A 113,759-nucleotide genomic window follows, 5' to 3' on the forward strand; every position below is an offset into this window, starting at 1 on the left:
GCGCGTCGATCACCGTGTCGATGCCTTTGCGCGGCACGAGGCGGCCGAGCTGCAGCACGACGAAGGCATCCTGCGGCCAGCCGAGCTGCGCGCGCGCGTCGATGCGCGGCGTCGGCCTGAGTTCCCGCACGTCGAAGCCGCACGGCACGATCTCGATGCGCGCGGCGTCGGCGCGATAGTGCGTCGTCAGGTCGAGCGCATCCTGCGGGCATTCGGCGATCACGCGGTCCGAACGGCGCGCGAGCGTGTCCTCGATCGCGAAGCGCGCATCGGGGAAACCATCGGCGTCGCCCTGATGCAGCCGGCGCACGCGGCCGAGTGCATGGAAGGTCGTGACGAGCGGGATGCCGAGCTGGCGCTTCACGCGCAATGCCGCGTCGCCCGACATGAAGAAGTTCGCGTGCATCACGTCGACCGGGTCGGGCTCGCGCCGCATGCGCGCGACCATGCCGTCCGCGAACGCGACCATGTACGGCAGCAGCCGCTCCTTGGGTACGTCGGTCGGTGGCCCGGCCGGTACGTGGATCACGCGCATGTGCGTGCCGATCGGCACGACTTCCGGCAGGTGCGGATTGTCGCAGCGCGTATAGACGTCGACGTCGAGGCCGCGCTCGGCCAGTTGCTTCGCGACGTTCGCGACGTAGATGTTCTGCCCGCCGGCATCGACGCCGCCGATCACCCCCAGCGGCGATGCGTGCTCACTGATCAACGCGATTCTTTGCATGGTGTTGCTCCCGGTATCGGGGCCGCGTGGATGGGCCGCCGTTGCCGGTGGTTCGGCAAGCGGCATACCCGGTGCGTTGCCCGTGGCGACTCCCGTCGGGATACCGAAAAAATTACAACGGGTTGGATGAAAGGGCGTCTGATCGGGCGAACCCGCGGCGGCGGCGCACCGGCACCGCGCCGGCACCGAGGCACGCGACTTGCGCTGTCCCGCTCACCCGCCGGCTATCCCGGCTCGACGAAAGGAGGTCACGATGAAGGCATTCCCGCTGCAAGTCCGTTCCTTGAGGATCCGTCGTCGCAACGCGATGCGCGCCGGCATGGCGATCGCGATCGCCGCCACCACGACGTGCGCGGTGATCGCGCCGAATGCGTTCGCCGCCGGCGACGACAGTGCCGCGTCCACGTCAACGTCAACGACGTCGTCGTCGCATACGACGACCGGCACGAAAATTCGCGATGCCACGATCACGACCAAGGCGAAGGCCGAGCTGGTCGGGACGAACGGCCTGTCGTCCGGCGACATCCACGTGAAGACGCGGCGCGGCATCGTGACGCTCACCGGCAGCGTGCCCGAGGAGGCGCAGCGCACGCAGGCCGTCAGCGTCGTGAAACAGGTCGACGGCGTGCAGGACGTGCGCGATCAGTTGACGATCCGGGCCAAGTGACCGCGGCCGCGCCGCACAAGGAGTCCAGTCATGCAATGCATGCTCAAACCGGTCGGCGAGCAGACGATCGTGATCACCGGCGCGACGAGCGGCATCGGTCTCGTCACCGCGCGCAAGGCTGCGCGCCGCGGCGCGAAGCTGGTGCTGTTCGCGCGGAACGAAGCCGCGCTCAACACGTTGTGCGAGGAGCTTCGCCAGCATGGCGATCTCGCGGTGGCGGTCGCGGGCGACGTGGGCAATCTCGAAGATCTGCAGCGCGCGGCCGCCAAGGCGGTCGAGACCTACGGCGGCTTCGACACGTGGATCAACAACGCCGGCGTATCGATCTTCGGCCCGGCTTCCGCGGTACCGCTCGACGACCAGCGCAAGCTGTTCGACACCAACTACTGGGGCGTCGTGCACGGCTCGCTCGTGGCGGCCGACCACTTCCGGCGCAAGGACGATTTTCACGGCGGCGCGATCATCAATATGGGCAGCGAGGCGTCCGACGCGCCGGTGCCGTTGCAGAGCGCGTATGCGGCGTCCAAGCATGCGGTGAAGGGCTTTACCGATTCGCTGCGGCTCGAGATGGAGGGTGACCACCTGCCGGTGTCCGTGACGTTGATCAAGCCGGCCGCGATCGACACGATGTTCGTGATGCACGCGAAAAACTACATGAACGTCGAGGCGAAGCTGCCGCCGCCGATCTACGACCCGGAACTGGTGGCCGACGCGATCCTGTTCGCGGCCGCGCATCCGCGCCGCACGCTGTTCGTGGGCGGCGCGGCGAAGTTCACGTCGGCGAGCGCGTATCACGCGCCGCACCTGTTCGATCGCATCGCGGCCCGGCTGTTCTGGCGCAGCCAGCGCACGGATCGCCCGGCCCGCCCGCGCGACGACAACGCACTGTACGAGCCGCGCCATGCGTTGCACGAGCGTGAAGGCATGGACGGGCCCGTGCTGCGCGGGTGCGCCTACAACACGGTGGTTCAGCGGCCGAAGGTGGCGGGGGCGGTCGCCCTCGGTGCGGCGGCGCTGGTGGTCGCCGCGCTGGCGCGTGCGCGCCGCGCGTCGACGTGATTTCGTTCATCCCCAAGGAGAGATTCATGACATCCCGACAGCATACGGGCCACGAATACAGCCACTCGCGCGCGCACGAAGGCGAGCGCGTGCAGCAGGACCATGACAAGGGCGGCCATCAGGGCGGCCATGGCAAGGCGCCGAGCCCGATCGACGTGCAGAAGGCGTTGAAGGGCATGGACTATCCGGCCAGCAAGGCGGCGGTCGTCGAGTGCGCGGAACGCTCGCATGCGGATCCCGGCGTGATCGACATGCTCCGCCGCATTCCCGATCGCGAATACGGCACGCCGGCGTCGGTATCGAAGGAACTCGGGCGGTTGATGTGAGCGCCGCCCCGTCGCGTCGCGTGCGGTGGCACGCGGCGCCACCCCCGTCACGAGGAGCACGACCATGGCGATGATCGTCGCGGGCCGCTTCACGACGTTCGACGAAGCGGAAGGTGGGGCACGTCACCTTTACGAGCGCGCGTTCGGTTCGGACGACGTATCGATCTTCTTCCTGAATCCGGACGGACAGCATGCGCGCTTTCCGATCGGCGGCGACGTCTATGCCGATACGGCGGCGAAGCCGGGCGGGCGCGGCGCGATGATCGGCGCGATCCGCGGGGTGCTGATCGGCATCGTCGTGGGGCTCCTCGTCTATGCGATCGGCGTGCGCTACTGGTTCGTTCCGGCCGCCGCCGCGCTGGCCGGCGCGTATCTCGGCGCCTTCGGCGGCGCGCTGGGCCGCATGCGCGGCGAGCAGGCCGAGGGCAAGGGCACGCTCGCGCGGAGCGAATCGGGCGTGATCCTCGCGGTGCGCGTGGCGCCGGACACCGCCAATACCGCGGAAGACGTGTTGCGCGCGACCGGGGCGTCGTCGATCGAGCGTGTCGAGGGCGACTGGCAGGACGGCGAATGGCGCGACTTCGATCCGGTACGCCGGCCCGGCGAGCCTGCATCGAGCGACCATCCACGCTGAATTTTTGACGCCCGTTTGTAGCGTTGCGCGCGCAACGATGGCGTTGCCCGGTGCGGCACGCCGCTTGCGAGCATTTGACGACACCGTTCAGGGAGGAACGCACCCATGACTACCGCACAGACTCCGCCGCCTCAGAAGCAGGACCACCAGCCGGGCACCGAGCGCGACATGCATCCGCAGCCGCGCGACTCGGCGGCCGACTACGTCGGCAGCGGCAAGCTCGCCGGCAAGGTCGCGCTCGTGACGGGCGGCGACAGCGGGATCGGCCGCGCGGTTGCAATCGGCTTCGCGAAGGAAGGGGCCGACGTCGCGATCGTCTACCTGAAGGAGTCCGACGACGCCGCGCAGACGAAGCAGTTGATCGAGCAGGCCGGGCGGCGTTGCGAGGCGATCATGTGCGACGTCGGCGACCGACGGCAGGCGCACGATGCAGTGGCGCGCACGGTCGAGCGGCTCGGGCGGCTCGACGTGCTCGTGAACAACGCGGGCGAACAGCATCCGCGCCCGGGCATCGAGGACGTGACCGAGGAACAGCTCGAACGCACGTTCCGCACGAACGTGTACGGCATGTTCTTCTGCACGCAGGCCGCGCTGCCGCACATGAAGCACGGCGGACGCATCGTCAACACCGCATCGGTGACCGCGTATCACGGCAATCCGACGCTGCCCGACTACTCGGCGACCAAGGGCGCGATCGTCGCGTTCACGCGGTCGCTGTCGGCTGAGCTGGCCGAACGCGACATCCGCGTCAACGCGGTCGCGCCCGGGCCGATCTGGACGCCGCTGATTCCATCGACGTTCACGGCCGAGCAGGTCGCGAAGTTCGGCGCGAACGTGCCGCTCAAGCGGCCGGGGCAGCCGGACGAACTGATCGGCTGCTACGTGCTGCTCGCGTCGGAAGGCGCGAGCTACATGACCGGGCAGACGCTGCACCCGAACGGCGGCTCGATCGTCGGCGGCTGACGGCCGTCTCTCGCCCCATGCAAGGAGGAAGAACATGAAACGACCCCACTGGACGATCGCGGCGTGCGCCGCGGCCGTGCTCGCCACCGGCGGGCTCGCCCGCGCGCAGATGCCGAGCGAGCCGCCCGCATCGAATTCACAGGTGCCGGGCGGCGTGATCAACCCGTCGTCGGGCGCGGGCGACGCGATGATCGCGAAAGCGCCGCAAGGCGGCGACGCGGAATTCGTCGACAAGGCGGCCATCGCCGGCAAGGCCGAGGTGCAGGCGAGCCAGCTCGCGCTGCGGCAGGCGCAGTCGCCGGACGTGCGCGCGTTCGCGCAGCGCATGGTGGCCGATCACGGCAAGGCGAATGCGCGCCTGAACGAGATTGCCGCGCGCCAGGGCATGAAGCCGCAGGTCGAGCAGATCCAGGATCCCGATGTCGAGGCGCTGCGCGGCAAGCACGGTCGCGACTTCGACGCAGCGTACGTCGCGGCGGTCGGCCCGGAGGCGCACCGCAAGGCCGTCGCGCTGTTCGAAGGCGAAGCGCGAAACGGGCGGGATCCGCAATTGCGCGAGTTCGCGAGCACCACGCTGCCGACGCTGCGGCATCACCTGAGCATGGCGCAGGCGCTCGAACGCAAGGTGGGCGCGCAGTAACGCGCGCCCGTTCAACCCCGGGCCGCGGGTGCGGCCCGTCTTTTTGGAGAGTCAGTCATGGCCCATCGGCAACCGAAGCATGAAGGCATCCGCGAATTGCTCTGCCAGGCATACGAAACCGAGCTTGGCGGCGCGAAGATCTACGAAGCCGCGCTGCAATGCGCGACCGACGAGGATCTGCACAAGGAATGGGAGAAGTACCACCGCGAGACGCTGCATCACCAGGAGGTGCTGCGCAAGGTGTTCGACACGCTCGGCATGGATCCCGACGCGCAGACGCCCGGCCGCAGCGCGGTGTCGGCCATCGGCAAGGCGCTCGTGCATACGATCGAGCAGGCGCAGAAGCAGGCCGACCCGGCGGTCGCGCAGGTCGTCGCGGCCGAGTGCGTGGTGCTCGCGGAGACCAAGGATCACCTGAACTGGGAGCTGATCGGCTATGCGGCCGACCAGCTGTCGGGCGATGCCGCGAAGACGCTGAAGGACGCGCACGACGAGGTCGAGGCCGACGAGGATCATCACCTGTATCACACGCGGGGCTGGGCGCGCGAGATGTGGATCCAGTCGATGGGCTTCAAGGCGGTGCTGCCGCCGCCGGAAGAAGTGAAGAAGGTCGAATCGGCGGCGGACGCGGCGCGCGCCGAAAAGTCGCGCGGCAAGATGATGTAAGTGCGGCGGGCCGGGCTTGGCGGGAGGCAGTCAGCCCGGCCCGGCGCGACGAAAGTGGCGTGCGCCATGAACGGTCGATGCGCGGTTCAGGTCAGCAGGTCGACGACCATCGTCACGACCGACGCCGCCATCAGCACGACGGCGAGCCAGCCAAAGGTTTTCGACACGATGCCGCTGCCGGGTTGCCCGGCCGCCTCACGCCGCTGCGACAGCAGCATCACCATCACGAGCATCGGTACCGCCGCGACGCCGTTGAGCACCGCGCTCCAGTACAGCGCCTTGATCGGGTCGATCGGACTCACGCACATCGCGATGCCGACGAACACGCACAGGGCCAGCACCGCATAGAACGTGGGGGCACGCCGCACCGGCTCGTTCAGCCCTTCGCGGAACTGCCACGCTTCCGCGCAGCCGTACGCGGCACTGCCCGCGAACGCGGGAATCGCGAGCAGCCCGCAGCCGACGATGCCGAACGCGAACACGAGAAACGCGGCTTCGCCGGCGATCGGCCGCAGCGCTTCGGCGGCTTGCGCGGTGCTGCCGATGTCGTGCCGGCCGTGCTCGAAGAACACGGCGGCGCCGATCACCATGATGCAGAACGACACCGCGTTCGTGACGACCATGCCGAACCACGTGTCGAACGTGACGCGCCGCTCGGTCTCGCTGCGCGTGTCGCGCCCCGTGGATGCCGTTTCCTCGACTTCGAGCGCGGCCTGCCACACGAACAGGTACGGGCTCAGCGTCGTGCCGAGCACGGCCACCGTCGTGGTGGCATACGCATGCGTGAATTCGATCCGGGGCAGCACGATCGCGTGCAGTACGGCGTGCCAGTCGATCTGCACGAAGCCGAGTTCGAGCACGTAGGCGATCAGCCCGAGCGTCATCCATTTCAGCCAGCGCGCATAGCGTTCGTACGACAGCATGACTTGCAGCGCGAGCGAGGCGACCCCGTAGACCGGGGCATACCAGTAGCTGTGACCGCCGATCACGAGCGCGGTCGCGTCTCCCATCGCCGCGAGATCGGCGCCGACGTTGACGACGTTGACGATCGCGACCATCACGATCAGCGCCTTGGCGAGCCGGTCGGAGTAGTGCTCGCGAATGCCCGCGACGAGGCCCGCGCGGTTGCGGCGCCCGATGAACGCCGCCGCGAGCTGCACGGCCACCATCATCGGCAGCGTGACGACGATGATCCACAGCATGTTGAAGCGGAACTGGCTGCCGGCCTGCGCGTAAACGGCGATGTTGCTCGGATCGGCATCGGACGCCCCCGCGAGCAGGCCGGGGCCGAGCCGCCGGTACCACGGTGTCGGAGTGCGCCGCGCGACGCCCGCGGCCGGCTGCGCGTCGTCGCCGGGTGCGCTCATCGGGTGCCTCCGCGTGCGCCGGCCAGGCGCGATGCGGTGCGCAACGCGTCGACGAGCCTCCGGTACGCATGCTCGCGCGAATCGGCGCCGCGCGTGCGCAGCACGTACGACGGGTGATAGGTCGCGACGACAAGCAGGCCTTGCGCCGTGCGAATCGGCGCGCGCGCGGCCTCCAGCGTCGCATCGTTGTCTTGCAGCAGCGCGCGCAACGCGGTGCCGCCGAGCGCGACGACGACGCGCGGCCGTACCGCGTCGAGCTCGCGTTCGAGCCAGTAGCGGCACGCGGCCACCTCGCGTTGCGCGGGCGTCTTGTGCAGCCGGCGCTTGCCGCGCGGCTCCCATTTGAAGTGCTTGACCGCGTTCGTCAGGTAGCAGTGCGCGCGCTCGATCCCGGCTTCATCGAGTGCGCGGTCCAGCATGCGCCCGGCCGCGCCGACGAACGGCAATCCCTGGCGGTCCTCCTGGTCGCCCGGCTGCTCGCCGACCAGCATGATCGTCGCGTCGACGGGTCCGGCGCCGGGCACCGGCTGGGTCGCATGCTCCCACAACGCGCAGCGGCGGCATGCGCCGAGTGTCGCCGGTGCGTCGTCGGCGGCGGGCGGCGGATGGCGCGTCATGTGACGACGCCCGTGCGGCCCGGGGCGCGACAGGTCGCCCACGCCGGTGGGGCGAGACAGAAACGAAAGCGCAGCGTGACGCGCATGAAGGGCTCCGGTACGACGATTCGACCTGTACAGCAACCGCCGTTCCGCATCGGCCGGGACGGGCGCGGGGTTTGCGTGGAGGCGGTGTCAACGACAGGAGAAACGCGATGCTTCCCGATCCCGGCGACGATCCGGCCGCGGACGACGTGCTGCTGTGGCGCGCCCCCGACAGCGTGCCGCGGCGCCCGCGTCGCGTGCTGATCGTCGACGACTATCGCGACGCCGCCGATGCGCTGCGCCTGCTGCTCGAGGCGCGCGGCTTCGAATGCCGCGTTGCCGTCGATCCGTTCGCCGTCTGCGCGATCGCGCGCGACTGGCAGCCGTTCGCGGTCGTGCTCGATATCGCGATGCCGGGCCTCGACGGGCTGCAGCTGGCGGCGCGGCTGCGCGGTGATCCGCACACCGGCGACATGCTGCTCGTCGCGTGCAGCGGGTTAGCGTCGCGACGCGATTGCGAGGCGGCGAAGCAAGCCGGGTTCGACGCGCACTGCGCGAAGCCGCTGACGCCGCACCGGCTGCTGGGCTATCTGGACGCGGCGAGCGGCCGCGCGACGCCGGACGGGGCGGTTACACGGTGCTTGTAAAAAAGCCGTCGGGGCGTCGCGGCGCAGGCATCAACCGCCGGTGCGCGTGGCGGCATGTCGGGCCGACCGGCCCGCGACGGCGGCCAGCCCGCCGGCGAGCGCGAGCAGCGCCGCGCTCATCGCGAAGGTCGCGCGGTAGCCGTGCAGGTCGAACAGCATGCCGCCGATCGTCGCGCCGAGCCCGATCGCGAGTTGCACGACCGCGACCATCAGCCCGCCGCCGGCTTCCGCATCGTGCGGCAGCGTCCGGGCGAGCCACGTCCACCAGCCGACCGGCGCCGCGGTGCCGAGCAGCCCCCAGGCGCCGAGCAGGCAGGCGGTGGCCGCCGTGGAGCCGCCGAACACCATCAGCGCCGCCGCAATCGCGGCCATCAGTGCCGGCGTGGCCACGAGGGTCCGGTAGAGCCCGCGTTCCAGCACGCCGCCGATCAGGAACGTGCCCGCGAAACCCGCGACGCCGATCACGAGCAGGAGCAGCGACAGCGTGACGGTGCCCGCGTGCGTGACGGTTTCGAGGAACGGACGCAGGTAGGTGAACAGCGTGAACTGGCCCATGAAGAACACGCTCACCGCCGCCATGCCGAGCGCGACCGGCGGCCGGGCCAGCAGCCTGAGCGCGTTGGCCGACGCGCGGCGCGGCGCGGACTGCATCGACGGCAGGCTGACGAGCTTCCAGCCGAATGCGATCGCGGCGACCGGCACGACGCAGAAGAACGCCCAGCGCCACCCGACGATTCCGCCCAGAAAGCTGCCGAGCGGGGCCGCGACGACGGTCGCCAGCGCGTTGCCGCCATTCACGATCGCCAGCGCGCGCGGCACGTGCGGCGCCGGCACGAGGCGCATCGCGGTGGCGGCCGACATCGACCAGAAGCCGCCGATCGCCACGCCGATCAGCGCGCGGCCGGCGATGAACGCCGCGTAGTTCGGCGCGAACGCGACGAGCGTGCCGGACACGATCGTCAGCAGGGTCAGCACCAGCAGCAGCGGCTTGCGATCGCGCCGGCCGGCGAGCGACGCGATGAACAGGCTCGTGACCAGCGCGAACGCGCCCGACACGGAGATGGCCTGGCCGGCCTGGCCTTCGCTGACGTGCAGGTCGCCTGCGATCGGCGTGAGCAGGCTGACCGGCATGAACTCGGAGGCGACCAGCGCGAACGCGCCGAGCGACATCGCGAGGACGGCGCCCCATGCGGCCGCACCGTCGGGTGCGGTGCCGCGATCGGGGGTGGAGACGGATGGCATGTCGGAAACCGGATCGGAAAAAAGAAGGGGGCGCGCGCTCAGTCGCAACGCGTCGTGGCGCCGTGCACGGCGAGTTGCGTGCGCGCGTCGTCGGCGCGCCCGGCCTGCACCCGGGCCGCGGCGGCCTGGGCGTCGTCGACCCAGCTGCGCGGGTTCATGCGCGCCGGATTGAAGCCGGCGGCCTCGTAGCGCCGCAGGTCCTGGCGGACCTGCTCGCGCGTCAGGCCCGGTGCGGATTGCGCGAACGGCGAGCCGGACGCGACCAGCATGGCGATGGCGGCGACGGCGGTGAGAAAGCGGGTAGGCATGAGGTTGGGCTCCGGAATGCGGGTAGTCCGAGCGTCCGGGCGCTGCCGCGACGCATCGGGTCGATGGCTTCGCAGTCTAGTGATTCGTCGCGGATCGATTAAGTAGCGCGGCGCGCTTGGACTCATGAGCCAAACTGATGAATCGCCGCCGGCGGTGCTACGATGAGCGTCCGTCCCGACCGGAGCGTTTCGACATGGCGCGCGAAAATCTGAACGACCTGCTCGTGTTTCTCGCGGTGGCCCGCGAGCGCAGCTTCACGCGTGCGGCCACGCGGCTCGGCGTGTCGCAGTCGGCGCTGAGCCATACCATTCGCGATCTCGAGGCGCGGGTCGGCGTGCGGCTGCTGACGCGCACGACGCGCAGCGTGTCGACGACCGACGCGGGCGAGGCGCTGTTCCAGGCGGTGGCCCCGCGCATCGACGAGATCACCGCGCAACTGGCCGCGCTGTCGGATTTCCGGGACAAGCCGGCCGGCGTGGTGCGCATTACCGCCACCGAGCATCCGATCGATACGATCATCTGGCCGAAACTCAGGCAGGTCCTCCCCGACTACCCCGATATCCGCATCGAGCTGTCGGTCGATTACGGGCTGTCGAACATCGTCGAGGAGCGCTACGACATCGGCGTGCGCTACGGCGACCAGGTGGCGAAGGACATGATCGCCGTGCGGATCAGCCCGGACGTCCGGATGGCGATGGTCGCGTCGCCGGCCTATCTCGACGGCCGCAAGCCGCCGAAGAAGCCGCAGGACCTGCTCGATCACGATTGCGTCACGTTGCGGCTCGCCACCGCGAAGGGCATCTATGCGTGGGAGCTGAAGAAGGGCAGGAACGACGTGCTGGCGCGCGTGAACGGCCGGATCACCTGCAACACGCAGCCGCACATGGTGCAGGCGGCGCTCGACGGCTTCGGCATCGCGTTCGTCACCGAGGACATCGTGCTCGAGCATGTCCGCGACGGCCGCCTGCGGATCGTGATGCCGGACTGGTGCCCGGTCTTTCCCGGCTACCACGCGTACTATCCGAGCCGCCGCCCGGCGTCGCGCGCGTTTACCGTCGTGATCGACGCGCTGCGGCATCGCGCGTAGCGCCTGTCGCCAGTCGCGTCCGGGCCGCCCCCGCGACGGCCGGCAAGAAAAACGCCCCGCGCGGGCGGGGCGTTCGAAGCGGCTGCGCCGGTGAACCGGCGCAGCGCGATGGCGCGATCAGAGACGGTCGCGTGAGCGCGGATCGTTCAGTTCCTCGGTCGGGTCGGTCAGCCCGAGTTCGTCGCCGGCGCTCCAGTACGGCGTGCTGCCGTAGAACTCGTGCAGCGGTGTCGCCCATTGCGGATCGGCCATCGCCGGCCAGTGGTCCTTGTCGAACCCCGGCGCGTTGCGGATCCGCTCGGACGACACCGACAGCAGGAAGCATTTGCGCTCGGTGTCGAGCGTGAGCGCGCTCCACGGGATCGCGTGCAGCTTGTCGCCGATGCCGAGGATGCCGCCGCTCGACAGTACCGCGTAGGCGACGCGGCCGGAGCGCACGTCGAGCATGATGTCCTTGATCTTGCCGACATCGTCGCCGTCGGTCGTATAGACCTTGTCGCCTTCCAGCGTATCGGCCGCCATCACGTCGGGGCCAGGGCCGGCCGCCGTCGCGGCACCCTTGCCGATGATGCGGGTTTGACCTTGATCGGAAGTCTGCATGGTTTCCTCCAGGCTGCATGGGGCGCGACGGTGCCCGGGGCGGGCCCTGCGGGTCGCGCGGGTGGGTCGGGACGGGGCGAGGGTCGCTCCGTCACGTCTGCTTCGGTTGCGACACGCCTTCGAGCGTGTTCGCGAGATCGTCCCGCTCGGGGCCGGCCATGCGCGTCGCGATGTCCGCGAGCGACAGCATGCCGACCAGCCGCTTGTCGTGATCGACGACCGGCAGGCGGCGCAGTTGCGCGTCCGCCATGTAGTGCTGGATCTCGTCCAGCGAATCGTCGTCGAAACACCATTCGATCGGGCCCGATGCGACTTCGTGGATGCGCGTCTCCGGCGGCTTGCCGGCCGAAATCGCGCGCACCGCGAGATCCCGGTCCGTCACCATCCCGATCAGCCGGTTGTTGTCGCACACGGGCAGCGCGCCGATGTCGTAGCGCTCCATCAGTTGCGCGGCATGACGGATCGAGTCGGTCGGTGCGATGTGCACGACGTCCTGCGACATGATTTCGTTGACGCGATGCATGAAATTCTCCTCACGAATGCGGTAGTGCAATGGATCGAAATGGGCCGCACAAAATCAGCAAGCCACGTGCCGTGCGCGCTCACGCGTCGCCGCGTTCGCGCTTGTCCTGCCACGGCCCCTCGTCGTGCGTGCCGGGCGGCGTGTCCGGCTCGATGCGCGTGACGCCGCCGGTCGCGGGCGGGTCGCTCGCGGGAAACGTGTCCTCGAGCTGCTTGTCGATATGGCGTTCCGAATGGCGCGTGCGCGCGCGGTCGTGGTGCTTGAGCGGCGGCGACGGATCAGGTTGCCGTTCGTGTGCCGGCGCGTCGTGGCCGGTCCGGGTCGAATCCTTCATCGCAAGCCTCCATGTCGATGCCGATGGCGTGTCCCATCCGCAACGGCCATGCCCGGTCTGCGCCGAGATACGCCGATATGCACCGAACGCACGCGGCACGCGACTTGCCGCGAGGGCGATGACGATGTTGATGACGCAGGCGGATGGCGCAACCGGTGCCGGCCGTGTCTACATCTACATCGAGCGGGAGGCACGATGACGATTCCGAAACGACGACCGGGCGTGCGCTACGAGGTCAACATATGCGGCGGCGGATTCGATTCGTTGAAGAGCCATTTCAACGAATGGAAGCATGAACCGCTGATCTACCGGCCCGAGCGCCGGATGTTCGAAGGCAAGGCAGACGTGAGGCCGCTCGGCGGCGAGACGTTCGGCTCGACCGAGCCCGCGCGGTTCGCGCTGCAGCGTGCGTGCGAGCCGCACGACCCGTATGCGCTCGCCGCGCAGGTGCGCGATGACGGCCGCGAGCTGTGGCTCGTGATGGCCGCTTTCGACGCGTAGCCGCGCCGTTGCAAGATTTGCAGCGGACGGTGTAGCGAAGGCACGGCAGGCCGTTCGCGGCACCCGCGTGCGCGTCGCGGCGGACACGCGGATGGCGAGAACGACGGCATGCGGCTTGCGCACCTTGGGCAGGCGAAGGTCGCGCCCGCTGTCGACCCGCCGACCCCGCAAGGAGGGAGTGCCGATGACACCTGACCCAGCGCAGTGGCTGCAGCGGCCCGAACCGCCGCTACCCGGCATCGGGCCGGATCCGGAACCGCCCGATCCCGACGACGTGCCCCCCGACCTGCCCGAGCCGTACCGGCAACCCGAGGGCGACCCGCCGGGGCATGCCCCGCCCGAGCGCGAGCCGCCGGAGCATACGCCCCCGATGGGCGTGGTATCGCGAACGCGCACCGAGGCATCGCCATGAGCATCCGCGTGAAACCCGGCGTGCTGCGCGACATCGCCGAAACGCTCGGCCGCCATTTCGAGGCGCGCGCGATGCCGTTCCATATCGAGGAAAAGCCGCGCGGCGCGCTGCATATCGGCTTTCGCGTCGACGGTCATCCGGCGTCGCTGACCGTGGCGTTCGACGCCGACGCGTTCGCCGCGCTCGAGCACGCCGCCATCGACTCGCAGCGCCGCGCGCTCACGCGCGTGGCGGTCGAATTCGACGCGATGATGGCGCGTCGCGCCCCGACCGCGTACGCCGGCGATTTCCATTTCAACCGGCTATGAGATGCCGGTCACAGGGAGGATTGCGATGAACCCGATCCGGAAGACGATACGCATGGGCATCCTTGCGTGCGCCGCCGCGTGCGCGCTGGGCGCATGCACGCAACCGGCGAACGGCCCCTACGGCGCCCGCGGGACGCCACCCGACAGCCGTGGCGCACAGTCGACCACGACGATGCCCGACGCGAATACACGTGGCGACACGCGCCCGGCGCCGGGCACCCTGATGCCGCAGGGCGCGGCCGGCGGCGAAGCGGCCGACGGGCCCTCGACCGGCGCGAACGGTGCGCAGGGCGACCGGCCGCTGCCGGGCACGCCGCCGCTGATGCAGTACTGACCCGGCGTCCGTACCTCGCTCACGGCATGCGCGCGGGATCGCGTGCGCCGTGCAGCGCGCCGTCCAATGCGGCGCACGGCATGCCGCCCCGCGATGCGGCCGGAGGAAACCGATGGCGAATCCGCGCGAACACCTGGAAGACTGGCTGCGCGATGCGTATGCGATGGAGCGGCAGGCGGAGATGCTGCTCGCCGCGCAACTGAAACGGCTCGATCACTATCCGCAACTGCAGGATCGCTTGCGCCAGCATCTCGACGACACGATCGGCCAGCAGGCGCTCGTCGAAGCCTGCCTGATGCGGCTCGGCACGACGCCGTCCGCGATCAAGGATCTGGCCGCGCGCGTTGCCGCGTATGGCCGGATCGCGACCGGCATGCTGGCCGTCGATGAAGTGGTGAAGGGCGCGCTGGCCGGTTACGCGTTCGCGCACGTCGAGATCGCCGCGTATACGGCGCTCGCCGCGGCCGCGCAGGCTGCCGGCGAAGCGGAGATCCACGCATGCTGCGAACGGATCCTGCAACAGGAGCGCAGCCTGGCCGCGTGGCTGCTGCGCCACCTGCCGGCACTGACGACCGCCTTTCTCGACCGTTCGGCCGTCGATCGCATCGACGCGAAGCGATGACGGTTGACGATCCGGCATGCTTCACGGCTTACAGAATGTGTGTCCAAAACTTGCCGTCGGCTTGTAAATAATCCGCTCCCGCTCGCGGCGACACGCAGCGCGAACCCGCCACGGACGCGCTTCGACGAGCTGGCACGCTCAATGCATGAGGCATGCAGACGGTCAACCGTGAATCGACTCATCGGGCGGCTTTCGAGGCGGGCTTCGCCGGGGCCACGCGGCCGAGGCATCGTTCTTGCGCGTGGCGCCGTGGCGAAGGATCGCCGGGCGATGACGATTTCGCGAGCCGGCCCGCAGTGCCGTGACGCGGCGTGACGGCCGGGCGATTCGACCGCACTCGACCACGTTCAACCGCGTGCGCGCCACCGCTTGCCGCGATGCGCGCACCCACGAGAGGAGCACGACCATGCCAGCCAAATCGCAGGCCCAGCAACGCGCCGCCGGGGCCGCCCTGTCGGCCAAGCGCGGCGAGACGAAGATGAAGGATCTCAAACCGCCTTCGAAGTCGATGGCCAAATCGATGAGCGAAAAAGAGCTCGAGAAAATGGCTTCCACGCCGGCTCACGGCAAACCGAAACACAAGCACGACGCCTGATCGACGCCGATACGTACCGGCGACCGCTGTCATCCAGGAGGGTTCCATGCTTCGATACGCCATCATCTTCTTCATCATCGCGATCATCGCGGCCGTGTTCGGGTTCGGCGGCATCGCAGCCGGCGCGGCGGAGATCGCCAAGATCCTGTTCTACATCTTCGTGGTGATCTTCCTGGTCACGCTGCTGCTGGGCGTCGTCCGACGATGAGCGTCACGCCCAACCGGTCGCAGCGCATCGCGGAACTCGAGCATGCGCTCGCGAACGGTTCCCCGTCGGCATCGACCGTCGTCGTGCACGCGGACGATGCGTCCGGGCGGCTGACGATCCAGGTGTCGTGGGTGCGTGTGCCGGCCGACGCAAGCGCGCGCGACTGGCGTTGCGCGGTCGACCTGCGGTTCGATCCGGACGTGATCACCCGCTATGCGTCGCTCGACGCGGCCGAACGGCTGCGCGTGCGCACCCATCTGGGCGACCGCGCGCAGCGCGCGGTGGACGCGCGCCAGCCGCGCGTCGAGGACGCGGCGATCGAATGCAACGTCGCGCTCGACGTGACGCGCGCCGAACTCGACGCGGCGTTGCGCGCACCCTGAATGAAGCCACCGCCGGCCGGCGGGTGCGGTTGCGCCCGGCCGCGCCGGTTTTCCTGCTGTTCCCGCCACGTGCGTGCCGCAGTCATGCGGCGCGCGCGGCGGATACCCTTCCGAACGCCACGAGGATTCAATCGATGACCCATTCCCCCTCATCCGGCAAGACGCCGCCCGCCCAGCCGCAGGACAGCGCGAAATCGCGCCAGCTCGACGAGCACCGTTCGCGGCCCGACCACGAGGCGCTGCGCACCAACCAGGGCGTGCGGATCGCCGACAACCAGAACACGTTGCGCGGCGGCCCGCGCGGCCCGTCGCTGCTCGAAGACTTCATCATGCGCGAGAAGATCACGCATTTCGATCACGAGCGCATTCCGGAGCGCGTGGTGCACGCGCGCGGCTCGGCCGCGCACGGCGTGTTCCGCGTGTACGAGCCGATGGCCGACTACACGAAGGCCGCGTTCCTGCAGGACCCGGCCGCCGAAACGCCGGTGTACGTGCGTTTCTCGACGGTCCAGGGGCCGCGCGGCTCGGCCGACACAGTGCGCGACGTGCGGGGCTTCGCGGTGAAGTTCTATACCGAAGAGGGCAACTACGACCTCGTCGGCAACAACATGCCGGTGTTCTTCATCCAGGATGCGATCAAGTTTCCCGATTTCGTGCATGCGGTGAAGCCCGAGGCGCCGAACGAGATGCCGACCGGCGCGTCCGCGCACGACACGTTCTGGGATTTCGTGTCGCTGGTGCCGGAGACCACCCACACGGTGCTGTGGCTGATGTCCGACCGCGCGCTGCCCGCGAGCTTCCGCGCGATGGACGGCTTCGGCGTGCACACGTTCCGCTTCGTGAACGCGGCCGGCGCCGAGCGTTTCGTGAAGTTCCACTGGCGGCCCGTGAGCGGCGCGTATTCGCTGCTGTGGGACGAAGCGCAGCGCATTGCCGGCCATGACCCGGACTTCAACCGGCGCGACCTGTGGATGGCGATCGAGCGCGGCGACTATCCGGAGTTCGAACTCGGCGTGCAGATGATCGATCCGGCCGATGCCGACAAGTTCGACTTCGACCTGCTCGACCCGACCAAGCTGGTGCCGGAAGAACTCGTGCCGGTGCGGCCGATCGGCCGGATGACGCTGAACCGCAATCCCGACAACTTCTTCGCGGAAACCGAGCAGGTCGCGTTTCATCCGGGGCACGTGGTGCCCGGCATCGACTTCACGAACGATCCGCTGCTGCAGGGGCGCCTGTTCTCGTACACCGATACGCAATTGAGCCGGCTCGGCGGCCCGAACTTCCACGAGATCCCGATCAACCGGCCGGTGTGCCCGTTCGCGAACAACCAGCGCGATGCGATGCACCGGCAGACGATCAACGTCGGGCAGGCGTCGTACGAACCGAATTCGACGAGCGGCGGCTGGCCGCGCGAGACGCCGCCCGCGCCGGCCGGCGGCGGCTTCGAGACCGTGCACGAGCCGCTCGAAGGCGACAAGGTGCGCGTGCGCAGCGAGACGTTCGCCGATCATTTCTCGCAGCCCGCGCTGTTCTACCAGAGCATGTCCGAGATCGAGCAGCGGCATATCCGCGACGCGTACTGCTTCGAGCTCGGCAAGGTGACGCAGCCGCACATTCGCGAGCGGGTGGTCAACGACATCATCGCCCGCTTCGACGCGGGGCTGGCCGCGCAGGTGGCCGAACGGCTCGGGCTGCCCGCGCCGCACGGGGGCGCGACGCCGGCAGTTGCGCAGCGTTCGCCCGCGCTGAGCCTGATCGGCCGCGCGAAGCCCGGCATCCGGTCGCGCAAGATCGCGCTGATCGCGACCGGCGGCACGAGCGAGGCGCTCGTCCAGCAGGTGCGCGATGCGCTGCTGGCCGCGCACGCGGTGCCGACGATCGTCGCGCCGACGCTGGCGCCGATCGGCAGCATCGTGCCGCAAGCGACGCTGGCCGGCATGCCGTCGGTGATGTTCGACGCGGTGTTCGTGTGCGGCGGCGACGGCGACGGCCGCGACCTCGCGCACAGCGCCGACGCGCGGCATTTCGTGCGCGAAGCGTTCAAGCACCTGAAGCCGATCGCGGCCGTCGGGTCGGGGCGGCAATTGCTGAGCGCCGCCCACCTGCCGGACCCGGCCGAAGGCGTGTGCGTCGGGCAGGCCGTCGATCTCGACGCAGTCCTGAACGACCTGTCCGACCATATCGGCCGCCATCGCGTCTGGGCACGCGAGCAGCAGGCCGCCGAGTTGCCGGCCTAGCGCCACGCGATCATGGACGTCGTCGTCGCGCTGTTCGGGCAGGGCCGGATGCTCGACCCCGGGCAGATGGTGCTGCGCTCGATCGTCGTGTTCGGGATCGCGCTGGTGCTGATCCGCATCGCCGGGCGGCGCGCGTTCGGCCAGCGTTCGCCGTTCGACTACGTGGTCGGCATCCTGCTCGGCGCGATCCTGAGCCGCGCGGTGGTCGGTGCGTCGCCGTTCGTCGCGACGGTGGCCGCGTCGCTCGCGATCGCGCTGCTGCATCGCGTGATCGGCTTGGCCTGCTTGCGCTCGCGCCGGCTCGAGCGGCTGCTGGTCGGCGCGGAACGCGAGGTGTATCGCAACGGCCGCTTCGACGACGCGCAGATGCGCGCGGCGCTGATCACGCCGACGGACGTCCATGAGAGCGTGCGTCAGGCGCTCGGCGCGGACGACCTGTCGGACGTCGACGCGGCGATCCTGGAGCGCAACGGCCACGTCAGCATCGTGCGGCGCAGCCGTTCCCGAAAGCCCTGACGGTTGCGCGCGGCGACGGACGCCGCAAGGAGGACATCGATGACACGCATGATCTGGAAAGGCGCGATCAGCTTCGGGCTCGTTCACGTGCCCGTGCAGCTGTTCCCGGCCACGCGCACCGTGAAGCCGTCGTTCCGGCTGCTCGACAAGCGCTCGATGGACCCGGTCGGCTATCGGCAGGTCAACAAGCGCACCGGCAAGGAAGTCACGCGCGAGGACATCGTGCGCGGCTACGAGTACGAGAAGGAGCGCTATGTCGTGCTGACCGACGACGAGATCCGCGCGGCGAACCCCGAATCGACGCAGACCGTCGACATCGTCACGTTCGTCGATGCGGGCGCCGTGTCGTTCCTGTATCTCGACACGCCGTACTACCTCGTGCCCGACCGCAAGGGCGAGAAGGTCTATGCGCTGCTGCGCGACGCGCTGAAGGACAGCGGCAAGATCGGCATCGCGCACGTCGTGATGCGCGACCGCCAGCATCTCGGCGCGCTGATTCCGGTCGGGCCGCTGCTCGCGCTCGATACGCTGCGCTGGCAGGAGGAACTGCGGCCGCTCGACGAACTGTCGGTGCCGGCCGACGACGCGAAGCGCGCGGGCGTCAGTGCGCGCGAACTCGCGATGGCGAAGAAACTGATCGACGACATGTCGGGCTCCTGGACGCCCGACGAGTATCACGACACGTTCCGCGACGACATCCTCGAGCTGGTCGAGCGCAAGGTGCGCGCGGGCCGCATCGAGGAAATCGAGGATCGCCCCGCGCAGACGGCGCGCACGGCGACCAACGTGGTCGATCTCACCGAGCTGCTCAAGCGCAGCCTGAAGGGCGGCGGTGGTGCGCGTGCCGCGCGCGCGGACGACGACGAGGAAGACCGTGCGCCTTCGCCGTCGCCATCGACGGGCGCGCGGCGCAAGCCGGCGGCGAAAACGTCCGCGAAGGGCGCGGCGAAGAAGCCGGCGAATGCAGCGGCGAAGCGCGCGGCCGCGAAGCACGGTGCGACCGGCACGCACACGGCGAAAAAGACCGCCGTGCGCCGCAAGCACGCGGCGTGACGATGCGGGAAGGAGGGTGAAGCGATGGCCGGCAAGCTCGAACCCTATCGCCGCAAGCGCCGCTTCGACGCGACGCCGGAACCCGAGGGGGCGCACGGGCGGCGGCGCGTGCGCGCGGATGCGGACGCGAGCGTGGAGAAGGCGCATGTAGCGCATAAAGCAGCGCATAAAGCGCATCAAGCGCGACCATCGGCGCGCACGGCCCGGCCGCTGCGCTTCGTGATCCAGGAGCATCACGCCCGACGGCTGCACTACGATTTCCGTCTCGAACTCGACGGCACGCTGAAGTCATGGGCGGTGCCGAAAGGGCCGAGCGTCGACCCGTCGGTGAAGCGGCTGGCCGTGCACGTCGAGGATCATCCGCTCGAATATGCGTCGTTCGAAGGCGAGATCCCGGCCGGCCATTACGGCGCGGGCTCGGTCACCGTGTGGGACGAGGGCACCTGGACGCCCGACGGCGGCATTGCCCAAGCGCGCGACGGCTACCGCGCGGGCAAGCTGACGTTCCGGCTCGACGGCACGAAGCTGCACGGCGGCTGGGCGCTGGTGCGCAGCGGGCGGCAGCAGGGGCGCCAGGAGCAATGGCTGCTGATCAAGGAACGCGACGACGATGCGCGCGATGCGGCCAGCTTCGATGTCGTCGCGCAGCAGCCGGGCAGCGCGCATGACGGCCGGACAAAGGCGGCGCGCAAGGCGCCTGCCCATCCGCCGCCTGACGGCGGGGCGTGCACGACGGCGCTCGATCCGTCGCAGGTGGAAGGCGCGGTGCGCGCGGCATTGCCCGAGCGCGTGACGCCGCAGCTCGCGACGCTCGTCGATGCCCCGCCCGCTCACGATGATTGGCGCTACGAAGTGAAATTCGACGGATACCGTATCCTGGCCCGGATCGCGGGCGGCGGTGCGCGCCGGCACGTCACGCTGATGACGCGCGAAGGTCGCGACTGGACCGCGAAGCTGCGCATGCAGCGCGACGCGCTCGCGGCGCTCGAGGTCGAGAACGCGTGGCTCGACGGCGAGGCCGTCGTCCTGGGCGAGCACGGGCTGCCCGATTTCCAGGCGCTGCAGAACGCGCTTGGCGCGGGCCGTTCGGACGCGGTGACGCTGTTCGTGTTCGACCTGCCGTTTCTCGACGGATACGACCTGCGCGATGCGCCGCTCACCGCGCGGCGCGCGCTGCTCGAACCGTTGCTCGCCGGTAGCGACCCCGCGCGGCTGCGCTACTCGCCCGATCTCGGCGACGACGTCGCGTCGCTGATCGCGAGCGCGTGCGACACGGGGCTCGAAGGGCTGATCGGCAAGCGCGCCGATTCACGCTATCGCGGCGGCCGCTCGTCCGCATGGATCAAGCTGAAATGCCGGCGGCGGCAGGAGTTCGTGATCGGCGGCTATACCGAGCCGTCGGGCAGCCGGCACGGCTTCGGCGCGCTGCTGCTCGGCGTGTACGAACCGGCCGCGGGCGGCAAGCAACCACGCGGCAAACCGCCGTTGCGCTATGTCGGCCGGGTCGGCACCGGGTTCGATACGCGTCTGCTCGACCGGCTCGCGGCGACGCTGCGCCAGCACGAACGCGGCACGACGCCGTTCGATCCGCCGCCGCGGGAACGGTCCCGCACGCGCGTCCACTGGGTCGAGCCGACGCTCGTCGCCGAATGCGAATTCGCGGAATGGACGAGCGACGGCATCGTGCGGCAGGCGGCGTTCATCGCGCTGCGCGAAGACAAGCCGGCGCGGCAGATCGTCCGCGAAGTGCCGCGGCCAACCGAAACGGAGGCGACGATGAACGAAACCCGCGCGGCGCATGGCGCATCCTCGCATGCCCCGCAACCCGATACGGCGCACGGCCGCAAGCATGGCGCGCGCGCGTCCGCGTCTGCCGGCGACACGCAGCGCGCGGCCGCCGCCGATCGGTTCGGCCGCGTGCGCATCACGCATCCCGATCGGGTGCTCGATCCGCACAGCGGCACGCGCAAGATCGACCTCGCGCACTACTGGCAATGGGTCGCGCCGTGGCTGCTGCCGGACCTGAAGGGCCGGCCCGTGTCGCTCGTGCGCGCACCGGGCGACATCGCCGGCGAACTGTTCTTCCAGAAGCATGCCGAGCGCCGCGAGATCCCGTTCGTCACGCAGCACGAAGGGCTCGATCCCGGCCACGGGCCGCTGCTGTCGATCGACAGCGTCGATGCGCTGCTCGGCGCCGCGCAGATGGGCACGGTCGAGCTGCACACGTGGAACGCGCACGCGTCGAACATCGAGCGGCCGGACCGCATCGTGTTCGACCTCGATCCCGATCCGGCGCTGCCGTGGCGCGCGATGATCGACGCCGCGCAGCTCGTGCGCGGGCTGCTCGACGAGCTGGGCCTCGCGTCGTTCTGCAAGACGAGCGGCGGCAAGGGGCTGCACGTCGTCGTGCCGCTCACGCGGCATGCGGGCTGGGACGACGTGAAGGATTTCTCGCGCGCGGTGGCGCAGCACGTCGCGGGCGCGCTGCCCGACCGTTTCACGGCGACGATGGGGCCGCGCCACCGGCGCGGCAAGATCTTCGTCGACTACCTGCGCAACGGCCGCGGCGCGAGCACGATCGCCGCGTATTCGGTGCGCGCGCGGCCTGGCATGGGCGTATCGGTGCCGCTCGACTGGGACGAGGTGCCCGCCACGACGGGCGGTGCGCAATGGACGATCGACACGCTGCGTGAACGCCTCGATGCGTTGAAACGCGATCCGTGGGAAGGCTATGCGAACGCGCGGCAGCGCATCACCGCGTCGATGCGCGCGCGGCTGGGGGCTGAAACGTGAATGCGTCAACGCCGACGCGGCAGACGGCGGGTGCGTCCCGTGGGCGGAAACGGCACGCCGCTTGCTGCGAAACCGGCGCGGCACGACGTGTGCCGCGTCACTGAAGGAGAGCTTCATGAGCGGAAGGCTGGTTCATTGCAAGGTGGCGATCCTCGCGGTCGACGGCTTCGAGGAAGCCGAACTCGTCGAACCGCAGCGCGCGCTCGCGGCGGAAGGCGCGCAGGTCGACGTGATTTCGGAGAAGGGTGGCGAGATCCAGGGCTTCAGGCACGTCGACAAGGGCGCGCGCGTGAAGGTCGACCGCACGTTCGACGACGCGCGCGAGGGCGATTACGACGCGGTCGTGCTGCCCGGCGGCGTCGTGAACGGCGACGCGATCCGGATGGTGCCGGCCGCGCGCGAGTTCGTGACGGCGGCCGTCGGGGCCGGCAAGCCGGTCGCGGCGATCTGCCATGGGGGCTGGCTGCTCGTGTCCTCGGGCCTCGTGGAAGGCCGCACGATGACGAGCTGGCCGAGCCTTCAGGACGATATCCGTCATGCGGGCGGCAAGTGGGTCGACCAGGAGGTCGTCCGTGACGGCCCGTTCATCACGAGCCGCAAGCCGGACGACCTGCCGGCCTTCAACGGCGCGCTGATCGATTCCCTGGCGCCACGGGCGGCGTGACCCGCGTCGGGCGACGCCATTCGCCGTGTCACGCTGACCGACGTCCACCGACGTTCCGCGGCATTACAAACCGTTGAAAACATTGCACCGACAACCGGCGTGCGTCGAGCCTGCGAGCCCGACGCACGTGCGATTCACCGTGCGATCGCGACCGGTGAATTGACGGCCACGACAGCGGTGTCGTGCTCGAACGGCGGCGCATACACGAACCGGTCGATCACACCGGCTTCGAACAGCAGGCAACAGGTCGATCCGCCGAACTGGAAGTATCCGATCTCGTCGCCCTTGTCGACGCGCTGGCCCGGCACGACGTCGATCACGCAGGACGACACGTCGCCCATGCCGACGAACACGGCGGCCACGGTGCCGATGCCGGGATCGTCGCAGGCAATCGCGACCACGGCGCGCGTCGCGACCGCCGTCGTGTACCCCTGGGAGTCGTTCAGCCCGGCCGGGTCGGGGCCTTCCGCCTCGACGATCGAATAGTAGGTGCCGTGGACCCGATACGCATGCGTGACGACCCCGCGCACCGGTGCGTGCCAGCGATGGTAGTTGTACGCGCTGAGATACGCCTGGTACAGGTCGCCGCCGACGAAGCGCTCGGCGAGCGACAGCCGGGCCGGCGTGAAGATGTCGCGCAGCGAATACGGCTGCGCCTTGATCCAGAAGCGGTCGCGCAGCTTCACGTTCGATTCGACGTGGTACGGCGCGGCCTCGCACGCGCTGACGATCACGTGCGGATCGTCGGGCGCCGCGACCGGGCGCGCGCCGTCGCGAAAGCGCCGCGTGAAGAAGTCGTTCCACGACGTGAAGCCGCCGTGCGGCTGGTCGTCGCGATACTGGAACTGCGATAGCCCGATGCGCTTGCTCGCCGCGTCGCAGAACCAGCCGTCGGGCGCCGACGTGTCGAGATGCGCGCGCGAATGCGGGCCGCCAAGGAAGCCGCACCATACGTTCAGCACGTTCTGCAGATGTGCGTTGACGGCGGCGTCGCGAAACAGCGCATGGCCCGACGGCATGCACATCGGCCAGTCGAGAAAGGCGTTGATCGGGCACACGATCAGGCTCGCGTCGCTGAACGGCGGCGTGTAGGTCATCAGGTGATCCAGGACGGTCATCAACTCGTCGATGGACGTATAGCCGAGCCGGCGGCCTGAATCGACCGCTTCATCGATCGCGCGGACCAGGGTCATGCGCAGCACTGCATGATCGTCGAACAGCCGCGCGAGTTCCTGCACGGCCGGCGTACGCAGCCGGTCGCCGGCATGCGCGCGGGCCTCGGCCGCGATTTTTTCGCGGAACGCGGCCATGTGCGCTTCTTCGCGGGCCATCCATTCGCCGAGCCGATGGCGCTCGGGCGGCGGCGGGTTGAGGTCGGTCGGCATCGTTGTCTCCGGGGCGATGATCAGGAACCGATGCAAGGAGCAATCCGCCTGCCCGGTGGGGGCATCGATCTTGCGGATCGAGTGCGCGCCCATGGCATGCCGCAAGCGCGACGAGCCGCTCCGGCATGCATTCGTGGATTGTTCTGTTTCACGCAACATGCTGATGTTGTCCGCCGACCTACTGTCGGATTCACGATGAACCTAGGATGTGCCGCGTAGGCTGTCGCACAGGCACCAGGGTGAGCCCCGTCATGGGTGCGACTCATGGTTGAAGTGCGAGCCTTGAATCCGCGTCGACGATCGTTGCAGGAACGGCATATCGCGTGTCAATCCGGTCGTGCGAAACATCACATCGAATTTCTCTCAGGATCCCGCCATGAGATTGGGTATTTTTCTGCGATCGAGTATCTGCTCCACGGTACTTTTCGCAGCCGTGCCCGCAGTTGCTTTTGCTGATCCGCTGACGGTAACGGTTGACGATCTCGACCATGACGGTCGGTTCACGAATGCTCAGGTGTACAACGGATTTGGATGTCGTGGCGACAACGTCTCGCCTCGCGTCTCGTGGGCACACGTTCCGGCTGGCACCAGAAGCATCGTCGTCACGATGTACGATCCTGATGCCCCGACCGGGGGGCTCGGCTGGACGCATTGGGAAGTCGTCAATATCCCGCCTTCGGAAACGTCGATTCGGAAAGGGGCATCGGGCGATGTACGGCTCATGCCGGTGGGCGCGCTCGAGACGCTGACCGATTTTGGCGAATCCAGGTACGGTGGGCCATGCCCGCCGCAAGGCGAATCTCATCGATACATCGTGACGGTATCCGCGTTGTCCATTCCGCGTGTCGACGTGAAACCGACGTCGAGTCCGGCGGTCGTTGCCTATCAGATGCACGGAAACATCCTTGGACAGGCACGATATATCGCGACTTACCACCGATCGTCGAATTGACCGTGAGCGCCGGTTCGCTCGTGGGACGATGTTCCGTTTGAGGGGCCGCAGAGGAAAGGCTGACAGGCATTGGCCGACCGCACCGCCACGATTCCACGATCAATGAACTGCGATGGGTTTCCGGGTGAACCGGCCGGCGCACGGCATGCGGGTTGCCCTATCGCACCAGTACCGCCTTCACGCAGGCCGGGCCCAGCGGCTCGCCGTTGTCGGAGAACGCCCTGACTGGGTAGACCCTGATATCCATGCGAGGCCGCTCGAAAGCATCGAAGACCCACCGCCCATGTTCGCCGTAATGGGTGCGGCGACTGAACCCCATTGACTCCAGTGCCTTCGTGAATTGAGCGAAGGTGGGTTCACACGTCGTCAGCGGAGAAGCCTGCGTACCGGGAATCGGATCAAATATCAGATCCACACGCGGGCCGGTATCACCGACCGTTACCCGCTGGAGACTGAATGCCCAGTTGCCCGGCAAGCGTTGACCATAGCCGAACTGATCCTTGCCAATCGCCGTGGTCTGCACGCCGAAGAGGCGGCGTACCGTGTCGGGCGTGATGTCGGTAACCTGGCCGCTTGCCCGAATCAGCGCCAGCATGCGTTGCAGCGCTTGCGTCGTGCTCAGGTCGGCTGGCGCCTGGGACGCGATAGGCGATTTGCCTGCGGAGTCCGGCGTGGCCGCGTCCGCAGGCTGTCCGTACACGCTGCCAAACGGGAGGCAGACACTCAAGGCCGCCACGATGATCCACCGCGTGACGAACCTGCTATCGGTGTGCCGGACTGAAAGTTCGGGAGTGCTGCGTCGGGGCGGCGTCATGCTGAATCCTTGTGGCGGGTGATGATGGGTAAAGGAACCGCTTCGCACTCCAGATGGCGCAATTAGAGCGGACTGATTCGGGTCATGTGCGAGGAGGCTTCGCACCGGCAGAATCGTGCATGTCTTCAGCCCGCGTGGGAATGAACATCGCCAACGCACCCGATGCGCGCGGTTCTCAGCGTGCCGCGCGAGGGTAGCGGCTGTCGGTCAGGCAGGCACGTAGCCAGCCCGTGTCTTCCGTGCCCAGTTCGGCTTCGGCATCCAGCTTGGGCAGGGCCGTTGGCGTCAAGGCCGGGCGGCCTGGATGGAGATTCCAGCCGGCGGCCGCCTTGCGCGTCTCATCCACATCCGGACACGGGCTGCCGCCTTCGGAGCCGTCGCCGCACGCCGCAACGGTTTCCAGCCTGCCCTGGACGACGTTGCCGACCAGGCGCGTCTCGTAGTAGCCGCCGCTCGCCCAATCGTCCTGCAGGGTGCAGATCCTGTCCTGGTTCTGATAGCGGCGTTCGCTGAAGCAGCCATAGCTCAGTTGACCGTCGTGAGGCAGGAAGTCGCATCGGGTCTCGAATCCGGCGAACGGGCCACCCGTGAATTGAGTCAGAAAGGTGCGCTGCGCAAGGGCCGTTTCAAGCAGGCGCGGCGCGGCCTTGCCGCGTTCACTCAAGGTCTCGGTGCGCTGGCGGATCGCCTGCAGCAGGCTCGCCCGCAGGGCCTTGGCATTCGGTGCGCCGGGGAAATCGACCGGATCCGCGAAACGCTTGTCACGCGCCGCGAGCCAGCGTTTCTGACTGCGGACCAGCATCGCGCGCAATTCGCTATCGTTGCCCGCCTGCTGCATGACGGCCGTATAGGCTTTGCCCATTTCCGCATCGGCGGCCTTGAGTTTTTCATCGGCACAGATCGTGTGCTCGACGCGGTTGCCGGCCTTCTGGCAGTCGATTGCATGTGCGGAAGCCGCTGTGAAGAGCAGGGCGACACAGGCGGCGTGCTGGAGGGTGGGTTTCATGCTGGTTTCCGTGCCGATTCGGTTGTTCGAAGCCTGGGTGAGGCCGCGCTTCAGGTTTTTGGCGGTCATGGCGATGATCGGGGCGTGCGCTCAACGCACGCCGAGCGAATAGTCCTGACCGTACACCGAGCGAAGTTCGCCCGGCTTGCCCAGGAGCTTGAGCGGGCGATACCTGGCGTTGGACAGGATGCGCGTGGCGCGCGGGTAGAACCCCGGGTCGGATGCCAGGCCCTGCACGTGCGCCATGTCGGCCGGGATGCGTGTGAGGGTATAGCGCGTCAGGTCGCACTGGATCTGGCCGCTGACGATCTCGCAGGCTTGCTTGTCGTAGTCCGCGTTGGGGGGCGTGGGGTACAGCCCGTCGATCACGACGGCTTCGCCCGCCGCGACGCTGAACGAAGCAAACTCGCGCTTGAGCCGGGTCGAGACCGCCAGCCCGTCCACGGACTTCTCCCGGGTGACGGTCTTCCATCCCGCGGGCTCGGTCATCTCCGATACCGTTCTCTTCTCCGTCGCCCAGAATGCGCAGCCGCCGCTCTGGACGAAGACCGACGAGCAGTACGTATCCGTGACCTCACGGTCGCGAAACTGCGCGTTGAACCATTCCTGCGACTGGATGAAGTCGGTGTTCTTCTTGGGCAGCAACGCGATCTGCCCCAGCGGCGAACGCCCCGGCTTCTGCTGGGTGCCGAGCTGCGACATCGCGTTGGCGGTCGTCTCGTAGGTGTTGCCGGCGACCGTGTAGGTACCCGGATTGACGATGTAGACGAAGTACTGCGCGTTGCCCGCCACGAAGGTCGAGACATAGCCGTGCAGCCCCACTTCGTTGAAGGGTTCGTCCGGCCCCACGCGTATCACGTCACGGGCGTTGGCCTTGTTTTGCCAGATCGTGGTGGCGGTCACGTCGGTACGGAATGCCCATTTCTTCTCGTTGACGGCTTCGTCGCCGGTGTACTTTCTGTCGAGGTTGATGGCGGGCACGATCACGAGGGACTTGCCGGCCACCACGGCGCGGTTGATCAGCCAGTCGATGCCGGCGTGCCAGCGTTCCAGCTTGCGCTCGCGGGGCAGCGCCGGCGGCTCTTTCGATTCGCCCGGCGGCGCCGCGGTGGCGGCCGCGACGAGCGAGCAGATTTCCTTGCGCAGCGTGTCGTCGTCCATCTCCTGCTTCGGGTTGAGTCGGGCGACGACGGAGATCACGCCCAGCGACTCCTCCAGCATGAAGCGGATCGGGAACGCGCGCTTCTCGCCCTGGTCCGGAAGCGGCTGGACGAGCGTGACTTCGGTCAGCGTGCCGTGCCGTTCGTTCGACGTCACGCTCAGGTTTGCCGCGGTGGCCGCTTGTGTCAGCCGGGCGGCCGCGTCCGCCGGGTTCAGCGCCTTGATCGGCAACCAGGTGGTGTAGTGGCGGCCGGTGACGCCATCCAGCGCGGGGCGGAAGTTGTACGTGCAGGTGGTAAAGGCGGGCGCGCCCGGAAAGGCGTCGCCGGACGACGCGGGCGCCGTGACGGCCACGCCGGTGCTGGCTGCGCTGCGGCTCATGTCGACGCGGCCGAGCATGCCGCACATGCCGCCCCGGATGGCTTCGGGTGCTGCCTGCATGCCCGCGGGCAACGTCGTCGCCACGGAAAGGGTTTTCGAGTCCTGATTGGCCGTCAGCGTGATGGCGAATCCGCGGGCGCGGTCACTTTGCTGTTGCTGGATCGTCAGCTGGCCGGTCGAACCGGTGTAGTGCTCGTCGCCGATCAGGAAGCCGTCGCCCGCGGCGATCTGCTTGAGTTGCGCGATGGCGTTGCGTGCATCCAGGCCCGGCACCGTGGCGAACGTCGAGAAGCGTGTGCCGGCACCGGTGTCGGCTTCACGCTTGAAATTGTCCTCGCAGCCGGCCGCCGCCGCCGCGTGGTGCCAGCCGAGACCCAGCATGAACCCAAGGAAGGTCAGGCGCAGGCGTGTGGAATTCATGATGGTGCTTCCCCCGTGTAGTGATGGCGTCAAGCCGCTGTCTTCCATTCGATCAGCAGTCCGGATGGGTGGTGATGCGCCCGAAACTCGCTGCGTCGGCCGCCTTGGCGGCGCCAGGCAGGCGCTGGCATGCACGGCTCGTGCGGATGCCCTTGCGCCGAAGCGCGCCTGCTCAGGCGTCGGCGCGCTTGCACTTCATGCTCGCGATACGTTGATCCGGCCGGGTGCGGTAGAACACGAAGTTCGTCGCCCCCGGGCCCTGATTGCCGCCCTCTTCATCGACGTAGGTTTCCGCAAACACCGGCACGGCGGCGTTGGCGATGCTGACCCGGAAGAACACGTTGTTTTGTGTGTTCGGCGCGGTGGTGCCGTAGTCGAGCGCGCATCGGCCGGCGATGCGCTTGACCGTGGCGCGGCGGCCGAGCTGGCGCAGCAGGATGTCCTGCGTGTCGTCGCTCGGGTAGAACTTGCGCAACGCGATCGACAGGACCGCGGTGGCATTGCCATTGAGGACGACGCCGACGTGGCCTTCGTTGTCCGTTTTGATGCCGGCGTCCTCGCCGACCTTGCCGTCCGGCACATCCACGTCGCCGAAGCCGGTGAGCAGCGTGCTGCCGCTACGGTAGTGCGTGGTCTCGGGGGAATGGCCGTCCGGATTGCCGAGCGGCTTCGCGTCGGTCCATTGCACGCCGGGCAGGTTGTCGAACGCCGGCCAGGTTGCCGGCTTCGCCGCGCCGAATACGCCCAGCAGCGTTTGCAGCGGCGATGCAGGGGTCGTTTCCGGCACATGGACGGCCGGCAACGACACCGCGGATGCCGGATCCGCCGTCGGGTTGGCGGGCGGCATGGCGCGCTTGCACGCGCTCAGGCCGATCAGCAGGACGCCGGCGGATAGCGCGCACCAGACGGCGGGCGGGGGGCGCATGGGCAGGCGTTGCATGTGGCGCTCCTGGTTGGCGCGGCGGCCTGGGTAAGGCAGCCGACGACGGGCGATCAGCGGCACTTGACGTCGTAATCCGTGACGGACGGGAAGTCCCTCAACTCGGACACCGCGCGTGGCGCGCAGGCATGCGTTTGTGCGGCGGCCGGCACGGTGAGCGCAAGGCCAGGCACCCGGCCGGCGCCGACCAGGCCCTTCGTTGCGAACGACGCGAACGACGCGAACGATGCGGCGAGAAGCGGCAGAACGGCGGCACGCGGCATGGCGGAAGATCCGGAGAGATCGGTGGAAGCGGGCTTCAAGGGACGACGCACATAGGTCTGCCTGTCGCCGGCATGTCGGGCGTGTATTAACCGCCGAATAGCACTTTTATGAAACGTGTTCATTTCCCAAATATTAGGATCGGAAAATATATCGAGAAGTAGAAACACGGCGATCGTTGTGCGTGCGCCGATTGCCTCGGTCTTGCTGATCGCGATTCTAGTCAAAGTAGATCGACTAGTATACATTCATCATATCGTTCTTCTCGCGTCGTCAAGCTGTGGACCGGATGCGAAGCGGTGCAGGGGCGCCGAGTGTGGCTTGCGCAGGAATTTCACGATGACACGGACAGCCAGTATCGATGAGATCGCCCGTAGCCTGAACGGGTTGGAGCCACCCTGGCTGCCGGCCTATGACATGCGCGCCTATGCAGCAAAGGTGGATTCGGAGTGCGGATATAGCTCGGAAATGATGGTCGCCCTCGAGATCAATACGCGAATGTTCGAGGAAGTCGTTGCGTACGTGCATTTGTGCGGCGCGTTCGCATCGCTGCATCCATCCACGGCGCGGCAGTACGAATGCGTGCGCAACGACTCGGCCGAAATCGACGATGTGCTTGCACACCATGCGACCGGCGCATGTCCTACGTACACGGGGTTGCTGGCGTCGTTCGTCGACCGGGGCATCGTCGTGCGACGTGCGCCTGGTTGAGGTGCCGCCCCAGTAACGGCTTCGTGCCGCTTTCCTTTCGACTGCGACGCATCGCATTCGCAGTCGCGATCAGGACCCAGCTCAAGATGACCACGCCTTCCGGACACCCTGCCATGCAGACAACAACCATCAAGCAAGCCTCTGCTTTGTTCGCCTGGGTCAACCGGGCGACCGCCGACCGGTCGCGTCGATGCGCGTCGGCTGTTTGCGCGACAGCCGGGCTATTGCTCGCCGCCAGCATGTTTTCCGGGTGTGCGCCGCTGTCGGCGTCCGCGCCGGCCGATCCTCAACAACAGGCTGTCGCGGAGCAGCGGAATGCGAATGCGTTGTATAGCCGGAAGGTGTTGGCATACAAGCCGATGTTCGAGAATCCTGGCGGCTACGGTCGAGAGCAGATACTGGATGCGTACGAGGCAGTCCTCCAGCAGTACTCCGCCGCTGCGATCGTGTATGCCCGCATCATCTATCCCGACGCTCGACAGACGCTTCCACCTTCGCTGCAGCCATTGCCGGCGCCGTCGGGGCCGGTCACGCTGGCGGTCGTCAATCGCGACTACGAACACGTGCTCGGCATGAGCGCTGCGTTGTGGGAGATGGATATGGCGGCGAACTTTGGCCGGCCGTCGAAATTGCCGATACCGAAATACAACGGCCCGGTGCTGATCATGCCGCCTTTGCCGCCGTTTCCGCCGCTGCAGGATGTTCGCGATCCGAAGTTCGCCCGGCTCGTGACGATGACGAAGAAAGTGGACGACGCGCAGAAGGCGGATCTGGCACGAGAGCACGCCGCGATCGAGCAACAGTATGCGGAGCAGGCCGCGTGGCGGGCACGACACCCCATGGGGCAGTATGACCACCTCGATCCGAGGACCGGGCTGCCGTACGCGCCCCCGCCCCAGGAGACGCAGCGATGGTGCATGATGGGCGGCGGCCGGGTGCCTTGCTGAAACCGCTGCGCGCAGCGGCAATGGTGGCATCCGTTTCCGACGTGGGGCCGTCTGCTTCAAAACCCGTGCTCGTGTCGGCCTGCGTGACGCTGTTCGCGGGCAGCGTATCGGTCGCGCATCCTGGTCAACCGGTATCCGGCAGCGGGCACACGTGCCCGACAGGCTGAAGAGAGCGGTGCGGGCGGCGGTGCTAAGATGCCCGCCCTGTAGTCAGGAGATGCATGAATGCGCGCGAGCAAACGCCAGCAGGTGGTCGACAAGGCAGGTGAGTTGTTTTCCCTCCATGGCTTTCATCCGGTCGGCATCGACCGGATCATCGCCGAAGCGGACGTTGCCCGCATGACGCTCTACCATCACTTCGCCGGCAAGGACGATCTGATCAAGGCCGTGCTGGAGCAGCGCTACACCTTCATCATGGAGAGCATCGCCGCGAAGCTCGACCCCATGCCGCACGCCGCTGCGCGCCTGAAGGGGATTTTCGACTGGTACGGCACCTGGTTCAGCAGCCCGGCGTTCGCGGGCTGCCTGTTCGAGCGTGCGCTGGCCGAGTTCGGCGCGACCTGCCCCAAGGTGACCGACGTGGCGGTGCGCTATCGCGACGACTTGCTGGCCCTCATGGAGCAACTGCTCGCCGAGATCGTTCCGCGTCGCCGGGCACGTCAGCTGGCAGGCGTGTACGTGATGTTACTGAGCGGGGCGACCGCGGATGCGCGTGCGATCGGGGATTCGCAGGCTGCCGCAAGGGCCTGGCAGGCGGCGGAGATGTTGCTGAACGAGTCCAGGGTCGCAGCGGAAAGCACGCGTAAAGCCCGTAGCCGTCGTGCTTGATCGTTGGGGGCCCCGTTTAGCCTTGGCACAACGTCGACCGTAGCGAGTACGAATACGGGCCGACGCTGTCAAGCATGCGGCGAATGCGGTGCCAGATACTCCCGGCATCCATGCCGATGGGTTTCACAAGAACGCGCCGCGATTTCTGCACTGCGTTTTACCGAAGGCAATGCAAGAAGGTAAACGCGCGCCGCGGCCGCCTCATCGATTGAGCACGGAGCTGGCCAGCGTTGCCGCGAACGTCAGCAACACCAGCGACGAGCACCGCAGCACGAGGGAAGCCAGTCGACCCTCCGAGCGGTTCATGACCAGCAGCCGCCCCGACCGGGACCATATCAGTCCGATCGGAATCAGGGTGATCAGAAATACACCGGTCGACATCAGGAAAATGTCGAGCGACCTGAACGCCGCCTCCGGAAAAATGGCGCTTGAAAACAACAAGGCCTTGGGGTTCATCAAGGTCGCAACGAAAAGTGCTCGGAACCCCAGCGGCGGCGAGTCGGTGGCGTCAAAGTCGGCGCCTTTGAACCACATGTTCACGGCGAGGTAGAAGATGAACGTGGCGCTGAGCAACTTGACGCAACTGACGATCCACGGATATTGCGTCGCCAACGACCACAGAAAGAATCCCCATACGGTGATGGCTATCACATAGCCTGACGCCTCCGCAGCGACCAGCCGGCACGCACCGCGCAGATTCAGCTTGAGCCCGGCAGACAGCAGCAGCGTGTTGGTCGGCCCGGGGACCAGCAGCACAAGGGCCGCGTAGAACGACATTTTCAGCATGGGACTCAATGTCAACATGGGCTAACCTCGTTTTTCCAACGATGGGCTCGGTGCAAGTGTCGATGACTGGCGACGCGTGAATCTGCATGGGTTGCCGGAAGGCGACCCCGGCAGGGCTGCGCCGGTAACGTAGAAAGTGGCAGGCAAGGCGACGGTGTCGCGCCCATCATTGTCAGGGTCAAGTCGCTTCCCGGCATACCTGCCGGATAATCATAAGTCGCGAAAAGTGTCACTGACAACGCTTGTTCCTCGCGTTTGGTATTCCGAAACTCCGCGAGCGATTGCTTCGTCCGTTCATCATCGTATATGAATCCTGGACATGATTTATCCGGTTCGAAATTAATATCTGCGAACCTGGAATTGTCGTTGTTATTGGTCCGTAAATTTGAAGGTTCCAGGTCGAACTTACCGCGATAAATATATTCACGTATTAATGACGTAATTTTTGCGTGGTCGTGTTCGAGAATGTAATGTCGGCCACCGATACGTCTGGCAAGGCAGTGCGAAAAAATAGGGATAATTTAATGACAATGCACGAATCATTGAATTGATGACAAATATAGTATTCAGTGTGGAGCGCTTTTCATGTTGGCGTGCGTTGTATTCAGTATTTGGATCGCGCAATGAAATATTGAATAAGGCAAATAAAAATACTGTCAAATATGCCAGTTTAATTTAATTAATCGACGGCCTATTCTAAATGCGGATCAATTGAGCACCATCGCAGAAGTCCATTCGGGTTTTAAATCCTATGGGAAGCGCGTCATGAGCAATCCGATCAAGCATATCGTCATCGTGGGCGGCGGCACCGCGGGCTGGATGTCGGCCTCGTACCTCGTCCGGGCACTCCAGCAGCAGGCGAGCATTACGCTCATCGAGTCCGAGGCGATTCCCCGGATCGGCGTGGGCGAGGCGACCATCCCCAATTTGCAGAAGGTATTCTTCGACTTCCTCGGGATACCGGAGCGGGAGTGGATGCCCCAGGTGAACGGCGCGTTCAAGTCCGCCATCAAGTTCGTGAACTGGCGGAAGTCGCCCGACCGCTCGCGCGACGACCACTTCTACCATTTGTTCGGCAGCGTGCCGAACTGCGACGGCGTGCCGCTGACCCATTACTGGCTGCGCAAGCGCGAGCAGGGCTTCCAGCAGCCGATGGCGTACGCGTGCTACCCGCAGCCCGAGGCGCTCGACGCCAAGCTGGCGCCGTGCCTGCTCGACGGCACCCGCCAGATGCACCACGCGTGGCACTTCGACGCGCACCTGGTGGCCGATTTCCTGAAGCGCTGGGCCGTCGGGCGCGGGGTGAAGCGCGTGGTCGACGAGGTCGTGGAGGTTCACCTGAACGAGCGCGGCGATATCGCCAGCCTGTCCACCAAGGAGGGTCGGACGCTGGAGGCGGACCTGTTCATCGACTGCTCCGGCATGCGGGGGCTCCTGATCAACCAGGCGCTGAAAGAGCCTTTCATCGACATGTCCGACTACCTGCTGTGCGACAGCGCGGTCGCCAGCGCGGTGCCCAACGACGATGCGCGCGTGGGGATCGAGCCGTACACCTCCGCGATCGCGATGAACTCGGGGTGGACCTGGAAGATTCCGATGCTGGGCCGGTTCGGCAGCGGCTACGTGTTCTCGAGCAAGTTCACGTCGCGCGACCAGGCCACCGCCGACTTCCTCAACCTCTGGGGCCTCTCGGACCAGCAGCCGCTCAACCAGATCAAGTTCCGGGTCGGGCGCAACGGGCGGGCGTGGGTCAACAACTGCGTCGCGATCGGGCTGTCGTCGTGCTTTCTGGAGCCGCTGGAATCGACGGGGATCTACTTCATCTACGCGGCGCTTTACCAGCTCGTGAAGCACTTCCCCGACACCGGGTTCGATCCGCGGTTGAGAGACGCGTTCAACGCCGAGATCGTCTACATGTTCGACGACTGCCGGGATTTCGTCCAGGCGCACTATTTCACCGCGTCGCGCGACGACACACCGTTCTGGCTCGCGAACCGGCATGACCTGCGGCTCTCGGATGCCATCAAGGACAAGGTCGAACGCTACAAGGCCGGGTTGCCGCTGACCACCACGTCGTTCGACGACGCCACGTACTACGAAACGTTCGACTACGAATTCAAGAACTTCTGGCTGAACGGCAACTACTACTGCATCTTTGCCGGCCTGGGGCTGCTGCCCGACCGGTCGCTGCCGCTCTTGCAGCACCGGCCGGCGTCGGTCGACAAGGCCGACGCGATGTTCGCCCGCATCCGGCGCGAGGCCGAGCGTCTGCGGGCCAGCCTGCCGACGAACTACGACTACCTGCGGTCGCTGCGTGACGGCGACGCAGGGCGGGCGCGCAGCCGGCCCGGGCCGGCGGTCGCGGCGCCGGAGACCCTGTAGTGGAGCGCGTCCTGGGCCGGGCACGCGCATTCGCGGCCACGCACGCCGCGGTGGCGGCCTGCGATCCGCTGCGCGCGCGGGCGCTCGTGCTGCAGCTGCCGGCCCTGAATCGCAAGAACGACGTGCCCGGCATCGTCGGCCTGTTGCGCGAGTTCCTCCCGGCGCGGGGCGTGCCGTCCGGCTGGGGCTTCGTCGAAGCCGCCGCCGCGATGCGGGACATCGGGTTCTTCCTGGGGTCGCTGAAGCGGCACGGACACGAGCCCGTGGACGCGGTGCCCGGGCTCGAGCCGGTGCTGCTCGACCTCGCGCGTGCGACCGACCTGCCGCCGCGCGAGACGCTCCTGCATGTGACGGTCTGGAACCCCGCGACGGCCGACGCGCAGCGGAGCTACACCGGGCTCGGCGACGAAGCGCACCTGCTCGAGAGCGTGCGCATCTCGATGGCGTCCCTCGAGGCGGCCATCGCGTTGACCGTCGAGCTGACCGACGTGCCGCTGCGCTCGCCCGCGTTCGAGGAAGGGTGCGTCGAGCTGGCGGCCCATCTTCAGAAAATGGTCGAATCGATCGTCTACGCGTACCGCTTCATCTCGCCGCAAGTCTTCTACGACGAGCTTCGCCCGTTCTACGAACCGATTCGGGTCGGGGGCCAAAGCTACCTCGGCCCCGGCGCCGTGGAAATGCCCCTCTTCGTGCTGGAGCACGTCCTGTGGGGCTCGCAATCGGAGCACCCGGCCTATCGGGAATTCAAGGAGACGTACCTGCCCTATGTGCTTCCCGCGTTCCGGGCGGTCTACGCCCGGTTCGCCGGCCGGCAGGCGCTCGTCGACCGCGTGCTCGGCGAGGCGCAAGCGGCCCGCGTGCGGGGCGAGCCCGTCGAGGCAGGGCTGGCGGCCCTTGAGCGGATCTTCGAGATCCTGCTGCACTTCCGCGCGCCTCACCTCAAATTGGCGGAGCGAACCTACGCAGCCGGGCAAACCGGCCCGACGATCGGCAGCGGCGGGTACGCGCCCAGCATGCTCGGCGATCTGCTCATGCTCACGCGCGACGCGCGGTCCCGCCTCCACGCCGCGCTCGCCGAGCCCTGATACCTGACGCCTGACGTGCTTGGCCATGTGTTCCATCTCACCCGGAGAGCTTGCCCCCATGACTCAGAAGAGCACTGCAAACGAGCGCGATAACCATCATTTCGACGTGATCATCCTCGGTTCGGGCATGTCCGGCACCCAGATGGGGGCCATCCTGGCCAAACAAAAGTTTCGTGTCCTGATCATCGAGGAGTCGTCGCATCCGCGGTTCACGATCGGCGAATCGTCGATCCCCGAGACGTCCCTGATGAACCGCATCATCGCCGATCGCTACGGCATTCCGGAGCTGGACCACATCACGTCGTTCTATGCGACGCAGCGTTACGTCGCGTCGAGCACGGGCATCAAGCGCAACTTCGGCTTCGTGTTCCACAAGCCCGGCGAGGAGCACGATCCGAAGGAGTTCACGCAGTGCGTCATTCCCGAGCTGCCGTGGGGGCCGGAGAGCCATTATTACCGGCAGGACGTCGACGCCTATCTGTTGCAAGCCGCCATCAAGTACGGCTGCACGGTTCGCCAGAAGACGAGCGTGACCGACTACCACGCGGACAAGGACGGCGTCGCGGTGTCCACCGCGCAGGGCGAACGGTTCACGGGCCGGTACATGATCGACTGCGGGGGGCCCCGCGCGCCGCTCGCGACCAAGTTCAACCTCCGCGAGGAGCCGTGCCGCTTCAAGACGCACTCGCGCAGCCTCTACACGCACATGCTCGGGGTCAAGCCGTTCGACGACATCTTCAAGGTCAAGGGGCAGCGCTGGCGCTGGCACGAGGGGACCTTGCACCACATGTTCGAGGGCGGCTGGCTCTGGGTGATTCCGTTCAACAACCACGCGCGGTCGACCAACAACCTGGTGAGTGTCGGCCTGCAGCTCGACCCGCGTATCTACCCGAAAACGGATATCCCCGCGCAGCAGGAGTTCGATGAATTCCTCGCGCGGTTCCCGAGCATCGCGGCGCAGTTCCGCGATGCGGTGCCGGTGCGCGACTGGGTCAAGACCGACCGCCTGCAGTTCTCGTCGCGCGCGTGCGTCGGCGACCGCTACTGCCTGATGCTGCACGCGAACGGGTTCATCGACCCGCTCTTCTCCCGGGGGCTCGAGAACACTGCGGTGACCATTCACGCGCTCGCGGCGCGCCTCATCAAGGCGTTGCGCGACGACGACTTCTCCCCCGAGCGCTTCGAGTACATCGAGCGCCTGCAGCAGAAGCTGCTGGACCACAACGACGACTTCGTCAGCTGCTGTTACACGGCGTTCTCGGACTTCCGCCTGTGGGACGCGTTCCACCGGCTGTGGGCGGTCGGCACGATCCTCGGGCAGTTCCGGCTCGTGCAGGCCCACGCGAGGTTTCGCGCCTCGCGCAACGAGCGCGACCTCGATCACCTCGACGACAACGCGCCGTATCTCGGCTTCCTGTGCGCGGACATGGAGGGGTACTACCAGTTGTTCAATGACGCCAAGGCCGAGGTCGAAGCCGTGAGCGCCGGGCGCAAGACGGCGGGGGAGGCCGCCGCGCGGATTCACGTCCTCATCAACGAACGGGAATTCGCGAAGCCGATGTTCGGCTTCGGGTACTGCATCACCGGGGCCAGGCCGCAGCTCAACAACTCGAAGTACAGCCTGCTGCCGGCGATGAAGCTGCTGCACTGGACGCAGACCAGCGCGCCGGCCGAGGTGAAAAAGTACTTCGACTACAACCCGATGTTCGCGCTGCTCAGGGCGTACGTCACCACCCGCATCGGCCTGGCGCTGAAGTAGCCGGCCGACACTGCCACGACAACATGGACGACGTTCAATTTCAATTGCATCCAGCGGATGCCTGGGAGCAACCGTCGGGGGCATACGACGCGACCACGCGCGTGGCCGCGAGCTGGTACGTCGCGATGCGTTCGGACGCCCTCAAGGACAAGCCGCTGGAACTGACGCTCTTCGGCCGGCCGTGCGTGGCGTGGCGCGGCGCGACGGGGCGGGCCGTGGTGATGGACCGCCATTGCTCGCACCTCGGCGCGAACCTGGCCGACGGGCAGGTTCGGGACGGGTGTATCCAGTGCCCGTTTCACCACTGGCGGTACGACGAACAAGGCCAGTGCGTTCACATTCCCGGCCACAGTACGGAGGTGCACCGGCTGGAGCCCGTTCCTCGCGGGGCGCGCCAGCCGACGTTCGTCACCGCCGAGCGATACGGCTACGTGTGGGTCTGGTACGGCGCGCCGCAGCCGCTGCACCCGCTGCCCGAGATCGCCGCGGCCGACGTCGACAACGGCGACTTCATGCACCTGCACTTCGCGTTCGAGACGACGACGGCGGTCCTGCGGATCGTCGAGAACTTCTACGACGCGCAGCACGCGCACCCGGTCCACGCGCTGCCGATCTCGGCCTTCGAGCTCAAGCTCTGCGACGACTGGCGCCCGTGGCCGGAGGTCGAGCCGCTGGCCCGGGCGGGCGCGTGGTTCGGCGCCGGGATCGACTTCACCGTGAACCGCTACTTCGGGCCCCTCGGCATGCTGTCGCGCGCGCTCGGCCTGAACATGTCGCAGATGAACCTGCACTTCGACGGCTACCCCGGCGGGTGCGTCATGACCGTCGCGCTGGACGGAGACGCCAAATACAAGCTGCTCCAGTGTGTGACGCCGGTGAGCGACGGCAAGAACGTCATGCACATGCTCATTTCGATCAGGAAGGCGGGCGGCCCCCTGCGCCGCGCGATCGACTACGTGCTGTTCGGGCTGCAGACCCGGCAGGCCGCGGGGTACGACGTCAAGATCTGGAACGGGATGAAGCCGGACGGCGGCGGCGCGTACAGCAAGTACGACAAGCTCGTGCTCAAGTACCGCGCGTTCTACCGGGGCTGGGTCGACCGCGTCGCCGCCAGCGAGCGGCCAGGCGCGAGTCGACGGCCCTAGTCGATGCCGGCTCCGATCGGCGAGCCGGCATCGACGACGCATCAATACGTGAGACCGAATCCGAACGGATACAACGGATGCGCGGTATCGTGCGGCACGTCTTCCCGCTGCGCCGCGACTTGCGCCATCGACGATGGCAGCTCGAACGGCAGCTTCCCTTGCGGTTGACCTTTGCCGGTCAGCACGTCGAACAGCGCGGCATCGGTCACGCCGAAATTGGCGAGGATCGCGGTGGCCTTGTCCTGCACGTTGGTCAGGATGGCCGGGCGATCCATGTACACCGAGACGATCGACTTCGGCGCAAGCGCGGCCTGCTTGATGGCTTCGTAGTCCGCACTGCCGTCGACGAACGCGAGACTGCCCTCATGCTGCATCGAGCCGAACATATAGTTCGGGTGCAGCGTCTGATAGGGCGTGCTCACGCGGAGAATCGCGACGTCGGCGGCTTGCGGCGTATCGACGACCTGATAGCCGTATTGCCGTGCGACGGCGGGATCGATGCCGTACAGCCAGACTTTCTTGCCCGCTGCCGCCATCGGCAGCAGCTTGCCGTTGTTCTGCAGCAGCACCATCGAGCGGCGCTGCGCATCGAGCGCCTGGGCCTGGAAGCCGGCATTTCCGACGATCTTGCCGGCCGCGTCCGCATCGACATACGGATGGTCGAACAGGCCCTGCTGGAATTTCTGCAGCAGGACGCGATAGGCCGACTCCGACAAGCGCGCTTCCGACAACTGCCCGCGGTTGACGGCGTCGATGAGGTCGCTCGGATCGTCGTCGCCGCCGAACTGGTCGATGCCGGCGTTGACCGCCCGCGCGAAACGCTGCACGCGGGTCGCGCCCTCCATCCCCCAGGGCATGCCCAGTCCGACGAACGACGGCGCGCCCGACGACACGCCGTTGATGCAGTTCGCGTCGCAGTCGTCGGCGATCAGCCAGTCGGACAGGATCACGCCCTTGAAGCCGTATTTCCCGCGCAGCAGGTCGGTCAGCAACGCCTTGTCGTAAGCGCCGCCGACGGGCTCCAGCGTGATGCCGTCGACCGTCACCGTCATGTCCGGTTCGGAATAGGTCGGCATGACCGCGCCGACGTTGGCGGCGAAGGCGCCTTCGAACGGCTTCAGGTGATAGGCGAAATTGTTGCCCGGATAGGTCGCATAGCGGCCGTAGTAGTTGTGGCTGTCGAAGCCGAGTTTCTGCGCGCCGTATCCGGCCCAGTGCTTGACGACGGCGATGACGCTCTTGGCCTGGATGCCGTTGCTGCCGCCCTGGAAGCCTTCGATATAGGCCTGGACCTGCGCGCGGGCGAGATCGGCGTCCTCGCCGAACGTGCCGTTGATGCGGGCCCAGCGCGGCTCGGTCGCGAGATCGGCTTGCGGCGAAAGCGCTTCGGTGATGCCGACGGCGCGATACTCCTGGCGCGCGATATCGCCGAAGCTTCGCGTGAGCGCCGCGTCGCCGATCGCGGCGAAGCCGAGCGTTTCGGGCCACTGCGAGAAACCGCTGCTGCCTGCGCTGGCGCCGAGCGTGTACTGGAAATGATTGCGCGGGTCGGAGCTGATCGTCACCGGGATGCCGAGCCGGGACTGCTCGGCCAGCGTCTGGATCTGGTTGGCCTGGACGGCCATGGTGTGCGCATCGGCACTCATGCGCGTGATGTAGGTATTGACGCCCCGCTGATTAATGAGCGTCTTGAGCGCGGCCAGGTCGTAAGCGGAGCCGGTGCCCGCACCGGTCGTGTCGTTCAGCACCGGCGCGGTGCCGTGCATCATCAAGCCGGCTTTCTCGGCCAGCGTGAGGCGGCCGACCAGGTCGCGTGCGCGCACTTCTGCGCTCAGCCGCCAGTCTTCGTAGGGTTCGAGCTGGCCGCTCTTGTCCATGTCCTTGAACTTCAGGCCGTCCTGGGTGATCAGGTTCAACGTCGTGTAGCCGAAGTCCTGCTGCGTGACCGGCGTGGACGAGGAATCGACGCCGCCGCAGGCAAACAGCCCCAGGGTGAGCGCGGTGCCCGACGCGGCCCATGCCGAGCGGTGGATGGCTGATCTCGTGATGCGTTGCATGCTTGTCTCCTGAATCGGATTTTTTTGGCGCGGCCGTGATGCATGACGCATGGCCGCCGGCCACTTTACCGAGCTGTTTCAGGGGACGTTTTGCCGCCGGGTGCAGTTTTTGCCCCGCCGGGGCGCGATGTGTCAGGCGGCGGGGGGCGTCGAGGGTTCGGGGCGGGCAGGCGCGCCGCCCGACGCGCCCTTGCGTTCGTCCGCGATCCAGCCGCCGAACAGCTGGATCTTCTGCTGCTGTTCGGCACCGTCCGGATACACGAAGTAGTAGCCCATCCCCGTCGGCAACGAGAGGTCGAACGGCATCACCAGCCGGTGCGCCGCCACGCTTTCGTCCGCGAGCGTCCGGTCGCCGATCGCGACGCCGTAGCCGTCGATCGCCGCGTGGGTCGCGAGATCCAGCGTTTCGAAGCTCAAGCCGCGCGTCGAGTCGACGTGCGGCGCGCCCGCATGGTCGAGCCACCGCTTCCAGTCGCGATGATCGCGCGTCGGATGCAGCAACGTGTGACCAGCCAGGTCGTCGAGACTCGCGAGCGGCTGCCGCGCCGGCAGGCTCGGCGCACAGACCGGCGTGAGCCGTTCGTCGAACAACGGGATCGCATGCATGTCGGGGCCGGCGCCGGCCGCGTAGATCACCGCGGCGTCGAACGGCTCCATGCGGAAGTCGACCTGGTGATCCCAGGTGGTGGTGATCTGCACCTGCAGTTCGGGATGCTCGGCCTGGAACCGCATGATGCGCGGCAGCATCCACTGCATCATGCAGGTCGGCACCTTCAGGGCGAGTTCCGTCCGCCGGCGCGACAGGCGCATCGACACCTCCTCGATGCGCGCGAAGCTTTCGCGCACGGTCGGCAACAGGAGTTCGCCCTCGGCCGTCAGCGTCAGCCCCTTGGGCGTGCGCTTGAACAGCGCGAACTGATAGAAGCTCTCGAGCGCGAGGATCTGCCGGCTCACGGCCCCCTGGGTCAGGCACAGGTGCTCGGCGGCGCGCGTGAAGCTGCCGTGACGGGCAACGATGTCGAACACCTGCAGCGCGTTGAGGGAGGGAAGTCGTTTCATCGGAAGAGTCGGGGGTGGAACGGGCGCGCGGCGGCGCGCCACGGTATCGCTCAGTGCAGGATCTTCGCGAGGAAGTCCTTCGCGCGTTCCGATTTCGGATTCGAGAAGAAATCGTCCTTGCGGTCGTCCTCGACGATCGCGCCCTGGTCCATGAAGATCACGCGATGGGCGACCTTCTTCGCGAAGCCCATCTCGTGCGTGACGACCATCATCGTCATCCCTTCCTGCGCGAGTTCGACCATCACGTCGAGCACTTCGTTGATCATCTCGGGGTCGAGCGCGGACGTCGGCTCGTCGAACAGCATCGCGACCGGGTCCATCGACAGCGCGCGTGCAATCGCGACACGCTGCTGCTGGCCGCCCGACAGCTGGCCCGGGAACTTGTGCGCGTGCGCCTTCAGGCCGACGCGCTCAAGCAGCTTCAGGCCCTTCTCGTTCGCCTCGTCCTTGCCGCGGCCGAGCACCTTGACCTGCGCGAGCGTCAGGTTCTCGGTGATCGACAGGTGCGGGAACAGCTCGAAATGCTGAAACACCATCCCGACCTTCGCGCGTAGCTTCGACAGGTTCGTCTTCTTGTCGCCGACCGACTGGCCGTTCACGAGGATCCCGCCCTGCTGGAACGGCTCGAGGCCGTTCACGGTCTTGATCAGCGTGGATTTGCCCGAGCCCGACGGGCCGCACACGACGACCACTTCGCCTGTCCTGACCTCGGTCGTGCAGTCGGTGAGAACCTGAAACGGGCCGTACCACTTCGAAACGTTGCTGATGGAAATCATGGAAGTTCCTGGATCGTAATGAAGCGCGCGCGGCGTCGGTTCAGCGTGCCTTCGCGACGCGATAGCGACCTTCGAGCACGCGGGCATACCACGTCAGCGGGAAGCACATCGCGAAGTAGAGCAGCGCGACCATCGCGTAGATCGGAAACGGCTTGAATACCGCGTTGGTGATGATGTTGCCCGTCTTGGTCAGTTCGGTCAGCCCGATGATCGACGTCAGCGCGGTGCTCTTGACGGCCTGCACGAGGAAACCGACGGTCGGCGGCAGCGCGATCTTCCACGCCTGCGGCCACACCACGTAGCGCAGTTGCTGGGTCCACGTCATGCCGAGGCTGGCCGCCGCGTGCCACTGGCCGCGCGGCACCGCGTCGACGCAGCCGCGCCAGATGTCGGTCAGGTACGCGCTGGCGTTCAGCGTCAGCACGACCGACGCGGCCACCCACGGCGTCACGTCGATGCCGACGAGCGGCAGCCCGAAGAAGCCGAGGAACAGCTGCATCAGCAACGGCGTGCCCTGGAACACCTCGACGTACAGGATCACGAAACGACGCAGCGCGGCCGACGCCGAGACGCGCATCGCCAGCAGCGCGAACCCGGCGACGCCGCCGCCGACGAACGTGATCAGCGACAGCAGCAGGGTCCAGCGCGCGGCGAGCAGGAGGTTCCATGCGATGTCCTGGAAGGTGAATTCGATCATCGTGCACGCTCCGTCGACAGGCGGGTTTGAGGGGAACGGGCCCGCCATGCGAGGCGGGCAAGACAGCCGCGCCGAGGCGCGGCCGCCGCGCCGCGCTGCATGCGGCCCGAGAACAGGCGCCGGCCGACACGATTGAGCAGCATGCGCAGCGCGATCGACAGCAGCAGGTAGATCGCGGTCACGACGATGTAGATCTCGAACGCACGGAAGTTACGCGACTGGATGAAGTTCGCCGCGTAGGTCAGGTCGGGCACCGAGATCTGCGAGACGACCGCCGAGCCGAGCATCACGATCAGCACCTGCCCGAGCAGCGCCGGGTACACGTTCGCGAGCGCCTGCGGCAGCACGACGTGACCGAACACCTGGCGGCCGTGCAGCCCGAGCGCGCGCGCCGCCTGCACCTGCCCGTGCGGCACAGATTCGATGCCGGCGCGCAGGATCTCGACCGCGTACGCGCCGAGGTTGACCGTCATCGCCAGCACGGCCGCCTGTACTTCGTCGATGTGCACGCCGATCCCGGGCAGCCCGAAGAAGATGAAGAACAGCTGGACCAGGAACGGCGTATTGCGGATCAGCTCGACATAGGCCGCGACGAGCGTGCGTGCCCAGCGCGGGCCGGCGAGCGCGACCCACGCGCCGGTGGTGCCGATCAGGCCGCCCAGCACGGTGGCGGCCGCGGTGAGGCCGAGCGTCACGCCGATGCCGCGCGCGAGCAGGCCGGCGTACAGGCCGAAATCGCTGAAGTCGAACACGTAAGTCATCGCGATGCCTTTCGTCGTGAATGCGGGGCGGGGGCGGCGCGCATCACAGGTCGGCCGGCAGGGCCGCGTGCAGCCACTTCTGCGACAACGCATTCAGCGTGCCGCTCTTGCGGGCGCCGGCGATCGCATCGTTGACCTTCTGCATCAGGCGCGGCTCGTTCTTGTTCAGGCCGACGTGATCGGGCGAGCTGAACAGCGAGAACTTCTGCTCCGGATCGATCGACGGATGGCGCGCGATGATCGTCGCGCCGACGTCGTTGCCGACCACGAGCAGTTGCGCCTGCCCCGACAGGAACGCGGCGATCGCGCCGTTCGGGTCGTCGAAGCGCTTGATCGTCGCGCTCGGCGGCGCGACCTTGCTCACGCTGAGATCCTCGAGCGTGCCGCGCGCGACCGCGACCGACTTGCCGGCGAGATCGGCGTTGCCCTTCACGGCCAGCGATTTCGGGCCGAACACCGCGAGGTAGTACGGTGCATACGCGTTCGAGAAATCGATCACCTTCGCGCGTTCCGGCGTCTGCCCGACCGACAGCAGCATGTCGGTCTTGCGGTCGGCGAGATAGGCCATCCGGTTGTCGCCGGTGACCTGCACGAGTTCGACTTTCGCGTTGAGTGCGCGGCCGATCAGGTTCGCCATGTCGATGTCGTACCCTTGCGGCTTCATGTCCGGGCCGATCGAGCCGAACGGCGGGTAGTCCTCGAACACGCCGATGCGCACGACGCCTGATTTCGCGATCGTGTCGAGCGCGTCGGCATGCGCGAGCGGCGCGAACGCGGCAAGGGCCGCGGTGCCGGCGCAGGCGCAGAGGAGGACGGTACGGGCGAGCAGGCGCTGCACGTGACGGGTGGTTTGGGACGTTGCGTTCATGGTGAGATCCTCGTTGCTGGGCTGGACTGCGCGGGAGAAAGGCAGAAAATCAGGCGCCGCGGGCGGCGATGAGCTTGCAGGCATGGGCGGGCAGTTCCGCGAGCACGGGCATGCCGACGTGGAGGTCGGGCGTTTCGCGCGGCGTCGTCGCGGCCGTCAGCGTGAAGCCGCGGCAGTCGATCGTCGCTTCGATCGACGCGCCGACGTCGCGCACGAACGTGATCGTGCCCGCCAGCGTATTCGGCGCCGCGGCCGGCTGGCCCGGGCGCACGCAGACATCCTCGGGACGAATCAGCAGGCGCACGCCATCGGTCGCGCGCGGCGTGTCCGGCATGCGCCGGATCGCGAGACGCTGCCCGCCGGGTAGCACGATGGCGTCGTCGCCGTCGCACGCGACCGGCAGGATGTTGCCGAGGCCGATGAAGTCCGCGACGAATTCGTTGACCGGATCGCGATAGATGTCGAGCGGCCGGCCGACCTGCTGGATCCGGCCTTTGTCCATCACGACGATCTCGTCGGCCATCGTCATCGCTTCGCGCTGGTCGTGCGTGACCATGATCGTCGTGATGCCGAGCCGTTGCTGGAGCAGCCGGATCTCGACCTGCATCGCCTCGCGCAGCTTCGCGTCGAGTGCCGACAGCGGTTCGTCGAGCAGCAGCAGGCGCGGCGACGATGCGATCGCGCGTGCAATCGCGACGCGCTGGCGCTGCCCGCCCGACAACTGCGTGACGAGCCGGTCGGCCATGTGCGGCAGCTGGATCAGCTCGAGCAGCTCGGCCACGCGCCGCGCCTGCGCGGCCTTGTCCGTCTTGCGTAGCCGCAGCGGATACGCGATGTTCTGCGCGACCGTCATGTGCGGAAACAGCGCGAGCGACTGGAACACCATGCCGAAGTCGCGGCGGTTGGCGGGTACGTGCGTGAGGTCGCGGCCGGCGAACGTCAGCGTGCCGGCGGTCGGCGTTTCGAGGCCGGCGATGATCCGCATCAGCGTGGTCTTGCCGCAGCCGGACGGGCCGAGAAAGCAGACGAGCTTGCCGTCCGGCACCGACAGGTCGACGTGATCGACCGCACACGCGTGGTGGAAGCGCTTCGTCACTTTCTCGAGGATGAGCTGGGTCATGAGGGTTCCTTGCACGGGCGAGGGCGGGGCGGTGCGCGCGTCAGAGCGCGACACCCTTGTCGCCGACGAGTTTTTCGAGCATCCAGATCAGCGCGAAGTCGATCGCGACGGTGAACACGGCGAAGCAGAATACGGTCGGGTCGAGCGACGAGACGGTGCGGCTGTAGAGCCAGACCGGCAGCGTCATCGTGTCGATGCTGTACAGGAAGAACGTCACCGTGAATTCGTTGAACGACACGATGAAGGCGAACAGCATCCCGGCGAGGATGCCGGGCCGCATCAGCGGCAGCACGACGTCGACGAGCGCGCGGCGCGGGCTCGCGCCCATCAGGCACGCGGCTTCCTCGAAGTCGGGGCCGATCGACGCGACCGACGCCGCGCAGTTCTTCACCGTGAACGGCAGCGTCAGGATCACGTGCGCGACGACGAGCCGCACGATGCCGAGTTCGACCGGCAGCGCGTTGAACACGATCAGCAGCGCGAGGCCGAGCATCACGAGCGGATAGACGATCGGCAACGCGACGAGCTGCTCGACGAGCGTCTTGCCGCGAAAGCGGTAGCGCGACAGCGCGTAAGCCGCGGGCACCGACACGGCGGTCGCGATCAGCATCGTCGCGACCGCGACGACGAGGCTCGTCGTCAATGCTGCGCCCATCGATTGCGCGCTGCCCGCATCGGACGACACGAACGTCTGCCACGCGGCGCGATACCAGTGCAGGCTGAATTCGCGCGGCGGGAATTCAAGCGTGCCCGATGCGCCGAACGACATCGTGATCATCGTCAGGATCGGCAGCGACGCGAGCAGCAGCACGAGCGTCGCGAGCGCGCCGGTCGCGCGTCCGAGGCGGCCGGGCATCGGCGCGCGCAGGAGCAGGGCAGTCATCGGTTCACCTCGCCGGCACGTTGCAGGGTGCGCACGAGGCGCTGCGACACCGCCATCACGACGAGCGTCGCACCCATCAGCACGACGCCGGATGCCGACGCGGCGGGCCAGTTGAGCAGCGGCGCGACCTGGTCGTGCACGAGCACGGCGAGCATCGGCACGCGCCGGCCGCCGAGCAGCAGCGGCACCGCGAACGCGCTGGCGTTGTACGCGAACACGAGCAGCGCGCCGGAGACGAGGCCGGGCATCGCGAGCGGCAAGGTCACGTGCCGCAGCGTCTGCCAGCGGCTCGCGCCGAGCGTCGCGGCGGCTTCGTCGTAGGCGCGGGACACCGCGCGCAGCGCGCTCGACAGCGGCAGCACCGCGAGCGGGAACGCGGTCTGGATCAGGCCGAGCAGCACGCCGTGCTCGCGGTACAGCAACTGCAGCGGCCGCCCGATCACGCCGCCGGCCAGCAGCGCGCGGTTGAGCAACCCGGCCGGGCCGAGCATCACGAGCCAGCCATAGCCTTGCAGCAGCAGGTTCACGAGCAGCGGCAACAGCACGCCCGCGAGCAGCAACCGGCGCGCGAGCCGCGATTCGGTCCGCGCCATCGCGAGCGCCACCGGGATCGCCAGCAGCACCGCGCACACCATGCTCTGGAACGCGAGGCGCAGCGTGAGCCACAACGACTTCGTGAAGTACGGATCCGCGAGGTCGAGGTAGTTCTGCAGCGTGAAGGTCCGCCATTCGTCGCCGGACACGCCGACGCTCATGCGCAATACCGTGACCGTCGCGGCGGCGAGCACCACGAGGAACGCGAGGATCGGCGTGAGCAGCAGCCAGGGCGGCACGCCGGGCAGCGCGGGCGCATCGGCGCCCGCACCGGCCGTGCCGGCGGCGGCCGGCGCGGCGTCTCGGGGAGAGGACAGGGAGGCCATGTCGTTACGCCGAGAAGAGGCCCGTGTAGCGCTTGATCCATGCCGGCTGCACGGCCGCGAGCGCCTTGTCGTCATGCAGCACGGCTTTCTCCGCGATCTGCTGCGGCGACGGCACGAACGCGCGGCTTTCCGCGGGAATCACGGCCTTGCCGTTCACGGGGCCGTTCAGCACGTCGGCCGCCATCCGGCCCTGCACGCCGGCGTCGAGCGAATGATTGATGAACGCGTGGATCAGGTCGAGGTCGCCCGGGTGCGCCTTCGGAATCACGGTGAACATCAGCTGCGTCGCGAAGCCTTCCTTCATCCCGTACGTCACGCCCATCTTGTAGTCGGGCTTGCGGATCTGGTCCGGGAAGAACGCGGGCGAATAGATGCCGCCGAGGTCGAGCGAGCCCGTGCGGAACAGGTCGGCGACCTGGTTCGGGTTTTCGCCGAGGGTCATCACCCGGTCCTTCAGTTGCGCGAGCTTCCGGAATCCCGGATCGATGTTCTGCTGCGAACCGCCGGCCAGCTTCGCCGCGATGATCGCGAGGTCGACCGCTTCCGCCCATTCGGGCGGCGGCAGGAACAGGCGGCCCGCATATTTCGGATCCCACAGCGCCTCGTAGCTCGACGGCGCGCTCTTCACGGTCGCCGTGTTGTAGATCAGCCCGTCCGACCACAGCAGGTAGCCGATGCCGAAGCCGTTCGCGCCGGTGCGGTACTGCGGCGCGACGTCCTTCAGGTTCGGCAGCCGGTTCAGGTCGGGCTTCGCGAGCAGCCCCGCTTCCGCGAGACCGGCCGCGCCGACGCCGGCCAGCGTGATGACGTCGTAGGTCGGCCGCTCGCCCGCGGCCTTGACCTTCGCGACCATCCCCGACGTGCCGTCCGCGCGATCGGCGATCACGCGTGCGCCGGTCTGCTTGCTGAAGCTCTCCGCGATGTTGCGCAGCGCGGCCGCGCCGGTATCGTCGGACCACGTGAGCAGGCGCAGCGTCTTGCCTGCGAAACGGCTCGTTTGTGCCTTCGCAGTACTGATGAATGGCATCGGAACGGCGGATGCAGCGAGCGCCGTGCCGAGGGTTTTGATCACCTGCCTTCTGCCCGCCTTGAAGTGTTGCATGGCCGTCTCCTGATGAACGATGCCGGGTGGTTCGATGCCGGGCGCCGACTGCGGCGCGGGGTGTGGATGAACTGTAGGGAGGTCAAATTTCCGCAACAAACGAAATATCCGCATGCGCGGCATGACATAAACGCATGGCGCGGCGACCTCAGCCGGCCGGCATCATGACCTGCTTGATCTCCTGAAAGGCGGCGAGCCCGAACGGGCCGAGTTCGCGTCCGATGCTGCTGCGCTTGTAGCCGCCCCATGAGGTTTGCGGATAGATCAGCTGCGGCGTGTTGATCCACACGACCCCTGACTCGAGCGCGGCGGCGACCCGCCTGGCGCGTGCGGTGTCACGGGTGACGACGGTGGCGACGAGCCCGTATTCGGTATCGTTGGCGGCCGCGATCGCGTCGTCCTCGGTGTCGAATGCGCGGACACACAGCACTGGTCCGAAGATTTCTTCACACCATAGCGGGCTGTCGGCCGGCACGTCGGCGAACAGCGCCGGGCGGATGAAATAGCCGGGGCCGTCGGGCGCATGACCGCCCGCAACGAGCCGCGCGCCGTCGGCCCGGCCCTGCGCGATGTGGCGCTTCACCCGTTCGTATTGCGCGCGATTCGTCAGCGGGCCCATCTGCACGCCGGGGGCGAACGGCGGGCCGACGACGGTCGCGTCGATGCGCCGTGCGACGCGCGCGATCAGTTCATCGGCGAGCGGCGCGGCGACGAGCACGCGCGAGGTCGCCGAACACATCTGCCCGGCGTTGAACAGGCCGCCGCCCGTGACGAGTTCGACCGCGTGATCGAGATCGGCGTCGTCGAACACGATGATCGACGACTTGCCGCCGAGTTCGAGGCCGACGCCCTTGATCGTGTCGGCGGCCGTCTTCATGACCTGCGCACCGACGGCGGTGCTGCCGGTGAACGACAGCTTCGCGACGCGCGGATGCGCGCACAGTCGGGCGCCGACGTCGTGGCCGGTGCCCGTCACGACGTTCAGCACGCCGGGCGGCAGCCCTGCTTCGGCGGCGATCGCGGCGAGTTCGAGCTCGGGCAGCGGCGTGATCTCCGACGGCTTCAGCACGACGGTGCAGCCGGCCGCGAGCGCGGGCGCGAGCTTCCACGCGGTCGTCACCATCGGGAAATTCCACGGCACGATCAGTGCGGCGACGCCGGCCGGCTCGCGCCGGATCCACGCGCGATGGTCGGCATCGGGCAGTGCGATCTCGGTTTCGCCGTCGGTGTCGAGGCGCTCCGCGAGGCTCGCGTAGTAGTCGAAGGTGGCGATCACGTCCGCGACGTCGATTTCGGCTTCGGCGAACGGCTTGCCGTTGTTGAGCGACTGCACGGTGGCGAGCCGCGTGCGACGGGCGTCGACGCCGCGCGCGATCGCGCGCAGCAGTGCCGCACGCGTGGCGCCCGTCGTGCGTTTCCAGCCGGCAAACGCGCGTGACGCGGCCTGCACGGCGTGCTCGACATCCGCGTCGCCGCCTGCGCTGACGTTGGCGAGCACGGCTTCCGTCGACGGATCGACGACGGGCAACGTCGCGCCGTCGACGCTCGCCCGCCAGGCTCCGTCGATGAAGTGGCGCGTGTGCAGCGGCGGATCGAACGCGAGAGCGGGTGTCGTGCTCATCGCTGCACCTGTGCGAACCAGGTTGCCTCGTTGATTTCGATCACGGTCGGGATCGCGCGCGCCGCGGCGTCGCGCAGCGCGGCGGCCAGCGCGCCGGGTGTCGCGGCCGTGTGCGCCGCGCAGCCGAAGCCGCGTGCGAGCGCCTGGAAATCGGGCGTATACGGATCGACGCCGACCGGCGTGATGTCGCGCGCCACCATGTATTTGCGGATCTCGCCGTAGCCGCGGTTGTTCCAGACGATCACGATCACCGGCAGCCGCGCCTCGACCGCGCTCGCGAGCTCCGGCAGCGTGAACTGCAGGCCGCCGTCGCCGATCAGGCACACGACCGGGCGCGCGGGCGCGGCGAGCTTGGCGCCGATTGCGGCGGGCAGCCCGTAGCCGAGCGTGCCGTAGCCGGTCGACGAGTTGAACCAGCTGCGCGGCGCCGCTGCATCGTGGGTGAAGTTGCCGACGTAGACGGGGCTCGTCGAATCGCCGGCGATGATCGCGCCGGGCAGCGTGGCGACGATCGTGTCGATCAGCCGCGCCTGCGACCGCGCGGCGCCGTCGTGCATCGACGCGATCGCGGCGCGCACGGCGGCCACGCGCGGCGCGCCCCAGTCGGCGTCGGGTGTCGGGGCCGGCGTCTCGTGCAGGCGGGTCGACAGCGCGCCGAGCGCCAGCTGGGCATCGCCGGCGATGGCGATCTCGGCGCGGGCGTTGCGCATCAGCTGCTGCGCGTCGATGTCGATGCGGATCAGCCGGCCGTCGATCGCGAAGCCGCCGTCGAACGTGACGTCGTAATCGGTTTCGCCCAGCTCGGTGCCGACGGCGAGGACCACGTCGGCATCGCGGATCGCCGCACGGGTGGCCGGCAGCGACTGGGTCGAGCCGATCAGCAACGGATGGCCGGCCGGCAGCAGCCCCTTCGCGTTGATCGTCAGCGCGACCGGCGCGTGCAGGCGTTCGGCGAGTTCGCGCAATTCCGCCGCCGCGTGGATCGCGCCGCCGCCGGCGAGGATCAGCGGCCGGCGCGCGTGCGCGAGCAGGCCGGCGGCCGCGGCGAGCGCGTTCGCATCCGGCGCGGGCCGCGCCGGCAGCGCGGGCAGGGCGTCGGACAGCGCGGGCGCCGGCATCACGATCACGTCGAGCGGAATCTCGATATGCACGGGCCGCGGCCGCGCGCTGGCGAACACCGCGAAGGCGCGCGCGAGGACCTGCGGCAGGTCGGCCGCGTCGAGCAGCGTGTGCGAGAACGCGGTGAGTCCCGCGAACACGTCGCGCTGGGACGGCAGCTCGTGCAGGCGGCCGTCGCCGCGGCCGAGTTCGCGTCGCGCGTTGACGCTCGAGATCACCAGCATCGGGATCGAATCCGCATAGGCCTGTGCCATCGCGGTCGCGATATTGGTCATCCCCGGCCCGGTGATGATGAAGCAAACGCCCGGTCGGCCCGTGACGCGTGCATAGCCGTCGGCCATGAAGCCGGCCCCCTGTTCGTGGCGCGGCGTCACGTGGCGGATCGACGATGCAGCGAGGCCGCGATAGAGCTCGACGGTATGCACGCCGGGAATGCCGAACACGCATTCGACGCCGTGGCGCTCGAGGAGGTCGACGAGCGCTTCGCCGCAGGTGCGCGGGCGGGGATGGCAGGGCGCTGGCGTGGCCTTGCGGGCCCCGGCGAGGGAGGAAACGGTGGCGGGATGGTTCATGGATCGTGGTGTGCCGATTGGGGAGGGTGAGTGGCCCGTACCGCAAACGAGGGGGCATGGTGCGGATTGTCGGCGTCGATCCGGGGTGCCAACAATCGATTAGTTTTCATGCGCGGCATGAGGGCCGTGCATGGCGGAGTCGAATCGCGGGGCGGGTAATGGACTGCGGGTTTTCACGGCAGCGCGGGTTGCAATGCGCGTCGTACGGACCTCCCGGCGCTGCATGACGGCGTCGACTAGTCTTGCGCGAAACGGGCGCGAAGCGAAGCGGTGCCCGCCGCTCGGCGCGGGGTGTCGCCCGCCCGATGAGCCACGAGCGGCGGGTGCGCGGATTGATGCAGGCGGACGAGCGGGCAAATGGCGCAACCGGCGCAACCGGCGTCTTGCGCGGCGATTCTTCCGACGACGGCGCGCCCGAGCGCGCCGCACACGCGACGCCAGTCGGTATACGGATCGTGTAGCTAAACTGAATATCCGCAGAGAGTGGCGCGTAATATTTTGATGTCGCCCCTTGGCTGGAAGCGGGTTTTATGCGCTGCGCCCTATGCGGTTCCGGGAATCCTCCCGGTGCGACGTTCTGCCAGGAATGCCAGGCCGTGCTGTCCCGCGCCCGCTATGCCTGAACGGCCACCCGATACCGGGTGGTCTGTCGATAGACGGCGTCCGGATGAAGGATCACGGCGCCGCTCAGGCCGGCCATGTTCACCTGGTTCGGAAAGCCGCCCGCCTCCAGGCACAGCGCCGCGTGTGGCGTGCAACGTGTGCCGCCGCTCACGCGCAGGCCATCGAGATAGTTGCCCGTATAGAGTTGCAGGCCCCGCTGATCGGTCGACACGATCAGCTCGCGGCCGCTTTCCGGATCGTAGACGCGTGCGACGGGCCGGGCCTCGTGCGCGCCGTCGCCCAGGACGAAGCAGTGATCGAAGCCGCGCGCGCGGGCCAGTTGCGCGTTCGGCCAGTCGAGGCGCGCGCCGATCGGCGCGCTGTGCCGGAAATCGAACGCGGTACCCGTCACGTCGGCCGTGCCGGTCGGGATCAGCGCCTCGTCCACTTCGAGGAACGCGTCGGCGTCGATCTGCAGCAGATGGCCGCGCACGTCGCTGCCCGGGCGCCCGTTCAGGTTGAAGTAGCTGTGATTCGTCAGGTTCAGCGGTGTCGGGGCATCGGTCCGCCCCGTATAGTCGATCGTCAGCGTGCCGGCGTCGTCGAGCGTGTAGCGAACCTGCACGGTCACGTTGCCCGGAAAGCCTGCGTCGCCTTCCGGCGAATCGAGTCGAAGCGTCAGCCCGCCGCAGTCGTGGATCACGTCCCAGCGCGCGCGATGAAAGCCGTTCGCGCCGCCGTGCAGCAGGTTGCCGTTCTCGTTGCGGTCGAGCGGGTAGCCGATGCCGTCGAGTTCGAAGCGCGCACCGGCGATCCGGTTCGCCCAGCGGCCGACCGTCGCGCCGAGGTACGCGCCGGATTCGAGGTACTCGGCCGGCGTGTCGTGCGCGAGCACGATATCGGCAAGGCGCCCCGTGCGATCGGGCGCGAGCCACGACACGACGGTCGCGCCGAGGTCGCTGATGCCGACGCGCATCCCGTGCGCGTTGCGCAGCGTGTAGCGTCGAACGGGTTCGCCGTCGGGCAGCGTGCCCCACGGCTCGGCATGCACGCGCGCCGCGCCGTGCGTCAGGGAGGAAGAATCGGTATCGATGTGCATGGTGGAGGTCAAATGGGCGGCGGCCGTCAGCAAGAGGCTGAGGCGGCCGCACGTTCCTGATATTCGCGCGGGGTGCAGCCGAGTTCGCGCCGGAACACCGCGTACATGTATTGAAGCGACGTGAACCCGCAACGGATCGCGACTTCTGCGCTCGACGCTTGCCGGCCGGCGAGCAGCGCCTGCGCGGCTTCGAGTTTGTGGCGCAGGATTTCCTGGTGGACGGTGCGCTGCAGTTCGCGCCGGAAGTGCTCCTCGAGCAGCGAACGCGACACGCCGACGTAGTCGGCAACCTGTTCGGTCTTGATCCCCTGGCACGCGTACTGGCGAATGAAATGCCGCGCGCGCATCACGTGCGGGCTCGCCAGCGGCTGATGGCGCGTCGATTCGAGCACGTTGATGCCGACCGGCGGCACGAGAATGCGCTGCCCGGGAAAACGCGCGCCGCGCAGCATCCGGTGCAGCAGGTGCGCGGCGGTACGGCCCATTTCCTCGGTGCCCTGGATCACCGACGACAGCGGAATGCGCGTCAGCGTGCGCGTGAGCGGATCGTTGTCGATGCCGATGATCGCCACCTGTTCCGGCACCGCGATCCCGGCGATCAGGCAGGCCTGCAGCAGGTGCCGCGCACGCGCATCGGTCACGGCGATCACGCCGACGGGCTTCGGCAGCGCATGCAGCCAGTCGATCAGCTGCTCGATCGCGTGATTCCAGCCCGACGCGCTCGTCGACAGCCCGCGGTAGATCGGCGCATCGAGCCCGTCCGCGCGCGCGAGCCGGTCGAAGGCGAGCTCGCGCTGCTGCGCCCACCGGTTCTCCTGCGCGATCGGCAGGCTGTACATCGCGAAGTGCGCGAGCCCTGCGCCGATCAGGTGCGTATAGGCGAGCGACACGAGCTTCGGGTTGTCCGTCGCGATATAGGGGACATCGTCGGGATACTGGGCCGGATCCTCATACGACGAGCCGACCGCGACGACCGGCAGCGGCGAGCTGGCGAGTGCGCTGGCGACGGCGGGATCGTCGAAATCCGCGATGATGCCGTCGCCGTCGAAGCGCTCGATGCCGGTGAGCCGGCAGCGGAAGTCGTCTTCGAGGAACAGGTCCCACACGACGCGCGTCGTGTGCAGGTACTGGCCGATGCCGCTGATGATCTCGCGGTCGTAGACCTTGTTCGCGTTGAACAGCAGCGCGATGCGATGCGGTGTCTGGGCGGAAGGGACGCGTGTCATCTCGATCTCGGGGCACCTGCGTCGAGGGGCGCGGTGCCGTTGTCTCCGGGGCGCGCCCGGGTCGGCGGCGCGCGGTGTCTGGTGTTTGGCGATTGTAGGGCGGAACGCGCGCCGCGCGCAGCGGCTGGCAAGAAACATTAAGCGTGCTGCGCAATTTCGCAATTGCCGCCCGGCAGGGGCGCGGGCACGATCCAGCCTACCGAATTCGGCCGCGTGCGCCACCCCGACGCACGTTGCGCTGCAACAAGACCCAGCACGGAGACGCCATGTCGTATTTCGAACACATTCCCGCGATTCGCTACGAAGGCCCGCAGTCGGACAATCCGCTCGCGTACCACCATTACGACCCCGAGCGGCGCGTGCTGGGCAAGACGCTCGCCGAGCATCTGCGGATCGCGGTGTGCTACTGGCACACGTTCGTGTGGCCGGGGCACGACATCTTCGGGCAGGGCGCGTTCCGGCGGCCGTGGCAGCAGCCGGGCGATGCGCTCGAACGCGCGCGGCTGAAGGCCGATGCGGCATTCGAATTCTTCACGAAGCTCGGCACGCCGTTCTATACGTTCCATGACACCGACGTCGCGCCGGAAGGCGACAGCCTGCGCGAATACGCGGCCAATTTCGCGCGGATGGTCGACTATCTCGGCGAGCGCCAGCAGGCGAGCGGCGTGCGGCTCCTGTGGGGCACCGCGAACCTGTTCTCGCACCCGCGCTTCGCGGCCGGCGCCGCGACGAACCCGAACCCCGACGTGTTCGCGTGGGCCGCGACCCAGGTGTGCCATGCGCTCGACGCGACGCACCGGCTCGGCGGCGAGAACTACGTGCTGTGGGGCGGGCGGGAAGGGTACGAGACGCTGCTCAATACCGACCTGAAGCGCGAACGCGACCAGTTCGCCCGCTTCCTGTCGATGGTCGTCGAGCACAAGCACCGGATCGGCTTCAAGGGCGCGCTGCTGATCGAGCCGAAGCCGCAGGAGCCGACCAAGCACCAGTACGACTACGACGTCGCGACCGTGCATGGCTTCCTCGTGCAGTACGGATTGCAGAACGAGATCCGCGTGAACATCGAGGCGAATCACGCCACGCTTGCCGGCCATTCATTCCATCACGAGATCGCGAATGCGTTCGCGCTCGGCGTGTTCGGCAGCGTCGACGCGAACCGCGGCGATCCGCAGAACGGCTGGGACACCGACCAGTTCCCGAACAGCGTCGAGGAGCTGACGCTCGCGTTCTACGAAATCCTGCGCCACGGCGGCTTCACGACCGGCGGGATGAACTTCGACGCGAAGGTGCGCCGCCAGAGCATCGATCCGGAAGATCTGTTCTACGGCCACGTCGGCGCGATCGACGTGCTCGCGCTCGCGCTCGAACGCGCGGCGGTGCTGGTCGAGAACGACCGGCTCGACGCGCTGCGCCGGCAACGCTATGCGCGGTGGGACGACGCGTTCGGCCGCAAGATCCTCGCGGGCGACTATACGCTGGAGTCGCTCGCGGCCGAGGCGCTCGCGCGCGGCGTGAACCCGCAGCACGTGAGCGGCGCGCAGGAGCGCTGCGAGAACATCGTCAACCAGGCGATCTACGGGCTGCGCTGACGCCATGTACATCGGACTCGATCTCGGCACGTCGGGCGTGAAGGCGGTGCTGCTCGACCGCGACGGTGCGGTGCGCGCGAGCGCGAGCCGCCCGCTCGCGGTGAGCCGGCCGCAACCGCGCTGGTCCGAGCAGGCCCCGCGCGACTGGTGGGATGCCGCGTGCGGCGTGCTGGCCGCACTCGTGTCGGACGCGCGCACGGCGGGTATCGATCCGCGCGACATCGACGCACTCGGACTGACCGGCCAGATGCACGGCGCGACGCTGCTCGACGCGCACGGTGATGTATTGCGCCCCGCGATTCTGTGGAACGATGGCCGCGCGGATGCGGAGTGCGCGGAACTCGAACGACTCGCGCCCACGCTGCGCGCCGTGGCCGGCAACATCGCGATGCCGGGTTTCACCGCGCCGAAGCTGCTGTGGGTACGCCGTCACGAACCCGACGTGTTCGCACGCATCGCCCACGTGCTGCTGCCGAAGGACTACCTGCGCTACCGGCTGACCGGCGCATTCGCGACCGATCCGTCGGATGCCGCCGGCACGCTGTGGCTCGACGTCGCGAAGCGCGATTACGACGACACGCTGCTGGCCGCCTGCGGGCTGTCGCGCGCGCAGATGCCGGCCGTGTTCGAAGGCAATCGCATCACCGGCACGCTGGCGCCGGCCGTCGCACGCGCGCTCGGGCTGCGCGAGATCCCGGTGGTGGCGGGCGGCGGCGACAACGCGGCCGGCGCGGTGGGCGTCGGGATCGTGCGGCCCGGCGATGCGCTGCTGTCGCTGGGCACGTCGGGCGTTTATTTCGCGGTGTCCGACGGGTTTCGCGCGAATCCCGAATCGGCGGTGCACAGCTTCTGTCACGCGCTGCCGCAGACGTGGCACCTGATGTCCGTGATGCTGAACGCGGCAGGCTGCGTCGACTTCACCGCGCAACTGGCCGGTTACGACGGCGTCGCGGCGCTGCTCGACGATGCCGAGACGCATGCGCGCGAGAGCCGACCGTGGTTTTTGCCTTACCTGAGCGGCGAGCGTACGCCGCACAACGACGTGAATGCGAAGGGCGTGTTCTATGGGCTCACACCCGACACGCAGCGTGCGGATCTCGCGAACGCGACGCTCGAAGGCGTCGGCTTCGCGCTGCTCGACGGCATCGACGCGTTGCATGCGGCCGGGCTCGCGCCCGACAGCATCACGGTGATCGGCGGCGGCTCGCGCAGCGCGTACTGGACGCAGATGCTTGCCGACCTGAGCGGCCGTGCGCTGACCTTGCGCGCGGGCGGCGAGGTGGGGCCGGCATTGGGTGCGGCGCGCCTCGCGCATCTCGCGCTCGAACCGGATGCGCCGCTCGACGACGTGTGCCCGCAGCCGCCGGTCATCGCGGTACGCGAGCCGGACATGGCGCGCCACGCGTGGTATCGCGACGCGCGGCGGCCGACGTTTCGCGCGCTTTACCGTGCGCTCGAACCGGTGTTTGCCACGGGCGCTTGACGGGCGGATCGCTGATGCGATGCGCGTCGCACGATGCCGTGCTTTGCAGTGACTCGATGCGGGCGGCGCATTCCGGCGGCCTCCCGCGGTTCGTGAGGTGGTTCCATAACAAGGAGTCTGGAGACATGAAAACCGTGACGCGTCGTACCGTATTGAGTTCGCTTGCCGGCGCCGCTGCGCTGGCGCTGTTCGCGCTGGGCGCACCGCTCGCGCATGCGAGCAAGGACAAGCCCGAAATCGGCTTCTGCATCGACGACCTGCGCGTCGAGCGCTGGTCGCGCGATCGCGACTATTTCGTCGCGGCCGCGACGAAGCTCGGCGCGAAGGTGTCGGTGCAGTCGGCCGACGCGAGCGAGGAGCGGCAGATTTCGCAGATCGAGAACCTGATCTCGCGCGGCGTCGACGTGATCGTGATCGTGCCGTTCAATTCGAAGACGCTCGGCAACGTCGTCGCCGAAGCGAGGAAGGCCGGCATCAAGGTCGTGTCGTACGACCGGCTGATCCTCGACGCGGACGTCGATGCGTACATCTCGTTCGACAACGAGAAGGTCGGCGAGCTGCAGGCGCAGGGCGTCTACGACGCGAAGCCGAAGGGCAATTACTTCCTGCTCGGCGGCGCACCGACCGACAACAACGCGAAGATGCTGCGCGAAGGACAACTGAAGGTGCTGAAGCCCGCGATCGATCGCGGCGACATCAAGGTCGTCGGCCAGCAGTGGGTGCCCGAATGGAGCGCGTCGACCGCGCTGCGCATCACCGAGGATGCGCTGACCGCGAACAACAACAAGATCGATGCGATCGTCGCGTCGAACGACGGCACGGCCGGCGGCGCGATCCAGGCGCTCGCGGCGCAGCATCTGGCCGGCAAGGTGCCGGTATCCGGGCAGGACGCGGATCTCGCGGCGGTCAAGCGCGTGATCGCCGGCACGCAGACGATGACCGTCTACAAGCCGCTCAAGCTGATCGCGAGCGAAGCGGCCAAGCTGGCCGTGGATCTCGCGAAGGGCACGAAGCCCGCGTTCAACGCGCAGTACGACAACGGCAGGAAGAAGGTCGACACCGTGCTGCTGCAGCCGACGCTGCTGACCAAGCGCAACGTCGACGTCGTCGTGAAGGACGGCTTCTATACCCAGGCGCAGCTGGCGAGCCAGTAACGGCGCGACGCGCGGGCGGCTTACCGGCGCGCCCGCGCGCATCCTGCGAGGCAAGAACGAATGACGGAACCCTTGCTGACGATGCGCGGCATCGTCAAGACCTTCGACGGCGTGAAAGCGCTCGACGGCATCGATCTCACCGTGCGGCCCGGCGAATGCGTCGGGCTGTGCGGCGAGAACGGCGCGGGCAAGTCGACGCTGATGAAAGTGCTGTCGGGTGTCTATCCGCACGGCACGTGGGACGGCGACATCCGCTGGGAAGGCGCGCCGCTCGCGGCATCCGGCGTGCGTGACACGGAGCGGGCGGGCATCGTGATCATCCACCAGGAGCTGATGCTCGTGCCCGAACTGTCGGTGGCCGAGAACATCTTCCTCGGCAACGAGATCACGCTGCCGGGCGGGCGCATGCACTTCGCCGCGATGGTCCGGCGCGCCGAGGAACTGCTGCGCGAATTGCGGATCGACTCGATCAACGTCGCGCAGCCGGTGATGAACTACGGCGGCGGCCACCAGCAGTTGATCGAGATCGCGAAGGCGTTGAACAAGGACGCGAAGCTGCTGATCCTCGACGAACCGTCGTCGTCGCTGAGCGCCGCCGAAACGCGCATCCTGCTCGACATCGTGCGCGACCTGAAGCGGCGCGGCGTCGCGTGCGTGTACATCTCGCACAAGCTCGACGAGGTCGCGGCCGTCTGCGATACGGTCACCGTGATTCGCGACGGCCGTCATGTCGCCACCGAGGCGATGCGCGCGCTGACCACCGACCGCATCATCGCGATGATGGTCGGCCGCGAGATCCGCGACCTGTATCCGCGCGAGCCGCACGAGATCGGCGAGGTCGTGCTGGAAGCGCGGAACGTGACCTGCCGCGACGTGACGAACGCGCGCCGCAAGCGGGTCGACGACGTGTCGTTCAGCGTGCGGCGCGGCGAGATCCTCGGCGTCGCCGGGCTCGTGGGCGCGGGCCGCACCGAGCTGATGCAGGCGATCTTCGGCGCGTATCCGGGCGCGTGCACGGCGACCGTGCTGATGAGCGGCCGGGTGCTGTCGATCCGCTCGCCGGCCGACGCGATCCGCGCCGGGATCGCGATGGTGCCCGAGGACCGCAAGCGCCACGGCATCGTGCCGCAGCTCGGCGTGGGCCACAACATCACGCTGGCGGTGCTGCGGCGCTTCGCGGCGCGCGGGCGGATCGACGCGGCCGCCGAACTCGATGCGATCCGCACCGAGATGCAGCGGCTGTCGGTGCGCGCCGCGCATCCGTTCCTGCCGATCGCGAGCCTGTCCGGCGGCAACCAGCAGAAGGCGGTGCTCGCCAAGATGCTGCTGGCCGAGCCGCAGGTGCTGATCCTCGACGAGCCGACGCGCGGCGTCGACGTGGGCGCGAAGGTGGAGATCTACCGGCTGATCTTCGCGCTGGCGAAGCGCGGCGTCGCGTTGATCGTCGTGTCGTCGGAGCTGCCCGAGGTGCTCGGGCTGGCCGATCGCGTGCTGGTGATCGGCGAAGGCGAGTTGCGCGGCGATTTCGTCAACGACGGCCTCACGCAGGAACAGATTCTCGGCGCCGCGCTGAAGCCCGCGCGACTGTCCACCGAACCCACCGCAATGAGCGCGACATGAATTCCGAACTTTCTTCCTCGACCCCGGCGACGCCGGCCGCCGACGCGCAGCGTTCCGCCGGCCGCACGGCGCGGCTGCCGCTTCGCCAGATCTTCGCGCGCTACAAGCTGCTCGCGCTGCTGCTGGCGGTCGTCGTGATCTGGACGTTCTTCTCGGTGCTGACGGACGGCGCGTTCGTCACACCGCGCAACGTCTCGAACCTGCTGCGGCAGATGTCGATCACCGGCATGCTCGCGTGCGGGATGGTGTTCGTCATCATCGCGGGCGAGATCGACCTGTCGGTCGGTTCGCTGCTCGGGCTGCTCGGCGGCGTCGCGGCGATCCTCGACGTCAACCGCCACTGGCCGGTCGCGGCGACGATCCCGGCCGTGCTCGCGCTCGGCGTGCTGATCGGGCTGTTCAACGGCTGGTGGTCGACCTACCGGCGCGTGCCGTCGTTCATCGTCGGGCTGGGCGGGATGCTCGCGTTCCGCGGGATCCTGCTCGGCGTGACGGGCGGCTCGACGATCGCGCCGGTATCGGACGGCTTCGTGTTCATCGGGCAGGGCTATCTGCCGCGCCTGGCGGGGGACGGCCTCGCGATTCTGCTGTTCGCGCTCGTGTTGCTGCTGGTGGTGCGGCAGCGCGCGACGCGGCGGCGCTACCGGCTCGCGGTCGCGCCGCGGTGGCAGGACGTCGCGAAGGTCGTCGGCGCGGGCGCGGTGCTGTTCGCGTTCGTCGCGACGCTCGACCGTTACGGCGGTATCCCGGTGCCCGTGCTGCTGCTGCTCGTGCTGCTCGGCGTGTTCTCGTGGATCGCGACGCAGACCGTGTTCGGGCGGCGCATCTACGCCGTCGGTTCCAACCTGGAGGCGACGCGGCTGTCGGGCGTCGACACCGACCGCGTGAAGCTCGCGATCTTCGCGCTGATGGGGCTGATGTGTGCGTTTGCCGGCCTGGTGAACACGGCGCGGCTCGCTGCCGGGTCGCCGTCCGCCGGCTCGATGGGCGAACTCGATGCGATCGCCGCGTGCTTCATCGGCGGCACGTCGATGCGCGGCGGGTCGGGCACCGTCTACGGCGCGCTGATCGGCGCGCTCGTGATGGCGAGCCTCGACAACGGCATGTCGATGCTGGACGTCGACGCGTACTGGCAGATGATCGTCAAGGGCGCCGTGCTGGTGCTGGCGGTGTGGATCGACGTGGTGTCGCGGTCGAACCGGCGGTGACGCGCCGGTCGGTCGCGAGTCGACAACGAGGAAGACCATGGAACGAAACACGATGCGCGTGCCGGAGGTGGCCGTGCTGGCGGCCGGGCCGTTCGCGATGCCGGACGACGGTTCCGTGCTGGGCCTGGCTGACCCGCGCGACCGGCAGGTGATCGCGGATGCATTGCGCGCGCTGCTGCGCGAGCGTGCCGAAGCGCTCGCGTTCGCGACGCGCATGGCCGACCAGTGCGGCAGGCCGCGGCCCGATGCGGCCGATTTCGCGCTGACCGACATCATTCGGCTCGTTCGTATCGTCGAGCGGATCGAGCGGGACGGTGTGGCGAAGCGCGCTGCCGTGCCCGTGGACGCACGCTGACGGGAGAGGCGGCCGACGCGGCCAACGCGCCGGCCGAAAACCGATTGCGCCGCGCACGCCGCGCGGTCGACGTTCAACGCGGCGAATCGAATCGCACGCCGATTGGGGGCGAGGATTCCCCGCGTCGCGGGCTGACGCGGCCGTTGCCAGATAACGCGTCATTGACCCGCCCGCTCCCGACGCGCATCCTGCGCGGTCGCCGCCGCTTCCCGCCGCTGTCGTCGTCTGCGTTCGGGATGGCATGACTTGCGGCGGCCGGAGCGGGTGCAGCAAGGTGCGAACGGAAACGACGCGCATGGGGGCTCGACGGGAAGCGTCGGGCTGGACGCTGGGCCGAAGGCCGTCCAGCGCCCGAGGTTTTCGCCCGGCTTTCCGGGGCGAGCCGGTGCCGCCGGCCCGGCAGGACGCCCGTGCGCTGCATGGCGAGCGTGGCGGCTTCGCACGACAGGCGATACGCTATGCTGTCGTCCTCAGCCGCCAGCCCGATCCGATGAAGCGTCCGTCGTTTTCCACCCAACTCGTCATGCTCTGGGCACTCGTCGCGGCGCTGTGCGCGACGCTGGTCGCGGTCGTCTGGATCACCGCGAGTTCCGCCGAGAGTCAGCAGGTCGCGAGCGCGAAGGCTGCCGGCGCGTCGGCATGCGAGGCGGTCGCGTCGCGTTACAGCGCGTCTTCCGCGTCGCCAGGCGCCGGGCCGGCCCCGGAGCTGATGCATGCGATCCTCGATATCGTGCTCTCCCGTGCCCCCGACATGGAAGGCGGGTTCTGGATGCCCGGCGCCGCCTCTGCGGCGAGCGGCTTTCTCGCGTATTCCTTTCCCACCTACCAGGGCAGCGGCGTCAAACACGACGTACCGGAAGCGGAAACGCCGCTGATCCTCCGCACGCTGCGCGCCGCGGCCGCGACGCATGCCGCGACCGCGAACGTCGTCGAAGGCGCGCAGGATGCCGTGATCGCGGCGGCCTGCCCGGTACGCGGCGGATCGGGTCTGTACGTGTGGATGCTGACGCGTGCGCGCCCGCCGCTGGGCCGGCACGGCGAGCTGCTGGCCACGGGCCTCGCGGCCGTCCTCGCCGTGATTCTGGCGATCGCGGCGGCGCTGGCCGTGGCGCTGCGCCGATGGAAGCGCAATCTCGCGCGGATCGAGAGCGGGCTGGGCCCCGACGGTCGCGCGCATCACCTGCCGTACGTCGGCGAGCCCGATCTCGACCGCGTCATCGACGCGTTCAACGAGCGGGCGCGGCGCGCGGACCTGCTGCAACAGCAGGCCGACGAACTGCGCACGCGCCTCGCGCAGGCCGAACGCTTCGGCATGCTGGGCAAGCTCGCCGCGCAGGTCGCGCACGAGATTCGCAATCCGATGGGCGCGATGCGGTTGAAGGCGGAAAACGCGCTGGCCGGCGACGGCCGGCGGCAGCAGGACGCGCTGCGCGTGATCCTCGCGCAGATCGAGCGCATCGATGGGCAATTGTCGAGCCTGCTCGCGCTGACGCAGCCGGTGCGCCCGCATGCGACCCGGGTCGACGTCGACGCTTGGCTCGCGCAGGTCGTCGACGCGCACCGCGAGCTGGCGCAGCGGCAAGCGATCGACCTGACGCTGTCGCTCGCGGGGCAGGGCGAACGGCTGGCATGGCCGTCGGATCGTCCTGCTTTCGATCCCGACCAGATGCGGCGGGCGCTCGACAATCTGCTGCTCAACGCGCTGCACCATGCGGGCGACGGCGGCGCGGTCACGCTCGCCGCCGAGCGGCGCATGTTCGCCGGGCGCGACTGGCTGTGCCTCACCGTGTCGGACAGCGGCCCCGGCGTGCCGGCCGCGCAGCGCGAGCGGATTTTCGAGCCGTTCGTGACGGGCCGCGCGGATGGCACGGGCCTCGGTCTTGCCGTCGTCCGCGAAGTGGCGGCGGCGCACGGCGGGCACGCGCGCCTCGACGGGGGCGCCGCATTCGTGATTGAAATTCCATGGCAAACATCCTCATAGTCGACGACGACGCGGCCTTTCGCGACAGCCTCGCCGAAACGCTCGCCGATCTCGGTCATCGGGCCGTCGAGGCCGCCTCCGGCCGCGCCGCGCTCAGCGCGCTGCGCGACGACGGTGGCGTCGAATGCATCTTTCTGGATTTCCGCCTGCCGGATCTGGACGGGCTCGCCGTGCTCGCGCAACTGCGCGACGATCCCGCGCTGGCCGCGATTCCGGTCGTCATGCTGACGGCCCATGCGACCAGCGACAACACGATCGAAGCGATGCGGCTCGGCGCGTTCGATCACCTGACGAAGCCGATCGGGCGTCGCGACATCGCGCAACTGCTCGAACGCATCGTGTCGGCGAATCAGCCGCCCGCGCGCGCGCCGGGCGACAGCGATTTCGCGGGCGAGCCGTCGGCGGACCGACCGCGGCTGCTGGGCGTGAGCGCCGCGATGCGCGACGTGCAGAAGCAGGTCGGCCGCGCCGCGATGAGCGACGCGACCGTGCTCCTGACCGGCGAGACGGGCACGGGCAAGGAGGTGGCCGCCCGCGTGCTGCATGCGGCATCGGCCCGGCATGCGGGGCCGTTCGTCGCTGTCAACTGCGCGGCCATTCCGGCCGACCTGCTCGAAAGCGAGTTGTTCGGGCATCGTCGCGGCGCGTTCACGGGCGCGCATGCCGATCGCGCGGGGCGGCTCGTGGAGGCCGATGGCGGCACGCTCTTTCTCGACGAGATCGGCGACATGCCCGCCGCGATGCAGGCGAAGCTGCTGCGCGCGCTGCAGGAGCGCCAGGTGATGCCGCTCGGCGCGGATCGCGCCACGGCGATCGACATTCGCGTCGTGGCCGCGACGCACCGCGACCTCGCCGCAGCTGTCGCGGACGGCACGTTCCGCGAAGACCTTTTCTATCGGCTGAACGTCATTCCGCTGCACCTGCCGCCGCTCGCGGAGCGTGTGGCCGACATCCTTCCGCTCGCCGCGCATTTCCTCGGCAGCGCGGCAGGCATGCGCGCGCTGCATCTGACGAACGACGCCCAGCGCGCGTTGCTCGATCACCGCTGGCCGGGCAACGTGCGGGAACTGCGCAACGTAATGGAGCGGGCGGCCGCGCTCGCCCCCGGGCCGGCCATTGGCGCGGCCGATCTCGGCCTGGCCGCCGTGCCGGCGCGCGAATCGGTCTCGGATGCGGTGCCGGCGCACCTGCTCGACATGCCGCTGCCCGATGCACTGGCGACGGTCGAGCGCGCGGCGATCCTGCGCGCGCTCGAGCGCGCGAACGGCAACCGCGCGGAGGCCGCGAGGCAGCTCGGGATCGGCCGCCAGTCGCTCTATGCGCGCATGGCGAATCTCGGGATCGAGCGCGACGACTAGGCCAGGCGCGCCGTTTCGACTGTCGGGAATGCCGACATCCGGTGAAGCGACGTGTCGGGAAATCCGACAGGTTTCGCGCGCGTCGTCGTTCGGCGCACGGCCACGCGGGGCGTCGCGGGTTGGCACGGGTATTGCAATTATCGATGCATCGCAACCCGTCGCCGGAGCCCGTCATGAAGTCGTACCTGCCTGTCGTTCGATCACGGCCGCGGCGCCGTGCCGCCGTGCGCCGCTCGTCTCGCATGCTCTGCGCGGCCGCGCTCGTTGCCGTCGCAACGGTCAGCGTGGCGCAGGTGCCGCCCGCACCGCGCGCGGAAGATCCGGCCGGCGCCATGCCGCCGCCTGCTCCTCCTCGGCCTCACGCGCTGGTGCCTGCCGTGCCCGGAAACGACACCGCACGGCATGCGCTGGTGTCCGGCACGCTGTCGCGCCTGACGATCAATCCGGAAGGCACCGTCGACGGCTTCGTGTTCTCCGACGGCACGCTCGTCCGCCTGCCGCCGCATCTCGGTTCGCAACTGACGGCACTCGTGAAGACGGGCGACCGCGTGACGGTCGCCGGCGAACGACGCATCGACGATGAAATCCGTGCCCGCGTCGTCCGCAATGACGGCACCGGCGCGTCGCTGTCCGATCAACCGCCTGCGCCCGTCGCGCCGGTGCCACCCATGCTGCGCGGCGTCAACCTCGCCCGCCTGAGCGTGTCCGGCGTCGTGCGCCGCGTGACGCGCGCGCCGCGCGGCGAGCCGGACGGCGTGATGCTCGACAGCGGCGCGATCGTCAAGCTGACCGTTCCGGCCGCCCAGCAATTCGGCGCGCTGCTCGTCCCCGGCGAGCGCGTGGCCGCGGTCGGCTACGGCACGCGCAACGCCTACGGCGAAGCGCTGCAGGCGACGGCGTTCGGCGCGCCGGGCCATGTCGTGAATCTCTATGACGATGTCGCGCGCTGAGCGCGCGCCGCTTTTCCTCAATCCATCGAAAGGAGTCCTGCCATGCATTGGATCGATCCCGCCTGCCTGCCCGAAACGCGCGGCCGCGTCACGCAGTTCCTGCTCAATCCGCACGGAGACATCGACGGCCTGATCCTGAACGGCGACCTGCAGGTGCACGTGCCGCCGCATCTGGGCCACGAACTGGTGCGCCGTGTCGCGGTCGGCGACCGCATCCGCGTGCGGGGCGTCAAGCCGCGTCGCGCCGAGATGATCGCGGCCGTGCAACTGACCGGCCGCGACGGCGTCGACATCGTCGACGACGGGCCCGCGCATGCGGCGCCGGCGAAGCCGACGCACCCCGCTCGCACTCCGCTGGAATCGAGCGGCGAAGTCGCGTTTGCGCTGCACGGCCCGAAAGGCGAGTTGAACGGCGCGTTGCTGACGAGCGGCGTCGCGTTGCGGGTGCCGCCGCATGCGGCTGAAGCGCTGCACGATTATCTGCGTCCCGGTGTCCATGTGCAGGCGTGGGGGCACGGCGTCGTCACGCCGCACGGCACGACGCTCGACGTGAGCGAGATCGCCGAGCTCGTCGATGCGGATGCCGAATGATCGTGCGACCGTGAGGCGGCCATGAGAGCGGCACGCGCGCTCGAAGCGCTCAACTTCTTCCTGGCCGACGTGCAGGCCGGCATCGGCCCGTTCATCGGCGTCATCCTGCTGTCGCGCGGCTGGGGCGCCGATGCGATCGGCTCGGTCATGACGCTGGCCGGGCTCGCCGCGATGGCCGCGACGCCGTTGGCCGGCGCGCTCGTCGATACGGTGCACGCGAAGCGGGCGCTGATCGTCGTCGCGACCGCGGTGACGGCGCTCGCGTCGCTGGCGATGAGGTTCGTCCACGGCTATCCGGCGGTGGCGGCGTCGCAGGTCGTGGCGGCGGTCAGCGGCGCGGTGCTGGCGCCGGCCGCCGCGGGCGTGACGCTCGGCATCGTGCGTCGGCAAGGTTTCGACCGGCAGTTCGGGCGCAACCAGATGGCGAACCACGCCGGCAACGTCGCCGGTGCGGCGCTCGCCGGGTGGCTCGGCTGGCATGTCGGATTCGACGCGGTGTTCGCGCTGGTCGGCGTATTCACGCTCCTCGCCATCGCGAGCACGCTGGCGATTCCCGGGCACGCGATCGATCACGCGTCCGCACGGGGTCTCGATCCCGCCGGTGCCGCACCGGGAACGGATGCGGCGCATCCGCATGCGTCGGATGCGGCGCCGGCATCGGCATCGGCATCGGCGTCGACGTCCGCGCCGGCATCGCGCGTCGGCGGCCTGCGCACGCTCGCCGACAACCGGCCGCTGGTGCTGCTCGGCGCATCGCTCGCGCTGTTTCATCTCGGCAACGCGGCGATGCTGCCGCTCTACGGGATGGGCGTCGTCGTCACGCATCGCAGCAACCCGAGCGCGTTCACCGCCCAGACGATCGTCATCGCACAGTGCGTGATGATCGCGGCGGCGTGGCTCGCGCCCCGGCTGATTCGCGCGCACGGTTACTGGCGGGTGCTGCTGTTCTCGTACCTCGTGCTGCCGGTGCGCGGGCTGGTCGCCGCGGCGTGGCTGAGCGAAGCGGGCGTGTGGCCGGTGCAGGTGCTCGACGGCATCGGCGCCGGCCTGCAAAGCGTAGTCGTGCCCGCACTCGTCGTTCGCCTGCTGCATGGCTCCGGCCGCGTGAATGCCGGGCAGGGCGCGGTCGCGACCGCGCAGGGCATCGGCGCGGCGCTCAGTCCCGTGCTGGGCGGCGTGCTCGCGCAACACTTCGGCTATCCGTCCGCGTTCGTCGTGCTGGGCGCCGTGTCGACGGGCTCGCTCGCGCTGTGGCTCGGTCATGCGCGTTCGCTGGGCCGCGTGTGCGGCAAGCCCGCCGATCTATCGGCGACATCGTCGTGAAGGCGATGTCGATTTCCATGTCTCCGCCTACTTACCCATGAATCCTGTTTCGCTTGCCTGGCTGATTTCCGCGCTCGCCACCGCGGGCGTCATCACGCGTCCGTTCGGCTGGCCCGAGGCCATCTGGGCCGTGAGCGGCGCGCTGCTGCTGGTCGTGTTGAACCTGTTACCGGCTGCCCAGGCGCTGGACGCCGTCGCGAAAGGCGGCGACGTGTACCTCTTCCTGACGGGCATGATGCTGCTGTCCGAGGCGGCCCGTCGCGAGGGGCTGTTCGACTGGGTCGCGACGCATGTCGTCAATCTCGCGCAGGGCTCGCCGCGGCGGTTGTTCGCGTTGATCTACGGGGTCGGCGTCGTCACCACGGTGTTCCTGTCGAACGATGCGACCGCCGTCGTGCTGACGCCCGCGGTGCTTGCCGCCGCGCGCCGCGCGAAGGCCGACCCGATGCCGCTGCTTTACAGCTGCGCGCTCGTCGCCAATGCCGCGAGTTTCGTGCTGCCGATTTCGAATCCGGCGAACCTGGTGCTGTACGGTGCGCACATGCCGGCGCTCGGCGTCTGGCTCGCGCACTTCGCGGCGCCGTCCGTCGCGTCGATCGTCTGCACGTTCGTGATGCTGCGGATCGTGCAGCGACGTGCGCTGTCCGGCCGTTGCGAGTCCGCGCTGCCGGTGCAGCCGCTGACGCGCGGCGGGCGCATCGCGCTGGCGGGCATCGCCGCGACGGCCGTCGCGCTGATGGCGGTGTCGGTCGCCGATCGCCCGCTCGGGTTGCCGACCGCGCTGGCGGGCGTCGTCACGGTCGCGTGCGTGGCGATGCGCGATCGCGCGGCGTGCGTGCCGATCGTTCGCGAGATTTCCTGGAGCGTGTTGCCGCTCGTCGCGGGGCTGTTCGTCGTCGTCGAGACGCTCGACCGGACCGGCGCGGTGCGCGCGCTGGCGGGCCTGCTGCACCTGCTGATGCAAAGCGGCGAGCACGTCGCGGCGGCCGTGGCCGGCGTCGCGGTCGCGCTGGTGTCGAACGGGGTCAACAACCTGCCCGCCGGGCTGATCGCGAGTTCGACGATCCACGCCGCGAACAGCCCGCAAACGGTGGTCGACGCGATTCTGATCGGCGTGGATCTTGGCCCGAACCTGTCGATCACCGGTTCGCTCGCGACGATTCTGTGGCTGGCGGCGATCCGGCGCGAAGGGCTGCAGGTCGGTTTCCGCGCATTCCTCGCGGTCGGCGCGTGCGTGATGCCGCCTGCGCTGCTGCTCGCGCTGGGCGTGCGGTTCGCGGTCGGCGGCTGACGCGCGAGGTGCGTCGCGTCAGCCGCCCCGGCTGCGCTAGAACGAGTACGCGAGCGACGCGAACAGGCTGCGCGGCGCGCCCGGCGTGACCCACAGGCTGTTGTACGAGCTGACGTAGGTGGTGCGGTTGAACAGGTTGTTCAGCACGACCGACGCCCGCAGGTGCTTGTTGACCTGCACGTAGCCGTTGAGCTGCACGGTCGCGTAGGCCGGCAGCTCGAAGCCGTCCTGCGTGTTGGCCGTGTTGCCGGCGCGGCGGCCGACGTAGATCACGCCGGCGCCGGCGCCGGCCTTGTCCGCGAACGGCAGGGTCGTCTCGTACATCAGCAGCGCGCTGCCGCTCAGCCGCGGTATGTCGACGAGCCGCGCGCCGGGCGTCAGCACCGTATCGCGCGTGACTTCGGCATCGACGTACGCGAGGTTGACGAGGCCGCGCAAGCCGTGGCCCAGGTCGCCGCTCCATTCGAATTCGACACCGCGGCTGCGCACTTCGCCGGCCGCGCGCGAGAAGCCGGCATTCGCGGGATCGGCGGTGAGCACGTTGCGCTTGGTCACGTAGAACGCCGAGACGGTCGTGAGCGAGCGCGCGCCCGCCCATTTCGCGCCGGCTTCGTAGCCGTGGCCTTTCTCGGGATCGAACGCGTTGCCGCCGACGTCCGCGCCGTTGTTCGGCCGGAACGAATACGCGGTGTTCGCATAGAACGACCACGCGGGGCTCATTTCATACACGACGCCGAGACGCGGGCTCACCGCGGTCTGCAACTGGCTCGTCGTCACGCCGTTCAGGCGGTTGTCGATCGACTGGTGGAAACGATCCCAGCGCAGCCCGGCCAGGATCTTCCAGTGCGGCCCGAACGCGAGCGTGTCCTGCGCGTAGACGCCTTGGCCGTTATCGCGTTCGAGCAGGTTGGTCGCGGTGCGCGGCGTCGGCGCGGGCTGGCCGTAGACCGGATCGAAGATGTCGATCGCATACGGCGCCGCGGCGCTCGGCGTCGAGCGCGTGACGAACTGGTCGTAGTTGAAGCGGTACGCATCGACACCCATCACGAGCGTATGGCCGATGCCGCCGGTGCGGAACGTGCCGGTGGTTTCGAGCCGGCCTTGCAGGTCGTTCGAGTGAAACGCGACTTGCCGGTAGCGGCGCCACAGCGTGCGGCCGTCCGGCTGCAACGCGAATGCCTCGGACGAGCGCCCCGACAAGTCGGTGTTGCGTTGCGCGAAGCCGGCATTGATCGACCAGCTCGAATCGATGCGATGCTCGAGCGTGAACTGATGGCCCGTGTTGCGCACGTCGTAGTCGCCGTCGCGCGGCTCGCCGAGAAAGCGCGACGCGGGGATCACGCCCAGCTGGCCGTTGACCGCCAGCACGCCGCGATCGAGCGGCGCACGCTGGCGCGCGCTCTCGAATTCGTAGTGGAGCGTCGTGTCCGCGCCGATGTCCCACGTGAACGACGGCGAGAACAGGTAGCGCTTGCTCGACACCGTGTCGCGAAAGCTGCCGTTGTTCTCGTTCATCGCGACGAAGCGGTACGCGAGCGTTTTCGTGACGGGGCCGGTCGAATCGAGCGTCTGACGCAATGCGCCGTAGCTGCCGGCCGACACGCCGATGGTGTTCGCGCGGGCGAACTGCGGCTGCTTCGTCGTATAGCTGATGATCCCGCCCGGATCGCCGCGGCCATACAGCGCGGACGCCGGCCCCTTGAGCACCTCCATGCGCTCGAGGCTGACGGTGTCGCGCGGCACGCTCATCCCGCGATTCCACGAAAAGCCGTTGACCAGGTAGTCGGTGCCGGACGTGCCGCCGTCGCCGGCGAAGCCGCGCACCGCGTAGTTGTCCCACAGGCCGCCGAAGTTGTTCTGGCGCGACACGCCCGCGACCCAGTCGTACAGATCGTCGCCGCGCGTGGCGGCCACCGTCTGGATCAGCTTCGTATCGACGCTGCTGACCGCGAACGGAATCTCCATCACGTCCGCCTCGCTGCGCGTCGCGCTCGTCGATTCGCGCGTGCGGAACGGCGCCGTCGCGCGTTGCGCGGACACCTCGATGGTCGGCAGCGCCGTCTCCTGCGCGTCGGCGGCGCCCATGCCGGCCGTGCCGACGACGATGGCCAGCGGTGCGGCCGCCCAGTTCCTCCTGCTCATACCCGTCCTTTTCCTCTTTTGTGTCGTTCGCGTTCGGGCACGGCGGGCGGCATTGCGCCGGCATCTGTGTTCCAAACAGTACATTTGCGCGGCAATTTAATGCAAATGAGAGGCATTTGCAATCGTAATTTTGAGATGGGGTGGGTACATGACGACGGGCGGTGTGGCGGCGGTCGCGGAACGCGTGGAATCGCGCTTTTCGCGACGCCAGGGAGCGGCGGTTCTTCGTCCAGCGGAAAGCGGCGACCGGCAATGTCCGGGTCGTCGCGTCTTGCGTGGTTCGATCAGGCAGGCCGACGTCGAGCGACGTCACGCCCGCGCGGGTTGCCGCGCGGGCTCGAATCACGCATCAGCGGATTTCATGGCGGTCGGCACGGTTCATCCCGTGGCGCCGTGCGTCGTGGTGCGACGCCGTGCGTGCCGGTGCCCGTGCGTGGGTCAATCCGGATCGGCTTTCAGCCCACCCTCGATCCACCGCGCTTCGGACGCGCGAAGGTGCGCGCGGATCGCCGTCTGGGCCGCGATCGGGTCGCCGGCCTGCAACGCGAGCAGCACGTCCTCGTGCTCGCGCACCGCGGCGGTCCACGTCTGCGGATTCTCCGCGTGGCCGCGCATCGCGGTGGCGATCGGGTCGTGGCGGCTGTCGAACAGCTCGCCGACGAAGCGGGTGAGCACCGAGTTGCCGGCCGCTTCCGCGATCAGCATGTGGAACTGCCGGTCGGCTTCGACCGGCGATTTGCCGGCCTCCGCCAGCCGCTTCATGCGCTGCACCGTGCGGCGCAGGCGCTCGAGCATCGCGGCCGTCATCCGGGCCGCGGCCAGCGCGGCGACGCTGCCTTCGATGGCCGCGCGCGCCTGCATCAATTCCGACGGACTGTCGCCGAGCGTGGCCATCGGGCCGACCGCGTCGGCCGCCGTGTCGCGCACGTACACGCCGGAGCCCATCCGGATCTCGATCTGGCCGCCGATTTCCAGCGCGATCAGCGCCTCGCGAAGCGACGGGCGCGAGACGCCGAGCGTCAGCGCCAGCTCGCGCTCCGGCGGCAGCCGCTCGCCGATCGCGAATTCGCCCTGACGAATCAACGCGACGATCTGGGCCGCGACGGATTGGTAAAGCCGCTTGGGTTCTGTCGATTTCATCCGATGGAGTGGGATCAATGCGCTTTGGGCGCAAGCGCGTGTCGCGGAGTCTATCACGCCTGCCGCATCGCCCCGCGTGGCGGCGAGTTCATCCCGATGTCCGGGTTTTCACTGTTGGTAAGATCAGATTGAAATAGTTAAATTGGCTTGACCAAAACAGGTTTGGTTGCTGTAATTCATCCGAATTGGACTGACCAGGGAGTGCCGAGGTCGATCCACCTCAAGGAGACGCAATGGCAATGCCTCGCAATCTGCCCGGTCAGGCGGCGCACGACGCAGCGGACCGGGAGATCCTGCGCCTGGACGGGATTCGCAAGCGCTTTCCGGGCGTCCTCGCACTCGACGGGATTCGCCTCGACCTGCGCCGCGGCGAGGTGCATGCGGTGTGCGGCGAAAACGGCGCGGGCAAATCGACGCTGATGAAGATCATCAGCGGCCAGTACCTGCCCGACGACGGCGTCGTTCACTATCGCGGCGCGCCGGTGCAATTTCGTTCGGCATCCGAAGCGCAGGCGGCAGGCATCTCGATCATTCACCAGGAACTCAATCTCGTCCCGCACCTGAGCGTGGCGGAGAACCTGTTCCTCGCACGCGAGCCGCGGCGCGGGCCGTTCGTCGATACGAAGCGCATGAACGCGGATGCGGCGCGCTGCATCGCCCGCATCGGGCTGAACGTGGCCCCGACGACGAAGGTCGGCGTGCTGTCCATCGCGCAGCAGCAGATGGTCGAGATCGCGAAGGCGCTGTCGCACGACGCGCGCGTGCTGATCATGGACGAGCCCACGTCGTCGCTGACGGAAGCGGAAACGGTGCAGCTCTTTCGCATCATCGAGGAGCTGCGCGCCGACGGCGTGGCGATTCTGTATATCTCGCACCGGCTCGACGAAATGGCGCAGATCGTCGATCGCGTGACGGTGCTGCGCGACGGGCGCCACATCTCGACGGACGCGTTCGCCGACGTGAGCCTCGACGACATCGTCGCGCGCATGGTCGGACGCACGCTCGACGACGCCTATCCGTCACGGCAATCGGTGCCGACCGACGAGGTGCTGCTCGACGTGCGCGAGCTGCGCCGCGACGGCGTGTTCGGGCCGGTGTCGTTCGCGCTGCGGCGCGGCGAGATTCTCGGTTTCGCGGGCTTGATGGGCGCCGGGCGCACCGAGATCGCCCGCGCGATCTTCGGCGCCGATCGCGTCGACGGCGGCACGATCGCGCTGCACGGGCGGCCCGTGACGATCCGCTCGCCGCGCGAGGCGATCCGGCACGGCATCGCGTATCTGTCGGAGGACCGCAAGAAGGAGGGGCTCGCGCTGCCGATGCCCGTCGCGGCGAATCTCACGCTCGCGAACGTGCGCGGCATCGCGTCACGCTTCGGATTCCTGCGCTTCGACGACGAGCTCGCCGTCGCGCGCCGCTACGTGCAGGACCTCGCGATTCGCACGCCGTCGGTGGACCAGCGCGTGCGCAACCTGTCCGGCGGCAACCAGCAGAAGGTCGTCATCGGCAAATGGCTGTATCGCGGCTCGAAGATCCTGTTCTTCGACGAGCCGACGCGCGGCATCGACGTCGGCGCGAAATTCGCGATCTACGGGCTGATGGACCGGCTCGCCGCCGACGGCGTCGGCGTGGTGCTGATCAGTTCGGAATTGCCGGAGCTGCTCGGCATGACCGACCGGATCGCCGTTTTTCACGAAGGTCGATTGACCGCGTTGCTCGACACGAAACACACCAGTCAGGAGGAGATCATGCACTTTGCGTCGGGGCGTTCCCATGCTTGAAATGACATCCGATCGAAGCCAGGCCGACGAACGGGCGGCGCGACAGCGGCGGCGCGACCTGATCCAGAAGTTCGCGGCGCTGGGCAGCCTCGTCGTGCTCGTGTTCGCGTTCTCGATATCGAGCGCGGCGTTCTTCTCGGTCGACAACCTGATGACGGTCGGCCTGCAGGTCACGTCGATCGCCTACCTGGGCGTTGCCGCCACCTGCGTGATCATCACGGGCGGCATCGACCTGTCGGTCGGCTCGGTGCTCGCGCTGGCCGGCGTCTGCGCGGCGCTGCTGGTCAAGGCCGGCGTGCCGGTGCCCGCCGCGATGGCGGCCGGCATCCTGGTCGGCGCGCTGTGCGGGCTCGTCAACGGCATCTGCGTGACGCAGATGGGCCTGCCGCCGTTCATCGCGACGCTCGGCATGATGCTCGTCGCGCGCGGCATCGCGCTGCAGATCACCGGCGCGCGGCCGGTATCGGATCTCGGCGACGCGTTCGGTGCGCTCGGTAACGGCGCGCTGCTGCGGATCTCGCGCATCGGCGCGGACGGGTTCCCCGACACGACCTTTCCCGGCATTCCGTATCCGGTCGTGATCATGGTCGTGCTGTTCGTCGTGGTGTCCGTGCTGCTGTCGAGAACGTCGCTGGGCCGCCACATCTATGCGGTCGGGTCGAACGCGGAAGCGGCCCGGCTGTCGGGCGTGAACGTGCAGGGCGTGAAGCTGTTCACCTACGTGCTCTCGGGCGCGCTCGCCGGCGTGACCGGCTGCGTGCTGATGTCGCGGCTCGTCACCGGGCAGCCGAACGAAGGCGTGATGTACGAGCTCGACGCGATCGCCAGCTCGGTCATCGGCGGCACGTCGCTGATGGGCGGCGTCGGCACGATCTCGGGCACGGCGATCGGCGCGTTCGTGATCGGCGTGCTGCGCAACGGCCTGAACATGAACGGCGTATCGAGCTTCATCCAGCAGATCATCATCGGCGTCGTGATCCTCGGCACGGTGTGGATCGACCAGTTGCGCAATCGCCGGCCCTGACCGGCAGCAAGCAGTCCCTACCCACGAGAAGCGGAGCGAGACATGAACAAATCCATCCTGCTGGCGGCATCGGCGTGCGTGTTCGCGGTATGCGGCAGCGGTGCGTATGCGGCGGGCGGCGAGATCGCGGTGATCGTCAAGACGGTCAATTCGAACTACTGGCAGAACGTGCAGAAAGGCGCGAAGGCGGCGCTCGACGGCGCGAAGGGCTACACGATGACGTTCCAGGGCCCGGCGGCCGAGTCCGACATCAGCGGGCAGGTCAACATGGTCGACAACGCGGTCACGCGTCACGTGGCGGGCATCGTGCTCGCGCCGTCCGATCCCGACGCGCTGGTGCCCGCGATCAAGAAGGCGTGGGAAGCGCACATTCCGGTCGTGCTGATCGATTCGGCGATCGCGGATGCCGGCAAGCCGTACTACCAGGCGTTCCTGTCGACCGACAACGAGAAGGCGGGCGCGCTGTGCGCGAAGGCGCTGATCGACCGCGTCGGGCAGTCGGGCAAGATCGCGATCATGTCGTACGTGCCGGGCGCGGGGTCCGAGGTCAGCCGCGTCGGCGGGTTCCGCAAGTACATCGAGAGCCATTCGAAGCTGCAGGTCGTCGGCCCGTACTACTCGCAGTCGCAAATGGCGACCGCGCTGAACCAGACGACCGACGTGCTGTCGGCGAACCCGGACCTGAAGGGCATCTTCGGCGCGAACGAGCCGACCGCGGTTGGGATGGGCCGTGCGCTGAAGCAGTCGGGCAAGGCGGGCAAGGTGGTGGCGATCGGGTTCGACGGCAACGAGGACCTGCAGGGCTTCGTGCGCGACGGCACCGTGCAGGCGATCGCCGTGCAGGGCTCGTGGCAGATGGGGAACCAGGGCGTGCGCACGGCGCTCGACGTGATCGAGCGCAAGCCCGCGCCGAAGCTGATCGACACCGGCGTCGTGATGGTCGACAAGCAGAACCTCGATTCGCAGGCGGCGAAGAATGTCCTGTACTGATCCCTTTCCCGCATCCAGTCACGCCTCATGAACGCACACGATACGCGCACCTTGCCGCGCAGCGGGCTGACGGTGTCCGCACTCGGCCTCGGCTGCTCGCAGCTCGGCGGCCTTTATCGGCCGATGTCGGCCGCCGACGCCGCCGCGCTCGTCGACGCCGCGTGGGCGGCCGGCCTGCGCTACTTCGACACCGCGCCGTATTACGGCTACACGCTGTCCGAGCGGCGCGTGGGGGCGGGGCTCGCCCCGCGCGAGCGCGGCGCCTTCACGCTCAGCACGAAGGTCGGGCGGCTGATGCGGGCCGACGCGAGCGTGCGGCCGGGCGACGACGGCTGGGCCGAGCCGCTGCCGTTCCGGCCCGTCTACGACTACAGCTACGACGGGATCATGCGCTCGCACGACGACAGCCGGCAACGGCTCGGGCTCGCGCGGATCGACATGCTGTACGTGCACGACATCGGCGCGATGACGCACGGCGAGCGTCACGCGCACTACTGGGACCAGTTGACGCGCGGCGGCGGGTTTCGCGCGCTGGATGCGCTGCGTTCGGGCGGCGAGATCGGTGCGTTCGGTCTCGGCGTGAACGAATGGGAAGTCGCGGCCGACGCGCTGAACGAAGCGGCGCTCGATGCGGTGCTGCTGGCCGGCCGCTATACGCTGCTCGAACAGACGGCGCTCGAGCCGCTGCTCGACGCATGCGCCCGTGAAGGGACGGCGATCGTGATCGGCGGCGTGTTCAATTCCGGCCTGCTCGCCGGCAACGGCAAGTTCAACTATGCGGACGCGAGCGCCGACGTGATCGACAAGGCGACGCGGCTCGGCGCGCTGTGCAACCGCTTCGACGTGCCGCTTCCCGCCGCGGCGTTGCAGTTTCCGTTCGGCCATCCGGCCGTCGTGTCGTGCGTGGTCGGCGCGCGCAGCGTGGCTCAGCTGGCGCAGAACATCGCCTGGTTCGAGCGCCCCGCGCCGGCCGAGCTGTGGGAGGCGCTGCGCGACGAAGGGCTGATCGCGGCGCACGCGCCGGTGCCGGGAGCACGCGCATGACCGCACGGATCGACGCCCATCAGCATTACTGGCGCATCGGCGCGCGGGCCGGCTGCTGGCCGCCGGCCGAACTCGCTGCGATTCACCGGGATTTCGGCCCCGCCGAGCTGGCGCCGCTGCTCGACGCCGCGCGCATCGATACCACCGTCCTCGTGCAGTCGCTGCCGAGCGAAGCCGACACGCGCTTTCTGCTCGATCTCGCGGCTGAAACGCCGAGCGTCGGCGCGGTGGTCGGCTGGCTTGACCTGAAGGCCGACGACGCACCGGCGCGGATCGCGGCGTTTGCGTCCGCGCCGAAGGCGCGCGGTTTGCGACCGATGCTGCAGGATCTGCCCGACGACGCGTGGATCGACGATCCGCGGCTGGATCGCGCAGTCGCCGCGATGCTCGAGCACGGGCTGCGGTTCGATGCGCTGGTGATGCCGCGCCATCTCGATGCGCTGCATGCGTTCGCGCGACGCCACCCGGATTTGCCGATCGTGATCGATCACGGCGCGAAGCCGTTCATCGAGCGCGGCGAGATGCAGCCGTGGCTCACGTCGATGCGTCGACTCGCGCACCTGTCGAACCTGCATTGCAAGCTGTCCGGCCTCTGGACGGAGGCGGGGCCGTCGGCCGGCCCGGATGCGGTGCGTGCACGCACGCGGCCGTATGTCCAGGCGCTGGCCGACCTGTTCGGGCCGACGCGCTTGATGTGGGGCAGCGACTGGCCGGTGCTGCGGCTGGCGTCGGCGTGCGGCGGCTACGACGGATGGCTGTCCGCGTGCGAGGACGACGTCGCGCAGTCGCTCGGCGCCGCGGCGCTCGATGGCCTGTTCGGCGGTAACGCACGCCGTTTCTACCGGATCGACACCGCACGCCACGACGAATGAACCCGAACGAAAGGAAACCGACATGCTCAGCGTGATTTGCGAATCCCCCGGCGTGCTGCGCGTGCAGCATCGCGAGCTGCCCGTGCGCGGCAGCGGAGAAGTGCTGTTGCGCGTGCAACGGGTCGGCATCTGCGGCACCGACCTGCACATCTTCACCGGCAACCAGCCGTACCTCGACTATCCGCGCGTGATGGGCCACGAGTTGTCGGCGGTCGTCGTCGAGGCGGAACCGGAGTCGGGGCTCGGCGCCGGCGACGCGGTGTACGTGATGCCGTATCTGTCGTGCGGGCACTGCGTCGCCTGCCGTCACGGCAACACGAACTGCTGCGTGAACATCAAGGTGCTCGGCGTGCATCGCGACGGCGCGCTCGCCGAATACCTGAGCGTGCCCGCGCAGTTCGTGCACAAGGCCGACGGCATTTCGCTCGACCAGGCGGCGATGCTGGAATTTCTCGCGATCGGCGCGCATGCGGTGCGCCGCGCGGACATCCGCGCCGGGCAGCGCGCGCTGGTCGTCGGCGCCGGGCCGATCGGCATGGCCGCGATGATCTTCGCGAAGCTGCGCGGCGCCGACGTCACGTGCCTCGACACGCGGGCCGACCGGCTGGCGTTCTGCCGCCAGCATCTGGCGGTCGATGCGGCGGTGGAGGTGGGGGAAGGGGACGCGGCGCATCTCGCGTCGTTGACGAACGGCGAGTATTTCGATGCGGTGTTCGATGCGACGGGCAACCTCGATGCGATGAATCGCGGGTTCGAATTCGTCGCGCACGGCGGCAAATACACGTTGATCTCGATCGTGCGCGGGCACGTCGCGTTTTCGGATCCCGAATTCCACAAGCGGGAAACCACGCTGCTCGCGAGCCGCAATGCAACGGCCGAGGATTTCGCGACGGTGCTCGACGCGATGCGCGCGGGGCGCATCCCCGACCGCGCGCTGAACACGCACCGGATGCGGCTCGACGAGGTGCCGGACGCGTTGCCGCGTCTGCTGGATGCCGGGCAGACCGTCGTGAAGGCGCTCGTCGAATGCTGATCCGTCGAATCCGGCACGCGGAGCGCACGACATGGTGACGCCGCCGATCCTGCAGTTCGGCACGAGCCGCTTCCTGCTCGCGCACGTCGACCTGTTCGTCTCCCAGGCGCTGGACGCGGAGGAGGCGATCGGCGGCATCGGCATCGTGCAGACGACCGGCAATCCGGCCAGCCGCGCCCGCATCGACGCGTTGCGCGCCACCGGCCGCTATCCGGTGCGGATTCGCGGGCGCGAGCGCGGCGGCGTGGTGGACGAAGTCGTCGAATGCCGCGCCGTGCAGCGCGCGTGGGACGCCGAGCGCGACTGGGCGGACATACGCGGCGCCGCGATCGAGACGGTGCGCGTCATCGTGTCGAACACCGGCGACGCAGGCTATCGCGCCGACCCACGCGACGCCGCGGACCTGCTGGATCACCCGGAGCACGCACCGCACGGCTTTCCGGCGAAGCTGCTCGCGCTGCTGCATGCGCGCTGGCTGGTGCGGCCCGATGACGGCGTGTCGATCCTGCCGTGCGAACTGGTGACGAACAACGGCGACACGCTGCGCGACATCGTGCTGGGCCTCGCGCGCCAGTGGCGGCTGCCCGACGCGTTCGCCGACTATCTGGGCCACCGCTGCACATGGGTCAACTCGCTCGTCGACCGCATCGTGTCCGAGCCGCTGCATCCGGTCGGCGCGATCGCGGAGCCCTACGCGCTTTGGGCGATCGAACGGCGTGCGGGCATGGCGCTGCCGTGCCGGCACGCGCAGATCGTCGTCACCGACGATTTACGTAGCCACGAGCGCCTGAAGCTGTTCTTCCTCAATCTCGGGCACAGCTGGCTCGCGGAGCAGTGGCTCGCGGCCGGGCGCGATGCAGCGCAAACCGTGCTGGACGCGATGAACGATGCGCGGCTGCGCGACGGGCTCGAGGCCGTGTGGCGCGAGGAAGTCGCGCCGGTATTCGTGGCGCTCGGTTTGCGCGAAACGGCCGAACGCTACGTCGACAGCGTGCGCGAGCGCTTGCTCAATCCGTTTCTCGCGCATCGCATCGCCGATATCGCGGTCAACCATCGCGAGAAGGTCGCGCGGCGGATCGCGCCGCTGCTCGCGCTCGCGGATTCGCTCGCGTTGCCGGCCGAACAACCGCGGTTGCGGCAACTCGTCGCCCGCCATGAACCGGCGGCCGGCGCTCCGGCGGCCGGCATCGCAATGACAGGGAGAAAGGCATCGTGAAGCAACCGTCAATCGTGATCCTTCACGGCAACGACAACGTCGCCGTCGCGCTCGATGCGCTGGCGCCTGACGTGCCGATCGACGTGCGCGGCGCACCGCTACGGCTGGCGGACGCGATACCGGCCGGCCACAAGGTCGCCACCGCGCCGATCGCGCGCGGCGGCGCGATCGTCAAATGCGGGCAGCCGATCGGCGTCGCGCTGCGCGACATCGCCGCGGGCGAGCACGTGCACGTGCACAACGTCGGGATGCCCGATCGGCATGCACACGACGGCGCGCCTGCCGACGGCGCGCATGAGGTCGAGACGGATCGCCGCGATACCTTCGACGGCTTCGTGCGGCCCGACGGCAGCGTGGGGACCCGCAACTACGTCGGCGTGATCGCCAGCGTCAACTGTTCGGCGAGCGTGTGTCATGCGATCGCCGATGCGTACCGGCACGGCGCGCTCGATGCGTTCGATCACGTCGACGGCGTCGTCGCGATCACCCATCAGAGCGGCTGCGGCATGTCGGCGACCGGGGACGGCATCGAGCTGCTGCGACGCACGCTCGTCGGCTATGCACGCAACCCGAATTTCGCCGGCGTGCTGCTCGTGGGCCTCGGCTGCGAGGTCAACCAGGTCGGCGCGCTCGCGCAACGGCTCGACGCGGCGGCGCCCGGCACTGTGCGCACGCTGGTGATCCAGGACGAGGGCGGCGTGCGCGACACCGTGGCCAAAGGCGTGTCGATCGTGCGCGAACTGGTGGAGGCGGCCGACGGCGCGCGTCGCAGCGCCGTGCCGGCCTCGCGGCTGACGGTCGGCCTGCAATGCGGCGGGTCCGACGGCTACTCGGGCATCACCGCGAACCCGGCGCTCGGCGCGGCCGTCGATCTGCTGGTCCGCAACGGCGGCACCGCGATCCTGTCCGAGACGCCCGAGATCTACGGCGCCGAGCATCTGCTGATCGCGCGGGCGGCGTCGCGCGACGTGGCCGAGCGTCTGCTCGGCCGGTTGCAGTGGTGGGCGCGCTACGTCGCCGACAACGGCGGCGAAATGAACAACAACCCGTCGCCCGGCAACCTCGCCGGCGGCATCACGACGATTCTCGAGAAGTCGCTCGGCGCGGTGTCGAAGGGTGGCCGCTCGCCGCTGCGCGCGGTCTACGACTATGCGGAGCCGGTACGGCAAGCCGGGCTCGTGTTCATGGATACGCCGGGTTACGACCCGGTGTCGGCCACCGGGCAGATCGCCGGCGGCGCGAATCTCGTGTGCTTCACGACGGGCCGCGGTTCGGTGTTCGGGTCGAAGCCGGTGCCGACGATCAAGATCGCGACGACGACCGGCCTGTTCGAGCGGATGCGATCGGACATGGATTTCGACAGCGGCGGGATCGTCGCCGGTTCGCTCTCGGTCGGCGAAGCGGGCGAGCGGCTGTTCCGGCTGATGCTCGACGTCGCGTCCGGGCGGCCGTCGCGAAGCGAGGAGAATGGGATGGGCGACCGCGAATTCGTGCCCTGGCTGCGCGGCGCGGTCATGTGACGCGCGACGCGGTGTACGGCCGCCCGCGCAATCGGACTGGTAAGGAGACCTTGCGATGGAAACCATCATGCGCAAGCCGGCCGCGGCGATCAGCTGTCGGAACTGGAGAAGGGCCTGCTCGGCGAGGCGCTGCGCTTGCTCGCCGAGACGCGGGCGCGGGCGCTGGAACTCTGTGTCGAGGTGAACCGGCGACAGGGCGGCGCCACGCCGGATGTCCACGACTTCAACCTGCCGACGATCATCGAGCTGCAGCGGCGCTTCGGCACGCGGTCTTGCCCGTCGGGCGAAGCCGGCACGGCGGCGCCCGCCCGCTTTGCGTGAGGCCAGGCTCGGGCCCAAGCCCAAGACGAAGCCCAAGCCCAAGACGAAGACGAAGACGAAGACGAAGCCGAAGCCGATGCCGATGCCGATGCCGATGCCGATGCCGATGCCGATGCCGATGCCGCCCTTGGGCGGCGCCGTTGCGGGATCGATGCCCGCCGCCGACTACGCCGCCGACAGCGTGACCGACACGCCCGTCGCGGTATAAACCGGCGTGGCCTTGAACCCGTCGATCGTCACCGTCGAGAACTTCGCGGCGGCCGCCGCGCCGTCGATCAGCGCGATGGTGTCGCCGGCCTTCGGCGTGTAGCCGTTCACGAATTTCACGTGCAGCGTGCCGCCCGTGACGGTGAGCGGGCCGCCCACGCGCAGGCGTCCGCCGCCGTTGCCGTCGATGTCGAGTTCGAGCGTCGTGTTGTCGAGCTGCGTATAGCGGGTCGCGATCGTCACCGGTGCATTGGCCGCGATCTTCACGCCGCCGCCCGAGCCGACGTACACGTCGCCGTTGCCGAACGCCGTCGTCGACGCGGCCGCGAGCGTGCCGCCGCTCACCTGCGTGCCGCCCGTGTAGCGGTTGTTGCCCGCCAGCGTCAGCGTGCCGCTGCCTTGCAGCGTCAGCTTGCCGGCGCCCGCGACGTCGTTGCGCCACAGGTCGGCCGCATTGAGCCCGCCCTGCGACGCATCCATCGACACGATCACGTTGCCGTTGAACGCGCCGTAGCCGTCGGCGGCCGCGAACAGGTTCAGGCGGCCCCAGCCTTCCGCATCGTCCATGACCGGATAGCCGGACGGCAGTTCGGTGGTCTTCAGCACGACGCGCCGCTGGTCGGCGCTCAGGTACGGGAAGCGCGTCTGCAGCAGGATCTCCGCGCCCTTTGGCACGACCGGCGGCGCGTCCGTCGATTCGATCGCGACGAAGCCGAACGTCATGCGGCGCAGGAACGCGGCCTTGTTCGTCGTGTAGTCGGCGAACCGGTCGGTGGCCGTCGTGCCGGAGTGGGCAAAGGCGGAGAAGGTCGTGGCGCTCGTCGCCGTCAGTTGTTGCAGCGTTTGATGGGCTTGCGTGTACGCGGCCTGTGCGTCGCTGGCGTACGCGGTCAGGTTCGCCGCGCTGACCGCCAGCGCGAGCATGCGGCCGCCGATCACGTCGAGCGGCGAATGCATGCCGGCGAGGATCCGGTTCTCGCCCAGTTCGAGGCCGCGGCTGACCATTTCCTGGAAGCGTTCCGGCACGAGCCACGCCATCGTCGTCGCATCGCGCACAGCCTCGGCCGTGTGGCCGCTGATGAAACCGCCGTCGGTCGCGGGCGTCGTGCTTTCCGCCGGCACGAGCGTCGGCGCGACCACCACGCTCGTGCTCCAGCGGTACGGGCGCGCATATTTGAAGAAGCGCTTCGACGGTTCGGTCGACGCGTTGTTGCCCATTTCGTTGAGCAGGTCGACGACCTTCCCGAAGCTGGCGTTGCCGCTGCTGCTGCCGACGCCGACGTTGTTGCCCGAGTCGTTATAGAGCACCGTCGTCGCGTCGGACGGAATGCTGGTGATGCTGGTCGTCTGCTGGGCCGCGGTGCGCCACGCGGCGGTGAGCGGGCCCATGCCGTCGGTCACGCTGAAGCCCTTGCCGCGCCGGTCGTCGTAGTACGCGGCATCAGCCTGCTGCGGCGTGCGGGCGGTCGTCGCGTTGACCACGTATTGCACGTTGGCCGACAGCACCGCATCGTTCAGGATCGTGCCGCACGACACGCCGCTGTTCGGCAGCCCGGAGCAGGTCGACGGCGAGATGGCCGGGAACGCGCCGTTCGCTGGCGCGCTCACGCCCGCATCGACCAGCATCGTCGCCGGTTGCCAGAGATCGAGGAAGCGGCTCAACACGCGCACCGCGGCGTTGGTCGACAGCGTCGCATAGCGCGCATCGCCGCGCTGGTTGGTCGCGACGTTGTCGACGAACGCGGGCGCGCTCGGGATCGGCGCGCTGTCGACGAAGCCGGGGTCGGCGGGCGGCGCGGGAACGGCCGCGGCGATCGTGCCCGTCGACACGACATCATCGCCGCCGCCGCACGCAGCCAGCACGATCGCACTCGACAAGGCTGCGACGTGCAGCGGGAAACGGCTTCGTGACGCAAACATGCAAGAGTCCATCCTGATGGTCGAAGATGGAGGATTGTGGTGAGCGATCGTTACGCGGCCGTTACGGAATTGTTTCGCATCGGATGCAATGCGCGTGAATTCCCACTATCTGGTTAATTTCGGGTGCTGAGCATGTCGGGCGCGGGATTCGATGCGTCCATCGAGGGCACGCGCACGGCGGGAGGCTATGCGCCGCCCACCCGCGTGTCGAGCCGGAACAGCGATACCGCGTCGGCAAGCCGGCCACCCTGTTCCTCGAGCGACTTCGATGCGGCGGCGGCCTGTTCGACGAGCGCCGCGTTCTGCTGGGTGACTTCATCCATTTGCGTCATGGCCAGATTGACCTGCTCGATGCCGCGGCTCTGCTCGTTCGATGCGGCCGCGATCTCGCCCATGATGTCGGTCACGCGCGCGATCGCATGCGTGACCTGGGTCATCGTCTCGCCCGCGTTGTTCGCGATCTGCGAGCCGTCCTGGATTTTCCGGACCGATTCCGAGATCAGCTCGCGAATTTCCTTCGCGGCGCTCGACGAACGCTGCGCGAGACTGCGGACTTCGCTGGCCACCACGGCAAAGCCGCGGCCCTGTTCGCCCGCGCGGGCGGCCTCCACGGCCGCGTTGAGCGCGAGGATGTTGGTCTGGAAGGCGATCCCTTCGATGATCGCGGTGATCTCGGCGATCTTGGCGGAGCTGGCGCTGATGTCCGTCATCGTGTCGACCATCAGGCCGACTGCCGTGTTGCCGCGCTGGGCGACTTCCGACGCGTTGTTGGCCAGCCCGCTCGCCTGCTGCGCATTGTCGGCGTTCAGGCGCACGGTGGAGGTCAGTTGCTCCATGCTCGATGCGGTCTCCTGCAGTGACGCGGCCTGCTGTTCCGTGCGGGAGGAGAGGTCCTGGTTGCCGGACGCGATTTCGCCGGCGCCCGTCGCGACATTGCCGGATGCCGTGCGGACTTCCGAGATCAGGCGGGTCAGGTTCGCCTGCATGTCGCGCATGGAAGCCAGTACGCTGCCGGCCGGCGCGGCACCGGTCGACGATTCGGTACCGAGGTCGCCGGCGGCGATCCGGCGTGCGATGTCGCTGAGCACGGCAGGCTCCGTGCCGAGCGCGCGCAGCAGGCCGCGGGTGATGAAGACGCCCAGGATCGCCGCGGCGGCTGCCGCCGTGATACACATGACGATCAGCATCAGTCGTTGTGATGCATAGCGGTCGGCCGATTCCGTCACCAGTTGCTCGCCTTGCGCGCGGGCGAACGTCGCATAGGCGTCGGTGGCGCTGACAAGCCTGGCCAGCAGCGGCCGACACTGTTCGTTGATCATCGTGATCGCCTGATCGCGCCGGTTGTTCGCCGCCGCGTCGACGATGGCGCGCGCCACGGGGCCGTACTGCGCCTCGACCGCGCCGATTTGCCGAACCAGTTCGCGGGCCTTGTCGGTCGCGCCGCTCCCCTCGCGCACTGCATTCGTCAGTTCGCCCAGCAGCGCGCCGACGTCGCGGTCGGCCTGCAGCGCCGCGTCCTTCTCGATGTCCGCGTCGCGCGGTGCGGTCGCCAGCACCTGGTTGCGGGCGGCGATCGCACGCCGGTCGACCGCGACGCGAACCTTGTCCGCCAGGATGGCACGGGCGTTGGTGCCATTGACGTAATGGTCGAATGCCGTGTTCGCATTGCCGAGCGATACGATGCCCAGCATGGAGACGAGCAGCACCATGCACGTCAGGAGACTGAACGCCAGGGTCAGCTTCGTGCGAACCGTTAATCGTCGATTATTCATGTGAGCAGTCCAGTTTCATTGATATCAAGTAGCGTTCCTTATTATCGGATTGGTACATGAACAATTTAGGACTGTTGTCCGGCGCAATCGTTTGCGTAGAGGCCGCTGCCGAAAAAGATGCTGGCCACGATCTGTGGCCGATCAGGTCAAGCCACGCGAGCGTGTTGCTCCGTTTCCGCGCAACACACGCGGTTGCGGCCTTCGCGCTTCGCACGATAAAGCGCCATGTCCGCCTGATGCGACAGCGCGTGCACTGACGGAGGGCGCGCGCGATGCCCGGTCGCGCAGCCGATGCTGACGGTGAACGCCGGCACGGTGTCCGCGAACCCGTCGAGCCGGTTGCGTTCGACTTCGCGGCGAATCGCCTCTGCGACCTGCGCGGCCCCGCTTTCGTCCGTATCCGGCAGCACCGCGACGAACTCCTCGCCGCCGTAGCGCGCGGCGAGATCGCCGCGCCGTCGCGTGTGGGTGCGGATGCATTCGGCGAGAAAGCGCAGCGCCGTGTCGCCCACCGCATGGCCGTGCCGGTCGTTGTACTGCTTGAAGTGGTCGGCATCGATGAACAGGATCGACAGGCTGCCGTTGCTGCCCCGCTGCAGCCGTTCCCATTCGTCGCCCAGCGCGATATCGAGTGCGCGGCGGTTGCATAAGCCCGTCAGCGGATCGGTCCGGGTGAGATCCATGAGCAGCGTCTGCTTGCGCAGGTTGTCCCGCAGCGCAAACGCCAGCAGCCAGACCACCGCGCAGAAGAGCGCGCTGATCACGGTGGCGGACACGCCTACCGTCCACGACAGGCGCGTGATGCTCGCCAGCACGTCGCGCTCGGCCGGCGCGACGACGGCGATCAGCGGCGTGCCCGGCACCCGCTGGTACGTATACAGCCGCATGATGCCGTCGATGGTCGAACGAGCGGGGTAGAAGCCCGACTCACTGTGCACCATCCGGTCGAAGGCTTTCGAGCGGCGCAGGTGGTTCATCTGGTTGTCGTTCAACGACGGATTTCTCGCGAGGATCGTGCCGTCCGCGCGCAGGATCGCGCTGACCCCGTTCGGCCCGACATCGAGACCGGACAGGAGCTGCTCGAAATAGGCGATGTCGAGGGCGACCACCGCGATGCCGTTGAACGTATGATCCGGCCGGTCGATCCGGCGCGACAGCGCGATCGATTCCTTGCCGCCGCGCGAGCGTGCGCGATAGGCCTCGGACACGTAGAGGCCGACGTTGTCGGCATCGCGATGGACCTTGAAGTAGTCGCGATCGCTGAAATCCCAACGATGGGTCGTGCCGCAGCAGCCGTCGATCAACTGGCCGCGCCGGTCGGTCACGCCCATGCCGGTCACGTATTGCGCGGCGGTGCGCTCGAACAGCAGGTCGTGCCGCAGCCCGGCATCCATGCGCCGCACCGCGGGCTTGCCGAGATCGGACGCGAGCGCGACCAGCGCGTTGTTCGACGTTTCGACGGTGCGCGCGATCTGGCTCACCAGCACGGCGGCGACGTTGCGCGACGTCTCGTGCGCGTGGTCGATCACTTCGCTGCGCCCGACCCACAGGGTCGCCGCGCTGATCCCGAGCGCCGCCAGCGACATCAACGTGCCCAATGCCCCGACGACAAGGTGGTTGCGTCCGGCCCAGTCGGCGATTTTCTCGATCGAGGTGGTTGCGGCCATGCTCGTGCTCGTGTGGGATGCCGGCGGCAGTGGGGCCGGCGCGGGTCAAACCTGGGTTAACGGCACGGTTAACAGAAAATCGAGGCCGTGCAGGGCCGCCCGTGGGCGCGAGCGATCGCACACGGGAGCGCAAACGTGTGCGAGGCCGCCTGGCTGTTCCTGTCAAGCCCTGCATCGGGCGTTCGCCGCACGCGGAACGATGTGCGGCGACACGCGCCGCCGCCACGTCGATTGATAACCCTTCGACATCAATCCTTCCAAAAATTGCACTTATCGTTTGCCCGGCGACGAGCGAACATGCCGGAAAACGACAATCGATCCACCCCTCCCGCGTATTTCCGGATTTTCAGGAGACACCCGATGCACCCCTCGTCCAGCCTTCCGAACGCCCGTTCGAAGGCCGCTGCGGTTTTCCGCGTCACCGCCGGGAATTTTCTCGAGCAGTTCGACTTCTTCCTGTTCGGCTTCTACGCCACGCAGATCGCCAACGTTTTCTTTCCCGCGCAAAGCGAGTTCGCATCGCTGATGATGACCTTCGCCGTGTTCGGCGCCGGCTTCCTGATGCGGCCGCTGGGCGCCATCGTGCTGGGCGCGTATATCGACGATGTCGGCCGCCGCAAGGGCCTGATCGTCACGCTGTCCATCATGGCGAGCGGCACCGTCCTGATCGCGTTCGTGCCGGGCTACGCGACGATCGGCCTGCTGGCGCCCGCGCTCGTGCTGCTCGGGCGGCTGCTGCAGGGCTTCTCCGCCGGCGCGGAACTGGGCGGCGTCTCGGTGTATCTCGCCGAACTGGCGACGCCCGGCCGCAAGGGCTTCTTCACGAGCTGGCAATCCGCCAGCCAGCAGGTCGCGATCGTCGTCGCGGCGGGCCTCGGCTTCGCGCTCAATCAATGGCTGAGCGCGTCGGCCATCGCCGCATGGGGATGGCGCGTGCCGTTCTTCGTCGGCTGCATGATCGTGCCGTTCATCTTCATGCTGCGCCGTAACCTGGAGGAAACCCAGGAGTTCAAGGCGCGCAAGCATCGCCCGGGCATGAAGGAAGTGTTCGGGACGCTGGTGCAGAACTGGGGCGTCGTGGTGGCCGGCATGATGCTGGTCGCGATGACCACCACGAGCTTCTATCTGATCACGGTCTACGCACCGACCTTCGGCAAGACGGTGCTGCACCTGAGCACCGCCGACAGCCTGCTCGTGACGCTCTGCGTCGGCGTGTCGAACTTCGTGTGGCTGCCGATCGGCGGCGCGCTGTCCGACCGGATCGGCCGCCGGCCGTTGCTGGTCGGCATGACGGTGCTCACCGTCGTGACCGCCTACCCGGCGCTGTCGTTGCTTGCTCACGCGCCGTCGTTCGTCAACATGCTGCTCGTCCTCCTGTGGCTCTCGTTCATGTACGGGATCTATAACGGGGCGATGGTCGTCGCGCTCACGGAAGTGATGCCGGTGCAGGTGCGCGTCGCCGGCTTCTCGCTCGCGTACAGCCTCGCGACGGCCGTGTTCGGCGGCTTCACGCCGGCCATTTCGACCGCGCTCATTCACGCGACGGGCGACAAGGCCGCACCGGGCTACTGGATGAGCTTCGCCGCGGTGTGCGCGCTGCTGGCGACGTTCGCGCTCTATCGTCGCCGCACGGCGACGCTGACGCCCGCGCATTGAGGCCCCGGGCCATCCGGAATGCTTGCCAACCCAGACGAATCCGCACGACCACGACCATGATCATGAGAAACCTGCTCCCGAAATTTTGCGCGGCCGCGCTCGTCCTGGCCACGGCAGTGGCCGCCAACGTGCAGGCCGCCGAACTGCACGTGATGAGCTCGGGCGGCTTCACCGCCGCCTACAAGCTGCTCGGCCCCCGGTTTGCATCAACGACGGGTAACACGCTCGATACCGCGCTCGGCCCGTCGATGGGCAAGTCGCCCGAGGCGATTCCGAACCGGCTCGCGCGCGGCGAGCCCGCCGACGTAGTCATCATGGTCGGCTATGCGCTGGACGACCTGATCAAGCAGGGCAAGGTCATCCCCGGATCGCGCGTCGAGCTGGCCGACTCGCGCATCGGCGCGGTCGTGCGCGACGGCTCGGCAAAACCCGACGTCGGTTCCCCCGAAGGTCTCAAGCAGGCGCTGCTGCACGCGAAGTCGATCGCGTATTCGGACAGCGCGAGCGGCGTCTACATCGAGCGCGAGCTGTTCAAAAAACTCGGCATCGAGGATCAGGTGAAGTCGAAGGCGAAGATGATTCCGCGGATTCCGGTGGCATCGGTCGTCGCGAACGGCGACTACGAGATCGGCTTCCAGCAGGTCAGCGAGCTGCTGCCGGTCAAGGGGGCGACCTTCGTCGGCAAGATCCCCGAATCGCTGCAGTCGGTCACGCGCTTCGCGGCCGGCATCCCCGTCGGCGCGCAGCATCCGGCTGAAGCGAAGGCACTGCTCGACTACCTTGCGTCGCCCGACGTGCAGGCCGACGTGAAATCGACCGGGCTGGATTCCGTCCCCGCTCATTGAGCCTGATCGACGGGAAGGTTGGCGTCAGACCGCCTTCCCGTCACCGTCACCGTCGCCGCCGGCCTCCGTGGCGGCACTCTCCGCATCGACCCCGTTCGGGGCGACCGGCCCCCTGGCAGCGAGCCGCTGCGCAAGATGCGTGCGATCGCATGCGCCTTCCCACATCGACACGAAGATCACCGCGCACGCATTGCTGATCACGCTCGTCAGCGCACGCGCCTCGGACATGAAACGGTCGATGCCGACCAGCAGTGCGACACCGGCGACGGGCAGGTCGCGCATGACGGCGAGCGTGGCGACCAGCGCCACCAGCCCGCTACCGGAAACACCGGCCGCGCCCTTGGAGGTGAGCAGCATCACGGCGAGCATCACGGCGATCTGGGACGCGGAAAGGGGCACGTCGCACGCCTGCGCGATGAACAACGCGGCGAGCGTCAGATAGATCGCGGTGCCGTCCAGGTTGAACGAATAGCCCGCCGGCAGCACGAGCCCCACGACACCCTTGTCGCACCCGAGCGATTCCAGCTTGACGATCAGGCGCGGCAGAACAGGCTCCGACGACGACGTCGCGAGGACGATGAGCAACTCTTCGCGCAGGTAGCGCAACAGCCGCCACAGCGCGAAGCCGTGCAGGCGCGCGAGTGGCGCGAGCACCAGCGCGACGAACAGCGCGCAGGCCGCATAGAAGGACACCACCAGCTTCGCGAGCGAGCCGACCGAACCGATCCCGAAGCGGCCCACCGTGAAGGCCATCGCGCCGAATGCGCCGAGCGGGGCGAGCCGCATGATCATCGCGAGCACGCGAAAGACCACCTGGGCGACCCCGTCGATCAGCGCAAGAACGGGCTGCCCGGCCCGCCGGTGCGCATTCAGCGAGAAGCCGAACAGCAGCGACAGCAGCAGCACCGGCAACACCTCGCCTTGCTGGAACGCGCCGAGCATCGTATCGGGGATCACGCTCAGCCCGAATGCCACGAGCCCGCGCGGCTGCGCCTCCTTCGCGTACTGCGCGAGGATGCTCGCATCGAGATGGTGAACGTCGATGTGCAGGCCGGCGCCGGGACGCAGCACGAACGCGATGACGAGCCCGACGGCGAGCGCGACGGCGGTCAGCAGATAGAAGAGCGCCAGCGCCCGGACGATCGTGCTGCCGATGGCTTTCCCGTTCGCCAGCGACGTGATGCCCGAGACGATCGTGCAAAAGACGATCGGCGCGATGGTCATCCGCACGAGCCCGACGAACGCGTCGCTGAGCGGTTTGAGCGTCGCGCCCGCGTCAGGCCATACGTGACCGACGGTCACGCCGAGCAGCATCGCAAGCAGGACCTGCACGTAGAGCGATTTGAGCAGCCTGGCCAACCTCACGGAACGGTCTTCCTTCGTGTCGCTTGTGTCGTTGTCACGCCGAGGCATCGCTGCTTGCGATGCCGTCGCGCTTCGCGTCGACGATCATCCGGTGAAACGCCTCGGCGGCCGGCGTGAGCGGCCGTCCGCGCCGCTTGACGATGCCCACCCGGCGTTTGACGACCGGCTCGACGAGCGGCACGCTCGTGAGAATCGGATGGTCGTGCCCGGGCATCGCCATCGAGGGCACCGCGGCGACGCCGAGCCCCGCCTCGATCAAGCCGAGCAGGGTCGTCACGTGGCGCGCTTCGCACACGCTCGGCCCACGCGGCGCCACGGCGGCCAGCGCCTGGTCGAGCAACAGACGGTTCCCGGAAGTCTTGTCCACCGACACGTAATCGTGCTCGTACAGTTCGTTCCAGGTCACGCGCTTCTTGCGCGCGAGCGGATGGTCGCGGCGGCACGCGGCGACGAAGCGTTCCTGGAGCAGCATCTTGAACTCGATGTCGGCTTCCTGGCTGCCCATGAAGCTCACGCCGAAATCGGCTTCGCCGCTGATGACGGCGCCCAGCACCTCGTTCGCGCTCGCGTCCAGCAGCTTGACCCGGATGCGCGGAAAGCGCCGATGATAGCGCGCGATGATGGCCGGCAGAAAGTAGTAGGCGACCGAGGGCACGCACGCGATGGTCACATGGCCCAGGCGGCTCGACGACACGTCGCGAATGCCGAGCAGCGCCGCGTCGAGATCGTCGAGCAGTTGTTCGGCGCTCTGGGCGAACACGCGGCCGACCGTGGTGAGCGCGACGCGACGCGTGGTGCGCTCGAACAGGCGCACGCCCAGCGCTTCCTCGAGCTTGTCGATCCGGCGGCTCAACGCGGGCTGGGAAATGCTGACCGATTCCGCGGCCTTTCGGAAGCTGCCCGTTTCCACGACCGCGCGAAACGCCTGCAAGTCGTTCAAGTCGAAGTTGATCCCCACGGGCGCGTCTCCGCATCTCAGATGGGGCGTATTTTGCATGATTTCGCCGGGCGGCCGCATCGGCGGGGCATGCATCCGCGCCACCCTTGATCGCAACCGCGTGCGCGAGGGTGCGGTCTTGCCGCCGATCCGCCGCGCGTCGATGTCGATGGAGCGTCGCGGCCCCGGGCGTTACGGCGCAAGCAGGCCGCGTGCGGCCAGATTCGCATACAGCGCGCGCACGCCGAAGGTCCACGGCGCGATCTCGGTGCACAGCCGCACGGTGTTGACGAGTGCGCCGAGTGCGGGCGTGGAGACGGTGACGCGGTCGCCCAGGTGATGCGTGAATCCGCCGCCGGCCGCGTCGCGGTCCTGGATCGGCGAAAACATCGTGCCGAGGAACAGCATGAAACCGTCCGGATACTGGTGATGCGCGCCGCAGGTCTGCGCGACGAGGTCGAGCGGGTCGCGGCTGATCTCGCGCATGTGGCTGATGCCGTCGAGGACGAAGCCGTCGTCCGCGCCTTCGACGCGCAGCGACACGCTGGCCTCGCGCACGTTGTCCAGCGTGAAACCGTCATCGAACAGCCGCACGAACGGGCCGATCGCGCACGAGCCGTTGTTGTCCTTGCATTTGCCGAGCAGCAGCGCCGAGCGGCCTTCGATGTCGCGCAGGTTCACGTCGTTGCCGAGCGTCGCGCCCACCGGCCTGCCGCCGCTGGAAACCGCGAGCACGATCTCCGGTTCGGGGTTGTTCCAGACCGATACCGGCAGCAGCCCCACGTCCGCGCCGAAGCCCACCGCCGACATCGGCTGCGCCTTCGAGAACACCTCGGCATCGGGGCCGATGCCGACTTCCATGTATTGCGACCACGCGCCGCGGCGTTCGAGTTCCGCCTTCAGACGCAGCGCGGCGTCCGAGCCCGGCACGATCTTCGACAGATCGGTGCCGATGGTGGCCGCGATGGTTGCGCGCACGTCCGCTGCTTTCACCGGGTCGCCGCCGGCCTGTTCCTCGATCACGCGCTCGATCAGGCTGACGGCGAAGGTCACGCCGCAGGCCTTGATGGCCTGCACGTCGCACGGCGCGAGCATGTGGGTCGCGCCGCGCGTGCCGTCGAGCGCCGCCTGCAGCAGCGGCTCGACGCGGCCGAGCGATTCGCCGGGCGCCGTGCGGGCGAGGGCGACCGCGTCGGGGCGGTCGAACAGGTCCGCGGTGGTCGGTACGTTGCGCGTGATGTCGATCACTTCGCCGTCGCGCACGGCAACGACGCTCGGGCCCGCATGGGCGCCGTCGTGCCGCCACACACGGCCGATCAGCAGCGCTTGCGCCAGATCGTGCGGCAGGCAGTCGGAAACGGAAAGAGTACGCATGGTCAGCTCGGCAAGGGTCGTGGCAGGGAGGATCAGTGCGAATGGCGCGGGTTGCCGCGTTGTTCGATCACCTTCAGGTACAGCGTGGCGGGCTCGAGGCAGCCGCCGGTGGACAACTGGCCGACGAACTGGCGATAGAGTGCCTGCCATGGCGTTTGCGCCTGCGGCACCGTGCAGCTCGCCGTCTCGCGACGGCGCGCGAGTTCATCCTCGTCCACGAGCACGTCGACGCTGCGGCGATTCAGGTCCACGCGAATGCGGTCGTTCGTGCGCAGCAGCGCGAGGCCGCCGCCGACCGCCGCCTCGGGCGACACGTTCAGGATCGACGGGCTGGCCGACGTGCCGCTCTGGCGCCCGTCGCCCAGGCAGGGCAGCGAGCTCACGCCGCGCTTCACGAGTTCGGCCGGCGGCGCCATGTTGACGACTTCCGCGCTGCCCGGGTAGCCGACCGTGCCGCAGCCGCGAATCACGAGGATGCAGCGCTCGTCGATGTTCAGCGCGGGATCGTTGATGCGCGCGTGGTAGTCCTCGGGGCCTTCGAACACGATCGCGCGGGCCTCGAACGTGTTCTCCGCGCCCGGCTCGGCCAGATAGGTCCGGCGGAACGCTTCACCGACCACCGACATCTTCATGATCGCGCTGTCGAAGAAGTTGCCCGACAGCACCATGAAGCCCGCGCCATGCTTGAGCGGTGCGACGGGCGTATGGATCACGTCGCGGTCGGCGTCGGGCGCGGTGTCGGCGATCTCGCCGATCGCGCGGCCGGACACGGTCAGGCAGTCGCGCCGCAGCAGGCGGGCCGCATCGAGCTGGCGCAGCACCGCGGGCACACCGCCGGCGCGGTGGAAGCTCTCGCCGAGGTATTCGCCGGCCGGCATGCAGTTGACGAGCAGCGGCACGGATTCGCCGAGGCGTTGCCAGTCGTCCAGGCTCAGTTCGACGCCCATGTGGCGCGCGATCGCGATCAGGTGCGGCGGGCAGTTGGTCGATGCGCCGAGTGCGGACGCGACGACGATCGCATTCTCGAACGCCGCGCGCGTCATGATCGCCGACGGGCGCACGTCTTCGCGCACGAGCTCGACCGCGCGCTTGCCGGTGGCGTACGCCATCTGGCCGCGCTCGCGGTACGCGGCGGGGATGCTCGCGCAGCCCGGCAACGACATGCCGAGCGCCTCGGCCAGGCTGTTCATCGACAGCGCGGTGCCCATGGTGTTGCAATGGCCGATCGACGGCGACGAAGCCGTGGTCAGCTGCATGAAGCCTTCGTAGTCGATCTCGCCGGCGGCGAGCAGGTTGCGCGCATGCCAGATCACCGTGCCCGAGCCGACGCGCTTGCCGTCGTGCCAGCCGTCGAGCATCGGCCCGCCCGACAGCACGATCGCCGGCAGGTCGACGGTCGCGGCCGCCATCAGGCAGGCAGGCGTGGTCTTGTCGCAACCGGTGGTCAGGACCACGCCATCCAGCGGGAAGCCGTGCAGCACTTCCACCAGCCCGAGGTACGCGAGGTTGCGGTCGAGCGCGGCGGTCGGCCGGCGGCTTTGCTCGGCCAGCGGATGCACGGGGAATTCCATCGGAATGCCGCCCGCGTCGCGGATGCCCGCCTTCGTGCGCTCGGCCAGTTCGATGTGGTGGCGGTTGCACGGCGCGAGGTCGCTGCCCGTCTGCGCAATGCCGATCACGGGGCGGCCCGACTGCAACTCCTCGCGCGTCAATCCGTAGTTCATGAAGCGCTCGACATAGAGCGCGGTCATGTCGGCATGCGCGGGATCGTCGAACCATTCCTGGCTGCGCAGGCGGCGCGGGGGCTGTGACATGGCGGGCTGTCTCCGAAGGGGCCTCGTTCATTGTTGCGTGCCGGATTGGTACCGGTAACATAGAGCGGATGTTAGCACGGGGTTTTTGCGTGAAGGAAGGGAATTTTTGGGTGCGGGCGGCGCAGGGGAGGGAGAAAGCGCGGCGCGCGATGCACCGGTTTCGATCCAGTCGAACGGCACCGTATCGACGCACATCGGCCGTCAACCCGGCCTTTCGTTCATGCGATGGCGGGGCGGCTTAAGGACAGGGGAGCGGTGCGCAATCGCGTCGTTCGCGCGCGCCTCGAGCGCACGCCGGTGCTCGCCGGGCGCGACCGGCCCGGTCGCCGGCCCGTCACGCGCTTTCGCGCGCGACGATCGTGTAGTCGATACGGATGCTTTGCGAATCGACCGGCTCGCCGCCGTCGCGCGCCTGCAGTGCCGCCAGCAGCGCCTCGCCCGTGCGCAGGCCGATGCCGTATGCGTCGACCGATACGGTCGTGATGGCAGGGTGGCAGCACGTCGCCACTTCGAAGTTCCCGAAGCCGGCCACCGCGATGTCCTCGGGCACGGACAGGCCGCGCCGGTGGCATTCCATGATCGCGCCGAATGCCGACATGTCGCTGACGCACATCACGGCATCGGTGTCCGGCCACTGCGCGAGCAGGGCCGCCATCGCGGGCCCGCCGTGGCTCATGGTGATCGGCGATTCGCCCAGCCGCACGATGCGCGGCTCACCGAGTTTCAGCGCCTTGATCTCCGCCTGGTATCCCTTGAGCCGGTCGAGGCCGCGCCGATCCAGCTCGCTCGCGCCGCCCAGAAAACCGATGCGCCGGTAACCGCGCTCGGCCAGATGCCGCACCATCGCACGTGCGGCGCGCACGTTCGAGAAGCCGACGGCGGTGTCGATCGGATGCGTGGGCAGGTCCCACATCTCGACCACGGGAATGGCCGAGCGCTCCAGCACCTTGCGCGTCGCATCGGTGTGCTGCGCCCCCGTCAGCGCGATGCAGCGCGGCTGGTGCCGCAGCATCGAACGAACCAGGCGCTCTTCGCGTTCCAGGTCGTAATCGGTGTCGCCGAGCAACAGTTGCAGGCCATGCGGTTCGAGCGCATCGGTCAGGCCGCGCACGGTGTCGGAGAAGTTGGAGCTCGACAGCGACGGCACCAGCACCGCGACGAATTCCGATCGCCCCGACGACAACGCGCCGGCGGCCGCGTCGGCCACGTAGCCGAGCTGGTCGATCGCCGCGCAGACCCGCGCGCGCGTCTCGGTGGCCACGCTGTGGCCGGCGAGCACGCGCGACACAGTCATCTTCGATACGCCGGCGAGGCGCGCTACGTCGGACATGCGGGGCGGCCCGGCAGGCCGGACGGCGGTGGGACTGGGCATCGGAATCGCGATCGGACGGAAGCTGGAAAGGCTCCATCATACCGGTGCCGCAGCCGCGTTCATGCGTGCCGCGCCGCCCCGTCGCGGTGATGCGCGCACTAGGGAAACCACGCGTTCGCCGGCGCTTGTACGCGCCGGTTGACGCGTGCTACCTTCCAATGCGTTACCGGTATCAGTGCGTCGATTGCTCCCCGCTGCCTCATCGGCGTTTTTTTTGCCACGGAATGTTATCGGTAACATCGATGTGTCGAAGAACCGCCGGTACGAAGAAGACCTACACAATCAGGAGACAGACCGATGCCATCCATTACGCAGGCCGCTGCCGCCCCGGCCGCGGCCGATTCATCCGACGATGCCCTGTATCGCAAGGTGATGCGGCGCATCCTGCCGTTGCTGCTGCTCTGTTACGTCGTGGCCTATCTGGATCGCGTGAACGTGGGCTTTGCGAAGCTGCAGATGCTCGACGACCTGAGCTTGAGCGACGGCGTCTATGCGCTCGGCGCCAGCATTTTCTTCTGGGGCTATTTCCTGTTCGAGATGCCCAGCAACCTGTTGCTGCACCGCTACGGCGCGCGCTTCTGGATCGCGCGGATCATGATCACGTGGGGCATCGTGTCGTCGTCGATGGCGTTCATCGTGCCGCTCGCGCAGTTCTTCCACGTGCAGACGTCCACCATGTTCTACACGTTGCGCTTCCTGCTGGGCCTGTGCGAAGCCGGCTTTTTCCCGGGCGTCATCCTGTACATGAACTACTGGTTTCCGGCGCGCCGCCAGAGTGTGGCCATGTCGGGATTCCTGGTCGCGATCCCGCTGAGCCTGACGCTCGGCAGCGTGGTCTCCGGCTGGCTGATGGAGCACACGCACGGTCTGTCGGGCATGAGCGGCTGGCAATGGATGCTGCTGCTCGAAGGGCTGCCGTCGATCGTGGTGGCGTTCGTCGTGCTGGCGTGCCTCGGCGATGGCCCGCAGTCGGCAAAGTGGCTATCCGGCGACGAAAAGGCACGGCTGGCGCGCAACCTCGAAACCGAAGCCGCGCACAAGTCGCACAGCATCGGCGCCGCGCTGCGCAGCCCGCGCGTCTGGCTGCTCACCTTCATCCTGCTCACGTTCAATACCGGCTTCTACGGGCTGGCGTTCTGGCTGCCGTCGATCATTCGCGCGTCGGGCGTGCAGAGCCCGCTGCATATCGGCGTCCTGACCGCCATTCCGTACCTGACGGCCATCTTCGCGATGGTGTGGAACGCGTCGCACTCGCGCAAGACCGGCGAGCGCCGCCTGCACGCGGCGATTCCCGCGCTGATCGGCGGGGTCGGCCTGATCGCGAGCGCGGCGTTGGCGCACAACGTCGCGCTGTCGATCGTATTCCTGACCATCGCGACGTGCGGCATCCTCGCGCTGATGCCGATCTACTGGACCTTTCCGGGGCAGATACTTTCCGGCACGGCCGCGGCGGCCGGCATTGCGCTGAACAACTCGGTGGGCAACCTGTCCGGGTTCACGGGCTCGATGATCACCGGTGTTGCCAAGCAGATGACCGGCGACATCAACAACGGCACCTATGCGCTGGGCGCGTGCCTGCTGGTCAGCTGCGTGCTGATCGCGTTGATTCCGCGCGACGTGCTGCAGCCGCCGGCAGGGCGGTAGGGCGTTCGGCCGGGCGGGGCATCGCGCTGCCCGGCGTTGGATGTCTCACGGCACGTGGGATCGTCACAAGCGGGACTTTCGGCAAAAGCGGGACCTCGTGTGAGTTCGCTCGACCCTCACACGCGGCATGCCGGATGCCTCGAGCCACGGACACCTGGCGCACGACCCGGCTGTCTCGTAGGCGGCCGTCATGCGTCCTCCAGTGCGAAGCGCACCCTGTTTCCGAGCGTGCGCAACCGTTCGACCGGTTCGTTCGAGAACACGAAACGGACATACTGCTCGCCGTGTGCGACGCCCCATCCGGTCATCGCCGTCGCACATACGCCGCGGCGCAGCAACCGCTCCGACATCTGCGATCCGGTCAGGCCGAAGTCGGAGACACGCAGCAGCATCGACCAGCCGCCCGCCGGCATGCCGAACGGGAGCCCGGACAATTCGGCGGCGATCGTGTCACGCCGCCTTTCGAGTTCGCTCACGTAGCCGGGGAGATCTGACGCAGAATGTTCGAGCGCGACCGCCGCAGCCTCCTGGGCAATGCCGACCGGTACCACGACATTGGCGAGCGACACGGCCACCAGATCGGGAATCAGCCATTCCGGCGCGACGATCCAGCCGACCCGCCAGCCAATCATGCGCAGCTCCTTCGACGCCGCGCCGACCGTCACCGTCCGCTCGGCCATGCCGGGCAGGCCGGCGGGATGGATGACCATGCGTCCATCGAACAGCAGCCGCTCCATCGCACTGTCGAGGATCAGCAGCAGATCGTGCTGCACACACAGGCTCGCGATCAGTTGCCAGTCGGACGCATCGAAGACACCGCCCGAAGGCATCGACGGCGACATCAGCAGCATGGCCCGCGTTTTCGGGCCGATTGCCGCCCGCAGCGCGGCCTGATCGAGCTTCCATTCGCCGCCCGGCGTGAAGGCAAACGGGACTTGCCGCGGCACGCTGCCCGCCAGGCGGATGCGGTTCAGCAGACCCGCGTAGGTCGGATCGGTGACGATCACTTCGTCGCCGGTCTCGACGGTGGCAAGCAGCGTGTTCAGAATGCCGGAGAGCCCGCCCGCCGACACCACCACCTGGTCGGCCGTGAAGCGCTGCCCCGAAAGCGCCGACACGTGGGCGGCAGCGCTCGCGCGCAGCCGATCCTGACCGACGAACGGCAAATAGGAGTTGGCCGAGTCTCGCTCGATGGCCTCCCGGGTGAAGGCAAGCGCCTCCGCAGTGGGCGGGATGTCGGTATCGAGATTTTCGAGCCGCAACAGGTCGACGTCGGCATGATCGGCGATCGAACCCATGCGATCGACGCCGATGCCGGCAATGTGCTGCAGACGCACAGGACGGTGGTGGCGCATCGGGCCTCCAGTTTTGTTACAATTTAATAGATAATATATGCATGGTGGTCGGCATGAACTTTGAAGTCAAGGAAGATCGCTCGCTGGCCGATCGGATCGCTGCCGCCTTGGCGGACCGCATCATCTCGGGCGTCATCGCGCCAGGAGAGTGGCTGCGCCAGGATCACATCGCGGCCGAGTTCGGCGCGAGCCATGTGCCGGTACGCGAGGCGTTCAGGCGGCTGGAAGCGCAGGGGTTGGCCGTGGTGGAACCGCGAAGGGGCGTGCGTGCGGCGCCGCTCGAGCCGGCGGACGTGCTTGAAATGGCCAAGATGCGCGCTGCTTTCGAGGCGCTGGCGCTGCGCGAGGCGATGCCCGCTCTCGACGCCCGTGCGCTGGAGGAACTCGATGCGATCCTCGATCAGGAGTCGGCGGCGCGCGGTATCGCCGTGCTCGGCACGCTGAACCTCAGGTTTCATCGCGCATTGACCGCGCGGTGCGGGATGCCGCGGCTCATCGACGCAATCGGCGACATGCATCGGGCGAGTTCGCGGCATCTTTACGCGACGTGGCAGCAACTCGACTGGCAGGATCGCTCGAACGACGAGCACCGAAACATCGTCCGGGCGATACGCGACGGCGATGTGGACGCAGCGTGTGCGGCGCTGTCCGCGCATATTCTGGCTGCGGGGGATGCGCTGGCTCAGGCGTTGGGTAGTCGGTAGGCGCGGACAGGGGGCAAGCTGGCGTCGTCGAGTGGTCGCAAAGGCCAGGTTTGGGAATGGCTGCATCCGACGAATGCCGAGGCTGCGCGATCGATGCTGCAACGCTATCGCCGCAGGCGAGACGGCGGCCGAGCCAACCTGACTCTTGGCCTCCTGTCCGGCCGGTGGCAGAGACGCGTTGCAGGCCCATAAGCTGCGTCGGTGTTTCACAACTGAATCATTCGCGCCGATCTTCCCCCATTCCGTGTGCATCCGCTTGCAGGTGGGTTGCGCCGTCGACTGCGCGTCGACGCTTCACGGTTCATGTCTGAAACATTTCCCCCCTCTCACGCCTTCCTTCATCGGTGTCGCAAGACGCTGTCCCCGCGCGTCAACCGTGTGCGACCGATGGTGCGCAATTTGCTTGTTCGCTGACCGTGCATGGGGGAACGCATGCGGGAAGAAGCAATGAGAGCGCGTCGAACATCGCGTCAGTTTCTTATACGGGGAACAAGAATCATGAATCGACGACACTGGAAGCAGCAGCGGGGCGTTGCGGTTGTTGAGTTCGCATTGGTGCTTCCTTTGCTGCTGTTGGTCCTGTTCGGCATTATCGAATTCGGTCTCGTTATGTTCGACCAGGCCGTCATAACCAACGCGAGCCGCGAAGGTGCGCGAGCCGGGATCGTTTTGAAATCCCCTAAAGCTTCGACGACGGATATTCAGAATGTCGCGCTCAATTACTGCCAGACTCACTTGATCAGCCTGGGTAGCGCGTCAAAGCCTACCGTTGCCGTTCCGTCGGGGCAGGGCGGAAGCTTTGGCACACCGCTCACGGTGACGGTCACGTATAAATTCACCGGCCTGGCTCTCGGGTCGTGGATCGGGCCATTGACCAAGCTGCTGACCTTGACAGCGACCACCGTCATGAACAACGAGTGAGGAGCCGGCCATGGATCACACTCGTTTCCGAGGTGGGCGGTCATCGCGCACGTGCAGACATTCGAAGTACGCTGGCCTCGGTTCGAAGCGCCGCCGGGATCAGCGAGGTGCGGTAGCGATTACGGTCGCTTTCTTGCTGACGATACTGCTCGGTTTTGGCGCCCTGGCGATCGACGTCGGCTATCTTTTTGTCGTGCGCAACGAGCTTCAGAATGCCGCCGACGCTGCAGCGTTGGCCGGTGCGCCATGTATCTATCCGCGAGCGCAATGCGGCAACACGAAGTCGACGGCCCCCGATTGGGCCACGGCGCAGGCGCAGACGGTACAGAGCGTTTCGTTGAACAAGTCGTCAAATATGACGCTGGTCGGATACGCGACCGATGTGACGTACGGCTATTGGGACGTGACGGGAAGCGTCAAGGGTCTTCAAACCACCAAGCCGGCGTCGCCGGCCGTCGGCGAGCCGGCCGTGCAAGTTGTCGTCACGCGTTCGGGAACGAAAAACGGTGGCGGCGTTCCTTCCTTTCTGGCGAAGGTCTTAGGTTTTCAGTCGGTACCCGAGAGCGCGGTGGCTGTCGCGGTCATTTCGGATCCCGGAAATGTCGGCACCGGCGCGCTCTTCCCGGTTGCGATGACGAAATGCATGTACGACCAGTATTGGGATTCGACGAACGGAAAACCCAAGGTCGCAACCTCCACGACGCCGCCTGGCCCCGGTCAACCCAATCAGGTCGCCGGTCAGCCGTACACCTTTTACGTGACCTCGTCCTACCATGCCGGGCCTTGCGAGGCGAGTCAGTGGACGACGTTCGATACCACCGCCAATGATGTGCCGACGGTGCGGAACCTGATAGCCAGCGGCAATCCGAATCCGGCAGCGGTCGGCTCGCCGAGCGGCGTTTGCTCGACCGCTGACAACACGTGCACGTATATCCAGCCCGGCACGAAGACGACACTGTATTCGTCCGTCAACGCGTGTAGTGCGGCCGGCACGAAGGCCTGTGAATATGTGCTGATCCCGATTGTTCAGGATCTCACGACGTCGTCCTACGAGCGGATTCTGGCATTTGCATGTGTGCACATTGACGGCGCGAGTGGCGGGAGTGCGAAATACATCCAGATGGAGATGAGCAACAATCCGGACAAATGCCAGGCATCAGGGGCGGGTGGCATCGGGGCCAACTACGGCGCGTACTCGCCTGCGCGCCTGGTCGAATGAGCGAAAGGAGATCGCAGGCATGTCGATCGGCCCGGGCACCGGCGAGCGGCCGTTCGATCCGCAACGACAAACGATGATTGCCGCATACCCCATCCAGTGCCTGTATGCAGGGTATGCATGAAGCTTGACCGAGTGCCGCCGCCAGGCCCGCGCGGCGGCGGTTCAATCACCGAAACTGCCGGGCGCGCTTACGCCGCCTTGGCTGCCGCCTCTTTTGCGAGCAGACGCTGCGCCTGCGTGTCACCTTTTCCTGCTTCCTGCGCGGTTTGAACCGAGGTCTCCGTTGCTTCCGCCAACATCGCGCGCGCGGCGCTGCTGATGTTGACCGTATACGACGACGTGGACGTGCTGGTGCTTGATCCAGCGGCCGAAGAAGCGGTTGCGCTCGCGGCCGGAGCCGTCGACGCCGACCCCGAAGTCGATGCAACCGACGGACCCGGTGCCTGCGCAGTACTTTGACTGATTGCCTGGATGGACATCTGACTCTCCCGATAGAAAAGGTGTGTACTGCGTTCCTTTTATCGGCGTCGATTCATGAAACATGAGCAGTATATTTTTTCCGTTTGTAGCCGTTCTTAATCATCTGTTAAGAAATGGCGACAATCGGTCTCTGCTGCGTCTCCAGGTCAGGGCCATCGGGTGAGCCGGCTGCTTTCGATTATTGCGCATGCGGTGGCGGCGACCGATCAAGAAGGGGCGCATCAGGCCCAGATCGACTCCGCCGACCCGTGGCGTCACATCTTCATCTCGATCGACGACTTACGACGCGCTGCGTCGCGCCCGCCGCAACTGCAGCCACAATGCCGATATCAGGAAATAGGCAGCGCCTACCGCCGCATAGCCCGCGATCTTCGCGATGGCGGGCGGCATGGACGCGTGGCGCTGCGCGATGAAGAGCACGCCCGCGAGCGCGGATTGCGCGCCGCTCAGGATCATCGCCCACTGCGCGCCGACCTGCTTCCAGCGACGCAGCGCCGTGCCGAGCTGCAGCAGGCCGGAAAGAATCGCCCAGATGCCGAACACCATGAGCACCGCATGCATGCCGGCATTCAACGCAGGAAAAACCGCCAGCGTCGTGGCCGCGCTGATCGCGACGTTGACCGCCTGGGTGCGGTTCGTCGCCGCTCCGCCGCTGCGGGCGAGGTCGACGAAATTGGCGAGCGCATCCCATGCCGGATAGACGATCAGCAGGATCGCCGCGCCGGCCACGCTCTGCCGGCCGACGGAAAATGCCAGCGCGACCCAGAGCAGCGAGAATATCGCCCGGGAAAAGTAGTACCGTTTCAGCCATTGCGCGTCGGCGGGGGCACGGAAATCGGGGGAGTGATCAGCCATTTGCATTCCTTCGTATATCGGATCGTCGTTCCGACCGGCGTGCAGCGTGTCCACCGTGCGAATGCCGTGCCGACCGGATCTCCAGTGCACCGAGTATCGCGATCGTCGCGGCCGCCCGCCATCGGTCGGATGTCCGATGGCGAAGGCGCGCCCGTCGCGCACCGGGCAACGGCCGATATCGCTTCCGGCCGAATGCGGCGGGCAGCCGATCCGCACGCGCATGCACGGCGCGACGTCGTCGCGTATGATCGTTTTCCCGTTCTCGTGAATGCCCGCGCCCCATCCGATGCCCGACGCCGAAGCCCGTCACACCCCGTTGCGCATATTCGACGCCGTACGCGCGCTGGCCTTCATCGGCGATCTCAGCATGGGGCAGCCGACCGATCATTCGCTGCGCACCGGCTGGCTGGCGGCACAGCTCGCGAAGGCGGCGGGATTCGACGCGTCGGTGTGCGACACGGCCCGAGAAGTGGCGCTGTTGCGCTGGTCAGGCTGTACCGCGAACGCCGCGGGTTTCGCTCAGACGTTCGGCGACGATGTCGCGATCCGCGCCGCCATGCTCGAGAACCGGCCCGGCCTCGCCGAAGCGGTCGGCCGCGCCGGCGCCGCGATGATCCCGCTCGCGCAAATCCATTGCGAAGTGTCGGGCGAAGTCGCGCGAATACTGGGCCTGTCCCGCGCCACGGAAACCGCGCTGCGGCACATTTTCGAAAGCTGGGACGGCAACGGGCTGCCCGCACGGCTCGCGCGGGAACAGGTGCCGGCCGCCGTGTCGATCGTCACGCTCGCGGGCGATCTCGACGTATTCAGTCGCACGTACGGCATCGAGCAGGCCATCGAATGGATTGGGCAACGCGCGGGCGCACGCTATCCGGGCTTGCTCGTCGAGGCGGCCGCGCACGATGCCGCGCGCTGGCTCGCGGCGCTCGATCACCTGTCGCCCGACGGTCTCGATGCCGCATTGGCCACGCCCGATATGCAAGGTGCGACCTGCGCCGAATTGATCGCGGACGTCATCGATCTGAAACTGCCGTGGATGACCGGGTTCTCGCGTTCGGTCGCCGTGACGGCGGCCGCGTGTTACGAGCGCCTGTCGCCGGATGCGGCCGCGCGCGAACGCGTCTACCGCGCCGGGCTGATTCATGGCATCGGCAGGGCCGCGGTGCCGAACGACGTGTGGAACCTGCCGACGCGGCTGCCTGCGAGCGCATGGGAAAAGGTGCGGCTCGTGCCGTACTGGACGGAGCGCGCCGGCAGGCAGACCGGCGCGCTCGGTGAAGCGGCGGTGCTTGCGTCGTATGCGTACGAGCGGCAGGACGGTTCGGGTTATTTCCGCGGCGTGCGCGATGCCGCGCTGACGCTGGAAGCGCGCGTACTCGCGGCATCGCTGGCGTGGGTCGCGTTGCGCTCGGCCCGCCCGTGGCGAGCGGCGCTCGACGATGCGGCCGCCGCCGGCCAATTGCAGGAAGAAGCGGCGCGCGGCCGGCTATGCGGCGACGTGGTCGCGGCGCTCGTCACGGGTGGCGCGCCTGCGGCCCGGCGCATGGCCGCTCGCGCGTCGCACGACGGCCCGCGCCTGTCGCCACGGGAAATCGACGTCCTGCGGGCGATCTCCCGAGGGGCGAGCAACAAGCAGGTCGCGCAGGCGCTCTCGATGAGTCCGAGCACGGTGCGCACCCACGTCGAGAAGGCGTTTCGCAAGCTCGAATGCTCGACACGCGCCGCGGCGACGCTCAAGGCATCGGCGATGGGGTTGCTTTGACGCGATCCGCGACGCACGAAGCACGAAGCACGACGAGCATCCGTGAGTGCATCGACCCACGACCCGGCCGACATGAGGTTCAAGGTTCGCCGGTTCTGCCGTGTACGTCGTGAATCAAAAATCGCGTTGCGCCATTCAGGTAGGCCAGTCGTTCGTCGGCCCCCCGCGACCGGCGGTATTCATTCGACGCGCGAGAACACGTCCGTGATGTAACGATCGGGCGCGATATCGGTGAACGCGTCGATATCGGCCATGATGGCGGCCGTCTCCGCGGACGCGAACGCGGCGTCGAGCGCTGCCCGATCCGTGAAGCGGCACATGGCCACGACGGCCACTTCGCTATCCTGCCGTGCGGGGAAGAACGCATCGACGTATTCGAGCCCGTACGGTTTCCACGCCTTTTCCACCAGAGGAATGTGCTGCTCGACGTAGTAGCGGGCATCGAATCGCGCACCCGTCGCGCGGCGATAGGAAACGACGAAAACCATGACGAACCTCCGGGTTGGACTGATGCAACGTTGAATGTCGATACGGGCGATCTCGGGCGATCACGGCCGTTTGCGCGCGGGGCCGAAGGCCGGCTGGCCGGCGGAGCGCACCGACGACGGCGCGACCGGTGCACGTGCCAGCGAGATGCCCAGCGCGGCGCCGACGGCGAGGAACACCGAGATCGACAGGAGTGCGACGATAAACGCGTGTGCAATGGCTGCGGGATCCTGGCGCGCGCCCAGCACCGTATAAAAAATCCCGCCGATGATCGCGACGCTGAGCGACGTGCTGACCTGCAGCGTCGAGCTGGCGATACCGGCGATCATCCCCGACACCGCGGGTGCGACGCGCCCCGTCACCATGCGCATCAGCGTCGGCAGCGCGAGACCTTGTCCGAACCCGATCACGAAGAGCGCGGCGGCGAGCGGCACGGACGCGAGCGGCATCCCGATCGGCGTCGTGTCGATCAGGCAGGCGAGTCCGACGAGCCCCGCGATCTCGAGGCCCATGCCGAGCGGATTCACATAAGCGCCGATCGCACGCGTGCACAAGGGCGTCGACAGCGGGCCGAGCAGAAACCCCACGCCGAACGGCAGGAACACGAGACCCGCGCTCAACGCGTCGACGTGCAACGCATTCTGCAGATACACCGAGAACAGCAGGAAGAACGCGCCGATCGCGTACAGCAACAGCGCGATCAGCAACGCGCGGCCGAGCCCCGGTGCGCGCAGCGCGGCCGGATCGAGCAGCGGTGCGCCGCCGCGGCGGCCCAGCCGGCTCTCGTAACGCCAGAAGCCCCACGCGAGTGCCGGCGCCGCGATCAGCGATGCCCAGGCCCACACGGGCCAGCCCGCCTCGCGCCCTTCGATCAGCGGCACGATCAACGCGCCGAGCGTCAGCATCGACAGCGCGGTGCCGCCGAGGTCGAGCTTGCGCGCATGCTGCGCACGCGTTTCCTTCAGCAGCGGAATGCCGAACACGACGACCAGCATCGCCAGCGGCAGGTTGACGAGGAAGATCGTCCGCCAGCCGAGGTTCAACAGGTTCAGCGAGATCAGGATCCCGCCCAGCGCTTGCCCGATGACGGCGGCGAGGCCGAAGACCGCGCCATACAGGCTGAGCGCGAGCGGCTTTTCCGATTCGGGGAAGATCGCCTGGATCGACGCGAGCGCCTGCGGCGCCATGATCGCGGCCGTCACACCCTGCAACGCTCGCCCGGCGATGAGCATCCCCGGGGAACCCGCGAGGCCGCACAGCGTCGATGCGATGGCAAAACCGATCAACCCGAGGAAAAACACGCGGCCGCGACCGTACAGGTCACCCAGCCGCCCGCCGGTGATCAGCGTCACCGCGTACAGGCCGGCATACGACGAAATCACCAGTTGCTCGGCGGACGACGACGCGCCCAGCTCCGCGCGAATCGACGGCAGCGCGACATTGACGATGAAGAAATCCAGCGGTGGCAGAAACGCGCCGACGAGCAGCACCGCAAACATGGCCCACCGACGCGGGTCGGGCGATACGGGATCATTCCGTGACATGAACGGTTCTCCATACGGAACCAATCGGTTCCAAAGTGGGTAAAAAAATTTCAATCGAGAACGCGCATCGTGCGGTCGACCAGCGCGAGCATGTCGGCCTCGGACACGCCGGTCTTGCCCAGCACGCGCATGCCCTCGACCTGGCAGACGAGCAAACGCGCCAGCACCTGCTCGTCCTGCTCGGCGATCTCGCCGCTTGCCTGGCCGCGCACGATCGTGCCGGCATAGAGCTGCTGCAAGCGGCGGAACATGCGCCCAGTACGCTCCGCGACATCCGCGTCGCGTGCGGCCAGTTCAGTGGTCATCGCGACCGCGAGACAGCCCCGCCGGCCGGCCTCGCCGACGGACAGGCGCGCATAGCGCAGCAGCGAGTCCCGGATGGCGTCTTTCACGGTGCCGGGTTGCGACAGGATGTCCGCGGTTGCCTTGAGCCCGTCGGCCATATACAGGTCGAGCGCCGCCAGCAGCAGCGCCTTCTTGTCGCCGAAGGCCTTGTACAGGCTGCCGCGCGACAAGCCCGTGCCGGCAATCAGGTCGGGCAGGGACGCGCCTTCGTATCCGTGGTCCCAGAAGACAGCCATCGCGTCGCGCGCGGCATCTTCAAGTTCGAATTCGCGTGGGCGGCCCACGCCGGCGGAATTGGCCATTGATCGGTTTCGCAAACGATGCGGTGTCCAGGAATGGATCGCATTATAAGAACCGATCGGTTCCTATGTCAACGCGCGTTTTCAGGCCGGGCAGCGCGAGGCCGCCCTCGCGGACGGCTCGCGCCCGTCCGGTCAATCCAGCCCGCCCTGGCACAGATACTTGATCGACAGGTAATCGTCGAGCCCGTAGCGCGAGCCTTCGCGGCCGTAGCCCGATTCCTTCACGCCGCCGAACGGCGCGGCCTCGCTCGCGAGCGCGCCTTCGTTGATCCCGACGATGCCCGTTTCGAGCCGCGCCGACACGCGCGCGATGCGCCGCACGTCCTGCGTGTAGAAATACGCGGCGAGGCCGAACGGGGTGTCGTTCGCGGCGTCGATGGCGTCATCCTCGGTGTCGAACCGGAACAGCGGCGCCACCGGGCCGAACGTTTCCTCGCACGTGAGCTGCATGTCGACGCTCGCGTCGGCGAGCACCGTCGGCGCGTAGAAGTTCGGCCCCAGCTCGGTCAGGCGCTTGCCGCCGGTTAGCACGCGCGCGCCGCGTTCAACGGCATCGCCGACGTGCCGCGCGATCTTGTCCACCGCGCGCGCGTTGATCATCGGGCCGATCTGCGCGGCCGGGTCGGACGCCGGCGCGACCTTCAGCGCGGCGACGCGCGCCGCGAGCTTCGCGGCGAACGCGTCGTACACGCCGGCCTGCACGTAGATGCGGTTCGGCGATACGCACGTCTGCCCGCCATTGCGGAACTTCGCGGCCATCAGCCCGTCGACCGCGGCGTCGAGCTCGGCATCGTCGAACACGATGAACGGCGCATTGCCGCCGAGCTCCAGTGACAGCTTCTTCAGCGTCGCGGCCGAATCGCGCGCGAGCAGCTTGCCGACGGCCGTCGAGCCGGTGAACGTGATCTTGCGCACGCGGCTGTCGGCGAGCCAGTCGGCGGCCGCGTCGATGCCGCGCTCGCGCGACGCCGTGATCAGGTTCAGCACGCCCGCCGGCACGCCGGCTTCCTGCGCGAGGAACGCGAGCGCGAGCGCGGTGAGCGGCGTGTCCTCCGCGGGCTTCGCGACGACCGTGCAGCCGGCCGCGAGCGCCGGCGCGATCTTGCGCGCGATCATCGCGAGCGGGAAGTTCCACGGCGTGATCGCCGCGACGACGCCGATCGGCTCCTTCACCGCACTCAGCCGCTTGCCGCGCTGCTGCTGCGGAATGATGTCGCCGTACGTGCGCGTCGCTTCCTCGGCGAACCACAGCACGTACGACGCGCCGTACGCGACCTCGCCGCGCGCTTCCGCGAGCGGCTTGCCCTGTTCGCGCGACATCAGTTTCGCGAGATCGTCGGTATGCGCGACGATCGCCGCGTGCCAGGCTCGCAGGATCGCCGCGCGGTCGCGAGCGGGCGTCGCGCGCCAGGCGGGCAGCGCGCGTACCGCCGCATCGGTTGCCGCGCGCGCGTCGGCGGCGCCGCTGTCGGGTGCATGGGCAACGGTGTCGAGCCGTGCCGGATCGGTCACGGGGAAGCGGCTGCCGTCGAGCGCGTCGCGCCACGTGCCGTCGATCAGGTTGGCGGAGCGCAGGAGTTCGGTGCGGGTCAGCGAAAGCGGCATGGCAGGTCCTTGGATGAAGCGGTTCGACGACGGCGGCGCGGCACGCGCGCGACTGTCCCGTACGGACAGCGACGCTGCCGTATTCGCGGGGGCCGCGCGCGGTGCGTCAGTGACGTTCGCCGAACAGCGATTCGAGCGGGTAGTGCCGTTTGACGAACGGCGATTTGATGATCACGTAACTGAAATACTTCTCGATGCCGATGTTCTGCTCGAGCAGCCCTTCGACGATCGTCTGGTAATGGCTCACGCTGCGCGTGATGAACTTCAGCAGATAGTCGTAGCCGCCGCTCGCGAGGTGGCATTCGACGATCTCGTCGACGTTGCGGATCGCCGCGACGAAGCGGTCGAAATCCTCGCGTCGATGGTCGGCCAGCGTGACTTCGGTGAACACGACCTGCACGTCGCCGAGTTTCTCGAGCTGGATGTGCGCGCCGTAGCCGCCGATGTAGCCGGCCTTCTCGAGCCGCTTCACGCGGATCAGGCAGGGACTGGGCGACAGCCCGACCGCATCGGCCAGTTCGACGTTGGTCATGCGGCCGCGCTTCTGCAACTGGGAGAGGATGCGCAGGTCGATGCGATCCAGCTTGCTGTCCGTCATGTTCACGTGAGTCGGGAGTCGGAAAAATGGAATGTCCGGTTACTTTAGAGTCGAAAGATATCCGCTACAAGCCCGGCTTTCCCTTGGCCCGTCAGGCCGGCTGCGCGTGCGCGGCATCGAGCGCGCGCTGTACGCCCGAATCGGCCAGCACGTCGTCGAGCGTCTTGCGCACGCGCTCGAACAGCAGGTCGAACTCGCCCGCGGTGAAGCTCAGCGCCGGCGCGAAGCCGAGCACGCCGTCGCCGAACGCGCGGAAGACGATGCCGTTCGCATAGGCGGCCGCCGCGATCTTGTCCGGCACGTTCAGCGCCGCATCGAAGCGCGTCTTGTGCGCCTTGTCGGCCACCAGTTCGAGCGCGCCGAGCAGGCCGACCGAACGCGCGTCGCCGACGAGCGGATGCGCGCGCAGCGCGTCGAGGCCCGCGGCGAAGCGGGGCGCCATCGCCTGGCCGTTCGCGAGCAGCCCGCCGTCGTGATAGAGCTTCAGCACCTCGAGGCCGATCGCCGCACTCACCGGATGCGC

General features: G+C 68.0%; 106 protein-coding genes (2 of these 106 only partly in view). 58 read left to right on the top strand and 48 right to left on the bottom strand.

The features are described from left to right. A protein-coding gene (locus CFB43_RS32810; RefSeq protein WP_089498310.1) for a glycosyltransferase family 4 protein crosses the window boundary here: on the bottom strand, positions 1–724 show its 5' portion. Its footprint begins 596 nt before the window's first position; only the first 724 of its 1,320 coding nucleotides appear in the window; the start codon lies at positions 722–724; the stop codon falls past the left edge of the window. A 253-nt stretch (positions 725–977) separates the two neighbouring features. Here CFB43_RS32810 and CFB43_RS32815 point away from each other — a divergent pair, with 253 nt between their 5' ends. The 7 genes from CFB43_RS32815 to CFB43_RS32845 all read left to right on the top strand — a co-directional run bounded on the left by CFB43_RS32815 (position 978) and on the right by CFB43_RS32845 (position 5,679). Then, the gene (locus CFB43_RS32815) at positions 978–1,391 is read left to right on the top strand and encodes a BON domain-containing protein (RefSeq protein ID WP_089498311.1); all 414 of its coding nucleotides are present in this window, start codon (positions 978–980) and stop codon (positions 1,389–1,391) included. Positions 1,392–1,421: 30 nt separating this feature from the next. Further along, positions 1,422–2,450 (top strand): SDR family oxidoreductase, encoded by a 1,029-nt coding sequence (locus CFB43_RS32820; protein ID WP_089498312.1) that lies wholly within the window; start codon positions 1,422–1,424, stop codon positions 2,448–2,450. A gap of 26 nt (positions 2,451–2,476) precedes the next feature. After that, the gene (locus tag CFB43_RS32825; protein ID WP_069250315.1) at positions 2,477–2,776 is read left to right on the top strand and encodes a DUF2795 domain-containing protein; all 300 of its coding nucleotides are present in this window, start codon (positions 2,477–2,479) and stop codon (positions 2,774–2,776) included. A gap of 64 nt (positions 2,777–2,840) precedes the next feature. Further along, entirely contained in the window at positions 2,841–3,410 is a 570-nt protein-coding gene (locus tag CFB43_RS32830) for a hypothetical protein (protein WP_089498313.1), read from the top strand. Between the two features lie 105 nt (positions 3,411–3,515). Beyond that, a complete protein-coding gene (locus tag CFB43_RS32835) occupies positions 3,516–4,373 on the top strand; it encodes an SDR family oxidoreductase (protein WP_089459844.1) in 858 nt (285 codons plus the stop codon). 34 nt (positions 4,374–4,407) lie between these two features. After that, positions 4,408–5,013, top strand: coding sequence for a DUF4142 domain-containing protein (locus tag CFB43_RS32840; protein ID WP_089498314.1), 606 nt, complete (start codon positions 4,408–4,410; stop codon positions 5,011–5,013). Between the two features lie 57 nt (positions 5,014–5,070). Continuing rightward, complete coding sequence (locus tag CFB43_RS32845) at positions 5,071–5,679, top strand: DUF892 family protein (RefSeq protein ID WP_089498315.1); 609 nt, start codon at positions 5,071–5,073, stop codon at positions 5,677–5,679. 86 nt (positions 5,680–5,765) lie between these two features. Here the strand turns inward: CFB43_RS32845 and CFB43_RS32850 are convergent, their stop codons facing one another. Continuing rightward, a complete protein-coding gene (locus CFB43_RS32850) occupies positions 5,766–7,046 on the bottom strand; it encodes an NRAMP family divalent metal transporter (RefSeq protein WP_089498316.1) in 1,281 nt (426 codons plus the stop codon). Further along, a complete protein-coding gene (locus CFB43_RS32855) occupies positions 7,043–7,663 on the bottom strand; it encodes a UdgX family uracil-DNA binding protein (RefSeq protein ID WP_089498317.1) in 621 nt (206 codons plus the stop codon). The genes CFB43_RS32850 and CFB43_RS32855 overlap by 4 nt, the downstream gene beginning before the upstream one ends. A 194-nt stretch (positions 7,664–7,857) precedes the next feature. On the opposite strand from CFB43_RS32855, the gene CFB43_RS32860 reads away from it, so the two are divergent. Further along, positions 7,858–8,334 (top strand): response regulator, encoded by a 477-nt coding sequence (locus CFB43_RS32860; RefSeq protein ID WP_089498318.1) that lies wholly within the window; start codon positions 7,858–7,860, stop codon positions 8,332–8,334. Between the two features lie 30 nt (positions 8,335–8,364). Here CFB43_RS32860 and CFB43_RS32865 read toward each other — a convergent pair whose 3' ends face one another. Next, complete coding sequence (locus CFB43_RS32865; RefSeq protein ID WP_089498319.1) at positions 8,365–9,576, bottom strand: MFS transporter; 1,212 nt, start codon at positions 9,574–9,576, stop codon at positions 8,365–8,367. 38 nt (positions 9,577–9,614) lie between these two features. Next, positions 9,615–9,884 (bottom strand): DUF4148 domain-containing protein, encoded by a 270-nt coding sequence (locus tag CFB43_RS32870; RefSeq protein ID WP_089498320.1) that lies wholly within the window; start codon positions 9,882–9,884, stop codon positions 9,615–9,617. A gap of 194 nt (positions 9,885–10,078) precedes the next feature. Between CFB43_RS32870 and CFB43_RS32875 the strand changes: the two genes are divergently transcribed. Beyond that, positions 10,079–10,972, top strand: a complete 894-nt coding sequence (locus tag CFB43_RS32875; RefSeq protein WP_089498321.1) for a LysR family transcriptional regulator — start codon at positions 10,079–10,081, stop codon at positions 10,970–10,972. Between the two features lie 117 nt (positions 10,973–11,089). On the opposite strand, the gene CFB43_RS32880 is transcribed toward CFB43_RS32875, so the two are convergent. The 3 genes from CFB43_RS32880 to CFB43_RS32890 form a co-directional block, all read right to left on the bottom strand. Continuing rightward, a complete protein-coding gene (locus CFB43_RS32880; protein ID WP_089429293.1) occupies positions 11,090–11,572 on the bottom strand; it encodes a PRC-barrel domain-containing protein in 483 nt (160 codons plus the stop codon). A gap of 91 nt (positions 11,573–11,663) precedes the next feature. Beyond that, positions 11,664–12,095 (bottom strand): CBS domain-containing protein, encoded by a 432-nt coding sequence (locus CFB43_RS32885; protein ID WP_089459853.1) that lies wholly within the window; start codon positions 12,093–12,095, stop codon positions 11,664–11,666. A gap of 79 nt (positions 12,096–12,174) precedes the next feature. After that, positions 12,175–12,429, bottom strand: coding sequence for a hypothetical protein (locus tag CFB43_RS32890; RefSeq protein WP_089498322.1), 255 nt, complete (start codon positions 12,427–12,429; stop codon positions 12,175–12,177). A gap of 195 nt (positions 12,430–12,624) precedes the next feature. Between CFB43_RS32890 and CFB43_RS32895 the strand changes: the two genes are divergently transcribed. The 13 genes from CFB43_RS32895 (at position 12,625) to CFB43_RS32955 (ending at position 23,058) form a co-directional block, all read left to right on the top strand. Continuing rightward, positions 12,625–12,930, top strand: a complete 306-nt coding sequence (locus CFB43_RS32895; RefSeq protein WP_089498323.1) for a hypothetical protein — start codon at positions 12,625–12,627, stop codon at positions 12,928–12,930. A 184-nt stretch (positions 12,931–13,114) separates the two neighbouring features. Further along, complete coding sequence (locus CFB43_RS32900) at positions 13,115–13,342, top strand: hypothetical protein (protein WP_089498324.1); 228 nt, start codon at positions 13,115–13,117, stop codon at positions 13,340–13,342. Next, positions 13,339–13,650 (top strand): hypothetical protein, encoded by a 312-nt coding sequence (locus tag CFB43_RS32905; protein ID WP_089498325.1) that lies wholly within the window; start codon positions 13,339–13,341, stop codon positions 13,648–13,650. Before CFB43_RS32900 ends, CFB43_RS32905 begins: the two co-directional genes overlap by 4 nt. A 25-nt stretch (positions 13,651–13,675) precedes the next feature. Continuing rightward, entirely contained in the window at positions 13,676–13,984 is a 309-nt protein-coding gene (locus tag CFB43_RS32910) for a hypothetical protein (RefSeq protein WP_089498326.1), read from the top strand. Positions 13,985–14,096: 112 nt separating this feature from the next. Then, positions 14,097–14,606, top strand: coding sequence for a DUF892 family protein (locus CFB43_RS32915; protein WP_089498327.1), 510 nt, complete (start codon positions 14,097–14,099; stop codon positions 14,604–14,606). Positions 14,607–15,012: 406 nt separating this feature from the next. After that, positions 15,013–15,201, top strand: coding sequence for a DUF3008 family protein (locus CFB43_RS32920; RefSeq protein ID WP_039371381.1), 189 nt, complete (start codon positions 15,013–15,015; stop codon positions 15,199–15,201). A 46-nt stretch (positions 15,202–15,247) separates the two neighbouring features. Beyond that, complete coding sequence (locus tag CFB43_RS32925) at positions 15,248–15,409, top strand: DUF1328 family protein (RefSeq protein ID WP_006767422.1); 162 nt, start codon at positions 15,248–15,250, stop codon at positions 15,407–15,409. Continuing rightward, the gene (locus CFB43_RS32930) at positions 15,406–15,792 is read left to right on the top strand and encodes a DUF3022 domain-containing protein (protein ID WP_089498328.1); all 387 of its coding nucleotides are present in this window, start codon (positions 15,406–15,408) and stop codon (positions 15,790–15,792) included. The genes CFB43_RS32925 and CFB43_RS32930 overlap by 4 nt, the downstream gene beginning before the upstream one ends. A gap of 134 nt (positions 15,793–15,926) precedes the next feature. Continuing rightward, a complete protein-coding gene (katE, locus tag CFB43_RS32935; protein ID WP_089498329.1) occupies positions 15,927–18,032 on the top strand; it encodes a catalase HPII in 2,106 nt (701 codons plus the stop codon). A gap of 12 nt (positions 18,033–18,044) precedes the next feature. Then, positions 18,045–18,548, top strand: a complete 504-nt coding sequence (locus CFB43_RS32940) for a DUF421 domain-containing protein (protein ID WP_089498330.1) — start codon at positions 18,045–18,047, stop codon at positions 18,546–18,548. A 39-nt stretch (positions 18,549–18,587) separates the two neighbouring features. Further along, a complete protein-coding gene (gene ku, locus CFB43_RS32945; protein ID WP_089498331.1) occupies positions 18,588–19,601 on the top strand; it encodes a non-homologous end joining protein Ku in 1,014 nt (337 codons plus the stop codon). Positions 19,602–19,625: 24 nt separating this feature from the next. Further along, positions 19,626–22,394, top strand: a complete 2,769-nt coding sequence (gene ligD, locus CFB43_RS32950; RefSeq protein ID WP_089498332.1) for a DNA ligase D — start codon at positions 19,626–19,628, stop codon at positions 22,392–22,394. Positions 22,395–22,509: 115 nt separating this feature from the next. Beyond that, a complete protein-coding gene (locus tag CFB43_RS32955) occupies positions 22,510–23,058 on the top strand; it encodes a type 1 glutamine amidotransferase domain-containing protein (protein WP_089498333.1) in 549 nt (182 codons plus the stop codon). A 134-nt stretch (positions 23,059–23,192) separates the two neighbouring features. Here CFB43_RS32955 and CFB43_RS32960 read toward each other — a convergent pair whose 3' ends face one another. Next, on the bottom strand, positions 23,193–24,443 hold the full coding sequence (locus CFB43_RS32960) for a phosphatidylserine decarboxylase family protein (RefSeq protein WP_089499034.1): 1,251 nt from the start codon (positions 24,441–24,443) through the stop codon (positions 23,193–23,195). Between the two features lie 376 nt (positions 24,444–24,819). Between CFB43_RS32960 and CFB43_RS32965 the strand changes: the two genes are divergently transcribed. Beyond that, positions 24,820–25,395: a YbhB/YbcL family Raf kinase inhibitor-like protein gene (locus tag CFB43_RS32965; protein WP_089498334.1), complete on the top strand. Its 576-nt coding sequence runs from the start codon at positions 24,820–24,822 to the stop codon at positions 25,393–25,395. Positions 25,396–25,552: 157 nt separating this feature from the next. Here the strand turns inward: CFB43_RS32965 and CFB43_RS32970 are convergent, their stop codons facing one another. From CFB43_RS32970 to CFB43_RS38145, 5 genes are all read right to left on the bottom strand, one after another. Next, positions 25,553–26,209 carry a hypothetical protein gene (locus CFB43_RS32970; protein ID WP_089498335.1) on the bottom strand — a complete coding sequence of 219 codons (657 nt, stop codon included), beginning with the start codon at positions 26,207–26,209 and terminating at the stop codon, positions 25,553–25,555. A 175-nt stretch (positions 26,210–26,384) separates the two neighbouring features. Continuing rightward, the gene (locus CFB43_RS32975; RefSeq protein ID WP_089498336.1) at positions 26,385–27,284 is read right to left on the bottom strand and encodes a lysozyme inhibitor LprI family protein; all 900 of its coding nucleotides are present in this window, start codon (positions 27,282–27,284) and stop codon (positions 26,385–26,387) included. Positions 27,285–27,305: 21 nt separating this feature from the next. After that, positions 27,306–29,177 (bottom strand): hypothetical protein, encoded by a 1,872-nt coding sequence (locus tag CFB43_RS32980; protein WP_144023155.1) that lies wholly within the window; start codon positions 29,175–29,177, stop codon positions 27,306–27,308. A gap of 172 nt (positions 29,178–29,349) precedes the next feature. Further along, positions 29,350–30,180, bottom strand: coding sequence for a hypothetical protein (locus tag CFB43_RS32985; protein WP_144023156.1), 831 nt, complete (start codon positions 30,178–30,180; stop codon positions 29,350–29,352). Then, positions 30,171–30,605 carry a hypothetical protein gene (locus tag CFB43_RS38145; RefSeq protein WP_144023157.1) on the bottom strand — a complete coding sequence of 145 codons (435 nt, stop codon included), beginning with the start codon at positions 30,603–30,605 and terminating at the stop codon, positions 30,171–30,173. The genes CFB43_RS32985 and CFB43_RS38145 overlap by 10 nt, the downstream gene beginning before the upstream one ends. A 112-nt stretch (positions 30,606–30,717) precedes the next feature. On the opposite strand from CFB43_RS38145, the gene CFB43_RS32995 reads away from it, so the two are divergent. From CFB43_RS32995 to CFB43_RS33005, 3 genes are all read left to right on the top strand, one after another. Continuing rightward, positions 30,718–31,089 carry a hypothetical protein gene (locus CFB43_RS32995; protein ID WP_144023158.1) on the top strand — a complete coding sequence of 124 codons (372 nt, stop codon included), beginning with the start codon at positions 30,718–30,720 and terminating at the stop codon, positions 31,087–31,089. Positions 31,090–31,202: 113 nt separating this feature from the next. Continuing rightward, on the top strand, positions 31,203–32,036 hold the full coding sequence (locus tag CFB43_RS33000; protein WP_256990168.1) for a hypothetical protein: 834 nt from the start codon (positions 31,203–31,205) through the stop codon (positions 32,034–32,036). Between the two features lie 225 nt (positions 32,037–32,261). Next, complete coding sequence (locus tag CFB43_RS33005; protein WP_089434126.1) at positions 32,262–32,864, top strand: TetR/AcrR family transcriptional regulator; 603 nt, start codon at positions 32,262–32,264, stop codon at positions 32,862–32,864. 201 nt (positions 32,865–33,065) lie between these two features. On the opposite strand, the gene CFB43_RS33010 is transcribed toward CFB43_RS33005, so the two are convergent. Further along, complete coding sequence (locus CFB43_RS33010) at positions 33,066–33,668, bottom strand: LysE family translocator (RefSeq protein ID WP_089498341.1); 603 nt, start codon at positions 33,666–33,668, stop codon at positions 33,066–33,068. A 747-nt stretch (positions 33,669–34,415) separates the two neighbouring features. On the opposite strand from CFB43_RS33010, the gene CFB43_RS33015 reads away from it, so the two are divergent. From CFB43_RS33015 to CFB43_RS33030, 4 genes are read left to right on the top strand one after another with little or no spacing between them, the layout of a single operon-like run. After that, entirely contained in the window at positions 34,416–36,032 is a 1,617-nt protein-coding gene (locus tag CFB43_RS33015; protein WP_089498342.1) for a tryptophan halogenase family protein, read from the top strand. Then, positions 36,032–37,117 carry a monodechloroaminopyrrolnitrin synthase PrnB family protein gene (locus tag CFB43_RS33020; protein WP_089498343.1) on the top strand — a complete coding sequence of 362 codons (1,086 nt, stop codon included), beginning with the start codon at positions 36,032–36,034 and terminating at the stop codon, positions 37,115–37,117. Before CFB43_RS33015 ends, CFB43_RS33020 begins: the two co-directional genes overlap by 1 nt. Before the next feature lie 58 nt (positions 37,118–37,175). Beyond that, entirely contained in the window at positions 37,176–38,876 is a 1,701-nt protein-coding gene (locus tag CFB43_RS33025) for an NAD(P)/FAD-dependent oxidoreductase (RefSeq protein ID WP_089498344.1), read from the top strand. 23 nt (positions 38,877–38,899) lie between these two features. Then, positions 38,900–40,021, top strand: coding sequence for a Rieske 2Fe-2S domain-containing protein (locus tag CFB43_RS33030; RefSeq protein ID WP_089498345.1), 1,122 nt, complete (start codon positions 38,900–38,902; stop codon positions 40,019–40,021). Positions 40,022–40,062: 41 nt separating this feature from the next. Here the strand turns inward: CFB43_RS33030 and CFB43_RS33035 are convergent, their stop codons facing one another. The 14 genes from CFB43_RS33035 to CFB43_RS33100 form a co-directional block, all read right to left on the bottom strand. Beyond that, positions 40,063–42,078: a glycoside hydrolase family 3 protein gene (locus CFB43_RS33035; protein WP_089498346.1), complete on the bottom strand. Its 2,016-nt coding sequence runs from the start codon at positions 42,076–42,078 to the stop codon at positions 40,063–40,065. A gap of 132 nt (positions 42,079–42,210) precedes the next feature. Continuing rightward, positions 42,211–43,137 carry a LysR substrate-binding domain-containing protein gene (locus CFB43_RS33040; RefSeq protein ID WP_089498347.1) on the bottom strand — a complete coding sequence of 309 codons (927 nt, stop codon included), beginning with the start codon at positions 43,135–43,137 and terminating at the stop codon, positions 42,211–42,213. A 50-nt stretch (positions 43,138–43,187) separates the two neighbouring features. After that, complete coding sequence (locus tag CFB43_RS33045) at positions 43,188–43,913, bottom strand: amino acid ABC transporter ATP-binding protein (protein ID WP_089498348.1); 726 nt, start codon at positions 43,911–43,913, stop codon at positions 43,188–43,190. Positions 43,914–43,953: 40 nt separating this feature from the next. Then, positions 43,954–44,610, bottom strand: coding sequence for an amino acid ABC transporter permease (locus tag CFB43_RS33050; protein WP_089498349.1), 657 nt, complete (start codon positions 44,608–44,610; stop codon positions 43,954–43,956). Then, complete coding sequence (locus tag CFB43_RS33055; RefSeq protein ID WP_089498350.1) at positions 44,607–45,371, bottom strand: amino acid ABC transporter permease; 765 nt, start codon at positions 45,369–45,371, stop codon at positions 44,607–44,609. The genes CFB43_RS33050 and CFB43_RS33055 overlap by 4 nt, the downstream gene beginning before the upstream one ends. Positions 45,372–45,414: 43 nt before the next feature. Then, complete coding sequence (locus CFB43_RS33060; RefSeq protein ID WP_089498351.1) at positions 45,415–46,239, bottom strand: transporter substrate-binding domain-containing protein; 825 nt, start codon at positions 46,237–46,239, stop codon at positions 45,415–45,417. Between the two features lie 49 nt (positions 46,240–46,288). Continuing rightward, positions 46,289–47,359 (bottom strand): ABC transporter ATP-binding protein, encoded by a 1,071-nt coding sequence (locus CFB43_RS33065; protein ID WP_089498352.1) that lies wholly within the window; start codon positions 47,357–47,359, stop codon positions 46,289–46,291. Between the two features lie 40 nt (positions 47,360–47,399). Next, the gene (locus CFB43_RS33070; RefSeq protein WP_089498353.1) at positions 47,400–48,242 is read right to left on the bottom strand and encodes an ABC transporter permease; all 843 of its coding nucleotides are present in this window, start codon (positions 48,240–48,242) and stop codon (positions 47,400–47,402) included. After that, entirely contained in the window at positions 48,239–49,162 is a 924-nt protein-coding gene (locus CFB43_RS33075; RefSeq protein ID WP_089498354.1) for an ABC transporter permease, read from the bottom strand. The genes CFB43_RS33070 and CFB43_RS33075 overlap by 4 nt, the downstream gene beginning before the upstream one ends. Positions 49,163–49,166: 4 nt before the next feature. After that, complete coding sequence (locus tag CFB43_RS33080; protein WP_089498355.1) at positions 49,167–50,264, bottom strand: ABC transporter substrate-binding protein; 1,098 nt, start codon at positions 50,262–50,264, stop codon at positions 49,167–49,169. Positions 50,265–50,412: 148 nt separating this feature from the next. After that, positions 50,413–51,885, bottom strand: a complete 1,473-nt coding sequence (locus CFB43_RS33085; RefSeq protein ID WP_089498356.1) for an aldehyde dehydrogenase family protein — start codon at positions 51,883–51,885, stop codon at positions 50,413–50,415. Continuing rightward, positions 51,882–53,576, bottom strand: coding sequence for a 5-guanidino-2-oxopentanoate decarboxylase (locus tag CFB43_RS33090; protein WP_089498357.1), 1,695 nt, complete (start codon positions 53,574–53,576; stop codon positions 51,882–51,884). The genes CFB43_RS33085 and CFB43_RS33090 overlap by 4 nt, the downstream gene beginning before the upstream one ends. A gap of 613 nt (positions 53,577–54,189) precedes the next feature. Beyond that, complete coding sequence (locus tag CFB43_RS33095) at positions 54,190–55,278, bottom strand: aldose epimerase family protein (protein ID WP_089498358.1); 1,089 nt, start codon at positions 55,276–55,278, stop codon at positions 54,190–54,192. 26 nt (positions 55,279–55,304) lie between these two features. Further along, complete coding sequence (locus CFB43_RS33100; RefSeq protein WP_089498359.1) at positions 55,305–56,504, bottom strand: XylR family transcriptional regulator; 1,200 nt, start codon at positions 56,502–56,504, stop codon at positions 55,305–55,307. A 266-nt stretch (positions 56,505–56,770) separates the two neighbouring features. Here CFB43_RS33100 and xylA point away from each other — a divergent pair, with 266 nt between their 5' ends. The 12 genes from xylA to CFB43_RS33165 all read left to right on the top strand — a co-directional run bounded on the left by xylA (position 56,771) and on the right by CFB43_RS33165 (position 71,407). After that, a complete protein-coding gene (xylA, locus tag CFB43_RS33110) occupies positions 56,771–58,093 on the top strand; it encodes a xylose isomerase (protein ID WP_089498360.1) in 1,323 nt (440 codons plus the stop codon). Between the two features lie 4 nt (positions 58,094–58,097). After that, positions 58,098–59,576, top strand: a complete 1,479-nt coding sequence (xylB, locus tag CFB43_RS33115; RefSeq protein ID WP_089498361.1) for a xylulokinase — start codon at positions 58,098–58,100, stop codon at positions 59,574–59,576. A 125-nt stretch (positions 59,577–59,701) separates the two neighbouring features. Continuing rightward, positions 59,702–60,730 (top strand): D-xylose ABC transporter substrate-binding protein, encoded by a 1,029-nt coding sequence (gene xylF / locus CFB43_RS33120; protein ID WP_089498362.1) that lies wholly within the window; start codon positions 59,702–59,704, stop codon positions 60,728–60,730. A 60-nt stretch (positions 60,731–60,790) separates the two neighbouring features. Continuing rightward, positions 60,791–62,350 carry a D-xylose ABC transporter ATP-binding protein gene (xylG, locus tag CFB43_RS33125; protein WP_089498363.1) on the top strand — a complete coding sequence of 520 codons (1,560 nt, stop codon included), beginning with the start codon at positions 60,791–60,793 and terminating at the stop codon, positions 62,348–62,350. Further along, complete coding sequence (locus CFB43_RS33130) at positions 62,347–63,558, top strand: sugar ABC transporter permease (protein ID WP_089498364.1); 1,212 nt, start codon at positions 62,347–62,349, stop codon at positions 63,556–63,558. The genes xylG and CFB43_RS33130 overlap by 4 nt, the downstream gene beginning before the upstream one ends. A gap of 37 nt (positions 63,559–63,595) precedes the next feature. Next, complete coding sequence (locus CFB43_RS33135; protein WP_089498365.1) at positions 63,596–63,913, top strand: hypothetical protein; 318 nt, start codon at positions 63,596–63,598, stop codon at positions 63,911–63,913. 490 nt (positions 63,914–64,403) lie between these two features. Continuing rightward, positions 64,404–65,894, top strand: a complete 1,491-nt coding sequence (locus CFB43_RS33140; protein WP_089499035.1) for a sensor histidine kinase — start codon at positions 64,404–64,406, stop codon at positions 65,892–65,894. After that, a complete protein-coding gene (locus CFB43_RS33145) occupies positions 65,876–67,252 on the top strand; it encodes a sigma-54-dependent transcriptional regulator (RefSeq protein ID WP_089498366.1) in 1,377 nt (458 codons plus the stop codon). The genes CFB43_RS33140 and CFB43_RS33145 overlap by 19 nt, the downstream gene beginning before the upstream one ends. Positions 67,253–67,629: 377 nt before the next feature. After that, on the top strand, positions 67,630–68,202 hold the full coding sequence (locus CFB43_RS33150; RefSeq protein ID WP_256990169.1) for a hypothetical protein: 573 nt from the start codon (positions 67,630–67,632) through the stop codon (positions 68,200–68,202). Positions 68,203–68,244: 42 nt separating this feature from the next. After that, complete coding sequence (locus tag CFB43_RS33155; RefSeq protein WP_089498368.1) at positions 68,245–68,793, top strand: hypothetical protein; 549 nt, start codon at positions 68,245–68,247, stop codon at positions 68,791–68,793. A 21-nt stretch (positions 68,794–68,814) separates the two neighbouring features. After that, a complete protein-coding gene (locus CFB43_RS33160; RefSeq protein WP_089498369.1) occupies positions 68,815–70,116 on the top strand; it encodes an MFS transporter in 1,302 nt (433 codons plus the stop codon). Positions 70,117–70,153: 37 nt separating this feature from the next. After that, complete coding sequence (locus tag CFB43_RS33165; RefSeq protein WP_089498370.1) at positions 70,154–71,407, top strand: arsenic transporter; 1,254 nt, start codon at positions 70,154–70,156, stop codon at positions 71,405–71,407. Positions 71,408–71,443: 36 nt separating this feature from the next. On the opposite strand, the gene CFB43_RS33170 is transcribed toward CFB43_RS33165, so the two are convergent. Next, the gene (locus tag CFB43_RS33170; protein WP_089498371.1) at positions 71,444–73,549 is read right to left on the bottom strand and encodes a TonB-dependent siderophore receptor; all 2,106 of its coding nucleotides are present in this window, start codon (positions 73,547–73,549) and stop codon (positions 71,444–71,446) included. A gap of 438 nt (positions 73,550–73,987) precedes the next feature. Beyond that, entirely contained in the window at positions 73,988–74,689 is a 702-nt protein-coding gene (locus tag CFB43_RS33175; protein WP_089498372.1) for a FadR/GntR family transcriptional regulator, read from the bottom strand. A 233-nt stretch (positions 74,690–74,922) separates the two neighbouring features. On the opposite strand from CFB43_RS33175, the gene CFB43_RS33180 reads away from it, so the two are divergent. The 9 genes from CFB43_RS33180 to CFB43_RS33220 all read left to right on the top strand — a co-directional run bounded on the left by CFB43_RS33180 (position 74,923) and on the right by CFB43_RS33220 (position 84,487). After that, positions 74,923–76,467 (top strand): sugar ABC transporter ATP-binding protein, encoded by a 1,545-nt coding sequence (locus CFB43_RS33180; protein WP_089498373.1) that lies wholly within the window; start codon positions 74,923–74,925, stop codon positions 76,465–76,467. Beyond that, positions 76,460–77,491 carry an ABC transporter permease gene (locus CFB43_RS33185; RefSeq protein ID WP_011549867.1) on the top strand — a complete coding sequence of 344 codons (1,032 nt, stop codon included), beginning with the start codon at positions 76,460–76,462 and terminating at the stop codon, positions 77,489–77,491. Before CFB43_RS33180 ends, CFB43_RS33185 begins: the two co-directional genes overlap by 8 nt. A 42-nt stretch (positions 77,492–77,533) precedes the next feature. Further along, positions 77,534–78,481: an ABC transporter substrate-binding protein gene (locus CFB43_RS33190; RefSeq protein WP_059587348.1), complete on the top strand. Its 948-nt coding sequence runs from the start codon at positions 77,534–77,536 to the stop codon at positions 78,479–78,481. A 27-nt stretch (positions 78,482–78,508) separates the two neighbouring features. Continuing rightward, the gene (locus CFB43_RS33195; RefSeq protein ID WP_089498374.1) at positions 78,509–79,525 is read left to right on the top strand and encodes an aldo/keto reductase; all 1,017 of its coding nucleotides are present in this window, start codon (positions 78,509–78,511) and stop codon (positions 79,523–79,525) included. Continuing rightward, positions 79,522–80,397 carry an amidohydrolase family protein gene (locus tag CFB43_RS33200; protein ID WP_089498375.1) on the top strand — a complete coding sequence of 292 codons (876 nt, stop codon included), beginning with the start codon at positions 79,522–79,524 and terminating at the stop codon, positions 80,395–80,397. The genes CFB43_RS33195 and CFB43_RS33200 overlap by 4 nt, the downstream gene beginning before the upstream one ends. Before the next feature lie 22 nt (positions 80,398–80,419). Continuing rightward, complete coding sequence (locus tag CFB43_RS33205; protein ID WP_089498376.1) at positions 80,420–81,430, top strand: zinc-binding alcohol dehydrogenase family protein; 1,011 nt, start codon at positions 80,420–80,422, stop codon at positions 81,428–81,430. 34 nt (positions 81,431–81,464) lie between these two features. Beyond that, positions 81,465–82,646, top strand: a complete 1,182-nt coding sequence (locus CFB43_RS33210; RefSeq protein WP_089499036.1) for a D-mannonate oxidoreductase — start codon at positions 81,465–81,467, stop codon at positions 82,644–82,646. Further along, positions 82,643–84,166 (top strand): UxaA family hydrolase, encoded by a 1,524-nt coding sequence (locus tag CFB43_RS33215; RefSeq protein WP_089498377.1) that lies wholly within the window; start codon positions 82,643–82,645, stop codon positions 84,164–84,166. Before CFB43_RS33210 ends, CFB43_RS33215 begins: the two co-directional genes overlap by 4 nt. Positions 84,167–84,301: 135 nt before the next feature. Next, positions 84,302–84,487 carry a hypothetical protein gene (locus CFB43_RS33220; RefSeq protein WP_256990170.1) on the top strand — a complete coding sequence of 62 codons (186 nt, stop codon included), beginning with the start codon at positions 84,302–84,304 and terminating at the stop codon, positions 84,485–84,487. 165 nt (positions 84,488–84,652) lie between these two features. On the opposite strand, the gene CFB43_RS33230 is transcribed toward CFB43_RS33220, so the two are convergent. The 3 genes from CFB43_RS33230 to CFB43_RS33240 all read right to left on the bottom strand — a co-directional run bounded on the left by CFB43_RS33230 (position 84,653) and on the right by CFB43_RS33240 (position 90,053). After that, on the bottom strand, positions 84,653–86,614 hold the full coding sequence (locus tag CFB43_RS33230) for a phosphatase PAP2 family protein (RefSeq protein ID WP_089498380.1): 1,962 nt from the start codon (positions 86,612–86,614) through the stop codon (positions 84,653–84,655). 185 nt (positions 86,615–86,799) lie between these two features. Continuing rightward, positions 86,800–88,386, bottom strand: coding sequence for a methyl-accepting chemotaxis protein (locus CFB43_RS33235; RefSeq protein ID WP_089498381.1), 1,587 nt, complete (start codon positions 88,384–88,386; stop codon positions 86,800–86,802). Between the two features lie 146 nt (positions 88,387–88,532). Further along, on the bottom strand, positions 88,533–90,053 hold the full coding sequence (locus tag CFB43_RS33240; protein ID WP_089498382.1) for a sensor domain-containing diguanylate cyclase: 1,521 nt from the start codon (positions 90,051–90,053) through the stop codon (positions 88,533–88,535). Between the two features lie 360 nt (positions 90,054–90,413). Between CFB43_RS33240 and CFB43_RS33245 the strand changes: the two genes are divergently transcribed. Together CFB43_RS33245 and CFB43_RS33250 are read left to right on the top strand one after the other, a co-directional pair. Then, positions 90,414–91,709 carry an MFS transporter gene (locus tag CFB43_RS33245; RefSeq protein ID WP_089498383.1) on the top strand — a complete coding sequence of 432 codons (1,296 nt, stop codon included), beginning with the start codon at positions 90,414–90,416 and terminating at the stop codon, positions 91,707–91,709. Between the two features lie 62 nt (positions 91,710–91,771). After that, entirely contained in the window at positions 91,772–92,554 is a 783-nt protein-coding gene (locus tag CFB43_RS33250; RefSeq protein WP_089499037.1) for a substrate-binding domain-containing protein, read from the top strand. 24 nt (positions 92,555–92,578) lie between these two features. On the opposite strand, the gene dctA is transcribed toward CFB43_RS33250, so the two are convergent. The 5 genes from dctA to CFB43_RS33275 all read right to left on the bottom strand — a co-directional run bounded on the left by dctA (position 92,579) and on the right by CFB43_RS33275 (position 99,416). Continuing rightward, complete coding sequence (gene dctA / locus CFB43_RS33255; RefSeq protein ID WP_089499038.1) at positions 92,579–93,919, bottom strand: C4-dicarboxylate transporter DctA; 1,341 nt, start codon at positions 93,917–93,919, stop codon at positions 92,579–92,581. 34 nt (positions 93,920–93,953) lie between these two features. Next, a complete protein-coding gene (locus CFB43_RS33260) occupies positions 93,954–94,877 on the bottom strand; it encodes a LysR family transcriptional regulator (protein WP_089443889.1) in 924 nt (307 codons plus the stop codon). 171 nt (positions 94,878–95,048) lie between these two features. Further along, positions 95,049–96,230, bottom strand: coding sequence for a fumarylacetoacetate hydrolase family protein (locus CFB43_RS33265; protein ID WP_089498384.1), 1,182 nt, complete (start codon positions 96,228–96,230; stop codon positions 95,049–95,051). A gap of 32 nt (positions 96,231–96,262) precedes the next feature. Then, positions 96,263–98,044 carry an IlvD/Edd family dehydratase gene (locus CFB43_RS33270; protein ID WP_089498385.1) on the bottom strand — a complete coding sequence of 594 codons (1,782 nt, stop codon included), beginning with the start codon at positions 98,042–98,044 and terminating at the stop codon, positions 96,263–96,265. Between the two features lie 334 nt (positions 98,045–98,378). Continuing rightward, the gene (locus CFB43_RS33275) at positions 98,379–99,416 is read right to left on the bottom strand and encodes a LacI family DNA-binding transcriptional regulator (protein ID WP_179254959.1); all 1,038 of its coding nucleotides are present in this window, start codon (positions 99,414–99,416) and stop codon (positions 98,379–98,381) included. 297 nt (positions 99,417–99,713) lie between these two features. On the opposite strand from CFB43_RS33275, the gene CFB43_RS33280 reads away from it, so the two are divergent. Beyond that, complete coding sequence (locus tag CFB43_RS33280) at positions 99,714–101,060, top strand: MFS transporter (RefSeq protein WP_089498387.1); 1,347 nt, start codon at positions 99,714–99,716, stop codon at positions 101,058–101,060. A gap of 188 nt (positions 101,061–101,248) precedes the next feature. On the opposite strand, the gene CFB43_RS33285 is transcribed toward CFB43_RS33280, so the two are convergent. Beyond that, on the bottom strand, positions 101,249–102,415 hold the full coding sequence (locus CFB43_RS33285; RefSeq protein WP_089498388.1) for a pyridoxal phosphate-dependent aminotransferase: 1,167 nt from the start codon (positions 102,413–102,415) through the stop codon (positions 101,249–101,251). Positions 102,416–102,468: 53 nt separating this feature from the next. Between CFB43_RS33285 and CFB43_RS33290 the strand changes: the two genes are divergently transcribed. From CFB43_RS33290 to CFB43_RS33300, 3 genes are all read left to right on the top strand, one after another. Next, a complete protein-coding gene (locus CFB43_RS33290) occupies positions 102,469–103,119 on the top strand; it encodes a GntR family transcriptional regulator (RefSeq protein ID WP_256990171.1) in 651 nt (216 codons plus the stop codon). 498 nt (positions 103,120–103,617) lie between these two features. Next, positions 103,618–104,040 carry a TadE/TadG family type IV pilus assembly protein gene (locus tag CFB43_RS33295; protein WP_089498390.1) on the top strand — a complete coding sequence of 141 codons (423 nt, stop codon included), beginning with the start codon at positions 103,618–103,620 and terminating at the stop codon, positions 104,038–104,040. A gap of 118 nt (positions 104,041–104,158) precedes the next feature. Further along, positions 104,159–105,259: a pilus assembly protein TadG-related protein gene (locus CFB43_RS33300; protein ID WP_256990218.1), complete on the top strand. Its 1,101-nt coding sequence runs from the start codon at positions 104,159–104,161 to the stop codon at positions 105,257–105,259. 188 nt (positions 105,260–105,447) lie between these two features. Here the strand turns inward: CFB43_RS33300 and CFB43_RS38155 are convergent, their stop codons facing one another. Next, complete coding sequence (locus tag CFB43_RS38155; protein WP_143330899.1) at positions 105,448–105,738, bottom strand: hypothetical protein; 291 nt, start codon at positions 105,736–105,738, stop codon at positions 105,448–105,450. Positions 105,739–106,018: 280 nt separating this feature from the next. Continuing rightward, positions 106,019–106,594, bottom strand: a complete 576-nt coding sequence (locus CFB43_RS33305) for a DUF308 domain-containing protein (protein ID WP_089498392.1) — start codon at positions 106,592–106,594, stop codon at positions 106,019–106,021. Positions 106,595–106,880: 286 nt separating this feature from the next. Here CFB43_RS33305 and CFB43_RS33310 point away from each other — a divergent pair, with 286 nt between their 5' ends. After that, on the top strand, positions 106,881–108,356 hold the full coding sequence (locus CFB43_RS33310) for an HD domain-containing phosphohydrolase (RefSeq protein ID WP_089499039.1): 1,476 nt from the start codon (positions 106,881–106,883) through the stop codon (positions 108,354–108,356). Positions 108,357–108,535: 179 nt separating this feature from the next. On the opposite strand, the gene CFB43_RS33315 is transcribed toward CFB43_RS33310, so the two are convergent. From CFB43_RS33315 to CFB43_RS33340, 6 genes are all read right to left on the bottom strand, one after another. Then, positions 108,536–108,844, bottom strand: coding sequence for an EthD family reductase (locus CFB43_RS33315; RefSeq protein ID WP_089498393.1), 309 nt, complete (start codon positions 108,842–108,844; stop codon positions 108,536–108,538). A gap of 60 nt (positions 108,845–108,904) precedes the next feature. Further along, positions 108,905–110,386 (bottom strand): MFS transporter, encoded by a 1,482-nt coding sequence (locus CFB43_RS33320; protein ID WP_089498394.1) that lies wholly within the window; start codon positions 110,384–110,386, stop codon positions 108,905–108,907. Positions 110,387–110,436: 50 nt separating this feature from the next. Next, positions 110,437–111,033, bottom strand: a complete 597-nt coding sequence (locus CFB43_RS33325) for a TetR/AcrR family transcriptional regulator (protein WP_089498395.1) — start codon at positions 111,031–111,033, stop codon at positions 110,437–110,439. A 132-nt stretch (positions 111,034–111,165) separates the two neighbouring features. Continuing rightward, entirely contained in the window at positions 111,166–112,638 is a 1,473-nt protein-coding gene (locus tag CFB43_RS33330) for an NAD-dependent succinate-semialdehyde dehydrogenase (RefSeq protein ID WP_089498396.1), read from the bottom strand. Between the two features lie 106 nt (positions 112,639–112,744). Next, a complete protein-coding gene (locus CFB43_RS33335) occupies positions 112,745–113,236 on the bottom strand; it encodes an Lrp/AsnC family transcriptional regulator (protein ID WP_006749694.1) in 492 nt (163 codons plus the stop codon). A 91-nt stretch (positions 113,237–113,327) separates the two neighbouring features. Continuing rightward, on the bottom strand, positions 113,328–113,759 hold the 3' portion of the coding sequence (locus CFB43_RS33340) for an aspartate aminotransferase family protein (RefSeq protein WP_089498397.1). It continues 969 nt past the right edge of the window; only the last 432 of its 1,401 coding nucleotides appear in the window; the start codon falls outside the window, past its right edge; it ends in the stop codon at positions 113,328–113,330.

The sequence above is a fragment of the Burkholderia sp. AU15512 genome (genome assembly GCF_002223325.1).
In the GTDB taxonomy this organism is placed as follows: Bacteria; Pseudomonadota; Gammaproteobacteria; order Burkholderiales; family Burkholderiaceae; genus Burkholderia.

Bases quoted from the DNA above. Each gene is read 5' to 3' on its own strand.
- CFB43_RS32955 (WP_089498333.1), top strand. From the start codon at position 22,510: ATGAGCGGAAGGCTGGTTCATTGCAAGGTGGCGATCCTCGCGGTCGAC.
- CFB43_RS33025 (WP_089498344.1), top strand. From the start codon at position 37,176: ATGACTCAGAAGAGCACTGCAAACGAGCGCGATAACCATCATTTCGAC.
- CFB43_RS32845 (WP_089498315.1), top strand. From the start codon at position 5,071: ATGGCCCATCGGCAACCGAAGCATGAAGGCATCCGCGAATTGCTCTGC.
- CFB43_RS33140 (WP_089499035.1), top strand. From the start codon at position 64,404: ATGAAGCGTCCGTCGTTTTCCACCCAACTCGTCATGCTCTGGGCACTC.
- CFB43_RS33080 (WP_089498355.1), bottom strand. From the start codon at position 50,264: ATGCAACACTTCAAGGCGGGCAGAAGGCAGGTGATCAAAACCCTCGGC.
- xylA (WP_089498360.1), top strand. From the start codon at position 56,771: ATGTCGTATTTCGAACACATTCCCGCGATTCGCTACGAAGGCCCGCAG.
- CFB43_RS33270 (WP_089498385.1), bottom strand. From the start codon at position 98,044: ATGTCACAGCCCCCGCGCCGCCTGCGCAGCCAGGAATGGTTCGACGAT.
- CFB43_RS33095 (WP_089498358.1), bottom strand. From the start codon at position 55,278: ATGCACATCGATACCGATTCTTCCTCCCTGACGCACGGCGCGGCGCGC.
- CFB43_RS32865 (WP_089498319.1), bottom strand. From the start codon at position 9,576: ATGCCATCCGTCTCCACCCCCGATCGCGGCACCGCACCCGACGGTGCG.
- CFB43_RS33330 (WP_089498396.1), bottom strand. From the start codon at position 112,638: ATGCCGCTTTCGCTGACCCGCACCGAACTCCTGCGCTCCGCCAACCTG.
- CFB43_RS33015 (WP_089498342.1), top strand. From the start codon at position 34,416: ATGAGCAATCCGATCAAGCATATCGTCATCGTGGGCGGCGGCACCGCG.
- CFB43_RS32880 (WP_089429293.1), bottom strand. From the start codon at position 11,572: ATGCAGACTTCCGATCAAGGTCAAACCCGCATCATCGGCAAGGGTGCC.
- CFB43_RS33305 (WP_089498392.1), bottom strand. From the start codon at position 106,594: ATGGCTGATCACTCCCCCGATTTCCGTGCCCCCGCCGACGCGCAATGG.
- CFB43_RS33090 (WP_089498357.1), bottom strand. From the start codon at position 53,576: ATGAACCATCCCGCCACCGTTTCCTCCCTCGCCGGGGCCCGCAAGGCC.
- CFB43_RS33290 (WP_256990171.1), top strand. From the start codon at position 102,469: ATGAACTTTGAAGTCAAGGAAGATCGCTCGCTGGCCGATCGGATCGCT.
- CFB43_RS33325 (WP_089498395.1), bottom strand. From the start codon at position 111,033: ATGGCCAATTCCGCCGGCGTGGGCCGCCCACGCGAATTCGAACTTGAA.
- CFB43_RS32960 (WP_089499034.1), bottom strand. From the start codon at position 24,443: ATGCCGACCGACCTCAACCCGCCGCCGCCCGAGCGCCATCGGCTCGGC.
- xylB (WP_089498361.1), top strand. From the start codon at position 58,098: ATGTACATCGGACTCGATCTCGGCACGTCGGGCGTGAAGGCGGTGCTG.
- CFB43_RS33130 (WP_089498364.1), top strand. From the start codon at position 62,347: ATGAATTCCGAACTTTCTTCCTCGACCCCGGCGACGCCGGCCGCCGAC.
- CFB43_RS32915 (WP_089498327.1), top strand. From the start codon at position 14,097: ATGGCGAATCCGCGCGAACACCTGGAAGACTGGCTGCGCGATGCGTAT.
- CFB43_RS33065 (WP_089498352.1), bottom strand. From the start codon at position 47,359: ATGACCCAGCTCATCCTCGAGAAAGTGACGAAGCGCTTCCACCACGCG.
- CFB43_RS33250 (WP_089499037.1), top strand. From the start codon at position 91,772: ATGAGAAACCTGCTCCCGAAATTTTGCGCGGCCGCGCTCGTCCTGGCC.
- CFB43_RS33160 (WP_089498369.1), top strand. From the start codon at position 68,815: ATGAGAGCGGCACGCGCGCTCGAAGCGCTCAACTTCTTCCTGGCCGAC.
- CFB43_RS33245 (WP_089498383.1), top strand. From the start codon at position 90,414: ATGCACCCCTCGTCCAGCCTTCCGAACGCCCGTTCGAAGGCCGCTGCG.
- CFB43_RS32850 (WP_089498316.1), bottom strand. From the start codon at position 7,046: ATGAGCGCACCCGGCGACGACGCGCAGCCGGCCGCGGGCGTCGCGCGG.
- CFB43_RS32860 (WP_089498318.1), top strand. From the start codon at position 7,858: ATGCTTCCCGATCCCGGCGACGATCCGGCCGCGGACGACGTGCTGCTG.
- CFB43_RS33315 (WP_089498393.1), bottom strand. From the start codon at position 108,844: ATGGTTTTCGTCGTTTCCTATCGCCGCGCGACGGGTGCGCGATTCGAT.
- CFB43_RS33185 (WP_011549867.1), top strand. From the start codon at position 76,460: ATGCTTGAAATGACATCCGATCGAAGCCAGGCCGACGAACGGGCGGCG.
- CFB43_RS32970 (WP_089498335.1), bottom strand. From the start codon at position 26,209: ATGACGCCGCCCCGACGCAGCACTCCCGAACTTTCAGTCCGGCACACC.
- CFB43_RS33005 (WP_089434126.1), top strand. From the start codon at position 32,262: ATGCGCGCGAGCAAACGCCAGCAGGTGGTCGACAAGGCAGGTGAGTTG.
- CFB43_RS32995 (WP_144023158.1), top strand. From the start codon at position 30,718: ATGACACGGACAGCCAGTATCGATGAGATCGCCCGTAGCCTGAACGGG.
- CFB43_RS33050 (WP_089498349.1), bottom strand. From the start codon at position 44,610: ATGATCGAATTCACCTTCCAGGACATCGCATGGAACCTCCTGCTCGCC.
- CFB43_RS32840 (WP_089498314.1), top strand. From the start codon at position 4,408: ATGAAACGACCCCACTGGACGATCGCGGCGTGCGCCGCGGCCGTGCTC.
- xylF (WP_089498362.1), top strand. From the start codon at position 59,702: ATGAAAACCGTGACGCGTCGTACCGTATTGAGTTCGCTTGCCGGCGCC.
- CFB43_RS33265 (WP_089498384.1), bottom strand. From the start codon at position 96,230: ATGCGTACTCTTTCCGTTTCCGACTGCCTGCCGCACGATCTGGCGCAA.
- CFB43_RS33145 (WP_089498366.1), top strand. From the start codon at position 65,876: ATGGCAAACATCCTCATAGTCGACGACGACGCGGCCTTTCGCGACAGC.
- CFB43_RS33190 (WP_059587348.1), top strand. From the start codon at position 77,534: ATGAACAAATCCATCCTGCTGGCGGCATCGGCGTGCGTGTTCGCGGTA.
- CFB43_RS33085 (WP_089498356.1), bottom strand. From the start codon at position 51,885: ATGAGCACGACACCCGCTCTCGCGTTCGATCCGCCGCTGCACACGCGC.
- CFB43_RS33295 (WP_089498390.1), top strand. From the start codon at position 103,618: ATGAATCGACGACACTGGAAGCAGCAGCGGGGCGTTGCGGTTGTTGAG.
- CFB43_RS33230 (WP_089498380.1), bottom strand. From the start codon at position 86,614: ATGTTTGCGTCACGAAGCCGTTTCCCGCTGCACGTCGCAGCCTTGTCG.
- CFB43_RS33285 (WP_089498388.1), bottom strand. From the start codon at position 102,415: ATGCGCCACCACCGTCCTGTGCGTCTGCAGCACATTGCCGGCATCGGC.
- CFB43_RS33000 (WP_256990168.1), top strand. From the start codon at position 31,203: ATGCAGACAACAACCATCAAGCAAGCCTCTGCTTTGTTCGCCTGGGTC.
- CFB43_RS33135 (WP_089498365.1), top strand. From the start codon at position 63,596: ATGGAACGAAACACGATGCGCGTGCCGGAGGTGGCCGTGCTGGCGGCC.
- CFB43_RS32905 (WP_089498325.1), top strand. From the start codon at position 13,339: ATGAGCATCCGCGTGAAACCCGGCGTGCTGCGCGACATCGCCGAAACG.
- CFB43_RS33075 (WP_089498354.1), bottom strand. From the start codon at position 49,162: ATGGCCTCCCTGTCCTCTCCCCGAGACGCCGCGCCGGCCGCCGCCGGC.
- CFB43_RS33320 (WP_089498394.1), bottom strand. From the start codon at position 110,386: ATGTCACGGAATGATCCCGTATCGCCCGACCCGCGTCGGTGGGCCATG.
- CFB43_RS33180 (WP_089498373.1), top strand. From the start codon at position 74,923: ATGGCAATGCCTCGCAATCTGCCCGGTCAGGCGGCGCACGACGCAGCG.
- CFB43_RS33070 (WP_089498353.1), bottom strand. From the start codon at position 48,242: ATGACTGCCCTGCTCCTGCGCGCGCCGATGCCCGGCCGCCTCGGACGC.
- CFB43_RS32920 (WP_039371381.1), top strand. From the start codon at position 15,013: ATGCCAGCCAAATCGCAGGCCCAGCAACGCGCCGCCGGGGCCGCCCTG.
- CFB43_RS32815 (WP_089498311.1), top strand. From the start codon at position 978: ATGAAGGCATTCCCGCTGCAAGTCCGTTCCTTGAGGATCCGTCGTCGC.
- CFB43_RS38155 (WP_143330899.1), bottom strand. From the start codon at position 105,738: ATGTCCATCCAGGCAATCAGTCAAAGTACTGCGCAGGCACCGGGTCCG.
- ligD (WP_089498332.1), top strand. From the start codon at position 19,626: ATGGCCGGCAAGCTCGAACCCTATCGCCGCAAGCGCCGCTTCGACGCG.
- CFB43_RS33155 (WP_089498368.1), top strand. From the start codon at position 68,245: ATGCATTGGATCGATCCCGCCTGCCTGCCCGAAACGCGCGGCCGCGTC.
- CFB43_RS32830 (WP_089498313.1), top strand. From the start codon at position 2,841: ATGGCGATGATCGTCGCGGGCCGCTTCACGACGTTCGACGAAGCGGAA.
- CFB43_RS32825 (WP_069250315.1), top strand. From the start codon at position 2,477: ATGACATCCCGACAGCATACGGGCCACGAATACAGCCACTCGCGCGCG.
- CFB43_RS32965 (WP_089498334.1), top strand. From the start codon at position 24,820: ATGAGATTGGGTATTTTTCTGCGATCGAGTATCTGCTCCACGGTACTT.
- CFB43_RS33195 (WP_089498374.1), top strand. From the start codon at position 78,509: ATGAACGCACACGATACGCGCACCTTGCCGCGCAGCGGGCTGACGGTG.
- CFB43_RS32900 (WP_089498324.1), top strand. From the start codon at position 13,115: ATGACACCTGACCCAGCGCAGTGGCTGCAGCGGCCCGAACCGCCGCTA.
- CFB43_RS33170 (WP_089498371.1), bottom strand. From the start codon at position 73,549: ATGAGCAGGAGGAACTGGGCGGCCGCACCGCTGGCCATCGTCGTCGGC.
- CFB43_RS33010 (WP_089498341.1), bottom strand. From the start codon at position 33,668: ATGTTGACATTGAGTCCCATGCTGAAAATGTCGTTCTACGCGGCCCTT.
- ku (WP_089498331.1), top strand. From the start codon at position 18,588: ATGACACGCATGATCTGGAAAGGCGCGATCAGCTTCGGGCTCGTTCAC.
- CFB43_RS33335 (WP_006749694.1), bottom strand. From the start codon at position 113,236: ATGACGGACAGCAAGCTGGATCGCATCGACCTGCGCATCCTCTCCCAG.
- CFB43_RS33030 (WP_089498345.1), top strand. From the start codon at position 38,900: ATGGACGACGTTCAATTTCAATTGCATCCAGCGGATGCCTGGGAGCAA.
- CFB43_RS32895 (WP_089498323.1), top strand. From the start codon at position 12,625: ATGACGATTCCGAAACGACGACCGGGCGTGCGCTACGAGGTCAACATA.
- CFB43_RS33175 (WP_089498372.1), bottom strand. From the start codon at position 74,689: ATGAAATCGACAGAACCCAAGCGGCTTTACCAATCCGTCGCGGCCCAG.
- CFB43_RS33310 (WP_089499039.1), top strand. From the start codon at position 106,881: ATGCCCGACGCCGAAGCCCGTCACACCCCGTTGCGCATATTCGACGCC.
- CFB43_RS32930 (WP_089498328.1), top strand. From the start codon at position 15,406: ATGAGCGTCACGCCCAACCGGTCGCAGCGCATCGCGGAACTCGAGCAT.
- CFB43_RS32870 (WP_089498320.1), bottom strand. From the start codon at position 9,884: ATGCCTACCCGCTTTCTCACCGCCGTCGCCGCCATCGCCATGCTGGTC.
- CFB43_RS33200 (WP_089498375.1), top strand. From the start codon at position 79,522: ATGACCGCACGGATCGACGCCCATCAGCATTACTGGCGCATCGGCGCG.
- CFB43_RS33040 (WP_089498347.1), bottom strand. From the start codon at position 43,137: ATGAAACGACTTCCCTCCCTCAACGCGCTGCAGGTGTTCGACATCGTT.
- CFB43_RS33035 (WP_089498346.1), bottom strand. From the start codon at position 42,078: ATGCAACGCATCACGAGATCAGCCATCCACCGCTCGGCATGGGCCGCG.
- CFB43_RS32820 (WP_089498312.1), top strand. From the start codon at position 1,422: ATGCAATGCATGCTCAAACCGGTCGGCGAGCAGACGATCGTGATCACC.
- CFB43_RS32885 (WP_089459853.1), bottom strand. From the start codon at position 12,095: ATGCATCGCGTCAACGAAATCATGTCGCAGGACGTCGTGCACATCGCA.
- CFB43_RS32890 (WP_089498322.1), bottom strand. From the start codon at position 12,429: ATGAAGGATTCGACCCGGACCGGCCACGACGCGCCGGCACACGAACGG.
- CFB43_RS33055 (WP_089498350.1), bottom strand. From the start codon at position 45,371: ATGACTTACGTGTTCGACTTCAGCGATTTCGGCCTGTACGCCGGCCTG.
- CFB43_RS32925 (WP_006767422.1), top strand. From the start codon at position 15,248: ATGCTTCGATACGCCATCATCTTCTTCATCATCGCGATCATCGCGGCC.
- CFB43_RS32975 (WP_089498336.1), bottom strand. From the start codon at position 27,284: ATGACCGCCAAAAACCTGAAGCGCGGCCTCACCCAGGCTTCGAACAAC.
- CFB43_RS33165 (WP_089498370.1), top strand. From the start codon at position 70,154: ATGAATCCTGTTTCGCTTGCCTGGCTGATTTCCGCGCTCGCCACCGCG.
- CFB43_RS33100 (WP_089498359.1), bottom strand. From the start codon at position 56,504: ATGACACGCGTCCCTTCCGCCCAGACACCGCATCGCATCGCGCTGCTG.
- xylG (WP_089498363.1), top strand. From the start codon at position 60,791: ATGACGGAACCCTTGCTGACGATGCGCGGCATCGTCAAGACCTTCGAC.
- CFB43_RS32835 (WP_089459844.1), top strand. From the start codon at position 3,516: ATGACTACCGCACAGACTCCGCCGCCTCAGAAGCAGGACCACCAGCCG.
- CFB43_RS33280 (WP_089498387.1), top strand. From the start codon at position 99,714: ATGCCATCCATTACGCAGGCCGCTGCCGCCCCGGCCGCGGCCGATTCA.
- CFB43_RS32910 (WP_089498326.1), top strand. From the start codon at position 13,676: ATGAACCCGATCCGGAAGACGATACGCATGGGCATCCTTGCGTGCGCC.
- CFB43_RS33235 (WP_089498381.1), bottom strand. From the start codon at position 88,386: ATGAATAATCGACGATTAACGGTTCGCACGAAGCTGACCCTGGCGTTC.
- katE (WP_089498329.1), top strand. From the start codon at position 15,927: ATGACCCATTCCCCCTCATCCGGCAAGACGCCGCCCGCCCAGCCGCAG.
- CFB43_RS32875 (WP_089498321.1), top strand. From the start codon at position 10,079: ATGGCGCGCGAAAATCTGAACGACCTGCTCGTGTTTCTCGCGGTGGCC.
- CFB43_RS33240 (WP_089498382.1), bottom strand. From the start codon at position 90,053: ATGGCCGCAACCACCTCGATCGAGAAAATCGCCGACTGGGCCGGACGC.
- CFB43_RS33045 (WP_089498348.1), bottom strand. From the start codon at position 43,913: ATGATTTCCATCAGCAACGTTTCGAAGTGGTACGGCCCGTTTCAGGTT.
- CFB43_RS33205 (WP_089498376.1), top strand. From the start codon at position 80,420: ATGCTCAGCGTGATTTGCGAATCCCCCGGCGTGCTGCGCGTGCAGCAT.
- CFB43_RS32980 (WP_144023155.1), bottom strand. From the start codon at position 29,177: ATGAATTCCACACGCCTGCGCCTGACCTTCCTTGGGTTCATGCTGGGT.
- CFB43_RS33275 (WP_179254959.1), bottom strand. From the start codon at position 99,416: ATGCCCAGTCCCACCGCCGTCCGGCCTGCCGGGCCGCCCCGCATGTCC.
- CFB43_RS32940 (WP_089498330.1), top strand. From the start codon at position 18,045: ATGGACGTCGTCGTCGCGCTGTTCGGGCAGGGCCGGATGCTCGACCCC.
- CFB43_RS32855 (WP_089498317.1), bottom strand. From the start codon at position 7,663: ATGACGCGCCATCCGCCGCCCGCCGCCGACGACGCACCGGCGACACTC.
- CFB43_RS33060 (WP_089498351.1), bottom strand. From the start codon at position 46,239: ATGAACGCAACGTCCCAAACCACCCGTCACGTGCAGCGCCTGCTCGCC.